The sequence below is a fragment of the Spirosoma lacussanchae genome, from assembly GCF_005870035.1.
GTDB classification, from domain to species: Bacteria; Bacteroidota; Bacteroidia; order Cytophagales; family Spirosomataceae; genus Spirosoma; species Spirosoma lacussanchae.
The window spans coordinates 115,344-230,686 of sequence record NZ_SWJG01000002.1 but is presented as its reverse complement, the minus strand read 5'-3'; the positions used below and the strand labels follow the sequence as shown (position 1 = coordinate 230,686).

Below are 115,343 nucleotides of genomic sequence, written 5' to 3'. Positions count from 1 at the left end.
TTGTACCTGGGCGATAACGTATACCCCCGCGGACTGCCCGACGAAAGCAGCCCCGACTACAGCGCCCAGACCGAGGTGTTGCGGTACCAGGCCCAACCCGGCAAACAGAGCCGCATTCTCTTCATACCCGGCAATCACGACTGGGGCAAAGGCAAACCCGACGGCTGGGAACGGATCCGGCAGCAGGGCCGCTGGATCGACAGCCTGAAGGCGCCCAATATCCGCCTGCTGCCCGCCGACGGTTGTCCGGGTCCGGAAGAAATACACCTCAGCGACCGGCTGGTGCTCGTCATTCTCGATACGCAATGGTGGCTCCACCCCTACGACAAGCCCGGCACCGATGCCGACTGCGCCTGCAAAACCCAGGACGAGGTGCTGGTACGTTTACGCGACATTGCATACCGCAACCAGGGAAAAGGACTTATTCTGGCTACGCACCACCCGTTTCGGAGTTACGGCATTCACGGCGGCTACTACACGGCCCGGCAGCACCTTTTCCCGCTGACCGATTTTGCCCCCCGGCTCTACGTACCCCTGCCCGGCATAGGGTCGCTGTATCCGCTGGTGCGGGGGGTGTTCGGCAACATTCAGGACCTGCCCAACCCAACCTACCGGCAGATGGTCCGCGCCATCGAAACCACGCTGGCCCAGGCACCGAATGTTGTGTTTGTGTCGGGTCATGATCACTCCATTCAGCACATCGTCGACGGCGCCCGAAACTACATTGTAAGCGGGTCAGGCATTAACCGGGAACGGGTGAAGTCCGGGAAACTGGCCCGGTTTGTCAGCCCGGACTGGGGATACGTGGTGCTCGATGAGCTGACCAGCGGCCACCTCAACGCCACCTTTTACACCGTAGACGAAGCCGCCACGGCTACCCAGGTCCATGCGGCCCCGATCTTCGGCCAGCTCCCGACCGGTGATTCGACCCGGACGGGATCGGCTCGTTCCACCCGCTGGCCCGACAGCGTTACGGTAGCCATAGCCCCGGCCTACGACAGCGTAGGTGGCGTTCATCGGTTGTTGCTGGGCAACAACTACCGCCAGACCTGGGCCACCCCGGTTACCTTTCCGGTCTTTGACCTGACCCGTACCCTGGGCGGCTTCACCATACTCCAGCGGGGGGGTGGCATGCAGACCAAATCGCTGCGACTGGCGAATGTCGATGGGCGCGAATGGGTATTGCGGAGTATTCAGAAAGACCCGACCGGTGCCCTGCCGGTGGCCCTGCGCCAGACCATTGCGAAAGACGTATTGCAGGATGAAATATCGGCCGGGTTTCCGTTTGCGCCACTGGCCGTCGCTTCTCTGGCCGAAGCCGCCGGGGTTCCCCACGCAACGCCCCGCCTGGTTTACGTACCCGACGACCCCGCTCTGGGCATCTACCAGGCCGATTTCGGGCAGTCGGTAGCGCTGCTGGAAGAGCGTAATCCGGTCGACGGCAAGTCGGTCAGCACCGCCAAAGTCCTCGAAGCCCTGGCCGACGATAACGATAACCGCGTAGACCAGCGGGCCGTACTCCGGGCCCGGATGCTGGATCTGCTGATCGGCGACTGGGACCGGCACGAAGACCAGTGGCGGTGGGGCTCCCGCAAAACGACCGGTGGCAAAACATACTACCCCATCCCCCGCGACCGCGACCAGGCGTTTTTCAGAGCCGGCGGTCTGTTGCCCTCGGTGGCGGCCCTGCCGTGGCTACAACCCAAATTTCAGGGATTTGCACCAAAGCTGGGCAACATAAACGGGCTGATGATGAACGCCCGCTACTTCGACCGGTTGTTCCTGCAGGAACTCTCCACGCGAGACTGGATCGACGAGATTACGAATCTGCAAACCATGCTGACCGACAGTGTGCTGCGCCAGGCCATCGGCCAGCTCCCCGAAGCGGTTCGGCAGCAGTCGGGCGAACGGCTGTTCGAGACGCTGCGGGCTCGTCGCGGCTGGCTGCTGCGCGAGGGGCTAACCTATTACCGGTTTCTGGCCAAAACCGTAGACATACCCGGTTCCGACAAAGCCGAGCTGTTCCGCGTCGACCATCGGGACGACGACCATGTGGCGGTTTCGGTGTACAAGATCGGCAAAGACGGGGCCGACGCCCGGCGTCTGTACTACCGCGTTTTCGACACGTCGGTTACGCGCGAGATCCGGCTGTACGGACAGAAAGGCAACGACCGCTTCGAGGTCGGCGGGACGCAGAACGCTAACGTAACCATCCGACTCATTGGCGGCAAAGGCAACGACGTCTTCACCGTTACGGGCTCACCCGGCAAACCGTTCATCTACGACCGGACAACCGAAGCCAACACCCTGCCGGAGCCCGGCCTGGCCCGGCTGCGGCCCGGCACCGACAAAGCTGTTAACCAATTTGATCCGCATGCCTTCACCTACGACCGGCTGGCCCCGCTGCTGTCGGCAGGCTATAACCTGGACGACGGCCTGCTGCTCGGTGCGGGGGTGCAATGGAAAACCCACGGTTTCCGGAAAGCCCCGTTTGCGACCGACAACCGGCTCCTGATCAGCCGGGCGCTCGCCACAAACGCCGTATCACTCCGGTACAGCGGCACCTTTACCGACGTAATCGGCCGAAACGACCTCGTTGTCAACGCCGTGGCGAAGGCACCTACCAACGTTTCCAACTTCTTCGGCCCCGGCAACGAGTCGGCCTACGACCAGACCCGCCGGATCAGGTACTACCGCACTCGCTATAACCTCATCACGGCGTCGGCCCAGCTCAGGCACACGCTGGGTACGCACGCCAGTATATCGGCGGGGCCCGTCTTTCAGTATTTTAGCCTCGACCTGGCCGACAACCGGGGGCGGTTTATCGAGCGTTATCTGGCCGATCAGGGAACGGCGGCTTTTCTACAGCGGGAAAGTTATGGCGGGGTGCAGGCCGGTATTGCCCTCGATACACGCACTAGCCCAACGCAGCCGATTGGGGGCGTTTACTGGCATACCACCCTGCTGGGGCTACAGGGTTTCGGGCAGCAGGCCAATCACCTTACGCAGCTTCAGTCGGCTTTTCATCTGTACACGCGCCTGGACCCAGCCGGGCGGCTGGTGCTGGCCCACCGGATCGGGGGCGGCCTGACGTACGGCAACCCGGCCTTCTACCAGCTGCTGTACCTGGGCGGCCAGGATAACCTACGTGGTTTCCGAAACTTCCGTTTTGCGGGTAACCACATGCTTTACCACAGCCTTGAAGCCCGGCTCAGGCTATTCAGCTTTCAGTCGTTCCTGTTTCCGGGCCAGGTCGGGCTTACGGCTTTTCACGACATCGGTCGGGTATGGCTCACCGGCGAGTCGTCGCACCGCTGGCATAACGGCTACGGGGGCGGTCTGTACGTGACCCCGGCCAGTCTGCTGGTCATAACGGCGCAGGTCGGCTTGTCGACCGAGGGCGTGTTGCCGTACGTTTCTATGGGTTTCCGATTCTAATCTTTCGTCCAATCCCGCTGCCCTATGCAGGCCATTAACCTTCACCACCTGACAACCTACGTGCACCGCTTTTTTCAGGAGCACCCCCGCCCCGAACTGGTTTACCACAATCTGGATCATACCAAAGCGGTGGTCAAGGCCGTCGATGAGCTGGCGCAGCACGCCAGCCTGACCGAATCCGATTACCAGGCCGTAATGGCCGCGGCCTGGTTCCACGATCTGGGCTACCTGACGGGCCCACCCGAGCAGCACGAAACCGCCAGCGCCGACCTGGCCGCGGCCTACCTGCGGGAAGCCGGGGCCGACGCCGACTTTATTGACCGGGTGCAGCGGTGCATTCTGGCAACCCAAATGCCGCAATCGCCCCAAACGCTGCCCGAAGAAATCCTGTGCGACGCCGATCTGTACCACCTGGGCTCCGACGCCTATAAAGACCGGCAGAAACGGCTTAGAAAAGAGCTGGAGCAGCTGAGCGGACAGCCGATTTCGGGCAGCGACTGGCGGCAACAGAACATAACCCTGCTCGAACAGCATCGGTATTTTACCCCGTATGCACAGCGCCACCTGCAGAAAGGCCAGGCCGAGAACCTGGAACGGATGCGCGACAAACAAGCCGAAAAGGCAGCCATCTCCCCAGCCAGTGCGGTTACGGAAGCCCAGCCGGAGCCAGCCGCTCCGGCCAGTGAACCCGAAAAAGGTCGAAAAAAAGACAAGGAAAATCGCCCGGACCGCGGGATAGAGACCATGTTCCGGACCACCTCGACCAATCACCTGCGGCTGAGCGAAATTGCCGATAGCAAGGCCAACATCATGATTTCCGTCAACTCTATTATGGTGTCCGTACTGGTGTCGGTCCTGCCCCGCCGAATTGAAGAAAACCCGAGCCTGATGGTACCCACGGCGCTGTTCCTGACCACGGCTATCCTGACGATCATCTTCGCTATCCTGGCCACCCGCCCCAACGTTACCCAGGGCACGTTCTCGCACGAAGACATTCAGCAGCGAAAAGGAAACCTTCTTTTTTTCGGCAACTTCCACCAGATGAGCCTGAGCGAGTACGAGTGGGGCATCAGTGAGTTGATGCGCGACAGCACCTATCTCTACAGCTCCATGACGCGCGATATTTATTACCTGGGCAGGGTCCTGGGCAAGAAATACAAACTGCTCCGGGTGGCCTACAACATCTTTATGTTTGGCTTTGTCGTATCAGTGCTGGCCTTCCTCGGCGTCTTTTTCTACTCCGGCAAATAAAAACGCTCAACCATAAAGTGCCCCGACGCAGCCAGACTCCACCCATCTGCGTCTGTAAGCAGTACAGAAGCCCTGACAAACCCCTCCGGGATGACCTGTCCATAGCCAGCCCGATACAACCCTGCCTGCTCATCTCAGCTCCGGCAGGAGCGACATGTAAAAAGCCCCATGCGCTGCACGGGGCCTGTTCGTTGTCGATCACTAGCCAGCCAATAACCAGGCCGCTGCTGATTATTTCTGGCTGATCTCCGCTTCGCTGGCCGATGCCTTGTACACACCAACTTCGGCCAGTTCAACGGGGCCGCCGAGGCTCGTAAACGAGAACCGCAACCGCGAGGAACGCACCGCCGGAAACCGCAGCAGCCGCTTGTGGCCCACGGTGGTGAACGATTGCAGCGGCTGCCACGCACGGCCATCCCAGTACTCGACCCGCCCGCCCGATACGCGCTGCCCGCTGGCAATGTTTTCCTGAATGGAAATCCGGTCGAACAACGGCTCGCCGGTCAGGTCAACCGTCAGCGACTGGCTGGCGGGCAGTGCCACGAACGTGTTCAGCTTTCTGTCGTTTAGTTTCGGATTTTTCGCCACGAGGTTGGTCCGGAAGGTTTCGTTCAGAATGGTGCGGAACGCTTTCAGACTGGCCACGTCCGAATCAGACAGGAGCCCGTCGCGGTTGGGCGGCACGTTGAGCAGCAGCAGGCTGTTCCGCCCGACGGACTGGTAATACAGATTCACCAGATTGGCCCCCGAGCGGACTTTGCTATCTTCGGCAGGGTGATAGAACCAGCCGGGCCGGATGCTCACGTCGGTCTCGGCCGGAATCCAGCGCTTACCCGCCGGGTCGCCCGTGTTCAGGTATTTCGAGTCGGCCACGCCCGGCGCCATGCCATCGGTATTGATCATCGACCAGCAGGTTTCGCCCGCGTTACCGGCCTCGTTGCCGACCCAGCGCACATCGGGCCCGGCATCGGAAAACATAACCGCGTTGGGCTGCAGCTCGCGAACCAGCGCCCAGTAGCCGTCAAAATCATAGGTCATGTCTTTGGCATTCTCGCCCTTGGCCCCATCGAACCATACCTCCGACACCTCGCCGTAGTTGGTCAGCAGTTCGCGCAGTTGCGCCTTGTAATAGTCGTTGTAAGCGGCCGTGCCGTAGCGTGGCTCGTGCCGATCCCAGGGCGACAGGTAGACGCCAAATTTCAACCCGAACTCGCGGCAGGCATCGGCTACCTCCCGAACGACATCCCCTTTACCGCCCTTCCACGGACTGCTCTTTACCGAATGGTCGGTTAGTTTGGTTGGCCACAGGCAGAAGCCATCGTGGTGTTTGGCGGTAATGATGGCCATTTTGAATCCCGCATCGCGCAGGGCCCGCACCCACTGCCGGGCGTCGAGTTGGGTCGGGTTAAAAATAGCCGGGCTTTCGGTACCATCGCCCCACTCTTTATCGGTAAACGTGTTGACCGTAAAGTGCAGGAACGCCGTGGTTTCCAGTTGTTGCCAGTTTAGCTGGCGGGGGGTTGGTTTGGGTTGGGCCAGGCCGACCGTACCCGAAAGAAGGCTCGCCAGCAGGAGAGCGGTTACGTACGTCAATTTCATGCAGGGAAACAATCAGTAGTCAATAGTCCTGCAAAGAAGCCAATAAATCGGAATGAGTGCTGGTGAATCTGCTCAATTTCTGCAAACGCCCTCGTACCGCCCGTACAGGCTACCGGGATAACTTTCTGGCGACCCGCCCGGGGTGCTACTGGTTTTTTTTCGCCGATAGCCCAACCGTTTGCCGAACAACCTGCATGCTAGCGGCCTGCCGTTGCCGCACGAAGGCCATGGCTTTGTTCACCCTGGCTTTTGCGGCCGGATAGTCGCGGTGAATAGCCAGCAACTCAGCACTCAGGGCTTCGGCGGGTGTCTGATCGATCTCGAACAGCCAGTTACCCAGGCCAATATCGCGGAACATCCAGCCTTTGCGGCCGTGGGTCAGGGGCCGTGCATGAACCACGGGCACGCCCAGCGCCAGCCCCATGATGAGCGAATGCGGCTCGATACCGAACATGGAATGGGCGCGGGCATAGACCGACATGGCTTCGTCCGCATTCCAGTAGGTATCGCGCCAGACTACCTGCCGCTGAATATCGGCAGGTAGCTGGTCGTATACGCCGGTTTTGGCCTGCGCCACTTCCTTACTCACTTCGGGCGCCAGCAGCACCTTCAGGCCCGTTTCTCTGACCCAGGTCGAGATGAGCTCCCGTACTTTGGCCAGCCGCTGCCGGTCCTGTTCCTGCTGGGCGGGGGTTGGCTGCGCCGGGTTCAGCGGACTCCCTTTGCTTTTATCGTACAGGTGCGGGGTGTTGGTTCGGATCACGACGGTCAGGAATTTCTGATCCTCCAGCCCATTCTTTTTCAGGAAAGCCACCCCTTTCTCTTCATCGCGGACGTTGATGCCGAAGCAGCCGTCGGGGCCGAACTCCAGCTTGCCGGGCCGGAACGCATGCTCGCTCAGGAACACCCGGGATTCATCGTCGCGGCAGTAGATAAATGCGGCCCGGCTCAGCACGTCTTTAAAGACAGGCATGGCCGGATGCGCGAACTTATCGAACGACTGCCCATACAAGCCGAACGGAATGCCCCGGTCGAGGCAGTAATAAAAGGGCGTCAGGCCCGCCATGGTAGTCCCCCATTCGTAGCCGAACAGCCCGTAGTTATAGACCATGCCCGAGTTGACTATGTACAGGCTGGCCCGGTCGAACGCTTCTTTCAGCTCTCCCTCAAAGGGCTTATCGCGGTCGTAGAAGGCCCCACGCACGATTTTTACCTTTGGAAAATTTCGGGTAATAACCTTTTCCGTTTCGGGCCGCGGGTCCTGGTGCCACAGCAGAATCTCGGCTTCGGGGACGTACCGTTCCAGCAGACGCAGCGTTCCGGGAGTGTGGCCCTGATCGCCGATGTTGGCATCGTTCCAGGAAGACCGGAGCAGAATAACCGGGTTCCTGGGGGGCGCAACGGCTGGCCGATCGGCCACCCCTGGCAGGGCCTCGGCAGGCAGTACCGCCGTTGCCGACGACAGCGCCGATAGTTTGATAAAGTCGCGTCTTGTTGTCATAGCTTAACTGGCAATCAGAGCCTTCCGGACTACACTCATGGTTTCCTGCTGGCGTTTCTGTACAAATTTCTGAGCCTGCGCTACGGTCTTCCGGGCGGCTTCGGGGTCCTGGGCCATCTTCAGCACCGTTGGTACAATACGGGCCACGTCGGCTGGCGTATCCATATCGAACAGCCACTGATCCAGACCAATATCGCGCCACATGAAGCCTTTGCTCGTCTGCTCCTCAAAGCGACAAACGATAGCCGGTATACCGTTGGCTATGCACATAATCGGCGAATGCATCTCCAGGCCGAACAAGCCCGCCGACCGCCGATAGGTGCTGACGGCCTCGTCGGTCAGCCAGTACCGATCGCGCCAGACTACCCGGGCTTTCACATCATCGGGCAGCGGGTCGTAGAGCATCTCTTTGCCGATTCTGACCTGGGTTTCGTTTTCCGGCACCAGCAGTACCTTCATGGGCGTTTGCCGTACAACGGCTATGATGGCCTCCCGAATGGGCGCGTTATCGTGCTCTTTCATCTGTTCGTTACGGGCGTGTTTGGCCGGATTGACGGCCTGCTTTTTCTGCGGCAGCTCCCACCAGGGCGAGAACCGGAGCTGCGGAATGGCACACAGAAACCGGCCGTCTTCCAGCCCATGCTGCCCAAGAAACGACACGGCCGCTTCGTCGTTTTTCACATCGACCGCAAAAGCACCGTCGGGGCAAAACGCCATCACCGGGTTGGTGACCCCGGCTTTCCGGGCAAAATCAAGCGAGACTGAATCGCGGAAATACGCAAATCGAGCCTGGTTCAGCAGTTCCACATCCAGCGGGCTGACCGTTTGCCGGTCGGCAGGCAGGCCGTAGATGCCGGGGAACGTGATGCCATAAATACCATAAGGCTTGCCGGTCTCCCGACGCCAGCGGTCCAGGTCAGGACGCGCCACCAGCGAGGGGCCAGAGCCATGTAACAGAAAGCTACAGTCGGCAAACGCCCGGGCCACATCGGCCGGTGTCTGTACGATCGTCACCCGGGGAAACCGCTTCCGCAGCATCTCCTCCACGCCGTTGTCGACATGCATGGGCCACAGCCGCACCGGCACGTCGGGCAGGTGTTTTTCGAGTAGCGCCAGCACACCCGGCGTGTGGCCAATGTCGCCAATGTTTTCGGTCTGCCACGACGACCGGAGCAGTATCGTTTTTTTATCGGCCAGCCGGGCCAGCGCGGGCAGGCTCGTCAGCAATCCGGCCAGGGCGGGCGTTTGCCGCAGAAACGTACGACGGGTTTCCATCTATTGACTAGGCTGTTTTTTTCAGAAGTCCCATAGTTTCGCGCTGCCGCTGCTCAACGAACCGACGTCCCTGAGCGGCTTTGGCCCGGGCCGCTTTGGGGTCTTTGGCCATGGCCAGCACCGTGGGCACGTAACGGCTGATATCCTGCTCGTTGTCCATATCGAATAGCCAGTCGCCCAGACCAATATCGCGCCACATGAAGCCTTTGCTTGTCTGTTCGGCAAACCGACCAACCACGGCCGGAATGCCGTTACCGATACACATGATGGGCGAGTGCATCTCCAGGCCGAACAAGCCCGCCGACCGCCGATAGGTGCTGACGGCCTCGTCGGTCAGCCAGTACCGATCGCGCCAGACCACCCGCGGCTTCACATCGTCGGGCAGCTTATCGAACAGGATTTCCTTGCCCAGCTTCACCTGCGTTTCGTCTTCGGGGCAGATCAGTATGTTCATGGGCGTTTGCCGCACAACGGCTATGATGGCCTCCCGAAGCGGAGCGTTGTCGTGTTCTTTCATCGCCTGGTTGCGCGCGTCGCGGGTGGCATCGAACGGCGTCTTTTTGCTGGGTATCTCCCAGTAGGGCGTGAACCGGGTCCGCGGAATCACGCACATAAACTTACCATCTTCCAGCCCATGCTGCTTCATGAAAGCCAGTGCGGCCTGATCGTTCTGCAGATCGACGGCAAAGGCGCCATCGGGGCAAAATTCCATCACGGGGCTGGTTACGCCATTGGCTTTGGCAAAAGCCAGCGACACCGAATCGCGGAAGAGTGCAAACCTGGCGTTGCTCAACAGCTCCACATCCAGTGGGTTGGCCGTTACGCTGGCATTGGGATCGGGGCTGTACACGCCGGGGAAGGTGATGCCGTAGATACCATACGGCTTACCGGTTTCTTTGTGCCAGCGCTCCACATCCTTACGCGCTACCAGCGAAGGACCCGAACCATGGAGCAGAAACGCGCATTCGTTCAGCGCCCGCGCCTGCTCATCCGGGGTCTTGAGGATCGCGACCTTCGGAAACCGACGGCGCAGCAGCTCGTCGACCCCGTTCCCGACGCTGGAGGGCCACAGCCGCACCTCAACATCGGGCAGGTATTTCTCCAGCAGGGCCAGCACACCCGGCGTATGGCCAATGTCGCCAATATTGACTGTTTGCCAGGACGACCGGAGCACGATCGATTTTTTAGCGGCTGGCTGCGCCAGGGCGGGTATACTCATCAGCAACCCCATCAGCGACGGAGCCTGCTTTAGAAACTCTCTTCGATTGGTCATAAACGAGGGTACGGTTAATAGCCCGGGTTCTGGGCCAGATTGGGGTTAGCGTCCCGGTCCGACTGCGGAATGGGCAGCAGCACATGAAAGGGCTGAATAGCGGCATTTCTATTGAAGCTGTTCTCAGCCTTGACGGCCTCAAGCAGGCGACCCGTCCGGATCAGATCGAACCGGCGGCTCCCTTCAAACGTCAGCTCCAGCCGCCGTTCCAACCATACGGCTTCCTGAAACTGCTGGTAGCTGAGGCCACTCAGCGGACTCAGGCCCGCCCGGGTCCGTACCCGGTTCAGTGCGGCAAACGCATCGGCTGTTGGGCCGTTGTTGGCTTCGTTGAGCGCTTCGGCGTACATCAGCAGTACATCGGCATACCGCAGAATGGGAATGCTGGTCCCTTCGCCCCCGTTGGTTTTAGCCGTTTTGTCCCACAGTTTCTGGAAAGCGACCGCTTTGGTCGGGTCTGGATCGGTTATGGACAGACTGGTCGTAACCCCGTTGAAGACATAAGACGTCAGGAAGGTAACCGCCTTGCGCTGGTCGGCGCTGGTGTAGGCGTTAAACAGGCTCGCCGTTGGCCGTGCAATACCCGATCCGCCACCGGGGTAGATGGGGCCCGATCGTACACCGAAACCCCGGCCCAGCCCGTGGCCCCGCACATCGGTCAGGTACTGTACCTCGATGATATTTTCTTTACCACCCCGGGCCGTCAGGGCGAAGGCTTCGGCAAACGTGGCATACAGGTCATAGACGCCCAGATCGATTACTTCTTTCGCTTTGGCAGCGGCCTGCGCCCAGTAAGGCGAGTTTTTGGTAGTGCCAGCCCGGGTCAGGTAGACCTTGGCGAGCATACCTTTTGCCGCGCCCTGCGTCATCCGACCCGATTCGCTGGCCGGGTACGATTTGGGTAAATCCGCTTCGGCTTCTTTCAGGTCGGTTTCGATCTGTTCGTAGATTTTGGCTACGGGATCCCGCGGTACCGCCAGCCCCTCCAGCGAAGTTGTTTCCTTCGTGACCAACGGCACATCACCGTAGAGCCTGACGAGGTTGAAGTAGTGAATAGCGCGCAGGCATTTGGCTTCGGCTACGTACCGTTTTTTGAGCGCTTCGTCCATCGAAATACCCGGCACCCGGGCAATGACAATATTGGCGCGGTTGATCCCTGAATAAGCGCCACCGAACCCGCCGATCAGGGTATTGGTCGATACGATGTTGTAGCGCCAGAGCAGCGGCCGATCGGCCGACCCGGTCAGAAACGGCACCCCGTCGTCGGTAGTCGTCACGTCGACGCTGTGTTCGATGGGAGCGTTCAGGGAAGCGTAACACGCGCCCAGGGCCGCCCGTGCATCATCGGCGGTTTTGAAGTAGGTAGCGTCGGTCAGGTTGGTAACCGGCACCAGATTGAGTTGATTTTCGCACCCCAGCGTCACCAGGGCCAGCAACGGAAGTATGTACTTGATGTTCATGGGTCAGGCGATGGGTTTAGAAAGAAAGGTTCAGACCAGCCAGTACGGTCTTAGCCGTTGGATAAGCCCCGTAGTCCAGCCCCTGGCTGAGCGATGAGCTGCCATACCGGTTCACTTCGGGATCGTAGCCAGTGTAGTTCGTGAAGGTGAACAGGTTCTGAGCCGTCACGTACACCCTGGCGGTGCTGACCGACAGGCGGTCGAGCAGGTTTTTAGGCAGGTTATATCCCAGCGAGATATTCTTGACGCGCAGGTACGAGCCGTCTTCTACCTGGAAACTGGACAGAATCCGCGACCCACCGGCAGCATTGGCACGGGGAATGGTGTTACTGGGGTTAGTGGGCGTCCAGCGGTCCAGCACCCGCGCCGACTGGTTGTTACCGCCCGTCAGGTTGATGAGGTCGAAGGTGCCGTAATTCAGAATGCTGTTGCCCGATACGCCCTGAATAAAAATATTCAGGTCAAACCCCCGGTAGGAAAAGGTGTTGTTAAACCCGCCAAACAGTTTCGGGTTGGCATTGCCGATTACATCCCGGTCGAGGTCGTTGATGGTTCCGTCGCCGTTCAGGTCTTTGTAGCGCAGATCACCAGGCCGGGCCGTTTTCTGAGCCGATGCGTCGACTTCGGACTGATTTTGAAAAATACCGTCGGTTACGCGCCCGTAGAAGTTACCCAGCGGACTCCCTACGCGCAGCAGAATCGGGTTGATGGTGGTGGCGAAGATGACCGCATCGGTTCCCGTGGTGAACTCCTGCCGCCCGTCCAGCGTCAGAATTTTGTTCCGGTTCAGGGTTACGTTGAAGTCCGATGTCCACCGAAAACCACCCCGTGCCGAGTTGCTGTTGATATTGACGGTATTCAGCGCCAGCTCGAACCCTTTGTTCTCAACGCTGCCGATGTTTTTTAGGGTCGAGCTGAAACCCGAGGAGGTAGGTACGCCCACGAAGAACAGCAGGTCAGCGGTTTTTTTGATGTAATAATCGGCCGTGAACTGAATCCGGTTGTTCAGGATGCCGATGTCAAGGCCCGCGTCGAACTGGGCGCTGCGTTCCCAGCGCAGGTCGGGGTTAGCAATACCGGCCGTAGTGGCACCGGAGTTGAGTACACCTCCCAGTACGTGGGGGCTGTTACCGATGTTGGCCAGGTACTGATAGTTCCCGATTTCCTGGTTGCCCGACAGCCCGTAACTGACCCGCAGCTTGGTATCTGACAGCAGGTTCTGATTCTTCATCCACTTCTCGTTAGCCAGTTTCCAGGCAAAAGCGCCCGACGGGAAGAAGCCAAACTTATTATTGGTACCAAAGCGCGACGAGCCGTCCCGACGGGCGGTGAAGGTCAGCAGGAAGCGGTCGTCGAAGCCGTAGTTGACGCGGGCCAGGTACGAAATCAGCCGCCAGTCATTGGCTCCGCTGCGGGGCGCCAACAGCGACGAACCCGCGGCCAGGTTGTTGTATAGTGCAAAGTCGTTCGGGAACGTATTGGCTCTGGCCGTTACGTTTTCGGTCGCCAGCCCCTGAATGGTATACCCCAGCAGCGCGCTTACCGTATGACGGGTGGTCAGTTGCCGGGTATAATTCATCATATTCTCGTTGAGCCAGCCGATGCTCTGCATCGCGTCGACCTGGGCCGAACCACCCGAGCTGGACCCGTCCAGCACCAGCCGCGAGCTGTAGCTGTTGCCCTTTGTCGCTTGCAGATCGGCCCCAAAGCTGGTTCTGACAGTCAGTCCCTCCGTAATTTTATAATCGACGAAGGAGTTGGCCAGCAGACGAATCAGCGAGTTGAGGCTTCGAATTTCGTTGGCAATGGCAACCGGGTTGTCGACGCCGTATCCGTTCAGGGTGCCCAGGTTCCGGAAGTACGTACCGTCGGGGTTATAGACCGGAAACGTAGGCGAGTTACTCAGCGATGCACTCGTTACCCCACCGCCCGCGTTGCCGTCTACTTCGGTCCGGGCACTCCGGCCGGTCGTGTAGGCTCCCTGCACGGTAAGCCCCACCCGCAGCCGCGACGATACATCATTGTCGAGGTTGGCGCGCAGGCTGTACCGTTTGAAGTTCGAGTTGATGATGATCCCCTGCTGATCGAAATACCCGAATGACACCGCGTAGCGCGACTTTTCGGAGCCGCCCGATACGCCGAGCTGGTGGTTCTGGATGGGCGCGTTACGGAGTATTTCGTTCTGCCAGTTGGTGCCTTCGCCCAGGCTGGCCGGTAAGGGCCGGTCGGTGGTGCTGCCGTCGAAATAAGGGCGCCCGCCGTTGTTGGTCTGCGCTTCGTTGACAAATTCGGCAAACTGCCGGGCGTTGAGCAGCGGTATGGTTCGCCGGGCCGACTGCGACCCGTAATACATCTCGTAACTCACCACCGACTTACCCGCCCGGCCGCGTTTGGTCGTTACGAGCACCACCCCGTTCGAGCCCCGCGAGCCGTAAATAGCCGTAGCACTGGCATCTTTCAGGACTTCGATTGATTCGATGTCGTTCGGGTTGATGGAGTTGAGGCCCGTTGTCGGAAACCCGTCGATCACGTAGAGCGGGTCGTTGCTGGCGTTGACGGAGCCCGACCCGCGAATCCGGATCGTGGCCGCTCCGCCGGGCCGGGCCGAGTTCTGCACGACCTGTACCCCGGCGGCCCGCCCCTGCAGCGCCCGGTCGAACGCCACGATGGGTGTCGCCTTGATGTCGGTTTCTCCCACCCGGGCCACCGCCCCGGTCAGGTCCGACTTCTTAACGGTTCCGTAGCCGACCACCACTATCTCGCTCAGGGTTTTGTCGTCTACCTTCAGCGTCACGGCCAGCGTGGTCCGGCTTCCGACTGGTATTTCCTGGGGCAGATACCCTACATAGCTGAACACCAGCACAGCCTCGGGGCCCGGAACGCTGATGCGGTAATTGCCGTTCTGGTCGGTCGACGTACCCCGCACGGAGCCTTTCACCACAACGCTGACGCCCGGCAGGCCGGCACCAGTCTCGTCGGATACCGTACCACTCACCGTTTCATCGGCCACGTCGACCGTGGTCGGGCCGGCCGATACGCTGGCGGTACGCTGGGCAGTGGCCGATTCGGTACCAGCGGGAGCAGCCGTACCGGGTTCAGAAAATCGGCTATTGCTCCCCAGGTCGGGCCGGGCGGGCGGTTTGGCCAGTACGACATAGGATGTTCGGTTAATTTTTTTGTAGCGCAGCCCATGGGGGCTCAGGATGGCCGTCAGGGCTTTTTCGAGTGAAGGTTCGGCCGCAAACTGACTGGGCGAAACCAGCAGGTTATCCACCGTTTTCAGCTCAAACAGAATATCGACCTGGTATTTACTTTTCAACTCGGTCAGGACTTCTTTCAGCTGGCGCGACGCGTTGCCTCTGGGCATTTGCCCCGGCCCCGGCTGCGTTTGCCGGGCTATGGCCAGCGCCTGCGACCAGCCCGGTTGCGGCCCAAAAAGCAAAGCGGTTAGCAGCAACCCCCAGCAGGAGGCTTTGGGTAGTCGGTAATTCATAGGAAGTAAGGGTTAGCGGAATGACTGCTTAGCGGGTCGACAGGCGCACATGATTACCCTGTCGCACCACATTGATATCGAGTAGTTCGGAAATCGTTTGCAGGAGCTGATCGACGTTATCGGCCCGGAACGACCCCATCAGCACGCGGTTGGCCAGCGCCTTATCCCGGATTTCTACCTCCAGACCGTAGCTTTCACGCAGCATGTAAGCCACCTCCTGCAGCGTTGTTTCGTCAAATACAAATCGTTTATCTTCCCAGCCGGGATACAGCTGCGGCTGGTCGAGGGCCTGGTGGGTCAGGCGGTTTCGGCGGTCGAGGGTCACCTGGTCGCCGGGCTTCATGAGCAGTTGTTTCGGCTGGTTCCGGTCGGCGTAGTGGACCTGCACCTTTCCTTTCCGAAGCACGACTTTGGCCCCCCGCTCGCGGGTGTAGACGCTGAACTCGGTGCCCAGCACCACCACGTCGAGCCGCTGGTCCGTTCTGACCACGAACCGCCGGTGGTCGGGCAGGTGCTTCACCGCAAAACTGGCCTCGCCCCGCAGCCACACCTCCCGCGACTGGTTGCCAAAGCCCCAGCGCGGCACCTGCAGCGTAGTGTTGGCGTTGAGCGTTACCCGGCTCCCGTCGGCCAGCCGGACCGTCGAAATCTCGCCGTAGTCGGTGCGGTAGGTCTGATACCGAAGCAGATCCCGAAACAGCCAGCCCCCCAGGCCCAGCAACAGCACCACCGACGCAGCCATCAGCCAGGTCCAGCCGTAACGCCGTTCCTGTGCCGGCCGACGGGTATCAACTGGTGCCGGAGCCGGCTCGTCGGTATGCGGATTACTGGCCAGGAAGCGGCTGTATTGCTGCAGGGCAACTTCCGTCTGAGCCACGTACTGCGGACCATTGTTTTCCCACTCCTCCAGCCAGACGTAGTACTGCTCTTCGTTGGCCCGCGTCCGCAGCCACTGCTCGATCAACTGCCGTTGCAGGGGCGACGTTTTTCGGGCAAAGTGGTCGAAAATCAGTTCTTTGTTTATTTCTGATTTCATAGCGATGACAGGCGTTTACAGACAAGACACGTTTTTGGCAGAATCACCTTACTGCTGGTCGAAGAATCTGGCCAGAACGGCGGGCAGCGTCAGCATCAGCCAGTGGTTTTTCAGCCCTTTCCGCACCAGAGCCAGGGCCTTGACGATGTGAACCTCTACGGTCTTGATGGATATGCCGAGTTCATCGGCCACCTCCTGATACCGTTTTCCTTCGAAGCGATTCAGCAGAAAGACCTTCCGGCACTGGGGCGGCAGTTGCTCAACAAGTTCTTCGACCTGCTGAAGCACCTCGTCATACTGCATGATCTGATCGGGACGCTGTTCGATACCACCGTCTGTATGGCGGGCTTCGTCGAGATCGTCGAGCTGCTGAAACTCCAGGCGCAGGTAATTATAGGCTTCGTTCCGAACGCTCCGGAACAGATAAAACCGGTACGAGGAGGTCACGGTAGCATAGGCTCTGGTTTTCCAGAACCGGCAGAACACCTCACTGACCAGATCTTCGGCAACCTCCCGCGAGTATACGAAGCGCACCGCATGGCTGCACAGCGCCTTGTGATACCGACGGAACAGCAGTTCGCAGCCCCGGCTGGGGTCCTGCTCCATAATACGGCGCAGAAACAGCTCGGAGTCCGGGTTCTCCGGCCCCTCGTTTTCCGGCCTGCCTACAGGCGTTGCCCGAAGTGGCAACACCCGCAGGCGGAGCGAGTCATCGGCATAGTCGTCTGGCAGGCGCTCTGGCATAATCTTCGGTTCAGACAAAATTTTCTAAAAAATATACTCGAACCTCTCTATAAGACCAGACAACAATTCCGGCATATCACCTTACTCAGCCCTTCTTTTTTTTGAATTATTTTTTCGGACCCTGCTTCCCGCCTACTCAGGCAGCACCGATGGCATGGCGTCGGCGGGGCGGCTTCCCCAGTTTAGGTTCGGTCGAGCGCCCATGATCAGGTTCAACTCCCCGCCCGCCAGCAGTTCAGCGTGGGTGAGGTAGGTGCGCGCAAACGGTTTGCCATTGAGCGTAGCCGACTGGATGTATACGTTGGCAGGGCTATTGTTCCGGGCGCGGATGGTGAACGGCTTCCCGGCGCCAGACCGGATCGTAACGGCATCGAGCGCCGGACTGCCCAGCACGTAATAAGGCGTTCCGGGACAAACCGGGTATAGGCCCGCCATGCTGAACACCAGCCAGGCCGACATCTGGCCGCCGTCTTCGTTGCCGCTCAGCCCGCCGGGACCCGTACTGTACTCATCGGCGATGAGCTGCCGAACCCGCGCCTGGGTCTTGTAGGGCGCACCGGCGCAGGCATACAGATACGCAATCTGATTGTTGGGTTCGTTGCCGTGCCAGTAGTGCCCGCCATTAAACAGGGTATCCAGCTTGGCCACCAGTCGGTCGCGCCCACCAACGAGTCGGGCCAGTCCCGGTACGTCCTGCGGTACGAAAAACGTGTACTGCGCTGGCGAACCTTCGGTAATGAACGACGCTCGTAGCGCAAACGGATCGAAGCGGTCAATCCAGCGGCCGTCAGCGTAGCGGCCCCGCACGTAGCCCGTGGCGGGGTCCAGTACGTTGCGGTAGTTGCGGGCGCGGCTGGATAGGGTAGCCGCATCGGCGGTTTTGTTTAGTGCTGTGGCCAGCTGAGCCAGGCAGAAATCATCGTAGGCGTATTCGAGGGTCCGCGATACCTGCTCCCGCTTGTGAAATGCCTGCCAGACCGAATCTTCGAGCGGAATGTAGTTATAGGTCAGGTACGAGTTCATGGCCCGTCGCCCTTTCCCAGCTTCGTAGCTCGTCCGGTCGCTGTTGGCCTCGAACGCATTCCGGCGCAGGTACCGATAGGCCGTATTGACGTCGAAATTCCGGACGCCTTTCACGTAGGCGTCTGCAAAGGCCGATTGGGCATGGTCGCCGATCATGGCTGCGGTATAGCTGTTCCAGCAGGGGAAAATCGGCATCCAGCCCCCCTGTTCCGCTTTTTTCACGAGCGACTGCATGAGGTGTCCCGACCGTTGTGGATTCAGCAGGGTCTGCAGCGGCTGGCAGGCCCTAAAGGTATCCCACAGGCTGAAATCGCAGTAGTAGTCGAATCCGTCGGCTTTATGAATGGTTGTATCGTCGGCAAAACCGGGGTATGACCCATCCACGTCGGAGAAGATGCGGGGCGTCAGGTTAGCGTGATACAAGGCTGTGTAAAACAGCGTCTTGTCGGCGTCGCGGCCGGTGGCCTGCATCCGGCCCAGTTCGGCATTCCAGGCGGCTTCGGTCTGCTGCCGGACGCGCGCCAGATTCCAGTCCGGAATTTCCTGGCGGAGGTTGGCCCGCGCCCCGGCTTCGCTCACGAACGAGGTGCCGACCCGCACCCGCACTACCTCGCCCGGCTTCAGGTTCCAGCGGACATACGCCCCCACCGATTCACGTTTGCCGGTGCCTTTGGCCTGCTTCGCGCCCTCGGTCGGCTCGTAGTTGATCCAGGTGCCGAACGACGCCAGCGGCCGGTCGAACTGCACCACAAAATGCCCGCTGAAACCCGCCGACTGTCCCGATCCCTGGTAAATCCGGTGGGCGGGGTTGTAGCCAACAATTTCGTTCCGCTCGGGGTGAATCTCGACATAGCCTTCGCCCTCGTCGCTGTTGGGCTCGATCAGCAGCCCACTTTCTCCACCTTTCTCGTAGGTAAACTGCAGGACCCCGGCCCGCGTATGCGCCGACAGTTCGGCCCGGATACCGGAATCGACCAGCCGAACATCATAATAGGCCGGGGTTACGATTTCTGCCGCATGATCGAAGCGCGAGCCGCGTTCGGCGGGGCGCAGGATCAGCGGTCCCGACAGCGGCATGATTGTCAGCGAGCCGTAGTCCTGTACGCAGCTGCCGTTGAGCCAGTGGGTGCCCCGAAATCCGTTGATTTTAGGGTCGTTATAATAATAGGGCGCCAGACATTTGGTTTCGGTGGCCTGGGTCTGCGGGGTCCAGGTCGTCATGGCATGGGGCCGTCCAATGGCGGGAATAATCTGCCCTTTCAGCTCGCTGCCGGCTTCGCTGTGTTTTTTGGCCGTAGGCGTCTGGCTGGGGGCCGATCCAATCAGGGGATTAACATACGCGACCGGCGATTTGACCAATCCGGGTTTGGGTTGTCCCAGCAGTGGACCGGCCAGCAAGAACAGCAAAAAAAATAGACGCATATTGATCGAACTCAGGCTTTCTGTTACCCTAGAAGCACGATCGACCGCAAAACATAATCATCAACGGCCTAAAATTATCCGATCGGCGGCCGCAGACAGGGTCGTCTGCCCGGAGGACCATTGCCTAAGAAATACGGGCAGACGACCGCCCAATCGACCAGGCAGACGGGTTAACGAAGACCCTATAGACGCAGTAAGCGTTGGGGTCTGTTTTATGCACAACGAATACAATCGCTTCCGAAAAATCATTCTCTGTCTTTGCTGGCTTTTGTCAGCTATACCGGCCATCGCTCAATCCGTTCGGGGCCGGGTTACCGATGCCGGTACGGGAACTGCCCTGCCGGGCGCGTCGGTGCTAGTCGTCAGCCAGAATAGTGGCACCAGCACCGATGCCGACGGCAATTACACCCTAACGCTGACACCGGGCAGCTATTCACTCCGCTTCAGTCTGGTTGGTTATACCACCCAGACCCTGTCGGTACAGGTAACGGATGGAGCCACCCTCACCACCGATGTGCAGCTGACCGAAAGCCTAGCCAGCCTTAGCGAAGTAGTGGTTGTCGGCTCGCGCTCTACCCAGGCCCGGACCAGCACCCAGACGGTAGCACCGATTGACGTAATTCAGTCACGAGACCTAATTGCTACGGGTCAGATCGACATTAGCCAACAGCTGAACTTCGTGGCGCCGTCGTTCAACTCATCGAGACAAACGGTTTCTGACGGTACCGACCATATCGACCCGGCCACGCTGCGGGGCCTCGGTCCGGATCAGGTGCTGGTGCTGCTGAATGGAAAACGACGGCACAACCAGGCACTGATCAACCTCAACGGCACCATTGGGCGTGGCTCGGTCGGAACCGATCTGAATGCCATTCCGTCTTCGGCTATTGAGCGGGTCGAGGTGCTGCGCGACGGGGCGTCTTCGCAATACGGGTCTGACGCCATTGCGGGCGTCATCAACCTCCGGCTGAAGGAACAGCCGGGTACTACCATCAACACCCAGCTTGGCCAACAGTACGAAGGAGACGGGCAGGTGGCCCAGGTAGGGATCAACCACGGCATTAAACTACCCAATAACGGGTTTCTAAGCCTGACCGGCGAATTACGCCACCGGGGATCAACCAACCGGGCGGGCGATTATACGGGGCCGGTCTATGTAAACTGGAACGCGGGTCGGCAAACGGGCGAGACCGATGCGGCTTACGTGGCCCGGCGGCAGGCCCTCTACCAGCAGGACCAGGCGCTGATCAGACAGAACGGCTTCGACCTGTCCGATAACCTTCAGGTCGGTAACGCCCGGGTGCAGAATGCCGGCTTTTTCCTGAATGCGCGCGCTCCCATCCGGGGTACCAACGCCAGCTTCTACGCCACCGGTGGCCTCAACTACCGGCGAGGGCTGGCTGCGGGTTTTTACCGTTACCCCTACCAGACCACCCAGGTCATCCGCGAGCTGTATCCGAACGGGTTCCTGCCCAATATCCAGTCGACCATCAACGACCAGTCGATGCTCGTTGGCATCAACGGCGAAACGCGGGGCTGGCGCTGGGACATCAGCAACGTCTACGGCGGCAACGCATTCCGGTTCGACGTTACGAACTCCAACAATGCATCACTGGCCTACCTCGGCCCGACCAACAACCCGACCGCCTTTTACGCCGGAACCCTATCGTTCTACCAAAACACCGCCGATGCAGGCGCGGCCAAGGACTTTGGCAAACAGCTGGGTCTGACCTCCTTCAACGTGGCAGCCGGCCTCACGTATCGCAACGGTCAGTACCGCATTCGGCCCGGCGAAGCGGCTTCTTATCTGAACTTCAGCCCGCAATCGGGGCAGGTAGGCGGCTCGCAGGTGTTTCCGGGATACCAGCCTGCCAATGCTGTCAATGCCCACCGGCAGGTGTACGGCGCTTACCTGGACGTGGAGTCGGATGTGACGCAGCGGCTGCTGCTCAACGCAGCCGGTCGGTACGAATACTACAGCGACTTCGGCGGGAATGTGGCCGGAAAACTGGCTGCTCGTTACCGCTTCGGCGAAGCGTTCTCGTTACGGGGGTCGGTGAGCAACGGCTTCCGGGCTCCGTCGCTGCACCAGCGTTATTTCAGCGCCATCAGTACGGTCTTTGTCTCAACGGGACAGGGTCTTGAGCCACGCCAGACCGGCACCTTTCGGAACGACAGTCCCATTGCCCAGGCGTTTGGCGTGCCTTCACTCGAAGCCGAACGGTCCGTCAACTATAGCATCGGCATCACATCGCGGCCCCTGACTAACGTTAGCCTTACAGTCGATGCGTATCAGATCACCATCCGCGACCGTATCATCTACAGCAATCAGTTTTCGCGCGGCACGTCGGGGGCGGGCCTGATCGTAACCCAGATCCTGAACGGTGCCGGGCAGACCGACGTCAACAGTGCCCAGTTCTTTACTAACGCCGTTAACACCCAGACGCAGGGCATCGATGTGGTACTGGCTACCAACCCCCGCCTATCGGCCGGTACGCTGGATGTGACGCTGGCAGCCAATTTCAACCAGACTAAGCTAATCGGTGCCGTTCAGCGACCGGCCAATCTGCCTACCGATGCCGCGCTGGGCAACTTCCTGTTCAACCGGCAGGATAGTGCCCGGCTGGCCGTGGCGCAGCCCCGCAGTAAACTCCAGCTAACGCTGAACTACCGCCTTCGCAAATTCGGGGCAGTCGCCCGCGTGTCGCGCTTCGGCACCGTTGAATCCTACGACCCAGCCAACCCGGCGCTGGACGAGACCTTCAGTCCGCGCTTCGTGACCGATCTGAACGTCTCATATCGTCTGCTGACCAACCTGACCATAACGGTGGGAGCCAACAACCTGTTCGACGTATACCCCGATCCGCTGCGGGCAACCGCCTATCCCACCCCCGAGCGGTACGGGACGGCTGTACAGGACAACAGCTCCAACGGTCGCTTCATCTACGGCCGTACCGCCACCCAGTTTGGTTTTAACGGCGGCTATTATTTCGTGAACCTGTCGGCCAGTTTCTAGCCGGGTAGTTACAAGCGATGCCCCCGCCGACGAGACAATGGGTCTCCGGCGGGGGCATCGGCATTATGGGCAGAAATAGGTTATGGCTTGAGTTTGATCACCTCCGAGCCGGCCAGCAGGAACGCACCAGTGCCGTATACTTCCCAGCTGTCTTCGCTAAAGTTCCGGCGCGGATCGGCACCGATGGGCTGCACCCACCCCACCCGCCCTTCCGGCGACACGAGTTTTGTCAGGGCTATCCATGCTTTCTCGACGGCGGGCTGGTACGTCTTTTTGGGCAGAACCCCCTGGTTGATACCCCAGGCCAGCGCGTAGCAGTCGAAACCCGATCCGCTGGCTTCACCACCCGGATACGAAGCCGGGTCGAGCAGGCTGGCCCGCCAGAGCCCATCGGCCTGCTGAAGCGCCAGCAGCCGTTCGCTCATCTGCCGGTACAGGCTCAGGTAAAACGGGCGGCTGGGGTGTTTGGCGGGCAATTCCTGCAGGACACGTACTAACCCGCCCATGACCCAGCCATTGCCCCGAGACCAGAAGATCTTCTGGCCATTGGCTTCTTTTTTGCCGTTCCCGCTGGCATCGATCAGGTAACCGGCGTCGCGGGCGAAAAGGTGTTCCTGCGGGTTGTAGAGCAGGTCATAGGTTTGCTTGAAGAGCGAGTCAGAAAATGCGTTGTACGACGGGTCGTTCAGGGTTTTGCTCAGCTGGGCCAGCACGGGTGGCGCCATAAACAGCGCATCGCACCACCACCAGGTCAGGTTGTGTTTAGCCAGCTCGTTACCCGGCATCGTCCGCAGCTTTTGTACGGTATCGATCGTGGGCTGAATCATGCGCCGGTCTTTCCGCAACCGGTACAGGTTGATGTACGTCTGGCAGATGGCGATATCGTCGGCATGGTCGTACCGCCGGCCGGGCTGCCATTTCATCCGCTCGCCCATGGCCAGCAGGGAGTCGAGAATCTCGGGCGATTTGGTGGTTTCGTAGGCGGCAAAAACACCGGCATAAAACGCGCCGTTGGTCCAGTCGGTCGGGCTATGCTTGGGGTGCTGAAGCTGCCATTTCGTCGCTTTCTGAAGTACGTCGCGGATGTAGGCGGGTGAAAAAACGGCGTCGCGGGCTGCGGGGCCGGGCTTGTGAGCGGGTCGGGTCGGGGGTTCGGCAAGGGCCGTTCCCAGCACGAATGACAGGCCCAGAACGGGCAGCCACCGACGGCACTGGCTTAGTAGATTAATCATTGTATCAGCATTCGGTACGCTCAGCAAAGAAGCCCTCAGGGCCGGGCCTACTCATAAACAGCCCCTTTACGGCCTCTCATAAAACCCGGAGCCCCTGTCAGCGCTGACAGGGGCTCCGGGCTGCGTGGTTAATAGCCGGGATTCTGGCTGATCTTGCTGGGGTTGATATCGATCTGACTCTGTGGAACCGGGAAGACCAGGTTATTTTGTGTCAGGTTCGTTTTGATACCGATGGCCGCGGCTTTGGCCTGTAATACCGGCAGCGCCCGCCCCGTACGCACCAGATCGAACCACCGATGCCCTTCAAAAGCCAGTTCGACCCGGCGTTCCTGCTCCAGCGCCAGCCGCATATCGGCCTGCGACAGACCCGTTTTGTCGGCCAGCCCAACCCGTTTCCGAACGCGGTTCAGCAGCGGCAGGGCTTCGGCGGTGCGGCCAGTTTCGTTCAGGGCTTCGGCGTAGAGCAGCAGCACGTCGGCATAGCGCAGCACGTAGAAATTATCTTCGGCGTCGCCGTTGACCGTGGGGGCGTCGAGGTACTTGCGAATGTAGTAGTAGTCGATGCGGGTGCCGCTGCTGTTAACATAGCTGGTAGCGAACGAAGCGGCTTTACGGGGGTCATTGGCTTCAAACGCTTGCTCCAGATCGGGCGTTGGCCGGTTATTGCCGCCCCCGCCAAACTGAATAACGGCGTTGCCCGAGTTCTCGGGTGCGTAGGTATTGCCGAAGTTACTCCCCTCGCCCAGCGACCCTTTCTTGTACTGCACCTCGAAGATCGATTCGCGGCTGTTCTTGTTGGCGGGCCTGAACAGATCGGCGTAGACGGGCAGCAGATCATAGGTGTTGGCATCCACCACTTCTTTCAGCTTGGTGGCCGCTTCGGCGTATTTGCGCTGAGTCATGTAGACCTTTCCCAGCAACGACTTAGCCGCTCCGCGGGTGGCCCGCCCTATGTCGGCGCCGGTATACCGCTCCGGCAGAGCCGCTTCCGCATCGGTCAGGTCTTTGGTGATCTGCGCGTACACATCGGCCACCGGCGACCGCCCATATTCGTAGCCCTGCGTGGGGTCGGTAATTTCGGTCAGCACAAGTGGCAGATCGCCAAAGGTACGCACCAGGTTGAAGTACATCAGCGCCCGCAGGAACTTGGCTTCGCCCACCAGCCGTCTTTTTAGGGTCTCGTCCATGGTTACGCCCGCAATTCGGTCAATAACCACGTTTGTCCGGTAGATGCCCCGGTAGCCATCGTTCCAGCGGGTGACCAGAAACGGATTGGTTGTCCGCAGGTAAAACTTATCGAACTCGTCCTGATCCGTTACGGAACCCGACAGAACCGGGGTGGTATCGTCGGACGGGATTTCGGAGAACACGTAGTTCTGCCCGTACTGACCCGCAAACTGCAGCGCTCCGTAGGCCCCGTTCAGGGTAATGATCATGTCAGACTGCGTTTTGAAAAACGAAGCCGTGTTGGCCTGCGCAATGGGCGCCAGATCCAGAAACTGTTCGCGGCAGGACGCCAGGCTCAGGCTGAGCAGACTGGCCAGGATATATGTTTTTTTCATGGAAGTCGTGTCTAAGAGTCAAGCGTTAAAAGCCCAGATTGATACCCGCGGTATAGGTCCGCGCCAGCGGGTATGAACCGTAATCGACGCCCCCCGTCAGCGGCCCTTCGTAGCCGCTCACTTCGGGATTGTAGCCCAGGTATTTGCTGACTGTCAGCACATTCTGCGCACCGACGTAAACGCGCAGCGTCTGCATCTTAAACCGGTTGGCCAGCGCTTTGGGGAGGTTGTAGCCCAGCGTGATGTTCCGGATGCGGAGGTAACTGGCGCTTTCGATCCAGCGGGTAGATACTTGGTTGTTGTTGCCCGTAGACCGGCTGTTGGCGCGGGGCGTTACCCCATCACCCGGATTCTGGGGCGACCGCCAGCGGTTCAGCACCGTGGTGAGCTGATTCGCGTTTCCTTCCAGATTCTCGAAAAACCGGCGCGACAGGTTCAGGATTTCGCCCCCCTGCACCCCCTGCACCACAATACCCAGGTCGAGTCCCTTAAACGAGAAACTGTTGGTGAAACCGTACACGAAGTCGGGCTGGTTATTGCCGATCAGCGTGCGGTCGTCGGCGTTGATACGACCGTCTTTGTTCACGTCTTCATACTTCACATCGCCGGGGCGGCTGTCAGCAAAGCGCGGGTAGCTGTCCAGATCCGCCTGATCCCGGAATACGCCCAGCTGCCGGTAACCGTAGAAACTGCCCAGCGGCTCGCCAATGACCGAGATGTTGGTTTCGCCGATGCCCGAGCCACTCCGGACGGGGTCGCCCGTGGGTCCGAGGGCCAGCACTTTGTTGCGGTTAAACGAGAAGTTCAGATCGGTGGTCCAGGTAAAGGCGCCAGTCAGGTTGCGGCTCGACAGGCTGAACTCCATGCCCTTGTTCTCCACTTTGCCAATATTCCGCACCGCCGAGGTAAAGCCCGTCAGCGAAGGCACCTGTACCGACAGCAGCAGATCGGTCGTGATGCGTTTGTAATAATCGACTGTCAGAAACAAACGGTTCTGGAACAGGCCGATGTCGGCCCCGACATCCGTTTGCCGACTCTTTTCCCAGGTTAGGCTTTCGTTACCAATCGTACTGGTAGCCAGGCCGTTGACCAGGGCATTATTGAACACGTAGTTATCTTTGGTCAGCACACCAATGGCCGGGTAGTTGTTGGGACGACCGTCGGAGCCCAGGAACGCGTTGTTACCCGACAAGCCGTAGCTGGCCCGCAGTTTGAGTTCCGAGATGACCGGTATGCTTTTCATGAACGGCTCTTCGGTTACGCGCCAGCCCACCGACGCCGATGGGAAGGTACCATACCGGTTGTTGGCTCCAAACCGCGAGGAGCCGTCGCGCCGGATCGATACGTTGAACAGGTACCGGTCCAGTAACGCGTAGTTGAAGCGGGCGAAGTACGACGCCATCGTCCACTGATCGCGGAAGGAAAGCCCGCCCGTAATCACCCCCGCGTTGATGGTGCGGACGGCGTCGTTGGGGAAGTTGTTGGCCGTTACGCGGTTTTCTTCGTAGTCGTTCCGCTGGGCTTCCATACCGATGAGGGCTTCGGCATGGTGTTTGGTCCCGATGTCGAGGGTGTAGTTCAGCGTGTGGTTGGTTACCCAGTTGATATTCTGCGAGGTGAACGACGTACCGTTGTTGGCGTTGGGGGGCAGGAGCTGGTTGAGCGGAATGGCCGACGTCTGGAACTGGTTCTGGCGGAACGACGACACATCGCCCCCGATGGTGCCGCGGTAGCGCAGCGATTTCCAGATGCTCAGTTCGGCATAGGCGTTACCCAGCAGCCGGAGCGTATTGGCTTTGTCGTCGCGCTCGGTGATGTTGGCTACGGGGTTCGTTATGCCGGGATAATCGTACGGAGCTGCGATAGACGCCTGCGAGTTGTAGGTGACGCCATCGGCCTGGTAGATAGGCAGAATGGGCATGGCCGACAGAGCCGCGTTGATGACGCCGTTGTTGGCCCAGTGCCCATCAGAATTGACCCGATTTTCGAGTGTATACGATGGGCTGAAACTGAGTCCTACTTTCAGCTTCGACGACAGCTGCGCATCAATGTTCGACCGGACGGTGTAGCGGTTCAGATCCGACCCGCGAATGATACCCTGCTGGGTCAGGTAGTTGCCCGACACGAAATACTGCACCCGATCGGTTCCGCCCGACGCCGACACCTGGTAGTTGCTGATAGGCGCGCGCCGAAAAATCAGGTCCTGGTAGTCGTAATACGTCAGACTGGCCGGATTGTCGAAGTTATAACCGGCAATTTCGCCCCGCGGGTACCGGTACCGCTGGCCGGAGGCCCGCTGGCTGTTGGGGTCGTTGATCGATGCGCCCGGCACCCGTTCCAGATAAGCCGTATTCGAGGCTTCTTTCGAGTATTCGGCAAACTGCTGCGCGTTGAGTAGCTCTACCTTCTTGCTCACCTCCTGAACACCCGTGTAATAATCGACATTGATGCGGGGCTGGCCCGACTTACCGCGCTTGGTGGTTACGAGGACGACGCCGTTAGCCCCCCGCGATCCGAAAATAGCCGTGGCCGATGCATCTTTCAGCACGTCGATTTTCTCGATATCATTCGGGTTGAGGAGGTTCAGCCCACCCGCATTGGTCTGGGTACCGGAGTTGATCGGCTGGCCGTCGATAACGACCAGTGGCCCGTTACCCGCGCTGATGGAACCCAGTCCACGTACTTTTATAGACGGCGCATTACCCGGCGCGCCCGTGTTCTGCTGCACGAGCACGCCCGGCAGCCGACCCGTCAGTCCTTCAACCACGTTGGTAACGGGCTGGTCACGGATGGTCTGGGTGTTGATAGACGCGATCGACCCCGTCAGCTCGCGCCGGTTCTGGGTGCCGTAGCCCACCACCACAATTTCGCTCAGGGTTTTATCATCGACGGCCATAGTCACGTTGACGGTGCTGCGATTACCCACAGCGACCTCCTGGGTAACGTAGCCAATAAAGGAGAGCACCAGCGTAATAGCGCCATCGGGCGCGCTAACCCGATAATTACCTTCGCCATCGGTGGTAGTGCCCCGGCTGGTTCCTTTTACGACTACGCTAACCCCGGGTAAACCCGCGCCGGTGGCCCCGTCGGTTACCCGACCGCTGATGGTCTGGTCGGCCACGGCGGTCCGCTGTAGCGTATTCGTCAGCGGTGCCGATGGGTCCATTTCCAGCCGCTGCCCGCTGGCCAGCGCCGTAGTCGGCAAGGTCGTTATCTCACTCGCTTCGGATACTTTCCGGGCTTTGGTCTCGGCCAGCACCAGATACACGCCGGTTTTCACCTTTTTATAGCGAAGCCCCTGTGGCCGCAGTACGTTGGTCAGATTCCGCTCCAGCGATGCGCCAGGGTCAATAACGCCAGGCAGTATGCGCTGGTCGCTGACGAGCCGGTCTTCGAACAGGATATCGACCTGGTAGCGCACCTTGAGCTGGTTCAGTACATCGCGCAGCTGGATGGTCTGCGGAGGAGCCAGCTGGTAGGTTGCTTTGGGCAGCGACCGGGCCGTTGCCATAAACTGGGCCAGTCCGGGATAGCCGCTGAGCAGCAGCATTCCCACCAGCCCGACCGATGATAAACGTATAGCCATCATGTAGTACAGGATTTAGTAGATAACAGGCAATTAATCAGTGAACAGAACGCGGTCATTGTCGCGGATGTAGTTGATCTGGAGCAGCTCAGCCACCAGCGCCAGCACCTCATTTGCATCCCGCGCCGGAAACGAGCCCGACACGGTTCGGCTGGCCAGCTGAGTATCTTTGATGGTGACGGTCAGTCCGTAGTTTTCGTGCAGTATATCGGCGATCTCGCGCAGAGAGGTCTGCTCAAACGAAAATCGGTGTCGTTTCCAGGCCGCCAGCGCTTCCGGATGCCGGACGGGCGCAATGGCCAGCCGACCGGTTGGGCCGAGGGTGGCCAGATCGCCGGGGCGCATCGTCAGCGAAGGCCGGTTCTGCTGCTGCCGGAGACTGAGCGCCACCCGACCCGAGTGTAGCACCACACGCGTACTTCGCTCGCGGCTCAGGACGGTAAACTGCGTACCCAGCACCGTTACGACCAGCCCTTTGGGCGTTTGTACCACAAACCGCTGGTGATCGGGCAGGTGTCGAACCGCAAAGTCAGCCTCTCCGGTGAGCTCGACCGTGCGCGGGCCTGCCCCAAAAATGCTCGGCCCGAAGGTCACTCTCGGAAACCGCAGCGACGAATTGGCGTTCAGGGTCACGACCGAGCCGTCGGGGAGGGTCAGGGTCTTGATTTCGCCAAAGCCGGTTTGCTCTGTCCGGTACAGGAGCTGGTCACGCAGCAGCCAGCCGCTGAGCCCGACGACTACGCAAACGGAAGCCGCTACGGCCCATACCCGACCTAAACCACGACTCATCCGCTCCCAGACGGGAACCGACCCGGCGGGAGTACGGATCGGAGTTGCGGAGGTGGCCAGGCTAACCCGCTGCGCCAGCTGGTCAAAGGCAGGCTGCCAGTTGGTACCCGCCTGCAGGTGTTTCAGTTCCCATTCGTGCAGCCATTGGTAATACTGCTCGCGGTTACCGGCTTCGGCCAGCCAGGTCTCTACCGATTTTTTCTGGAGTGGACTGACCCGACCCGAGAAGTAATCGAACAGCACCTCTTTAGTTATGATGTCTTCCATACATGAGCCTTTCTTGATTGGACACGCAACCCGGCGTTTACCCTTAGTAGAGCCATGCGGCCAGGAGCAGGCCCGCCGACAGAAATACGCGCCGGAGCTGCTGCAATGCCCGGGCCATGTGGGCCTCTACCGTTTTGAGGGCCAGGCCCAGTTCATCGGCGATTTCCTGATTTTTCCGATTTTCGAACCGGCTCATCAGAAACACCCGCTGACACTGGGGCGGCAGCGCATGAATCACCTGCTCAACCCGCTGAAAGGTTTCGTCATACTCGATCAGCGTCTGGGGGGTTTCGGTCTGGCCGGTGTCGTCGAGGGCGTCGAGCGAAGCGGGGGTTCGGGTGCCGGTCAGCTCGTCGCGGAGGTAGTTGTGGGCGCGGTGGCGAACGGCCGCGTAGAGATAGGTGCGATAGGTATGCTGAACGGACGCGTAACTACCCGTTTTCCAGAGCTGGTAAAATACTTCACCCACAATATCTTCGGCCACTTCGCGGGTGTAGACGAACCGCAGCGCATGGCTGCACAGGGCCTGATAATACAACCGGAACAGAGCTTCGAACCCCTGCCGGGGCGATTCGGCAAAGGCGAGCCGAACAAAATATTCGTTGTCCCGCACGGGTACCGGTCCATTCGCTGGCCCGGCGGGCTGGGGTGAACGGGCCGGGGCCGGTCCTGTTTGTTCGTCGAGTCCGGTCATAGAGTAGTGAGTCAAGTACCAGAATGACACCAATCAGCTGGCTTACCCTTAGCGCACCCTATCGTTTCAATGAAATATTTTCTCTAATTTTTACTAAAAAGTGGGTCAACTCACCCTGCCTGACGCTCAGTGGCTTTGTACCGATCAGGCCGATTACCTGCTCACAAACGTCTGCCCCCCCTTACCTATCCCAAGGTTTATTTGCGGGGCGGGCACTGGGCCAGCAGCCAGGTTGCCAGCTCTTTACCGGCCCGGAAATTCTGGTATTCGTTCGGAATGCGCCGACCATCGGTGTATTCGTTGTACAGCCACGGATCGCCCACCACGAATACGGTGCCTTTCCCCACTTTCGCCGTCGCCATGATGACCCGGCCTTTCGCGTCGGTCAGGGCGGGCTGGGCCGGGCGGGTCAATGTCAGGGGCGATAGTTCTTTGATGTAGATGGTCCGCGTTGTGCTGAATATAGGACCACCGGCCGGAATAGTCAGTTTGCCCCCCTCCCATTGGGTTCCCTGCACCGGGTTTACCAGCTCGCTACCGAAGCGAACGCCGAAGCGGCCAGCCAGTTCGTTAACGTGAGGAATCTCGCAGTTGGCGGTGTCGTTGGCCATCAGCACAAGGACCCCACCCGCCCGCACCCAGTCCTCGATGGACTTGCTGTCAGTCGGCTGAATATAGCGGGGAGCAGCCGTTTCTTTGGGTGTGTCGGGATCAACGATGATGTACACATCGATGTTTTTGAGGCTCTGGGCCGTGGGCGCCGTGGGTACGGCAACCGTTTTAGCACCCAGTTCGCGGAAGGTATTGCCCCAGAGCCAGAAGCCCGAATGCATACGGTCTTCCCAGGTGTAGTGGAACGGTTCGCGTTCGGGCGCTCCGGGACCGGCATCGCTCTTGCGGAATTCGTGGTTGAAATAGTAATCCAGTCCTACGGTACGCCCCCGGCCAACCGCCGGTTCATTGGCTATTTCCATTTCGACACTGGCCATAATAAAGGGCCCGACGCCTTTGAGGTCGTTCTTTTTGATGGGTTCGCTCAGGTAATACGCGTAGCTGCCATCGCGGTAGGGATTACCGCCCAGCCCGCCTACGCTCACCGTTCCGTTCAGATGCGGCAGTCCGTTGGCGTCGATCTCGATAAAGGTCTTCTGGATACCGGCATAACCACGCCGGGCGTTGTCGAGCAGAGGAGTGGGCAGGTAGCCCATCCGTACGCCTTTGGCCAGGGCGTATACGAACATGCACGACGCCGACGCTTCGGGATAGTTGCCCTTACGGCTGGCCTGATCGGGTATCTGATACCAGCAGCCAGTGGCTTTATCCTGGTAGCGCACCACGATGGGCATCAGGCGCTGCAGATACCCCACAAGATCGGCCCGGCGCGGATGATCCTGCGGGAAATAATCGAGAACATCGACCAGCGCCATGGCGTACCAGCCGATTGACCGCCCCCAGAAGTTGGGCGACACCCCGGTTTTGGGATTGGCCCATTTCTGCTGGCGACTCTCGTCGTAGCCGTGGTACAGCAAACCGGTTTTCGAGTCGAGCAGATTCTTCTCGATCAGGGCGAATTGCAGAGCGATATCGTCGAAGTTCTTGGGTTGCCGGTAGAGGGCGCTGTACTCGGCGTAAAAAGGTTCGGCCATGTACAGACCGTCGAGCCACATCTGATTCGGGTACCGCTGTTTGTGCCAGAAGCCCCGCGCCTGGGTGCGCGGCTGGCGGGTCAGCTGAGCCCGGAGGGTATCGGCCGCCCGCCGAAACTTCTCGCGGCCCGCTTCGGTCTGCTGCGCCAGCGTGAGCAGGGTCCGGCCGGGGGTAATATTGTCGAGGTTGTACTCGTCCATCCGGAACGTACGGATGCGGCCATCGGCACTGATGAACCGGTTCATGTCGCGCAGGATATAGGCATAATAACGACCGTCGCCGGTGCGTTGCCAGACTCGTTCGAGGGCTTTCAGCACCAGTCCCTGCTCGTAATCCCAGCGGGCGGGGTTCCCTTCTTTGGTAACGATAGAGTCGCGGTGGATGGTCATAACTGTTTCGGCCATGCGCTCAGACATCGGTTTGGGCTGAGCCATAAGCCCGTAACAGCTACTTACGAGCAGTATACAAGTCAGGTAGACAGGTCGACAGATGGGCATTGGTTTTGGGGGTATATAGCCTCAAAAGCGACTACCCCCTCCATTCTTACCTAACCCGTTACGGGCTGGAACGTATTATAACACCTGCTCAAGCATACGAATGTAGCCGTCTACGCCTTCGGTAATTTCCCGGAGGTAGATGAACTCATCGGCCGAGTGCGACCGTCCTGAATGGCCGGGGCCACACTTCAGCGAGGGGCAGTTCAGCACCGCCTGATCCGATGTGGTAGGTGAGCCGTAGGTATGTCGACCTAGCGCCAGCCCAGCCCGCACGATGGGGTGATCGGCCGGGATGCTCGACGGTTTGAGCCGGATCGAGCGCGGCTTTACCTCCGACTGAATACTCGTGCGGATGGTATCGATGACCTCTTCGAGCGTATACTGCTCCGTAACGCGCACATCGACCGTAAACGTACAGACATCGGGCACTACGTTATGCTGGCTGCCAGCCTGGATAATCGTCACCGACAGTTTGATGGGGCCCAGCGTTGGCGACTCCTTCGGGAACTGGTAGGTTGTGAGCCAGTTGATGTCCTGTATGGCTTTGTAGATGGCATTCTCCCCTTCGTTCCGGGCCGCGTGACCGCTGACACCGTGGGCGGTACAGTCGAGCACAAGCAGGCCTTTTTCGGCAATAGCCAGCTGCATCTCGGTCGGCTCGCCTACAATGGCGAAGCTGATCGGCGGCAGATGCGGCAACAGCAGTTCCAGCCCGTTGCGCCCCGAAATCTCTTCTTCGGCACTGGCCGCCATCACGACGTTGTGGCTCAGGTCGGGCCGGTCGTAGAAGTATACGAACGCGGCCATCAGCGATACCAGGCAGCCGCCGGCATCGTTGCTTCCCAGCCCGAACAGCTTCCCATCGCGCTCGACGGGTGTAAAGGGGTCGAGTGTCCAGGACGGATTGGGCTTCACCGTATCGTGGTGTGAGTTGAGCAGTACCGTTGGTTTGGCCGGGTCGAAGAACCGGTTTTTGGCCCAGATATTATTCTCCAGCCGCTCGTACGGAATCTGTTTTTCCCGAAAAAAGGCTTCGATCAGCGCAGCCGTCTGCTGCTCCTCCCGACTGAACGAAGGGGTAGCAATCAGGCGTTTCAGTAGGGCGAGCGCATCGGCCGTGAGGGTAGTTTGCAGCGGAGTCGTGTCTGAGAAAACGTTCATATACCTGGGCGTTACGGCCCAAAGATACGACCAAAGCCCCGAAAAGCGGACGATTTGGGGCCAGCCAGCACCTTTACCGGATAACCGCCTTGATGACAACGGGCTGGTGATCGGACGGGTACCGCTGTTGATTGGCGTCAGTCAGAACGGCATAACTGAGCACATCGATGTCTTTACTGACGAAGATATAATCGATCCGGTCTTTCATGGGCGCGTCGAACGCAAAGGCATTGAACGTGCCGACTGGCCCGTAAGGCGGGGTAGCCGTTACCCGGTAGGCGTCGTTCAGCCGGGTTTGCATGGTCTGGATCTGCTCCGTATCGGGAGTCGAGTTGAAATCACCCGTACAGATGACGGGGGCGTTTTTGGCGATCTCGCCGATTTTCTGAACCAGGAGCTTCCCCGACTGCCGGCGGGCTTCAACCCCCTGGTGATCGAAGTGGACGTTGAACACGTAAAATTCTTTCCGGCTCCGCTGATCCCTGAGTTTAGCCCACGAGCAGATACGGTTGCAGCAGGTAGCATCCCAGCCCAGCGATGGCTTATCCGGCGTTTGACTCAGCCAGAAATCGCCCGATTGCAGTACAGAAAAGCGGTCTTTGCGGTAAAAGATAGCCGAATGTTCTCCGCCTTCTTTGCCATCGTCACGGCCTTTGCCGATGCGGGCAAAGCCGGGCATCTGGCTCAGGTCGTTCAGCTGATTCAGCAACCCCTCCTGCGTGCCCATAATGTCGAACTCATGGTAACGAATCAGAGCCTTCACGTTTTCTCTGCGATTGGGCCAGGCGTTGGGGCCGTCTTTAGGGGTGTCGTATCGGATGTTGTAGGTAGCTACACGGATGGGGTCCATTTTCTGGCCCAACAGGCTGGCCGGGAGCAGGACGGAAAGCAGAAACGACAGAATCAGTACACGCATGACAGAAAGAGTAACGTTGACAAAAGAAAGATACACAGCGCTTATAATCAGAAATATCGATCAGGCCTCATAGAACGGCACGTTCCGCTCGCGCAGAAACGCTTTGATAACGTCGACGTGAACACACTGACCCACGTTCAGAAAGGGATAGTTGGAAACGCGGCTCCGGCGGCCATTAACCATGACTTCGCGGTCTTCGATGTCGAAACCCAGGTGCAGGTGCCGTGTGGCCGACTGCATTCCGTAAATCAGCCCGTTTGTATCAAAAAGCGGCCCACCGCTTTGCCCGCGCAGGCCAGGGGTACTCATTTCAATGCCTACAATACCCGTACTGTCGCTTAGCAGGCGGGTAATAATACCATCGATCGGAAAGCGGGGCGACGTTACTTTACCCTCCGCCGTCCACTCGATGTCGTCTTTGGCAGCGTTGTACCAGTAATTGGTGAACTCAGGAAACGGATAACCCAGGCGGCATAAGCTGCGGCCAGGCTTTACGCGGCTGGTGTCTCGCAGGAAAGTAGCGTGGGATTGATAAAGCAGCCGATTGTAGCCCTTGAAACGCAACAGGGCCAGATCCTGCGTCGGGTGCATCTCGATGGTCACCTCGGAGAACAGATCGACGCAGCCCACGAAGCTGTTACGCACCCGAATAATGGTGTCGGGCTGTAACTTGAATTTTTCTTCAAGCTGGCTGATGCGTTGGGCCGCATCCCGTTCGCGGAGTACCGACCGTCGCTCACCCTGAAAATTCAGAAAATTGCGGTAGATAGCGTCAGTTTTGGTAACCAGTTCGGCGACGTGCTTGCAGGTAACAGCGCAGCCGTATTCGTTCACAAAAAAAAGGGTGGCAGTCCCCGGAATCACTTCATCATGCCCATACAGGCGCACAATCGAGTGCAACGGGCGGGTAAACGGATCAACGCGATCAATAGCGTCAACAAACATACAATCAGGCGGTCAGGTCGGTGAGTTGGTCAATTCGTTCTCCAACGACGATACGGACGAACGAATCAGGGGGCAAGTTACTAAATACCCGCCGACTCAGCGACCTGATCGGCCTGCTTACTGTTTCACTTTTACTTTCACTTCGGCAGGCACTACGGCCCCACCGGCGCTGGCACTATCGGGAGGAGCCTGCTGCGAAACGCCGGGGTTCGATGAATTAAGCGTATCGCCCTGCCGACCAAATACGGAGCTATCCGAACCGGAAGCCGTATCCGTCGTCATGGTTTCTGCGCTGCTTTCCTTATTGCTGCCGGAGCAGTTCCAGAGGCTCAGGCTGGCACCGGCCAGCAGGCCCACCAGCAAAAATCGCCGGGTCAGTTGATTCAGGTTGTTCGTCATTGCTTTTCGGTTGTTGAGTAATTATTACTTGTTTGTTGTCGAATCGCGGATACCGAGCGCACCCGGGGCCGTTGAATCAGTGGTTTGCCCGTTGGCATCCTGAATACTCTGCCGCGTAGCCGCCGACGCATCCTCGGACCGGTCTGACTCGACCTGCGATGTTGAATCGGTACTGATGCCGTCGGCGCTGTTCTGATTCTGACTGAATTTCTGAACAATGAGCGCAATGACCAGAATAGCCATGGCGACCATGGCCCAGCGCAGCCACCGGACGTTTTCGCGTCGGCGATCGCCTTCGGCACTTTTCGGAATGTTGGGGTTGACAATGGTGCCGCTGAAGTTGTCGGTTCCCTGAACCTCGGTCTGCGGTCCGGCGGGGGTCTGTAACTCGTCGAACCCGAGCAGGCTGGATACCGCATCGAGGCCGTCGGGCATGGCCTTCCTGAACTCGCTGGCCTGGCCCAGCAACAGGGTTTGCAGGCTATGGGCCGTGAGGCCATTTTCCTGCTCCTGCCGTCCCAGAACACCCATGAGTACCGCGCCGGATAGCCCCAGCACGGTATTGACCGACTGGGGTTTTGCCCCGCTATAGGTACTCAGCAACTCCGAAGAACGCCCTAATTTATCGTCGAAGATCTGTTGCAGAAAACCGTTTCCCGCCCCGGCAACCGCCTGGGTTTCGGCTTCGGTGTCAAGTGCCTGACTGACGTCGAATGGTGTGTTGCCGTAGTCGCCCTTGTCCAGAAAGCTAAGGATGGACGACGATCCGCCGGTCGACTGTATCCGCCGGGTCAGTCCGCCCAGCAGGGTGGGCAGTGCGCCGTTAACGGCTTTGTGTATGGTGGCTGGCGACTCGTTCAGCTCAGCACCAAGCCGGTCGATAACACCGGGTGTGAACTGCTCCCTGAGAAGCGCTAATAAATGGACGGCCATGTTTCATAACGTTGGTTGACAACGGTTAAACCGGCCCGTTGGGGGTAATGTTTATGACAACGTTTCGGCAGGCGTGTACGGTCACAGCCAGCCGACCAACCCTACACGCCCACCGAAACGTTGGACTTTTGCCTCTATCAGGCCTACAGTTGCGGAATCCGCAGCACCTGGTCCGGATAGATCAGGTCAGGATCTTTCAGCATAGGCTTGTTAGCCTCGAAGATGATTCCATATTTCGTAGCATCGCCGTAAACTTCCTTAGCGATTTTAGACAGACTGTCGCCCGATTTTACCGTGTAGAACTTACCGGCCGGTGTTGGCTCGACAACGTCCAGCTGGTTGTCAACGGCCGATACGCCTTCTACGTTACCGACGGCCAGCGCAATTTTCTCCGCGTCCTCCTGCGACTTCACCGAACCGCTCAGGATAACCGTATCGCCTTTGGTCTTCACGGTAAGGGCGTTATAAGCCAGTCCCAGCTGTTTGACATGGTCGAGCAGGGCCTGCGCCCGTAGTGGCTCAACCTTTTCGGCCTGTGCCGGATCGGCCGGGGCAGCTACCTGCTCCTTGTTAAAAATCTTTTCCCCAACCCCCTTGAAAAATGATAAGAGACCCATGAGTTAATAGTTGTTTGAATGAAACATGTACACTTAACGGCTGGCAAGTAAGTGAACCTTTATCATTCAAACAACCCGCTGGTTTTATGTTTGTTTCAGTTTGTACCCCCGAAATAATACTAGTATTTATACCTTATAGGCAAACTTCAGGCGCATAATCGGGTTTTATCATCGTTTTATACCCAATATATTATCATCTATTAGAGCACCCATTTTTGTAAACGCACAATGAAGCAAGTTCAATTAACTGCCCTGGTTTTATTAATCGGCTCAACCCTGGCTATGGGCCAGCAAAAACTGGAAGGCGGGATAAAAGGTGGCCCCACCTTTACGCATGGGTACACGACCATACCTTCCATTCCCCTGTCGGCCAACGTAGCTATCCCGCAGCTCGACAACAAAAGCAACGGAATTGGTACCGGTTATTCGTTCGGGATTTGGGGTCGTCAGAATTTTGACCGGTTTTACGTTCAGGTTGAGGTCGACTACAACCAGTTTATACTGAAGCAGAAAGCAAACCTGACAATTCCGGCCGGGCTGGCCGCTGTCTTATCGGGGCTTTCACTGCCGCCGGCGGTACCGGCTCAGACCCCCGCTACGGTCAACATAACCTCCACGTCGACGCTGGAGTCGTTCAACATACCGATCCTGTTTGGGAAACGATGGAGCGACGGAAAAGTACGGGCGTTTGTAGGCCCCAACCTGTTGTTTACCCGCAAAGCCGAAGCCAAGCGCAACACAACTGCCACTATAGCGGGCTTGACGTTCAACGCTCCGGAAACAACTTCTGACCTGAAGAATCCGAATCCGCAAAACCCGTCGGAGCGCGCGCTGGAGGTGAAATCGTTTACCTATGCGGCAGAGGTCGGCGTAGGATATACGTTTCTCAATCGGCTCGACCTGGACGCGCGCTATGCCCTGCCAGTTGGCGGTGTGTATAAAGACAAGAATATCAAAGGATACCTGGGTATAGCAACGCTGAGCCTGGGTTTGCGGCTATTCTAACCAAATCAGGCCTGCCCACGCGGTGTGGACAGGCCTGACTTACTGACGCTCTTCGACAAGGGCAAAGCCCTGCCCAACGGGACGAAGCCGGTACCGGAGCATACGAATACCCCCGGTTGGCTCAGCGTTGGCGTCGCCAAACTGATAAACCGGGTATTTACGGCATAGTATGCCCCGCTCAATCCATAAACTGTCGTGACCCATATACCCATCGGCTACGGGCAGACGCCAGTTTACGAGTGTCACGTCTGCTTTACGCTCGGGTAAGAACTGCCAGCCATACACCCGGCCAAACGAGCCGCTCCCGTTACTACTGCTATAAATATACAGTTCAGGAAAGCGATTATTGTCCAGGTCAGCTACCTCGGCCCCCGTAATGGCGCCGTCTATGCGTATCCGAAAGTTTGTCAGCAATAACTGCCCGCGGAATGCCTTGATAGCAACCTCGCGTACAGCCCCACTATCGGGTGCATCGACCGTGAACGTGTACACGTTGAATCGAAGTGACTGGCTGAACGAATTTCTTGGTTCGGGCTGAAGTGGTGGCCGGCCCGTTCCCAAAGCGAGCGAAGACTTACCGGAAGCTGACAGCAGAGCCCAACAGGCCATGCTAACAATACCGCCAATAAGTCCCCATAGTTTACCGCTCATCAACTTCGTTCGCTTGTAGTTTCCTAGCAATAACGAATCGAAGCACAATTTAGTTGATTGCCTACGGCTCCAGGAACACCTCGCCTACGCTGGTTAACTGATAAAGGGTGGGAAGCACTTTCAACCCTCTGGCGGTCAGGTTGTACTCAACGCGAGGTGGTACTTCATTAAATGATTTCTTCTCTAAAACACCAAGTTCAATCAATGCTTTCAGTTCCTGAATTAAAACTTTTTCACTAATGTCAGGAATCATTCGCCGGAGTTCGCCGTATCGCCGAGTCTCCGTGCCTAGTTGAAAATGATGAAGAGTCGCCATTTCCCACAAATGATATCCAGTGTTTTCTTTAAAGCTGATTGAGTAGAGGGAGTTAAAGTCTGCTTGAGGTTTTGGTCGTCCATAATGACTGCTTGTACTAACCTAATAGTTCGTAACGTACTGATTAAAAGGGAATTGCGTCCATATGAGCAAAGATATATATTTGTTTGAGAAGAATTACACAAACACTCTATAGGTTAAGATTTTTAAGCTTTTTATTCGGCGAGATAACACAATGATTACGAACGTATTTTTTATTTCTGCTACCTACAGCGTTCGGAATGCCCTACTCGCTCCTATCTATACGTCTGATGTATTCTGGTCAACCAGTGCTGTTTATCAATACTCTACAAACTCTATAAAATTAGTAATTTTATAATTACATACATCCATCTGCATCATTTTTTTTATGAGATTCGGGCTCGATGGCCATAGCGTGGCACAGCGGTGTATTTTTGCCAGTCAGATGGCTACCCAAAAAACAGTACTTGTCATTGCAGGCCCCACCGCGGTTGGTAAAACGGCTCTTTGCGTACAGCTGGCCAAAGCGCTCGCTACCGATGTGGTGTCTGCCGACTCGCGGCAGCTGTATCGGGAACTAAGCATCGGCACGGCCAAACCAACGTCGGCCGAACAGCAGGATGTTCCTCATCACTTCATCAGCTCTCACTCCGTTACCGATCCTGTCAACGCGGGTCGTTACGAACGCGAATGCCTGGCTGTGCTGGCTACTCTTTTTCAGAAAAAGGACGTGGTTATTTTAACGGGCGGAACGGGTCTGTACATCAACGCCGTCTGCTTCGGGCTTGACGATATGCCTACGGTCGATCCGGCCCTGAGGCAACAGTTGTTCACCCGCCTGCAAACCGAAGGACTGGCCGCGCTGCAGACCCAACTCCGGGACCTCGACCCGCTGTATGCCCAAACGGCCGACCTGCAAAATCCGGTACGGGTAACGCGGGCGCTGGAGGTATGCCTGGCAACCGGGCAACCGTATTCGTCGTTTCGGCGTCAGCAGGTAGCCGATCGCCCGTTTCGTACGGTTCTGGTTGCACTCGACCGTCCGCGCGATGAATTGTATGCCCGGATCGACGATCGCATGGATGCTATGCTCGCTAACGGCCTGCTCGACGAGGTGCAGTCGCTGCTGCCCTATCGCGATCTGCCCGCCCTGCATACCGTTGGGTACCAAGAGGTTTTCCCGTATCTGGATGGCACCTACGATTACGATGAGATGGTGCGCCTGCTGAAACGCAACTCCCGGCGGTACGCCAAGCGGCAACTCACCTGGTTCAGGAACCAGGGGAACTACCAGCAGGTTTCCGTAGCCAGCGAGTCACCAACCGACGCGCTGGCTATTATTCTTGACAGGCTCAACGAACTCCAATAACCGGCTCTTTACTGGGCCCGGTAAGCGAGCATCCCTCCGGTCACGTTGCGGACGTTGGTAAAGCCGTTTTCTTCTAGGTACTGCTGCGCTCGCGCACTCCGCGCGCCAGACCGGCAGTGGACAATCACTTCTTCATCCTGCAAACCGTCGAGTTCATCGATCCGGTAGGGCAACTCACCCAACGGAATCAGGGTAGCGCCAATATTATCGGCTTCGTATTCGTTCGGCTCCCGAACATCGAACAGATTCAGCTTTTCGCCTTTGTCGAGCCGTTCTTTCAGCTCCTGTACTGTAATATCCATGGGTATACTGGTTAGTGGTCTTACTGTTGCACAATCAGCTTCTGCACTACGGTTCGCTGCCCGTCCGACAAGCGAATCAGGTATAGTCCGGCAGTCAGGTGGCCGATATCCAGCGTTTGCTGACCGCGGCTAGGTTCAACAACAACCAGCAAACGACCGCTCGGGTTCAGTATCTCGAGCCGCCTGAGCTGCGTATGATCCCAGCGAATCAGGCCCGTGGTGGGGTTGGGATATACGCTCAGCGATGAAGCTGGTATGGGCTCGGGCAGGGCCGTTACCACCGTATCGGGTCGACCGCCCATAACGGGCCGGATCATAAAGGCGCCCTGTACATCGAGTGCCGACGATTGCTGATTCTGGGCCCAGCTGGTTCCGCCGTTGTAAAAGATCTGACTCCCGAACAGACTGCCTTTATCAAACCCTATCCGGAGCTGGGTGGTATCACTGGCCGTAATTTGCTGATAACCAACATAAAAGGTATCAGTGACCGATATACCCCGATCGAACGGAAACGTGACGAATCCGTTGCGGGTTGTGGGATACTGGGTCGCAAACGACTTGCGGTAGATTACCTGGCCGGGAAGGCCATTACGGTTGTTGTAGATATTGATGGTAAAAGGCTGACCGCTCTGGTTAATCCGGATCGGCACCAGGCACATCCGGACACCGGCAATCACATCGGGTTTGTTCAGGATAAACCGAACGGCTACCTGCTCGCGGGGGCCGATCTGCCGGGCAAACTCCCAACTTCCGTCATCGTAGGCATAATAATCGTCGAGCGTAGCCACGGCCGATAGGGTATCGTTCCGTCGCAGGTTAACCCCCGGTATAGACGGGTTCTGGTCATCGGTCGTGAGCAGATCGAAGGTATAACGCAGGGAAGCCCGTGTAGCCGATCCAAATCCGCCAGCAAGTCTGGGAACAGCGCGCTTCCGCTGCGAACTCAGCGCCTGAATCAATTCAGAAGCGGTTGAGGGGTCGTTCTGCAGCACCTGCCCCGTCAGCTCGTCGCGAATGCTGAAGCGGAGGGTAGTAAAATTAAACGTATTGAACAGATTGTTGATATCGGTCGTGACCGAGTCGGCCACTTCGCCGGCTGGATTCACGGCATACTGCGCCAGCGGCATAGCCGTGTACCGACGCAGTAGCGGGCTGATCGCCTGCCGCATCGCCACGTCTTTCACGAACCGATCGGCGCGGGTGCGGCCCCGGTTCAGGTACACATAATCAACGTTCCAGGTATCGAAAGGCCCCGATGCCCGACCGTAGGACCGGAACCGAAACGCAAAGCCCGCGTGGAAGTAACGGGTATCGCGAACGGGGACAAACACCTGCGGAAAGTTATTGTTGGGCGCTCCGCCCTCGACCCGCCAGACGGTTTGCCAGGCACCGGTCCGGTCCAGAAACTGAAGCGTCAGCGAATCACCGGGATCGGGCGACTCGCCCAGTCCCCGAATCTGCCAGTAAAAACTCAGGTAAACCGAGTCGGCCGCCGACAGACCCGCCAGCGTCACGGGCCGCGACTGCAGGGTATCTGTGTAGCCCTGCGCCAGCTGGTTGTTCTGTACGTACTGCTGATTGTTTGCCCGCAGTCCATCGAACGTAGCCACCCCTACCGTAGGGTGGTTTATTGCCATAGTATTATTGATATAAACCCCGCTCCCGGGTTCCCATCGGGCGGGGGCGGGCCGGTCACGACCAGCCTGGGCCGAGCTGGTTGAAAAGTCGTCGAAAAAGGGCAGCGACAGCGGGGTCTGCGCCCAGGTGACCGTGACCATCAGGCTACTGATTATCAGCAGAACGATACACCGTAAACGTCGGCCGGGCGCGTAGTTTGGCTGATCTGGTAAAGCAATTCCCATGTAGTCTCTATACCGGACACGGTTTATTGATCCGGCTCAATTGGCCCCACAATCCAGAGGTCCATTGTTTCGCCAACGCGGATTCGTTCGCCCGACCGGGCTTCGGGTCGCTGCCGAACTACCGTGCCAACTTCCTTCTCGGGATCGTCAACGGAAATTTTCGTGCCAACTTTAAGGTTTGACCCAACAATAGCCGCTTCGGCTTCGTCGAGAGGTAATCCTACAACGTCGGGAATGGCGAACATCGTATTGCCCAGCCCATCGCCAATTTCCAGATCGATGCGCGCGCCTTTCGGTACGGGCGTTCCGGGTACTATTTCCTTGCCGTTATAGAGCTGCCGCAGTACCGCATTTTTTGCCACATCGGGCCGGTACGTTTTCTCCCCTTCTTCAAGACCCATCGATTTCAGCATCAGTACCGCACTCCGGTCAATCATATCGACCAGTTTCGGCATGGGTACCATTGGCGCTACCCGTTTGGTGATGGTGACGTAGATCTTTCGGCCTTCCTTTACTTTAGCGTTGGCGCGCGGATACTGCTGGATAACGGTCAGCGGCTGGGCTCCGGCCACGAAGGTACAGTCACTAACTTCGTAGCGCAGGTCGCGGTCGTTCAGGATATTCTGCATTTCATCGAGACTCAGCCGCGTAACGTCGGGTACGGTTATGGTCTGACCATGGTTGGTCGTGAAGGGCAGATAAATAAAGAAGAACCCCAGAAAAAGCGCAGCAAACAGGGCCAGAATGATGCCAACGTGAACCAGCAGGTCGGTTACTGATCGGGTGCTGATTTTTGTCATTTGTAAAAGTAGGGCGTCAGCGGGTGAGGTATACGGCTACAGGCCTGCCTGCAAAAGTAACAGAATCTCAGACCGGCTGCCGGTAACCGGTCAGCATTTTTTTAATGTACTTCCCCACAATATCGAACTCCAGATTAACCACATCACCGGGTTTCAGATCCCGGAACGTAGTGTGCTCGTAGGTGTATGGGATGATGGTTACCCGAAATCGGTCGGCTTCCGAATTGAAAACGGTTAAACTGACTCCGTTGATACATATCGATCCTTTTTCGACCGTTACGTTGTCGGCCACGCCGGGATCGTACTGAAAATCATACAGCCAGCTGCCGCTCAGGTCCTGCACGCTGGTGCAAATGCCGGTCTGATCGACATGGCCCTGTACGATATGACCGTCGAACCGGCCATTGGCGGGCATACACCGCTCCAGATTAACGCGGTTGCCCACGTCCAGCCCCCCCAGATTTGATTTGCGCAGCGTTTCATCGACCGCCGTAACGCTGTATCGGCCGTCGGCCACGCTCGTGACCGTCAGGCATACGCCATTATGGCTAACGCTCTGATCGATCGTCAGTTCGGAAGCCAGTGATGACTCGATGTGAAAGGTAATATTGGTGCCTTCGAAGACACGTTCGGCGACAAGGCCCGTCGTTTCAACAATTCCAGTGAACATGATTCTTATGTAGGATCGCTCACTGAAAACAGCGAACTGCCAAAGGGGGTTCGGCTAATCAGTTTTTGTTCGGTATGGGCAACCCGATAGAGCGTCTCGTTAACCAGGTTACCGGGCAGATACACGTCGGAGGTGGGTTCGTCCGGGCTGCGCCACCCCAGTCGGAGCTGTAGCCGCTGCCATTGTCTGACCAGCAGGATCAGGGGCGATAGCAGCAGGCTCCAGTAGGTTGTATACCGGAGTCGCAGGCCGGCCATCGGGAATAACCGCTCCAGATCGGCCCGAACAAACCGGCGTGTGCTGCCCACGGCCAGGTCGTGCTGCCCCCGAAACACGTCGAACGCATTATTATTGCTGATCAGCACCCCACCCGGCCGCAACCGACGACGCAACTCGGTAAGCAGCCGAACCAGCGCCGGATCGTCGAAGTAACAGAATACATCGTTACAAACGATAGCATCATAAGTCTGATCGGGCGCGTAGCCCGCCAAATCGTTCAGATCGAGCAAGGATGCGTTTAGCCCGCGCTCGTGGCAAAACGCCACCGCATCGGCCGAGCCGTCGACCCCCCGCAAGTCGGTATACCCCTGCCGACGCAGGAAATCGAGCATACCGCCCGTGCCGCAGCCAGCATCCAAAATAACCATGTCCCGGCGGCTACCGAACTGCTGACGCAGGGTACGGCCAACGGATTCGTGCAGAATGCGGTACCACCACAACTGCTGCTCGATCCGGAACATCTTTTCATACTCTTCTGAGCGACCAATCATAGGTAAAGCAGACAGTGGAAAAAGAGAAAAGGCAACAGCGCCAGCAGGGATGAGCGCGACGCGGGCGCGTCATCTGTCTGCGCTTTTTTCTCGACATAGGGCGGCAGGCCACTGTAAGCCATGAATAACTTACCAACGTATTCGCCCAGTACGCCCAGGCATAAGAGAAGCAGGCCCAGACCGGTACCCATCGCCCAGCCCACTACGCCCCAGCCCTGCAGCTGCAGCAATCCCAGCGCCCAGCCCAGCCCGCTCCCAGCCCCGATCAGCAGCCCCAGTCCGAACAGCGCAGCCCCCAGCATCGTAAATCCCCGGATGGGCCAGAGTGAATAGCCGATGAACACGTTCAGAAACAACCCGATCAGCTTGCGAACCGTGTAGTTGGAGCGCCCCTCTGCGCGGGCATTGTGCGGCACAACCACGCTGCCTACATGTCGGGTTACCCGGAATATCAGCCCATCGATGTACGGATACGGGCCACGGTACCGAATAATTTCATCGACCACTTCGCGCCGAATCAGCTTAAAGCTCGACAGGTACAGATCCCGGGGTTTACCGAGCGAGTAGGTAGTCAGTGTGTTCACCAGCCAGCTTCCCCAGTTTCGGAACCAGTGGTGTTTTTTCTGATCATACCGGCTATACACCACATCGTACTGACCGGCTTCGGCCGTCTCCAGCAGGGTCAGGATCGTTTCGGGCGGATTCTGAAAATCATCGTCGATGATAACTATGTACTGTCCCCGGGCATGGTTGAGCCCACAAAGCACGGCGTTGAACTCCCCAAAGTTTCGACGCAGCGAAATAAACTGTACCTGAGGATGGGCTTCGGCCAGTTGCTGACAAACCGCTTCGGACCGATCCACACTACCGTCGTTGACCAGTACTACTTCGTAGGGCCAGGCGGCCAGACAGTCGTGCAGACGGGCAATCAGCGGTCCAATGGTTCGCTCGCTGTTGTAGACCGGAATAACCACGGAAAGATGCATAAGCCAGTAAGTACAAGGGAAACGGGTTCCTGTTACCCTTGCTGTTTGTTAATAACGTCGACAATATAGGAAACGTCGGCTTCGGTCATGGCCGGGTTGAGAGGCAGGCTTATCACCTCCCGATGCAACCGCTCGGAGATCGGCAGCGACCGATGCGACTCCGACGCATACGCCCCCTGCTGATGCGGTGGGATCGGATAATGGACGTCGGTTCCTATGCCGTGCGCGTTCAGATACGCCCGCAGGTCATCACGACGGGGGTGCCTGATCACGAACAGATGCCACACGTCCTGATCGATCTGGTCGGCCGGGGGCAGCGTTACGGCCGGGTTGGTGATGCCAGCCAGATACAGCCGCGCCAGCGCCCGGCGACAGTCATTATCGGCGTCGAGTCCCGGGAGTTTGGCTGATAACACGGCCGCCTGCAACTCGTCGAGCCGACTGTTGTGGCCGATCATATCGTTGACATACTTCTTCGCCGAGCCGTAGTTCCGCAGCGCCCGCAGCCGGTCGGCCAGTTCATCGTCATTGGTGGTTATTGCGCCGGCATCGCCCAAAGCGCCCAGGTTCTTGCTCGGGTAGAAACTCCAGCCAGCCGCATCGCCCAGATTGCCCGCTCGTTGGCCCCTGTCGAGCGCCCCGTGGGCCTGGGCAGCATCTTCCAGTACCTTCAGTCCATACTGAGCCGCCAGTGTTCTGAGGGCCGACATGTTGCAGCACCGACCATACAGATGAACGGGGAGAATAGCCCGGGTTTGGGGGGTTATCAACGGCTTTACAGCCGCCGGATCGAGGAGGCAGGTAGCCGGATCGGGTTCAGCCCAAACCGGCACCAGCCCGGCCAGCGTCACGCTCAGCACCGATGCGATGTAGGCGTTGGCCGGTACGATGACCTCACTACCCGGCGGGAAATCCCAGGCTTTCAGTACCAGCGTAAGTGCATCCAGTCCATTACCAACTCCTATACAATGCCGGGTACCGCAGTAAGCGGCAAAGGCCTGCTCGAACCGGCCTACTTCGCGTCCCAGAATGTACCAGCCCGACAACAAAACTCGTTCAGTAGCTTCGCGCAGGGCTGGTTGATAGGGTTTGTTGATGCGTTCTAAATCCAGAAACGGGATCATTCCGACTCAGCCAGCACCGACTGCGTAACGTTCAGATTGTCGGCATACGGTTCGTATATATAGTCATCTTTATCGTACCGTTGGTTAGAGACCACCAGCAGGATGGCATTGTCGGTGAACTCGTCCATGGTGTGCCAGTCTTCCGGATGCAGCACCAGACACTGCCGGGGGTCATTCAATGTAAAGTACTGTTCCTCCTGACCGTTGTTGGTATAGATCCGGCAACTGCCACTCACACAGATCAGGGCATTCCAGGCCAGATGATGCCGGTGTCCGGCCCGGGCGTGTTGACCAGCCTGATAAATGTAAAAGACCCGTTCTATGGTACCAGGTATAATTCCCTCAAAAACGGTTAGATTACCTTTGTCAGATGCAAAGGTTTTGAGTTCGTACAATTGGGGCATTTTGTAATGTTTTAGTTTATTGGGCCATGATACGTTTCATCAGGACCAGAAGGTTATGCTGACTTTCAAAGGTTAAATATATTAAAAACGGATTAAAACCATGATAAGTCAATAAGAAGTCAGCAGGGACTGTGGTATCCATTTCTTAATAGTAACAGACAAACATCTTAAATTATCAAATTTTTAGTTTATGAAAACTACTCAGTTGCTGTGGATAGGACTTTGCTTTTTGGGAGCAATACTACTCTATCTGGCTTTGTCAGACAACGGCACGGGCGTAAACTCGTCTTATTCATCGGCCACAGTTGATCCGGTTTTGTACAAAAAGGAAGTAGAATCCGACAGAACCAAGAAAAACGAATACATGCGTACCAACGCGGAGTCGCCTATTTCGGACAAAACAAAGTTTACGGGATTGTTATATTTTCCGCCCGACCCGGCGTATCGCGTGCAGGCCCGGCTCGAACCATTTGCCGATAAAACCCAAAAAATTATCGTACGGATGAGTGATGGCAGCGAGGAAGTCTACAGCAAGTACGCCCATGCGGTCTTCAGCCTACAGGACGAAGCCTGCCGACTGCTGATCGTTCAGGCCACCGATGGTACGTATTCAATCCTGTTCCGCGATGCCACCTCCAGTAAGGAAACCTACGGCGGTGGGCGCTATCTCGATCTTGAAGCCGACGCCCTGACCGGCACCCAGACCGTAATCGACTTCAATACGGCTTATAACCCATACTGCGCCTATAACCCTAGTTACGCCTGCCCTATTCCGCCCGCCGAGAATACCCTATCCGTGGCCGTAAAGGCCGGAGAGCGGTATCAGGAACACGACTAAGCCCGCCATACTCTTCTGCTTTTTTTGCCAACTGCCTACTGCCCACTGCGTACAGGCAGTTATCTTTGCACCATTTTTAGCCTGAATTTGTCCCTCCATGGAAGTTTCCTATAAATGGCTGCAAGCGTACATTGACTTGCCCGAATCGCCCGAAGAAGTTGGCAAACGACTGACGGCTACGGGTTTAGAAGTAGAGGGCATTGAGACTATCAATGCCATACCGGGTGGCCTTACCGGGGTAGTCATTGGCCAGGTACTGACCTGTACCAAACACCCCGACGCCGATAAGCTCAACCTCACAACAGTCGATGTGGGCGCGGCCGAGCCGTTACCTATCGTATGCGGAGCGCCCAACGTAGCCGCGGGTCAGAAAGTGGTGGTAGCTCTGGTGGGAACCACTCTGTACCCCCGCTCGGCAGACGGTAGCCCGGCAGAACCCTTTCAGATCAAGAAGGCCAAAATTCGGGGAGCCGTCTCCGAAGGCATGATCTGCGCTGAGGATGAGATCGGGCTGGGTCAGTCGCATGCCGGCATTATGGTGCTCGACACCGATTTGCCGAACGGTACGCCAGCGGCCCGGTATTTTAACCTCGAAGCCGACTACCAGATTGCCATCGGCCTGACGCCCAACCGGATCGATGCAGCCTCCCATTTTGGCGTAGCGCGCGACCTGAAAGCGGCCCTCAACCGGCCGCTTCGCCTGCCGTCTGTCGATGCCTTTACAGTGCATAGCACCGACTTCACCCTCGACGTACGGGTAGAGGATACCGAGGCCTGCCCGCGCTATACGGGACTGACAATAAGCGGTCTTACCGTTCAGGAGTCGCCCCAGTGGTTGAAGCAGCGGCTAATTGCTATCGGCCTGAAGCCGATCAACAACATTGTCGACATCACCAATTTCGTCTGCCACGACCTTGGCCAGCCCCTGCATGCCTTCGATGCCGACCAGATTGCAGGCAACCAGGTTGTGGTCAAAACGTTACCCGAAGGCACATCCTTCGTTACCCTCGACGGGGTTGAGCGTAAGCTGTCGGCCACCGATCTGATGATCTGTGATGCCGAGAAACCTATGTGCATTGCGGGTGTATTTGGCGGTCAGCAGTCGGGTGTCACCAGTCAGACTACCCGTATCTTCCTCGAATCGGCGTATTTCTCCCCTACGTCGGTGCGCAAAACGGCCCAGTACCACGGGCTGAAAACGGATGCTTCGTTTCGGTTTGAGCGGGGTACCGACCCCAACATGCCGGTATTCGCGCTGCAGCGGGCCGCGCTGCTGATTCAGGAAGTAGCCGGTCCGGACGCCCGGGTCACGTCAGCCATTACCGATCTGTATCCGTCGCCGATCGACCCCTTCCGGGTGCTGGTTCGGTACCGGAACATTGACCGGCTCATCGGTATCCGCATCGACCACACAGAGATTCACCGGATTCTGAACGCGCTCGACATCACGGCCGATGAGCAGACCAGCGAGAGCTTCGTAGCGGTTGTGCCACCCTATCGCGTCGACGTCACCCGCGAAGCCGATGTTATCGAAGAGATCCTGCGCATTTACGGCCTGGATAACGTACCGCTGTCGCCGGTGCTGGCCGCCGACTCGCTTTCGGAGTTTCCTAAAACCGACCCCGACCAGTGGCAGAACCGGATTGGGCAGCTCCTGGCGGCCAACGGTTTTTATGAGATACTGACCCTGTCGCTCACCCGGCCCGCTTACCATGACGCCATCCGCCAGACACTACCCGGCGCTGACGTAACCCTGCTCAACCCCCTGAGCGATGATCTGTCGGTGATGCGGCAAACGCTGTTGTTCTCGGCCCTCGAAACGCTCGTCTACAACATCAACCGTCGGCAACGCGATCTGAAAACATTCGAGTTTGGCAAGGTCTATCACAAAGCCACCGCCGACGACGGCAGCGTGAAATACGTTGAACGGATGCGGCTGAGCCTGGCGCTGGTCGGTAACCAGCAGGCCGAGAGCTGGCGCCAGAAGAACCAGCCCGTCGAGTACCACGATCTGGCAACGGCTGTACAGCGGGTTCTTAACCTGTTCCGGGTCAAATCGGTCGATACCCAGCCGGCCGACCCGACCTTGTTTCAGTACGGGCTAACTTACCTGGTCAATAAAAAGCCGCTGGTTAGTCTGGGATTGGTACAGCCTAAACTTACGAAGCTGGTCGACCTGAAGCAGCCGGTTTTCTACGCCGACTTTGACTGGAGCGCCCTGCTGAAGCTGGCGGGCAGCAAGACCCGCTACGAGGAGGTATCCCGGTTTCCGGAAGTTCGGCGCGACCTCTCGCTGGTGATCGACAAGGCCGTTACGTTCGAGCAGATCAGCCGACTGGCGAGTCAGACCGAGCGGAAGTTGCTGCGGTCGCTCAACGTGTTCGACACCTACGAGGGGGCTAACCTGGGGGCTGACAAGAAATCGTACTCCGTTAGTTTTATTCTACAGGACGCTACCCAGACCTTAACTGACGGCGCCATTGATAAAACGATGCAACGGCTTATAACCGCTTTTGAGCGGGATCTGGGTGCCGTTATCCGGAAATAAAAGCAACGTAGTCGCTTCCTTCACGCCTAACCCCTGCAATGACCGTGGCCAGTGAGCATCAGATCATCGCCCTCGTTGAACAACTGACTCATAAGGTTCAGTTGCTGAAGGGTTTACTGGATAATGGCAAGCAGGAAATTAAGCGACTGGAGCAGGAAAATATAACGCTGAACGAGCGCCTTAAGGAGCAACAATCGCTCGTTAAAGAGTTACAGAAAAAACAAGTTAATTCTGAAAAAAAGACGCCAAAGTCAAAAGATTTTGGTAAACTTGTACAAAACAATCTGTCTGGAACAGATACGAATGCCGCGTTAAAAAAGCAGCTCGACGAGTATATCCGGGAATTAGATCGGTGTATTGCTCATTTGAGTAGTTTGTCATAAACCCAAATTAGCTCCGGGGTTTTGGCCCCGCCTGAGCCGACCGCAGCGATGGAAGAATTGCCAGTTCGCGTAAAAATAGCCGACCGAACCTACAAGCTGTTTGTAGAGCCGGAGTCGGAAGCTATCGTGCGCGAAGCCGCCAAGCTGATTCAGGAAGAACTGAAACAATACCGGGAAATGGGCATCAATGAAACTCAGGACGCCCTGGCTAGGATCGCCTTCGATTGCTTAGTGACTAAGCTCAGAGGAGAACGACATATGCAACGCTTACAGCAAATGGTATTTGACAAAATAACTCAATTAGATCAGGTCGTTACACCGGCCATAACAACATAAAGAAGACCAGCGGGCTACCCCACCCCAAACGCCGAGTTAAGATTGAAGGCACTCGTATCGGGACAGGTTGATGGTTATTTGTTCAACCCTAACGATATCAGTCCAATGAACACAACAAACTGGCTAATGCTCTTTCTTGACAATATTGTCATGATCGGCATTGGCATATACGTGGGCCGCAAGCTCTTGTCCCGCGTGTCATCAAAACGTCAGAAAGAAGCAGAAGATCAGGCTGTCATTATCCTGAAAAATGCAGAAGCTCAGGCCGAAACGATTAAGAAAGATCGCATACTGGAGGCCAAGGAAAAGTACCTGAAATTAAAAGCCGAATTTGAGGAGACGACCAATCAGAAACGAAATATACTTCAGCAGAACGAGAACAAACTCAAGCAACGCGAGCAGCAGCTCAACCAGCAGGCCGAACAGCAACGCACCCGCGATGGCGAGCTGAACCAGCAGCGTAACGAGTTAAACCAACAGAAGAACAGCCTTCAGCAGCAAATCGATGCGCTCAACCGCCGTCGGGAAGAGGTAGACCGCCGGCAGCAGGAAGCCGACCGGATGCTGGCCGACCAGGTAGCCCAGCTCGAAAAAATAGCCGGTCTCTCGGCCGACCAGGCGCGGGAGCAACTGATCGATACCCTCAAGGCCGAAGCCGAAACCCGGGCAAGCTCCTATATCAAAAACATCGTTGAAGAAGCAAAACTGACGGCTACCAAAGAAGCCAAAAAGGTAGTCATCGAAACCATTCAGCGCACCGCTACCGAACACGCTATCGAGAACTGCGTATCGGTCTTCAACATCGAATCTGACGACGTAAAAGGTAAGGTAATCGGTCGGGAAGGCCGTAACATCCGCGCGCTCGAAGCCGCTACCGGCGTCGAAATCATCGTAGACGACACCCCCGAAGCCATTATTATCTCGGGGTTTGACCCGGTTCGTCGCGAAATTGCCCGCCTGAGCCTTCACCGGCTCGTGCAGGACGGCCGGATTCACCCCGCCCGTATCGAAGAGATCGTGGCCAAAACCCGCAAGAACATCGAAGATGAAATTGTGGAGATCGGCGAACGAACCGTTATCGACCTCGGCATTCATGGCCTGCACCCCGAACTGATCAAGATGGTAGGGCGCATGCGTTTCCGGTCGTCGTACGGCCAGAACCTGCTTCAGCACAGCCGCGAAGTAGCCAAGCTCTGCGCTACGATGGCCGCCGAACTGGGCCTGAACGCCAAACTGGCCAAACGGGCCGGTCTGCTCCACGACATTGGTAAAGTCTGGCCCGAAGAAGCCGAACTGCCCCACGCGATCCTGGGCATGGAGCTGGCCAAGAAATACAAGGAGAACCCGGAGGTAATCAACGCCATTGGGGCTCACCACGACGAGATCGAAATGACGAGCATGATCTCTCCCATCGTGCAGGTGTGTGATGCGGTTTCTGGATCGCGTCCGGGCGCCCGTCGCGAGATGATGGAGTCGTACATCAAACGGTTAAAGGAACTGGAAGAGCTGGCTGGCAACTTCCCCGGCGTTACTAAATGCTACGCCATTCAGGCCGGGCGCGAGTTGCGGATCATGGTCGATGCCGACCATGTATCGGACGAGCGCGCGGGGGTACTGAGTTACGAAATTTCGCAGAAGATCGAAAAGGAAATGCAGTACCCGGGTCAGATCAAAGTAACGGTCATTCGCGAAATGCGGGCCGTAGCCTACGCCAAGTAAGATACCCTTCGTGAATACTGTCTGATGGACAGTGAGTAATGAGAGCCACCAGCCTCATTATTTACTGTCCATTATTCATTATCCATTTTTCCGTTTACATTTAGGCCGTATGGATTTTCTGACAACGGTTCTTTTGCTGCTCGTTGGAGCAGGCGGAGGGGTAGCGCTGGCCAACGCCCTCCGTACCCGCGCTGGCATTACCGATATCCAGCGTGATTCGGTGCTCCTGCTGGAACGCATCGAAAAAGTATGTAAGGTCGTTATGGCCGAGGGGTATTTCTCGGAGATCTACAATTATCAGGATCAAAAGAAAATCCTGTATCTGCTGAACGACCCCAAGAAAGCCATGATCATCGCCAAGTCGAAGGTACTGGTTGGGTTCGATTTTGCGAAAGTACGCTTCCGCCTGCCCGAAACCGGCGAGAAAAAGCTCGTCATCGAATCCTTCCCGGAACCGGAGGTCCTGTCCATCGATACCGATTATAAGTTCTACGACATTCAGGCCGGTTATCTGAATCATTTCAACAGCGCCGATTACACCAAGATCCTCGACGATGCCAAGCAGGCCATGAACGAGCGGGCTATGCAGAGCGACCTGCCCAAGATTGCCAACAATCAGATTCAGTACATGATGTACCAGCTGGCCTCATCGATGGGGTGGCAGCTTCAGCTGCCCGAAGCCGATCAGCGCCGGCTGGATGCGCTGAAAGCCAGGGCCGAAGAACCCGCACCCACACACAAACAACTACCCGGCGGCTCATAACTTTCTGCCGTTGCCGTCGTTGTTGTGCTGTATCTGCTCAATAAACGGTTCTATGCGCGTCCTTTACCTGTTTATTCTACTCCCTTTTCTGGCAATGGGCCAGATTCCCGAAGAGGCCTCCTGCCAGGCGGGCAAGGTGCGTTACTTTGGGCGGTTGGCCACCAACGCCCGGGCGCGGGTCGCTTACCCGGGCGACGCCACCATCGATATTACCTATTACGGTCTCGACCTGCGCCTGACCCATACGCCCAATTACCTGCGCGGGTCCGCTACCATCCGGCTCAAAAGCACCGCTGCCAGCCTGAATCAGTTTTTTCTGGACATCAAACCCCAGCTCACCGTCGATTCGGTGACCAGCGCGGGCCGTCGGCTCAGCTTTACGCGATCTACGGATCGGGTCACCATCACGAGTCCGCAACCCCTTAGTCTGGGGCAGGCGCTTAGCCTTACCGTATACTATCAGGGCAACCCCGCCAGCCAGAGCGGGTTCGGCAGTTTTGCCTTTTCGGCCCACGGCCCCAACAACGCGCCCGTTATCTGGAGTCTGAGCGAGCCCTACGGTGCCAGCGACTGGTTCCCCTGCAAAGATACGCCCGCCGACAAAGCAGACTCCTCGGCCGTCAGCATCACCGCCGACAAGCGATTTGTTTCGGTATCGAACGGCCTCCTGCTCGGCACCACCGACAACCCCGACAGCACCCGCACCTACCGCTGGCGCAACAGCTACCCCATCGCCCAGTACCTGATTTCACTGGCCATGACCGACTATACGCGCTACGACACGCCCTTTACCTATCAGGGGCAGACCTTGCCCGTTACGCATTACATCTACCCGGAAACCCTGCCCAGCATCCGAACCAACCTTGACCGGACCACCGATATGTTGCGCGTGTTTTCGGAACTGTTCGGCCCTTATCCGTTCCTGCGGGAGAAATATGGGCATGCCCAGTTCGGCTGGGGGGGCGGCATGGAGCATCAGACCCTTTCATCGATGGGGGCCTGGAGTACCAGCATTATTGCCCACGAACTGGCTCACCAGTGGTTTGGCGACAAGATCACCTGTCGCGACTGGCAAAGTATCTGGCTGAACGAAGGCTTTGCCTCCTACGCCGAAGCCCTTTATGCCGAAGCCAGCGGTGGGCGCAGTTCGTACACCACGGCGATGAACAACTTCCTGCGCGGTGCCCGCAACGCCCGGGGAAGCCTCTATGTCCAGGATATTTCATCGGTGGACAATATTTTCGACGGCAACCGAACGTATTCGAAAGGAGCCACCGTTCTGCACATGCTTCGGTGGGTCCTGGGCGACGATCGTTTTTTTCGCACGCTCCGTGCGTATGCAGCCGCCCCTAACCTGGCGTATAACACGGCCGTAACAGAAGATTTTCAGGCAATAGCCCAGCAGGTTTCGGGACAGAATCTGGATTATTTCTTCAGGCAGTGGATTTTTGGCGAAGGCTACCCCACCTACCGCGCTACGGTCAGTGCGGGCACCTCCGCCAGCACCATAACCGTACGGCTGGAGCAGCGCAACACCACCGCCACCAACCCCGCTTCGTTTACCATGCCGGTACAGATGCGCATTCAGTCGGCCGCGGGCGATACTACGGTTACGGTATTGAACGACCGGGCCGACCAGACCTATACGCTGCCTACCCGTGGGGCGGTTACAGGTGTGGTTGTAGACCCCGATAACTGGCTGCTAAAGTCAACGGAGGCCACGGTGCTTCCCAATCTGGTTACGGCCCTTCCGGAACCGGCTATTTCGGACCTGCGCGTTTACCCCAACCCTACCTCCGAATTGCTCACCGTCGATTTTGCCACCTCGGTTGCCGGGCCGGTTACGTTATCCCTGACAAACCTGCTCGGCCAGCTTGTACGGACCACGCCAACCGAGCGGTTACCGTCGGGCGTTCATAGCCGGGCCATTGGCGTACGGGGCCTGTCGGCGGGGTCGTATACGATTCAGATAACCACCGAAGCGGGTAGCCAGAGCCGGGTAGTTCTGATTCGTTAAGCGCTTTCCTGACTATGAAAAAGCTGTTGTTTATTTTTCTGATTACGACCGGTACCGTACTCGGTCAGGATAAGCTTGGGATTAGCCGGTTCAATCACCTGGCGCTGCATGTGAAAGACATTCCGGCCAGTGCCACGTTTTATCGGGAGGTGCTGGGCCTGAAACCGGTGCCTGTTCCGGACAACCTGAAAGCTACCCGGGCCTGGTTCGATTTGGGCAACGGTCAGATGATTCACCTGCTCGACGGCCGCACCGAAACCATCACCCACGATCGGAACGGTAGCCACTTCGCCCTGTTTGTCGATAACATTGGTCAGTCCGAAGCTTTTCTGAAGGCCAAAAACATAACCTACCACCGGCAGGTCCGCTTCGACGGCGTGGTTCAGCTTTACTTTGCCGACCCGGACGGCTACCTGTTCGAACTGAACGAAGGCAAAAAACCAACAACGGGCTACTAATACAAACAAAGGGGATGCTGATGAGTCAGCATCCCCTTCTCGTGCTTTACTTCTTCACCAGCTTTCTGGTATAAACCCTGCCGCCGGCTTCGATCCGGACTATGTAAACCCCCGATGGCCAGGCCGACAGATCAATGTCGGCGTTAACAGCCGAGAGCAGGCGGGTGTCGTTCCATTGGTGAATGGTCCGGCCCTGCTGATCAACAATAGCACCGCTGACCAACGTCGGACGGGGTAGTGTCAGGGTGAGCCGGGTTGGCCCGTCGGATGGGTTGGGCATCACGAACAGACCGGCGTCTGACTGACCAAATTCCAGTGCCGGGAGTCGGCCCGCCCCAGCCCGCAGCGTTGTACTCAGCGTGATTCGGCAGTTTTCCGGTGTACCCGACCCAACCGTAACTGAATAGACCCCAGCCTGAGTAGCTGTCAGGGAGCGCCCGGCTACGCCGGTCACTACAGCCCCGTCTTTAGCCCAGGCATAGGTCGGATACTGGTAATTGGCGCTGGTAGCAGTGAGCGTCACTGACTGGCCCGCCGTTATCGCCGAACTGCTGGCCGCCAGAGTGGCCATCGGTGCCGGATACACCGGAATAAGCACATCGTCGGAGAGTACCTTGCGCCCGTCGGCATCGGTAATTTCGGCAGTGTAGGATGTATAGTCCGGGTTCACTACCGCCGTTTGGGAGGTAACAGCAGTGTAGGTCGGATTCAGCCCCGACAGCGTCGACACTACCTGCCCGCGTACCAGCCACCGAACCGTGTAGGGCGCTTTGCCACCGGTTACTGTAGTGGACAGAGAGACCGGGCTACCCGCACAGACTCCTTTTCGATCATAGACCGAGCTGGCATCGGCGTTAAACCCCACCGCAGCGGCATCGACCGTCAGCGTAGAAACGGCCGTGCTGGTTGCATAGTCGGTCACTTTCAGGCTGTAGGTTCCCAGCTCGCTGTCTTTAATACTGACATTGCTCAGCTCGATACCTTTACCGGCCGCGTACACCTGCCCGCCCGGAATTGGTTTCACCGCGCCGTCGGGAGCGGTATACTCCCATACGCTGTTGTAGTAAGGGGTCGTGCCGTTAACGTTGAACGGATAGCCACCCGATACGGTAGCCACCAGATAGGCTCCTCCCCCGCTGAAAGGAGAACTCCGGCGCTGTATCTGTACTTTGGGCAGGTCGTTATACACCTGAAAGGTGCTGTTGGCAGAGCATCCGTCGGCCACGCCCCGCAGGCTGAGCTGGTAGATGCCCGGCTGCCGTACCCGTATCGAATCGACCAGACCCGACTGAAGTACGACCGTACTATCGCGCACCCACTGGAGCGTATGGTAATAGATTTGGCTGATATCGCCCCGGTAGCCAGTGGTGCTGGCCTGCCGTTTCAGGGTCATGAGACTATCCTTACCGGGCGCCAGTACGATAACCCGACTGTTCCAGTTGTTAAGCCGGTCGCGGCTGGTGGTGGTCGGGAAAGCCGTAATCAGGCATTGGCGGGGTGACGCAGCCGCATCAATGGCCAGCAGGTTATCGCCATTGTATCGCTTCCCGATCTGAATGCCGTTAATGGTACCCAGCACACTGCTCACGAACTCATTGTTGACCTGAACGGAGGTTATTTCTCCATAATTTCGAACGTCGGCCAGCCGCCGGATGCTATCGGTTGGGGCCGACGTAAGTTTCAGGATCGTTCCACCCAGCCCGTACAGCGTCCCATTGCGCGACACTACCGTACCTACCCCACCCGGGTAATTATTGATCTGACCAACCCGCACAGTGCCTGCCGCGGTGCTGTCCAGCTGCCAGACGTCGACCTTATACCCGATCACCTTGCGGTCTTTATCGTAGTTTGAGACATAACCGACGCCGAACAGTCCCGCATCGGTCGGGTATATGGCCGGACCAAAATCGTAAGCCCCTACCGACTTGATAACCTGTTTGGTACGTCCATCGGTCAGCCATACCGTATAAGGGTCTTTGGTTCCCTTACGGCTTACGATCATCCACTTGCCGCCCGTACCAGCGCCCTTCCCGTCGGGCCTGAGGGACTGGACTGACCACTGCGAAAGATTATCGTCCAGTACCTGCAGCGCTCCGGTACGATTGTCGAGCGCCGAAATAGTATATCGGTTGAACGGACCACCGGTAGAGTCGGCCGTTTGCGTAATAATAAGCTTACTGGCAGGGCCTTCGTAGAAGGTATAGAACCGTTCGTCACCTTTGGTATAACCCTGGGCAGACAGCTGATTAAATTCATAGCGCTTCACCAACCGGATGCTGTCCGTAGCCGGATCGGCCCGCCAGATCTCGTAATAGCCTTTACCGGTGGCGGGTGAGTTGGGCAGGTCATACACAAGAAACAGGGCCTGTCTATCAGTTGTATTCATCGCGTAGGCATACTGGCTACGGCTTCCACTGGTCGGCCGGGGCAATACCATTTGCCGCAGTACGTTCGGCTTACCGGCCCCATTGGTGCGGAAAATAGTAAAACTACTCTGCTTCGTATCGCTTTTGTACGTGTTGTAGATAACCCCCCGGGCGCTGGCTGACACCAGATCCGGATATTCAGTACTGCCGGTAATCAACGGTACAGTAGCCGCCGTTCCGTTATCCTGAAGCAGCGAGTAGTAGGGCCTTCCCTTGTCATAGATAGACGACAGCGTATAGATCTGGTTGTTCTGCACCAGCGTTTCATTCAGGCTGTTGGCCCGGTACTTAACAGCCTGATAGTTTATTTCGCGGGTGCCGGCTGCGGTACCGTCGGTTTCCCAGGCTACATTATTGACACTGTTGGAAGAAAACAGCAGCTTGTTCTGATTGGCCGTAAATCGACCGCTAAAGAAACCACTGCCCGTACTCCCTCCATTGACGCCCCCCAGATAGCCCCCGTTTCCGACCAGAATATCGTACTGGCTGCCGGTGCTGATCGGCCCGGGAATCAGATCGACCACCAGGCGGGTGCCTGCCTCGGTACCATCTGACCGCCAGAGTTCAACCCCACTCACGCCGTCGTCGGCCCAGAAGTAAAGTATATTGTTGAGTACAAATGGACGGAAGGCTCTCAGGCTGTTCTTCAGCTTGGTCAGGCTGATATCGTAGCGTCCTGCCGTGCTGTTGTAGTCGGCATAGTAGTAAAAGGTTGAGTCCGAGATAAACGCACTCGACTTACCCGCCCGGATATCTTTTACGAGTTGGGTACCGGCAGTAGTCCCATTGGTTCGCCAAAGTTCGTATCCGGTTTTGCCGTCGTCGGCCAGGTAATAGATAAACCCGTTGACGGATACGGCGCCCTGAAACGGCACAATGACGTCGGCTTTCGTCATCAGCGAATCGACCCGCTGTGCGTGGGCCCATGCGATAGCCAGCCAAACAAAAGCCGCTGTGAGCAGCAAACAACGTCGTGTACGTTGGTATAGGTTTTCCATAAAAGCTTGGTATAGATAGAATGAATACCGGCGTGAGTCACCGCGATTCTCGGCTTAATATACACACAAGCAAAGAACTGTACGGTAGCCAATTACGCCTGACTTTCGATTAATTTACCAGACGGCTATCTACCCTCCGTTCAATAAAAAAAGCGTAATCAATCCCCATTCGTCACGCCCTGCGACCGTTTTCTTACATGGACTGCTTTGTTGATTGTACGGTCGGTAGCGGTTGTTTATCTTTAAGAAGAAAATTATACGAAATCAGTAAAACTAGTAGTTGTGCTGATACGTACCTCTCTTGACGACCAACCGTAACCTTCATGACTCAATCAATCTTTACCTCTAAAACGGCCCTGCCCGATCTGCCCGATGCCCGCGGCTTCGATCGCTCTACTCCCGACGAAAAAGCGGATATCTGGCAGCAGGTGCTCAATCATTCTGTAGAAGGACTGGTTGGTCTGGTGGCGGTCCGGAGTGGCGATTCAGATCAGGGAGCCATTGTTAACTTTCGCTACAAATTCATTAACCAGATTGCCCTGCGCGATACGTTCCGGCGTCATCCTGAGCAACTTCACGACATCACGGGGCGGCTGCTAACCGACTTTTTCCCCTCCATTCGCGATACGGCTCTCTTTCATACCTACGTTCAAGTCATCGAGACCGGCAAACCGCAACGGGTTGAGCAACATTATAACGTAGACCACCGCGACATCTGGGTCATTCAGTCGGTAGCTCCCTTCGGGCAGGATGGGGTTATGCTTTCGTATTCCGAAACCAGCGATCTTCACCAGGCGGCCCGGCGCCTGTCACGCCAGACCAACCTGCTCAATGGCGTGCTGAACTCGTCGCCCCATGGCATCGTGGTGTTTGAAACCATTCGCGATGGCCTCGGTCAGCTAACGGGCTTTCACATTACGCTGGTCAATCAGATGTTCGAGCTGCAGACCGGTCGTACCAGCAGTTACTTTGTCGGGCTTTCGCTCAATGACATATACCCCATCGGCCCGGGGCGGGTCGAGCAGCTGAAACGGCTGCTGGAAACCGGCCAGCCGATTCATTTCGATGAGTTCATTCCGGCGCTCGGCCGCTGGTTCAACCTCACCCTAACCCGGCTGAACGACGGATTTGTAGCTACAGTTCAGGACATTACGACCGAAAAGCAGGTTCAGCAGCAACTCGAAGAAACCGTCCAGGAGCTTCACCGATCAAACCGAAATCTGGAGCAGTTTGCGTACGTTGCCAGCCACGACCTACAGGAACCACTCCGGAAAATCGTTGCGTTTGGCGATGTGCTGAACAGCCAGTTTGCCAGCCAGATGAGCGAGCCAGCCAGCGATTTGATTCGGCGGATGCAGCGTTCAGCTGGCCGGATGCGTTCGCTGGTACAGGACCTGCTGACCTATGCCCGCCTGTCGGGGAGCCGCGACACGTTCGGGCTGGTTGACCTCAACCAGCTGCTGGCTTCGGTCATGGATGACCTCGAAATAACCATTCAGGAACGAAACACCCGGGTAGACATCGGCATGCTGCCGGCGGTCTGGGGCGACGCGGCTCTGCTCTGGCAGTTGTTTCAGAACCTGATGAGTAACGCGCTGAAGTTTCAGAAGCCCGGTCAGCATCTCAGCGGACCGTTGCCTCACGTACGGGTACAGGGTCGGGTTGCCACAGATACTGAGTTGCCCGCCGGGCTGTCCGCTACAGATGTGTCGCAGTCGGGTCGGCGGTATGCCATCATTGAAGTGATCGATAACGGCATTGGATTTGACGAGCGCTACCTTGACCGTATTTTTACCATTTTTCAGCGCCTGCACGGTAATCTGCACTTTGGCGGTACGGGGGTGGGTCTGGCCATCTGCAAAAAAGTTATCGATCTGCACGGGGGCACCATCACCGCCTTAAGCCGTGAGGGTGAAGGGGCCACGTTTGTGCTGTATTTACCTATGCAGTAACCTCTTCATTCCATTCCATCACTATTCGTGGCGTGGCCCCAACATTTTGGGTGTAGCCGGGTTCATAATATACGCTCGTACAACACACTTGTGCGCACATCGGGCTGTATCCCCAATCCTCTACAAACGTTTATGGAAGTAATTAACTCAGCGTCCTCATCACGTGAAATAAGCCCCAAGCACAACCAACCGGTTAACTCACTTCAGTCGCCTGTTCTGCCCGAAACCGGCGATGTCCGCGATCTGGTTTGCTTTTCACATTTGCGGTGGAACTTCGTATACCAGCGCCCGCAGCATCTACTCAGCCGGGCCACCCAGCATTACCGGGTTTGGTTTATTGAAGAGCCAATTTATGATAACGGCGGTCTGCGCATGAGCGTATGCCAGCAGGATGACCGGCTCCACGTGCTGGTGCCGCACCTGCCCCACGGAACTACCCCCGCCGATGCGCTCCGTTTGCAACGGCAGCTGGTTGATCAGTTCCTGGCCGACGAACGCATTGCCGACTTCATTGCCTGGTATTACACGCCCATGGCCCTGCTGTTCAGCGATCACCTTCAGCCACAGCTGACTGTATACGACTGCATGGACGAACTGTCGGCTTTCTGGGGCGCTCCCCCTCAGCTGCTTGAGCAGGAAAAGCGGCTTTTGCAGCGGGCGGGCGTTGTCTTTACCGGCGGCTACAGCCTGTACGAAGCCAAGCAGCATCGGCACCCGAAGGTGTTTGCGTTTCCGAGCAGTATTGATTTCTCGCATTTTTCAACGGCGCGTCAGAATCAGACCGACCCGGCCGATCAGCAGGCTATTCCTCATCCGCGCATCGGATTCAGCGGAGTCATTGACGAACGGTTCGACTATGAACTGATCGGCGAGGTGGCCCGTCGTCGGCCCGACTGGCATTTTGTCCTGATTGGACCGGTCGTAAAAATCGATCCGGCCCTGCTGCCTAAAAGTGACAATGTTCACTACCTGGGCATGAAAGCCTATAAAGAATTGCCGACCTATTTCAGCAACTGGGACGTAGCCATGCTGCCCTTCGCGCTGAATGAATCGACCCGGTATATTAGCCCTACGAAAACGCCCGAGTACCTGGCGGCTGGCCTGCCGGTGGTGTCTACCCCCATCCGCGATGTTGTCCGAACGTACGGCACCGAAGATTTTGTCCTGATTGCTGAGTCGGCCGATGCCTTTGAACAGGCTATCGAGCTGGCCCTGGCGGGCAAACATCCCGGCGACTGGTCGGCTATCGACACCTTCCTGATCGAGAACTCCTGGAACCGGACCTGGAACGATATGCACCGGCTCATGGTCGCCGAAATGAACGTAGCGGTAGAACAGTAAATTGGGTCGTGGGGCAGTGGTTGACCAGCCGCTGCCCCACGATTAACCCCTCGGTTCAACCAGCACCACGTCTTCTTTTTCGACAACAACCTGCCCTTCGGCCAGTCCTTTGGGTTTTCTGACGTACTTTTTCGGCGTTACAATAACCGGACACAGGCTATCGGTCCGGCGTTTTGAATACCAGGCGGCCAGCTCGGCCGCCCGTTCGATGACCGTTTTCGGAAAGGGTTTCCCGGCCCGGTACTTGATCAGCACGTGCGAGCCCGATACATCCCGGGCGTGGAGCCACAGGTCGTCTTTATACGAGAATTTCTGGGTGAGCAGATCGTTGTTTTTGGCATTGCGGCCAATCAAGATTCGAAACCCTTCTACCATAACTTCCTTAAAGAGCGGAGCCGCTTCGTCGTCGACGGCACCCGTTTCCGAAGCCATCAGGTGATGCTGCTTGATAAAGCGACGCAATTCTTTCAGCGTTCTGATGTCGGTCAGCGTCTGTTTGTACTGATCGATCCGAACCAGCTCGGCCTCCCGATCGGCCACCTGCCCCGTCAGGTGTTCTTCCTCTATTTTCTCATTTTTAGCTTTCCGGTAGAAATTTTCGGCGTTCTTCTGCGGGCTCAGGTCGGGCTTGAGTTTAAGCGTAACCGGCTGGTCGCGGTAAAAATCGTATAAGGTTATCCGTTCGGGCGACCGGCCGCCCTGCCCCTCCGGAATGTCATGCAGATTGGCCATCAGGATATGCCCCATTTCCTCGTGCGACACACCTTCCTCGCGCGCAATGAGTCGCTGCATGGTAGCCTCAATCTGCGCAGCGGCCCGGCGCCGTCGTTTGTCCAGCAGCCGCAGCAACTCGGCTTTCTCCCGCTCAAAGGTGTTAAGTCCGTTATAGGCAATAAAAAACCGATTGGCGGCTTCGATCGGATTGTCGAAGACCCGCACGGGAACCTCCGGGTCCGACCCGTTGATGGGCAGTAAACTCAAGGCCGGTTTGTAGTTGAACCGGGTCAGGTAGTAGTGTGGCTCGCTCAGTTCCCGTACCGTTTCCTGAACCAGCGCCCACAGGCGGTCGGGCTCCGTGGCGCTCTCGATCCCCAACCGCTGCTGCTGTTGACCGATGTAGTCATTGACCACCTTGCCAAACGTAGGAAACAACTTACGATACTCATACCCCGCCCGCTCAAATGCTTCGTACGACTGATCGATAGGTCGGTCCATAGCACTGAGCAGCAACTGGTTATCGGTAGCCAGGTTCTGATTAAACAGATCGACCACCTCGTTTCCCTGAAAAGCCAGCAGGTTGGGGCGGTTACCAAAAAATTTGAACAGCAGGGTGAAGTCATCTTCGAGCCGGATGGCCAGGCAGCGTTCGTTAAGAAACGATGTCACGGCTACCACTGCCCGCCCGGCGCCTTCCTCACCCACCAGCGACTCGAACAGGTTGACGCTGTTGGTACGGGCCCGCTGTACTGTTTCGGGAAAGAGCAGTCCCGAAAAGTCGGGGCGGAGCGTTGCCTTGATGAAGAACGGCTTGTAGTAGTTGATCTTACCCCGCGCCTGCGCAAACACCAGTACCAGTTCATCACGATCCTGGCTGAAGCATTCCATGAATTTCAGCCCCATCAAGTGCGGCTCGAGCGCAGGCGCAAGCTGACGCAGAAAATAATAGTTTGTATGCATTACTGTGTGAAGATACAGGATAGGTGTACAAGCCTATCCGATAACCTACCGTTTGCCCTCATTTTATCGCTATTTCTGCGGGCTGTCGTATATACACTTATAAAGCCAGACGTTTCTCCTTGATACATACCTAATTCGCAGGCCATCACCGGTTTTTCGCATCCAATTTTCTCATCCCGTATACATCGACCGAGTACGCCTGGCTAAGTGTCTCAAAAAAGTCCAATAAATGCTTCTGTAAGTAAACAAGCAGTCTGGCGATAGCGCCTGCCGACATTAATTTTTTTTTCTTTTTTCATCACGAATCACAATTATACACTAAATACCTGGTTTTTGTAGGTATATATACTTAGAAATTGTACTCTAACAAGTTAGATAGCGTCAAATTTCTATTTTTATGGCTTTGCAATATGATTTAACAGATATAATATTTGTGAGATTTACAGCCCAACCAAATTAATCACACAAATAATCCAATCTCGTTAACCTCATGAAGACAAGGCTACTCAGGTTTTTACAGCCTGCACTCCTGAGCGCATTTATGCTGCTCTGCGTTCTGAGCGTGCAAGCTCAGGACCGTCGGCTTACCGGCGTAATCACTAGTGCAGAAGGTGCTGTACCTGGTGTCAATGTGGTGCTGAAAGGTACGCAAACCGGTACCGCTACCGACGCTGAAGGCAAGTTCTCGATCAATGTTCAGGGGTCTAATCCAGTACTGGTCGTTTCGGCCATTGGGTACAAAACCCAGGAAGTCCCCGTAGGCAATCAGAGTACCATCAATATCACCCTGGCCGAAGACGCTACGGCCCTCCAGGAAGTGGTCGTAACGGGTTACTCGACCGAAAACCGTCGTGACGTAACCGGTGCCGTTTCAACGGTAAAGCCTGCCCAGCTGCGGGTTGTTCCGTCGACCAACGTCGAGCAGCAGTTACAGGGCCGCGTGGCCGGGGTAACCGTTATCACCAACGGACAGCCGGGAACGAGCAGCCAGATTCGGGTGCGGGGCTTCGGCTCGTTCGGTGGTAACCAGCCGCTTTATGTGGTGGATGGCGTACCTACCCAGACCGCGCAGTTCATCGCTCCTGACGACATCGAAACCACAACCGTGCTGAAAGATGCGGCCTCGGCGTCGATTTACGGGGCCCGGGCCGCTGCCGGCGTTATCGTTCTGACCACCAAGAAAGGACAGCGCCGTGCGCAGAAGCTGAGCGTAAGCTACGACGGGTTGTTCGGCGCTACCGATCCCGGCAAAAGCCTGCCTATCCTGAATCCGCAGGAGCAGGCCGACTGGACCTGGCAGGCGCGTCGGAACGACATTTTTCAGGCCGGTGGCACAGCAGGCCCCAACAGCTTTACGGGTATTGCCAACGGCCAGTACGGATCGGGCCAGACCCCCGTTCTCCCCGACTATCTCCTGGTAGGCAATACGGTAGGCGTGGTTGGCTCGGTTGATCTGGAAGCCGAACGGCTCAAGTACAATACCGACCCCAACAACACCTACCTGGTTATTCCGGCTAATAAAGCAGGCACTGACTGGTACCGGGAAATTACCCGGGTAGCTCCGCTGCAGCGGCATACACTGGGTTTCCAGGGCGGTACCGAATACAGCCGGTATTACCTGAGCCTTGGCGTACAGAATCAGGCGGGTATCATCACCAATAACAACTTCTCGCGCTACACCTTCCGGGCCAATACCGAATTTGACGTTACCAAGAAAATCCGGTTTGGCGAGAACCTGCAGTTTGCCTATGTATCGGCTACTGGCTTACAGGGTGGTACAGGCAGCTCGCTCGGCAACAACACCAACAACAACTCCAGCGTAGCGTCAGACGAAAACGACGTGCTGCTGGCGTTCCGGATGCCTCCCATCATTCCGGTATACAACTCGTTTGGTGGGTATGCTGGTACCAAAGCGCCTGGCTTCAACAACCCGCGCAACCCCGTTGCCAACCGCCAGAGCTCAGCCGACAACCTGAACTATACCTTGTTTGGCTTCGGTAATGCCTACCTCGAGTACGACGTGATTCCGGCGTTGACACTCCGCAGCAGCCTGGGTGGTACGTACTTTGCCAATTACAACAACTTCTACAGCCGCGCCCAGTACGAGAACTCCGAGAACAACACCAACTACACCTACGGCGAAGGCGCCAATACGGGTCTGGCCTGGACGTTCACCAACACGGCTCAGTACAAGAAGACGTTCGGCATCCACGACATCAGCGCGCTGGCCGGCGTCGAAGCCCTGAATACAGGAAGTGGCCGGGGCATCAACGGTACCGGTATCAACCCGTCAACCACGGACCCGAACTACGTGACCCTCAGCACCACAACGCCGGGTTCGTCGCGACTGGTAAACAGCTACTACGGCCTGGGTAACAACTTCTACTCGCTCTTCGGTCAGGTTCGGTACACCTACAACGACAAGTACATTCTGACGGGCGTTGTTCGTCGCGACGGGTCCTCGCAATTTGGTGCCTCGAACCGCTATGGCGTATTCCCGGCCTTCTCGGCCGCCTGGCGTATTTCGTCGGAAGAGTTCCTGAAGAGCATGCCGTGGATATCGGACCTGAAAATCCGGGGTGGCTATGGGCTTATGGGTAACTCCAACTTCCTGAGCTCGACCAACCAGTATAGCCTCTACGCGTCGAACCCCGGCAACGGCTACGACATCAACGGCGGTAACACGGCCATTGCGCCCGGCTTCTACCGGAGCCAGATTGGCAACCCGAATGCCAAATGGGAAACCAGTATCTCGTCGAACATCGGTATCGACGGCGCGTTCTTCAACAACAAACTGGAAGTTGTGCTCGACGTATGGCGGAAAGATACCAAGGATCTGCTGTATCAGCTGGCGCTGCCCGGCGTTGTGGGAACACTGGCCAGCGCTCCGTTCCTGAACCTGGCCGGTATGCGGAACCAGGGTATCGACCTGCTGATCACGAACCGCGGCACTATTTCGGGCGACCTCAGCTATGAGGTTACCGGTATCGGTAGCATCCTGGACAACAAAATTACGGCCATCGACCCGTCGGTTCCTTACTTCACCGGTGGTGGTACCCGTCTGCCGGCGGTAGTGCGGAACCAGCCCGGCCACGCGCTGTCGTCGTTCTATGGATACAAAGTGATTGGCCTGTTCCAAAGCCGCGAAGATGTGTCGGGTTCGCCCACGCAGAGTGGGGCGGCTCCGGGTCGCTTCAAATATGCCGACACCGACGGCAACGGCACCATCGATGATAACGACCGGCAGTTCCTGGGCAGCCCGATTCCGAAGTTTACCGGTAGTATCACCCTGACCCTAAAGTACAGAGGGTTCGACCTGAATACCAACCTGTATGCGTCGCTGGGTAACCAGATCTTTAACAACGCCCGCTGGTTCACCGATTTCTATCCGTCGTTTACGGGAGCCGCCGTTAGTGCGCGGGTGAAAGATTCGTGGACGCCACAGAACACGAACACCACGATCCCCATTTTTGAGTCGGCCTCTAACTTCAGCACCAACACGCAGATCAACTCCTACTACGTGGAGAACGGATCGTACGCCCGGATGCAGTACCTCACGGTTGGCTACACGTTCCCGAACGCGCTGCTCGACCGGATCAACCTGAGCCGCCTGCGGTTGTCGCTGTCGGCTACCAACCTGTTCACCGCTACGAAATACACCGGTCTCGACCCGGCCGTAGGTGGCTCGGCTGATACCAACTTCGGTATCGACGTTGGTAACTACCCGGTTACCCGTGGCTACAACGTTGGACTAAGCTTTGGTTTCTAACCCTAACAGAGTCATGACAGGCGGAATTGGCCCCGCCATACCGCCTGTCAGCTTATAAACGTCTGTAAAATCTGATCATGAAAAAGCCGATTATAAAAGGAATAACCCTAACGGCCATGCTATCGCTGGTCACCTTCGCCTGTAGCGACAAATTTCTGGACCTGTCCCCCACCGGCACGTTGCGCGGTGGAGACAGCCAGCTCTTTAGCAAAGCCGGTATTGAAAGTACACTCATCTCCACCTACGCTCAGCTGAACGGACGCGGTTTTTCGCGGGCAGCCAGCTCGTTTAACTGGGTACGCGGCAGCGTATCGGGGGGCGATGCCAACAAAGGCTCCAACCCCGGCGATGCGGGCGGTAACAGTAACTTCACCACCTTCCAGCGGTTCGAGCTGCTGCCTACCAACGGCGACGTAAACGACAAATGGCGGGGTATGTACGAAGGAATCAGCCGGGCCAACGCCGTACTGCGCGCCATTCCGCAGGCCGCAGCCGATGTGTCGGACGACGACAAAAAACGGATCTCGGCCGAAGCGCGCTTCCTGCGGGCCCACTATTATTTTGAGCTGAAGCGGTCGTTCAACATGGTACCGTACATCGACGAAACCGTCGATTACGGATCAGGTATCGAGAAAGTACCGAACAACACCGATATCTGGCCCAAGATTGAAGAGGATCTCAAGTACGCCCAGACAAACCTGCCCGCTACCCAAAGTGCGGCTGGCCGGGCTAATAAGTGGGCCGCTACCGCCTACCTGGCCAAAGCCTATCTGTACCAGAAAAAATATACCGAAGCCAAGCCCCTGTTCGATCAGGTTATTGCCGAGGGCGTAACGGCCAGAGGAACCAAGTATGATCTGGCCGCTAACTATACCGATGTGTTCAACGCAGCCACGGAAAACAACGCCGAATCGATCTTTGCCACCCAGGCAGCCGCCAACACCGGTTCGGTAAGTAACTCGGCGCAGGAGCTGGACCTTAACTTCCCCTACAACACGGGATCGAACGGTCCGGCGGGCTGCTGCGGGTTCTTTGCCCCTAGCTTCGAACTGGCGAACTCGTTCCGGGTAAACGCCAACGGGCTGCCGCTGCTGGACGGGTCGTACAACACCGGTGCCAATCAGCTGAAGAATGACCAGGGTATCGACTCCAAAACGCCTTTCACCCCCGACGCTGGCCCTGTTGATCCACGGCTCGACTGGTCGATCGGGCGCCGGGGTATCCCCTACCTCGACTGGTCAATCCACCCCGGTCTTGACTGGATTCGCGATCAGAGCTTTGCGGGGCCATACTCGCCCAAGAAGTTTATCTTCTACAAATCGCAGGACAAAACCCTGACCGACGTAAGCTCCTGGACTAATGGCTATTCGGCCATCAACTACAACATCATCCGCTTTGCCGACGTACTGCTGATGGCCGCTGAAGTTGAAATTGAAGTTGGGAGTCTGGAAACCGCCCGTACCTATATAAACCGGGTTCGGACACGGGCTGCCAATCGTACGACCTGGGTAAAAGCACCGGATGGCACCAATGCCGCTAATTACGTGATCAGCAACTATACGACCCCATTTGCCAGCAAAGAAGCCGCTCGTACGGCCGTTCAGTTTGAGCGCAAACTGGAGCTGTCGGGCGAAGGCCACCGTTTCTACGACCTCGTTCGCTGGGGGAATGCCGCTCAGGTGCTGAATGCCTTCATTGCCTACGAAAGCCAGCGGCTGCCAACGGGCTACGCCGGTGCCAGATTTACGGCGGGTAAAGATGAATACATGCCAATTCCGCAGACCCAGATCGACTACCAGGGCCGCGACGTGCTGAAACAAAACCCGAACTATTAAGTAACGGATAGTTCCCGTGCATCAAGACGCCCCCGCTGATAGTCAGCGGGGGCGTCTTCGTATAAACAATACCCACTCGGGTCGGGTTATTATCCTACTAAACAACTCGACTAACAACATGGCTAACAACAAAACCACCGACCAGCCCGGCTCGAATGACAAACGGCCGCATGGCGAGCATACGCGCAACCACGAGGCCCGCGACACGAGCGGCCTGCGCCCCAACGCCGAGCAGACAATGACTAATTCCAATAAAAGTAAGCAGGGACCCGAAGACGAGCACGACCCGGCGCTGCATGGCAAATCAAAAGCCGAACTGGCCGAAGAACGGGGTGGCCACGGTCACTCTGGTCACAGCGGCAGCCGCAATGGCAGTAGAAAGTAAGCGATAATGAGTTATGCATGATGGTGACCAACACGTGTCGAGTGGAGGGCGCTCACCATGCATAACTCATCAATCGTTACCGATGGACTTTTCCCGACTCAGGGCCGAACTCAGGCAGGAACATAAGGATATTTTGGCCTACTGGCAGCGCTACGCGCCCGATCCGGTCAACGGCGGTTTCTACGGCCGGGTCGATTATCAGAACCGCCCCGATCCTGATGCGGATAAAGGCATTGTGCTGAACAGCCGAATTCTCTGGACGTTTTCGGCCGCGCTGATCCACACGCAGCACGACGATTACCGCCCCATTGCCGACCAGGCCTTTCAGTACATCAGGCAGCATTTTGTCGATCCACAATACGGCGGAGTGTATTGGTCGGTTACCGCCAAAGGCCAGCCAAAACAACCGATCAAGCAGCTATATGGGCAGGCATTCACGCTCTACGGGCTAAGTGAGTACGCCCGCGCTACCGGCTCCGCGCCTGCCCTGGTACTGGCTAAAGAGATTTTCCAGACTATGGTCCGCCACGCCTATGATCCGAAGAAAGGCGGTTTTCGCGAAGCCTTTGCCCGCAACTGGTCAGCTACTACGGATTACATTCTCAGCAAGTCCGACAGGCAGGAAACCAAGACCATGAATACGCACCTTCATATTCTGGAGTCGTTCACGGCCCTGTACCGCGTCTGGCCCGACAAGACCGTAGCCGATCAGATACGGGGTATGCTGGCCGTATTCACGAACCATATCGTTGACCCCAGAACGTACCGCATGAACCTGTTCATGGACGACAACTGGCAGGTACGCCGAACCGCCGTTTCGTATGGTCACGACATCGAAGCTTCCTGGCTCCTCCCCGAAGCCGCTGACGTGCTGGCCGCCAGAAATCCCGCCGATAAACCGCTTCAACGACAAATCCGGGCTCTGGGTATAAACATGGCCCGCGCAGCTACCGATGGCTACGCGGCTGACGGAGGCATGAACTACGAATACGAGCCCGACACCCGGCACCTCAACCAGGAGCGCTCGTGGTGGGTGATGGCCGAAGCCATGGTTGGCTTCCTGAACGCTTATCAGCTCACCAGTGAGAAGCCCTTTCTCGATAAATCGATAGCCAGCTGGGAGTTTACCAAGAAATACCTGCTTGACACTAAAAACGGCGAATGGTTCATGGGCGTTGACGCGAACCACAAGGTGCTCGGAAACGACAAGATCAGCATGTGGAAATGTCCGTATCACAACAGCCGGGCCTGCCTGGAAATGCTGGACCGGCTGGAGCACCTGCGCTAGCGAATCAGTACCGGTACGATACCGTCAGGGTACCCCGCGCTCCGTTGCCTTTGATGTAGTCAGCGTCGCGGGCTGCCCACTGCGAAATGGCGGGAAAGTAATCCTTGTTCAGCATATTCTCGACGCCCAGTGCCAGCGACCAGGCGGGGGTAAACTGATACGACCCGCTCAGGTTCACAAGCGTGTAGGCCCGCACCGGCGCCTGCGCATAGGCATAAACGCCACTCGCATTCGGCCGGAACCGATCACGGCTTCCGGCGGTCAGCGTACTGACCGACAGCGTCCACGCTGCGCTCGGCTGCAGCCGAATATAGGCCGTGGTTTTGGGCGATGCGATCCGGTCGTTACCCAGGTAGGTTTCGTAGTCGCCGTCGGCATTGCCGTCCGACTTTCCTTCAATGTAGGCGTAGCTGCCGCCAATGGCCAGCCAGCGCAGGGGTGTGACATCTAGCGCGGCTTCGTAACCGCTCACCCGTTCCGGTGCCCGGATAATCTCGAACACCCCCGAGGGCAGCTGGCGGTACGACGCTCCCAGTTCTGAGCTGCTCTGGTACGCATTCAGCTCATACGAGACATAACGCCCCAGTTGCCCGGCAATGCCCGCTTCGTAGTTGTTGACAATAATGGGCTTCGTTTCCAGCTGGCTCACCACCGACCGCTGCGATGTGCGGAGAATACGGCCCAGCTCGTTGATCGAGAATGCCTGCGAGAAACTGACGAACGGCTGTAGCGCCTTCAGCCCCGAGTACCGCAACCCTACGTTACCTACCAGCGCGTTATAGGTTAGGTCGCCCCCCTGCACGGCCAGGCCACCGTCGTATTTTTTGGTCGTAGCGTTGTACGTTTTGAGGGTGGTAAAGTCGGACACCCGAACGGCTATGTTTTCGTACCGGATACCGGCTTTGAGCGTCAGCTGATCGAAGAAGTCTGTTTTTAGCTGGGCGTAAGGAGCCAGGTTGCGCATGCGCATGTCGGGTGTCCAGAACCGGCCGTCTTCCAGCTTTTGAGCCGTCTGGTCGTTGAGCGCGTCGAGTCCGTATACCAGATTACCGCTTACAGCGCTCCCCAGCCGGTACGGCGTGTACAGATTCAGCCGGACGCCGTTCTTGTTAGACACCACGTTCGACTGACCGCCATTTTCGAAGAACTCAGCCTCGTACCCGTATACCGTCCGGAAGCTCTGCAGATACGCCACCACCTCCAGACCCGTCTTGCCGATCAGCTCGTTGTACATGTACCGAACGGTGGCGTTGTGGTTATAAGGGGTTCCCTGCGGCCGGCCCGGTACCGATTCGGTGGGGACGCCAATGGTAGGTGTAACCCCAAACTTGCCGAGCTGCTCTCTGTATTTCAGCTTCGACTCACTCCCGAAGTAGTTATACATCACCTCAACCCGCTGCCGGTCCGACAGGCGGTAGCCCACTTTGGCCAGCAGGTTGTAGCTGTTCATCTGGCCCAGGTTGTAGAACGGCGAAATAACCGCGCCCGTGGCATCCTTGAAAAGGCCCGTGCGCTCAACGGTTCCGTTCAGCACGTAATCGATCCGGTTTGTTTTTCCGGAGAACTGCTGACTCAGCCGCCAGCCCTGCGTATCGGTAGCGTTGCTGAGGCCGCTGGTCAGGCCTACCCAGGTCTGCCCCGAGAACGGTTTGTTACCGGCCGGATTCTTCGTAATGTAGTTGATAATGCCACCGTCGGCCCCGTTTCCGTAAATAGCCGTTGCTCCCTTGATGACTTCAACCCGTTCCAGCGCCGACGGATCGATGGTGCGAATATCGCGCCCTCCGTTACGCAGTGGCGTCGACTGCGGCACCCCGTCAATCAGTACCAGTACCTGCCGGCCCCGCAGCGTCTGCCCCGTATTGCTGGTCCGGTTGGTGAAATAACCAAAGCCCGGCACCGTATTCATCAGCACATTGGTAATGTTTGTATTGATATTCAGCTGTTCGGCAATCTGCCGGGGCGTCACGATACTCACCGCCGACGGGACCTTACTCAGACTCTCGGCCTGCCGACTGGCCGTTACGACCACTTCATTCAGCGCACGGGCGTTTGCTTTCAGGGTTATGACTACGTCTGGTGCTGGTTGCGCGTCAACCTGAACCACCTGCTCGATGGGGTCGAACCCTACCGCCGATACAACCAGCGTTTGCGACCCTACTGGCAGTGAACCCAGCTGGAACGTACCCGTCTCATCAGCCGTTGTACCTTGAGGATACCCTTTGAGACTAATTGACACAAAAGCAGCTGGCTGACCATCGGCGCTGACGACGCGGCCACGAATGGTACCGGTAGCAACCGGCTGTGCACGACTGTTGAACGACAGAAATAGAATAGAAAAAAGAACGAATACGTTTCTCATGAAGCGAATGATGTCGACCGGCAGGCAGGTTGGGCAAGCCATCCCAAAGGCGGCTTACTGATCAACAAATCCCTGGAGCGCCCCCTGTACAACATCGGTTATCCAGGGGTCTGATCCGATAGACGATTGGTGAATTATACGGCAAACCTAAGGCCTGTTTAGAATCGATCCAAACAACTTTCCAAGTAATTTAAAATAAGTCTAAACAATTCAGGGCAAATCGACGGCGGGTGGGCAACAGAAAAGCCCCTCCGATTGCTCAGAGGGGCTCTAATACGTTTATAGCGTTGTCGGTAATAAATACCGGCAGTTGTGCCTTAGTAAAATTACTTCGCGCTATCCGACGACATGGTCGAAGCAGAATCGGTAGCCATGGTCGAATCCGTAGCCATCGTAGATGACGAATCAGACATCATGGTCGACGTGCTGTCGGTTGTCGTCGTTTCGGTTTCGGTCTTTTTCGAGCTGCAAGAAGTAGCCAGGGCGATCATAGCCATGAAAAAGAAGGCAGATTTCGTGATTGCTTTCATAGTTTTGGAATGTTTTTGTTTACAGATGAAAAATGAATGAATGTCAACGTTAATACCCTACCGGGTAAAAGGTAACCCAACTTTTTTTTATTTTTTTTTGGGTTACGTCTCCAGCGTTTCCCGTATTAAGTAATGAACCAACGCGATGAAGGAAAGCAGGCAGCCTGCCTTGACTGATGACGAATTGCTGACGGGCCTGGCCAATGGGTCTGATCATGCGCTGACTCAGTTATATCGACGGTATTTTCCGATGGTACTACATTTGGTTACGACCAACAGTGGTACTGACGACGATGCCAAGGATATTTATCAGGAAGCGCTTGTGGTGCTGTATGAGAAAGTTCGTTCCGGTTCGCTGGAGTTGCACTGCCAACTGAAAACGTATCTGTATTCGGTATGCAGACGACTGTGGCTGAAGCAGTTGACCCAGCAGAGCCGCTACATGGTACGCGATGTTGACGCAGCCGCAACGGACCAGCAGGCCGTTAATCAGGTAGATGATGATCTGACTGATCACGAAGAGCGAAACCGTCAGTTCGATCTGATGGCCGACTCGCTCGACCGGCTCGGTGAACCCTGTCGAACGTTGCTGGACGATTTTTACATCCAGCACCTGAGTATGCAGGATATCACCGAAAAATTTGGCTATACCAACGCCGACAACGCCAAAACGCAGAAGTACAAGTGTCTGATGCGGCTGAAACGGCTGTTTTTTTCGGAGTACAAAGTATAGGGTTACCTCTGCGGAAACCCTGTCAATTGATCATCCATCCCATCCGACTCGAACGAGTCTGCACAACAAATATGGATATGAACGAACATAATGACATTGAAAACGCGCTGCGGGCCTATGGCGACCGCATCCGGTTTCGGCGCAGACTGGCGGCTATCCATGCCGACATGAACCTCGACGACGTACGTGAAGAGGTCCGTATGTACCGTTCAGACGCCACTCAGTCGGGTCAGATCCGCATGTTGTGGCGTACGTATCGCACTACGCTGGCCGTTGCCGCATCGGTAGCCGTCATTACCACGTTTGGCTCTATTTTCCTGTATCGGGCCTATCAGCAGAGCCACAAGCAGCAGGAGCAGCAGTACAGTCAGCTCAGCAAGGAGATCCAGGCGGTAAAGTCGTCGCAGCGGAAACTCATCAATGATTTCACGGGACGGAGTCGTTCGCTAAGCGTCAACCCGGCTCAGATTGCCGGTTCCGGTTTTTTGCTGACCCCCGATGGCTACTTCGTCACTAACAATCACATTGTTCGGGATGCGGACTCGGTCTATGTGCAGAGTGCCAAAGGCGAGGTATACAAAGCCCGGATCGTTCATACCGATCAGGTCCACGATCTGGCTATTCTGCAACTGTGCGACGATACAGCGTTCCGAACCATGCCACCGGTTCCCTATAGTTTCGAGTCACATACGTCCGATCTGGGCGAACGCGTTTTCACCTTAGGCTATCCCCGCGAAGAGATTGTCTACGGCGAAGGCTATTTAAGTTCGGGAACCGGCTTCCGGGGCGATTCAACGGCCTATCAGGTAGCTATCGGCGTGAACCCCGGCAACTCAGGCGGCCCTTTGCTCGATGAAAAAGGCAATGTGATCGGCATAATTAGCGGTAAACAGACTACGTCTGAGGGCGTTAGCTTCGCCGTGAAGACGTCTTACCTGCTCGAAACCATCAACAGCATTCCGGCCGACTCGTTGAAGGGTCTGCCGCTGCGGCTAAGCCGGAAGAATACGTTGGTTCGTCTGCCCCGCAAACAGCAGATCAAACGGATGCAGGAGTACGTCTATCAGGTAAAAGTGTTCAAACATTAGTCGGCTAACGTAGTTGTATACGTAGTATAAACACTCGACAACTATGAAAAAGCTCACTATGCTGGCCTTTGCGCTGGTACTCACAATGGCTGCTGCTTCGGCGCAGGACACGAAGGAAAACGCAAAAGAAACGGCTCGTCAGGCTGGCCGCACGGTAGATGCAGCCGGCGATAAAGCCGCCCGCGAAACGCGCAAAGCTGGTCGCAAAATTGACAGAGCTGCCAAAAACACTAAAGAAGACGTGAAAGATGGCACCAACAAAGCCATGGATAAAACAGAGCGCAAGCTGAAAAAAGCCGAGCGCAAACTGGATAATTCGAAATAATACGCTTTTAGCACATACGAAGGCGTTGGGGCATGGCTCCGACGCCTTTGCTTTTTGCGGATCGCTCCGTTGCCTGCTACCTGTATATCTCTTTACTTTGACCTCATGAACTCAACCGTATCTGTACTGCTGTTCGGTATTACCCGCGATCTGACTGGTCAGTCGGCCCTCTCTATACCCATCCAGAACGAAACCCGTGTTGGCGATCTGCTCGATCAGGTTCGGCAGCAGTACCCGGCCCTGGCAGGTGTGCGATCCTTACTGGTTGCCGTAAATGGCGAATACGCCGAAGTAGACCAGACGTTAACCAGTAAAGATGAAATTGCGCTGATTCCACCCGTGAGTGGCGGCTAAATACTATGATTGCTCTGACCACCGACCCCATTGATGTGGCTTCAGCCTTGAAATACCTGCAATCGTCGCAGGCGGGCGCCATTGATCTTTTTCTGGGTGTAGTCCGCGATAATACGCAGGACCGCCCCGTTGACCGGCTCGAATACGAAGCCTACGACCGGATGGCTATCAGCGAGATGCAGAAGATAGCCGACGAGGCCCACCAGCGCTGGTCAATCCTTCGCTACACCATCATTCACCGGAAAGGCACGCTACTCACCGGCGAGATAGCCGTACTCATCGGCGTCACCACCGCCCACCGGGCCGACGCCTTTGAAGCCTGTCGATATATAATCGACACCATCAAGCAAACCGTGCCCATCTGGAAAAAAGAAGTATTCACCGATGGCGAGGTATGGGTAAACGCCCATCCATAAACCACCGGCTCCTTACAGACCTTCGGTTTACAAACGGGCGTTTGCTTATTTGAACGAACCAGGCGGAACGTTATCGCCTGTTGCTGCGAAATGGCTGATCAACCGGTACCCGAACAGGTACGAGCTGGCGCTGCTGTGCGTTCGGCATAATTACCGGCCGAAAGATCCGGTCAGCCAGATGGCTCCAGTTGACCACTTGCATGTATTGACTAATCTGCTTGAGTGCGTTGTACATATGGGGAACAAGTTAACTGGTAAGAAGTTGTCTATCAGCCAGAAATGCAACCACCCGGGCTTGGCCTGCCGCCAAATTACCAGGGGTAACACCGACTCGTTCTGGTTGTATATGTAGTAAACGAATTTGTAGGCAAAATGCTTTAAAATTCCTGCTATTCATTTATTCAACCGCCAAACTGATGCTATAAGCTCCGTAGGTAAAGCCTGTTTGACCTATTTCCCCAACAAAATCCAGCCATTATTTTCGAAGGCAGCGCTACTGCTTAACGCAAACTTTATGGCCTTATCGGTACACTGTTCTGGCAGTGTATGGCTCGATCTAATATCCGTACTATTACTCATACCCTGTACCCTTCCTGACGTCTGTTGGAAAATTTTACCTGGTAGAGTTCACCTCATAATTGAGTAAAAATACCCACACTTATAGATGCCAGTAAGTATACTCAATTATCTAAATACTTATTAATCAATGCATTGTTTACTAAGCTGGGTTGCTGGCATAGTTTTTCCCCTGATGTGTCGTGGTTACAGTAGTAAACTTTAATACGTCACCATCATGTTATTTGAAAGAAGAAAGCACCCGCAGGACTACATCACAGACCAGACTTTTCTGGCCGGGGTCCTGACAGGGCTGGTCACTGGCCTAGCAATCGGCGTTCTGTTCGCTCCTCGATCAGGCAAAAAGCTGCGTAAGCAAATCGTGAATTCGCTAAGCGATCAGAGTTGGGATGCCTTGCGCCAATGGAATAAAACAAAGGAACAGGCCCGGGAAACCGTAGACACTATCAAGTCGAACGTAGGTTACGTTACCGACAAAGCAAAAAATACTGCCGAACACCTGGCCGATGATGTTCGTTCGGGTGTCGATCGTCTGAAGGATGCCACCCGGATCGGATAACACAGTTCGGCTATTCTGATTTACTCAACAAGTATGAAAGAATCCCCGGCTCAGACTGAATCGGGGATTCGCTTTTCCGCCAGGCCTCAGGGGCATTACCTGAACCGGACAGGCCCCCATGAGCTCTATCTCCATTCGATTTTACACCACAACTCAACGTTTATCTACCAACACAATGGAACGCGAATTTTCCTACTCGACAGATCCAGTCCACGGACGGGTCAATCTTATGAAACGAATTTCCTGGAGCGCTGTCTTCGCTGGCGTACTAGTGGCTATTGTCAGTCAGATGCTGCTGACTTTGCTGGGGCTCGGTATTGGCCTAAGCACCATTGACCCGGTTTCAGAACGCAATCCCGCTGCCGGACTCGGAACCGGCAGCGCTGTATGGTACATCATCAGCAGCCTGCTTTCTTTGTTTATGGGCGGATGGATCGCCGGCCGACTAGCCAGCACACCCCGTCTGTTCGATGGTGTTATTCATGGCGTACTGACCTGGTGTCTGGCCACACTAATCACGATCTATTTCCTGACCACGACCATCGGTAGTCTCATTGGCGGGGCTAGTCGGTTGGTAGGCAGTCTGGTAAGAACGGCCGGAACGGCGGTTGCTGCAGCTGCCCCGAGCATCGGTAACGCCGTAGAGGGTGAGCTGAAGAATAACGGAATCGACCTCAAAAACCTGGATCTGGGTGACCTGAAAAAAGAAGCTGAGCGACTGTTGCGACAAACCGGCGATGCCAATCTGAACCCCGCTACGCTGGAACGCAACGTAGAGCAGGCAGGTCAGCAGGCAAAAACGGCCGCTGGCCGGGCCGCGACTGACCCGACAGCAGCCGACGATATTGCCGGAGGATTATTTGACCGGCTGTTCAAACAAGGGCAGACTACGGTAAACAGCGTTGACCGGGAAGATGCGGTAAATGTGGTTATGAAGCGCACCGGAAAAAGTCGGGCCGAATCGGAACAGATTGTCGACAACTGGATCAGTGCCTACCAACAGGCAGTTGCCAAACTACAGCAAACTCAGAAAGAGGCAGAAGCCACCGCCCGCAAGGCCGCCGATGCCACGGCTTCGGCCGCATCCAAAGCAGCTATCTTTGGCTTCCTCGGCTTGTTGATCGGGGTCGTAGCGGCCGGCTACGGCGCCAAGATAGGCACCGACTCTAAATACAACCTGAGTTCACTGGATCGCCCAATGGGGTCTGTCCGCTAAGTATTCCACCCACTACACGCCAGGCCGGGGATCTGCTTTCAGAGCGGATACCCGGCTTTTTGGTATCACTTTAAAACTACGGAGCTTGTAGTTTACCCCCGTAGGATACCGTTCGTTTTGCGCGAGCTATCAGGCCATGTATGGAACGGGTTCAGTAGAAGCTATTCTAATTATCCTTACGATGTGACGCTCCGTTACAGACTACATATAATCTGATGATCTCCTCTGCTTTTTCCAGACGACTGAACATAGCTATGCTGGCTACCCTGGCCATGTTAAGCCTGTGGCTGCTGCTCGACTCTACGCTGACGGCTACGATCTGGGACGGCATGACCATCAGTCAGTCGGCCGTACAGGTAGAGTATTGCGAGTTTAACCACCCGCATCGCGTTTTCCACCAGCCGATCAATACCTACTCGAACCTGGCCTACCTGTTCTTTGGCGTTTTTATTCTGCTCGTGGCTTATCAGGACCAGCAAAACCAAGGGCTTCCGGCTACCAACCGGATGGCTGATTTTCCGCTGTTGTCGGGCCTGATGGGCGCCTGCTTTGTTTATTTATGCCTGGGCAGTGCCTTTTTTCACGCTTCGCTGACCTACGTTGGCCAACGGGTAGACATGAACGCTACCTATAGCATCCTGCTCACCCTGGTGGGTATTACGATCTATCACGTTTTCCATAAACTACAGCTGACGCTGGCTCAGCAACGACTCTGGGTTGTGGTATTGCTGGCGTTGATTGGCCTGTGGGCTCCCCTGGCGCTCCTGGTACCCAGTTCCCGACTGGTACCAGCGTTGATTCTGCTCCTGAACGTGGGCATGCTGGTGAACTACATTCAGTTCAGGTCCCGGCGTTCTATCGGGCTGGTACTGCTCAGCTTCGTGCTGATTGTGCTGGCGATATACATCCGGACGATGGATGTACGAAAAATCAACTGCGACCCGTATTCGTATTATCAGGGACACGCGTTATGGCACGTCCTGACGGCCCTGAGCAGTTTTTGCAGCTACTGTTTCTTTCGATTCGATAAAGCTTCGAACCCTGACCGGCCCTAGTACCAGAGCTGGCGTTTTCTATGCGCAGCTACCCGGCTTTTATACCGCCAGCACTTCCTTAACGGCCTCTTTGGCCTGCCACCAGCCCAACCCTGGCGGAACGAGCGTATCGACAGGTCGACCAAGAGCCAGCTGGCGCACCATGTCGGTTAGCTCGGTAGGTTCCGGGCGCCCGCTGCTCAGGTCGAAGACGCCGGGTTCATGGCGGTTTTCGACCCGGGTTAGCAGATTGTGCCAGTCATAAAGGCCCAGTAGCGCCCAGGCCGTAACCGCCCGGATATCGGCCCCCGCCCGCCGGGCTGCTTCGGCCTGTTGCCATACTTCGCCCAGCCAGCGTTGTTGCTCATCGACGGTACAGCCCAGATGGGCTTCGGTAACGGCAATCGGTAGTCGATACCGTTCCCAGGCCTGACAGAGCAAGGCAGCAATGCCCAGTCGCTGCGCCGGGTTGGCGCGGACAATCTCGGTATCGGCGTATCGATGACGTCCATTACTACCATGGGTCCAGGCCCCATGACGAGTCAGATCCTCGTCCAGGTAGCGTTCGCTGGTGACGTAATGATTAATACCCAGTAAGGAGGGCGGACAGGGGTTTTCAACGTGAAACCACAAGTCGCGTTCCGACGCGCCCGATCTCCGCAGATAGCTCCACAAGGCATGGCCAGGTCTAACGAGGCCGCTAAGCAAATCCCAGGTTAACCAGCGCCTTTCGTTCTCAAAATCAGCCTGATAGTGTAAGGCCGGAGTACTATGAGTATAGCCCAGATCATCGGTCTGAACGAGCTGGGCAGCGGGTTGAACAGCCCGAATCTGAGCCATAGCCAGCACAGTGGCGCGTAACTGCCTTAACAGAATAGCGACAAACTGTTTGTCCGATCGGCCGTGTGGATACCATATGCCGTATAAGCCCGAGAAGCGGGCCGTGGTAAGTGGTTCGTTGACGGGCGTGTAGGCTTGTACCCAGGGGTACCGCTCAGCCACCTGCCGGGCATACCGGGAGAGCTCCCGGTCGAAACCGGGCGTATCGAACGTGGCGTAACGCGGTCCGCAGCCGTGGTGAACCAGACCCACTATGGGGCGTATCCCCAGCGCCCTTAGTCGGTTCAGCCGCTCGTCGGGCCAGCGCCAATCCAGAGCGTCGGGACGGTCGGGGGCCGTGCGTTCCCAGAGTACAGGGTAGCGCAGCGTCCGAATGCCCAGCTCAGCTACCGTATCCAGATCCGAAAGCCGGTCGTGGTGACCGCTGCGGCTGATCTGATCCTGATATACGTTGCCGACCCGATTGACGGTGCATTCTATTCCGCCCCAAAGGGCTACTTTGCCCAAAGCTGGGGTAACGTCCACCGTCTTTTTCTGTATCCGTATACTCATCTGATTGTGTATAACAAACCGCTCCGTCCATTCGAATGGCCGCGACAGGGATTGATCTTTGGCAGCATTGCCTATCTGTATCGAATCCAGTCACTCGGTTCTGTAGTGGCAACTCTTCAATTGTCAGGAAGCCCCTGAATCAGCGGCTGTCCGGTGAGGCAACGGTCCTTTTCCGTACCGGATTGCCGATCGCGGGTTCTGGTTAATCGACAGCAACGACGCTACCAGGAGCCTGGCCAAGTACTGCCCCCTCACCAAATGTTTCTGATGGCCATATATAGTACTAGTTTCGGCACAGTTTGTTACAGATGCCGCCCGGCAGAGTTACTTTTCAAGTCTATCATTCCTGTACAGCAGCTGCCTGTAAAGGCCCCCGCTGAGTATCGTCTCCTTGCCCGCGCTACGCACAGAAGGCTGAAAAATAAGTGTAGAGCAGAGTTACTGATAGAGCCACCGGGCTACCCATCGTACGTAGCGTGGCATGATGACGAACGTCATTAGCCCTACCAGTACCATACTTGTTACCAGCGGTTTAATCAAGGGAGCCGACGAAGCAGGAAGGGCCGACAAAAAAGGCGAAAGCAGCCAGGGAATAAGAATGGATAAGGGAAAAATAGCTGACCATGTCAGCAGAAACTGCTTGTAGGCAGGAGCCGCTTTTCGGGAAGCTGGTGGGGTGAACCAGAACTCTAGCCCTGTTTTCACATCTATCTTTTCGTCGGCGTGCAGCAAAGGCCGCACCTTCCTGATCATTTGCCGGCGGATGTCCGACTCCAGCCAGTTGTGCAGGTCAGCTTCGGAGGAAAAATGAAGAACAATCGTGTATTCGTCGTTCTCGCCATGGGGTCGGATTACATTCACCCCCCGATGCCCCGCAGCCTGTTGCGCCAGCGGCACCATTTCCTTCAGCCAGTTTTCATAAGCGTGAATCTGCTGTTTAATGGGCCGCTGGAGAATAATCGTCGTCACGGCGCTGTCAATTTCGATCGGCATACTGGCTGACATGGCGAAAGTCACTTGGTTATACAATCTGACAGAGATGGACAGTAAAGCATCCATAACCCGTTATCCGGCGTACAGCAAAATACCTTCGTGTACAACGCGGCTCTTCGTTTTACTGTCTATAACTAACCTGGTAATGAGCAAACGTGTTCCTGCGGGTTGTCAGGCTTGTTCTATAGTTATATGCGGAAAATCAGCCGTAATGAATTGTGTGTGACCACTAAGCCAGGATGGGCTTACCCCTCCTGACCAACCCGTACCCAACGCCAACCAGCAGATTAACAACCGATTATCGTATCAATTACATAAAGTTTACCTTATACGACCGAGGTTCGTTATATTTACCTGAATATAACGAACTTCACTACGTTTACCCGACCTGTCATGCGCATTGTTCTCCTTTTATGGCTGATGGGCCTGCTTCCCTTTGTTGAGCTACGGGCTCAGACCGTTACTGTTTCGGGCGAAGTAAGCAAAAACCTAACCCTCGACGAAGCCAGTTTAAGGGCTATGCCGCACACTGACGTGGTTACCACCGACCGCGATGGCCAGGAACACCGCTATGCCGGGGTGCCCCTGATCGATTTGCTCCGCCAGGCTGGAGTGACGCTGGGCGCTGAGCTTCGCGGCAAAAACCTGACTAAATACGTCGTTGTGAAAGCTACCGATGGCTACGAAGTAGTATTTGCCCTGCCAGAAATTGACCCGGACTTTACCACACGTACCATTTTGCTGGCTGATCGCGTCGATGGCAAACCCCTACCGGCGGGTATTGGCCCGTATCGAATCGTGGTGCCGGGCGAGAAAAAACCAACCCGCTGGGTTCGGGCGGTAAACGCTATCGAGGTACGGGCTGCTCAATAGGCCGACTGGCTTTGCCTGCTTTCTGTTCCTGACGGGCAGAGCCGATCGGCCTGCTGAGCAGTCTGTTACTGCGGACTGGCCTGCATCAGTTTGAGTGCCTCTTCGTCTTTATACCTGACAATCTGCTCTTTCAATTGGGCTTTGAGCGTAGCCGTCACGCTCTCGTAGCCTTTCTGGCCGTAGAGGTTTTTAAGATTCTGGGGATCTTTCTGAATATCGTATAGCTCCCAGAAATCATCCGGGCCGTAGAAGCGGGCCAGGGTGTACTGATTCGTGCGCAATCCGAAATGGGGCGATACCCGGTGCGGCTGCGGATACTCGTAATAATGGTAGTACGCCTGGTTTCGCCAGTTTTTCTGGCCTCCGGTCAACAGCGGCATAAACGATTCACCCTGGATATAGGCCGGAACACGGGTGCCGGTCAGGCTAAGCAGCGTGGGCGCCCAGTCGACGTTCGATACGATCTGCCGAACCTGGCTGCCGGGTTTGATAACCCCCGGATACCGAATCACGAAAGGCGTTTTCAGCGATTCTTCGTAGATCCACCGCTTGTCGAACCACCCGTGTTCTCCCAGATAAAAACCCTGATCAGACGTGTAAACGACTATCGTATTTTTGGCCAGGCCACTTTTATCCAGATAATCGAGCAGCTTACCGATATTCCGGTCGAGCGAGTTGGCCGTCGACAGATAATCTTTCAGGTACCGCTGGTATTTCCATTCGGCCAGGGCTTTACCTGTCAGCTTTTTCTCTTCAAACTCGCGGCTGATTTTCTGGTAATAGCCGGAGAATACCTTCTTCTGCTCCGGGCTGAGCCGTCGGTAGGCGCCCTCCCGAACGTAGGTGTCCAGCTGCTTTTCCTGCTCGGGCGTCGGTTGATTCGATCCGTACAGGGCTTTCCGGAACTTGGCCTTTTCCTGATCGACGGTAGCCTCGTTGATTTCATAGGCAACGTTCACTTTCAGGTCGGCCATGAGACTCATCGTCTTATCGATACTCATTTCCTGCTTCTGAGCCGCCAGCCGGCCTTCGTAGTTGTCATAAAACGTGGCCGGTATCGGGAACGTCACCTTGTCATAAGCCCCCAGATCCTCCAGCGCGGGCATCCACTCGCGGTGGGTTGCCTTATGACCAACTACCAGGAAAAAAGGCTTCTTCGTATCCCGCCGGTCCAGCCAGTCTGTCGACAAGGTCGTTACAACATCGGTAACGTAGCCCGGGTAGCGTTTTGTCTCGTTGCGGGAGTTGACAAAATCCGAGTTGTAATAACTGCCATGCCCCGGCAGTATATTGAGGTAGTCGAACCCATGGGGCAGGCTACCCAGGTGCATTTTGCCAATCCAGGCGGTCTGGTAACCGTTTTTCTGCAGCTCCTCCGTAAATACCGGCTGGGTAATATCGAAGACTTTCTCGTTGAATTTGTAGCCATTCCGGTGCGAATACTGACCGGTCAATAAAGTAGCCCGGCTGGGGCCGCAGATGGAATTAGCCACCACATTGTTGTACAGAATGGCTCCCTCCCGGGCAATCCGGTCAATATGGGGCGTTCTGGCCAGTTTACTGCCGTAGGCGCTGATAGCCTGGGACGTATGGTCGTCAGAAATAATAAAGACGACATTGGGGCGCTGCGGCCCGGCCTGTTCCGGCAGGCGGTTATCCAGCTGAATAGACATATAGCTGGGAATGGCCAGCAGTGCGGCCAGGGCAGCGGCTACCGGTACGGAGCGAAAAAGCGTCTTTCTGTTCATAGGGTCAACGGTTATGGCTGCGCTATCGATACCGGCCTGAACCAGCTCGTAAACACCACCGAAGCGATTATCTGGATGTTACGCACCGGAAGCCGAGGTTGTTACTCCCGCTCGTTACTTCTCCTTTGCCCCGGCTCCCGGCTTTGTATCGAATACAATATTGATCACTGCACAGAAACGAACCACCCCGCTGTACCCGCTTTATAGCGCCAGGCTCGTCAGGATCGTAGCTATCAGTGGGGCCCTGCGGATTCTGAGCGGGCGACGCAGCGTAGTAATCAGGTCGGTAAAAGTCCTGGCACCACTCCCACACATTACCGTCCATGTCGTACAGCCCGTACGGGTTAGGCGGGAACGTTTTGACCGGAGCGGCTTCGGTATACCCGTCTTCTTTCGTGTTTTTCTGCGGAAAATTGCCCTGGTAGATGTTGGCCATCCATTTGCCCGCTGGTTTCAGCTCGTCGCCCCAGTAGTAGGTAGACGGCTTTTTGCCACCCCGTGCAGCCAGTTCCCATTCGGCTTCAGTAGGCAGTCGCTTGCCCGCCCATTGCGCGTAGGCGGCCGCATCTTCGTAGCTGACGTGTACAACCGGCTCGTTGTCGCGCCCCTTTAGGGAACTACCCGGCCCCTTCGGATGCCGCCAGCTCGCACCGCCTACGTACCGCCACCACTGCAGCGGATTGGTGAGGGATACGGCCTGGGCGGGGGGCGTAAACACCGCAGAACCGGACACCAGCTGATCGGCGGGAACGTCCGGAAAATCGACTGGCTTCAGCGGCCGCTCGGCTACGGTGACATAGCCTGTCTTGCTGACGAAGCGGGCAAACTCGGCATTGGTAACTTCGTGCTCGTCCATCCAGAAACCAGCAACGGTCACGTTGTGAACGGGCCGGGCATCGGCAAACTCGTCGGAGCCCATCAGAAACGTAGTGCCGGGTATCCAGACCATCCCGTCGGGGTGGTCCGCACCGGCCGCCTGACGAATCTCGGAAGGTTTTTCGCTGGCGCGGCCGGGCGAAGCGTTCGTGGCCGAGTCCGACGTAGACTGGCATCCTGCCAGGGCGATGCTCCCCCAACCGATCAGTACCGAGGCTACGCGCGTAACGGTCAGCACGCCCCGACATCGTAACGCTGGGTGAACGGAGCAATCAATAAGGCGGCTAATTTTAGGGATCATAGCTGCGTCTGGCCAGTGGCTTACTGGTTAAAGTTAGCGACATCGGCTAAACTACTAGTCCAGATGGGCTGGTAATAACGGACGGATTTTGTCCTTGTAGGAAAGTATGTTCAATTTCTATACTACTTTAGTCTACTACACCCCTACCCCATGAATCTCCCCAACGAACCGGGTCTCCCGAACCGACGAACCTTCCTGACCAGCGTTACGGCGCTGGCAGCAACGCCACTTCTGTCGGCTTTACCACGCGTCAGCCCGGCTCATTCGCCCGGTCAAACCAACGCAGCTTATACCGTTCAGCAGGTTATTGATCTCATTTTGCGGGAGATTCCGGGGGCGCCCTTCGCCAAAACGGTCGATCAGCTGCGGGTCGGTAGTCCCGACCAGCCGGTAACGGGTATCGTTACGACCATGTTTCCCACCCTGGAGGTCATCGAGAAGACGGTGAAAGCCGGCGCTAACTTCATTATTGCCCACGAAACCCCGTTTTACAACAACGAAGATCAGACCGACTGGCTGCAGCAGGACGATGCCTATCGGTACAAAGTAGACCTGCTGACGAAGCACAAGATTGCCCTGTGGCGATTCCATGACTACTGGCACGCCCACAAACCCGACGGTATCCTGTTCGGTAACCTGCTCAGGCTCGGCTGGGACAAACTCTACGACAGCGCAAATCCCCGCATCATTACCCTGCCCCAGGCCATACCTCTGCGGTCGATCGTTCAGCAGGTGAAACAAAAGCTGGATATCCCCTCCGTACGGGTGGTGGGCCGGTTGCAACAGCCTTGCCGCAGTCTGTACCTGGCGTTTGGCTATATGGACAGCAAGCGTCAGATAGCCGCCATTCAGGAATACAAACCGGATGTGATCCTGAGCGGTGAAACCAGAGAATGGGAAACGGTGGAGCGGGTCAGAGACGGCCTGTTGATGGGCCAGAAAACATCGCTGGTCGTGCTTAGCCACGCCGTCAGCGAAGAAGCCGGCATGGCCTACGCAGCCAGCTGGCTGACGCCCAAACTGGCGGGCCTGCGGGTTACCCACATACCCAGCGGAAGCCCGTTTCAGTTACTCTGACTGCCTGACCGGGAGTTAACAACCTACTGACCACATACTGGCGAGCCGGTTATAGTTGCGCCCACGCCCGTTTGCTGACCGGTCATTGGCGGGTTTTGCCTTGAAAGCACCATCTATCAGTCCATACCGAATAACGTCCCTGCCAAGTCTGCCCCAACGGTGTCTGATGGCCTAAGAACCCTCAGATAAAACTCAGCGCGCGATGGCGCTGGGCGGGTTCTGACGGTGCCGCGCCTACTGGCCTACGGGTCATAACTGTTTTTTTTTTCGGGCTCATGTTGCACGACAAAAAATACTATTAACTTTGAACCACAAAGTACTTTATATGGCACAGCATCAAGAGCAACTCGCAGCTTTGCAGGAGATCCGCAGCCTGATGGAACGCTCCTCGCGCTTCACGTCCCTGAGTGGGTTCTCCGGCATTATAGTCGGTCTGCTGGCCCTGGTCGGGCTGGGCGTCGTATACGGAATCCTGAACCAGCAGTACGTATCCTATTCGGCTGTCTGTCAGGGTCAGCTTCCGGCAGCAACCGGCCCGCTTCTGATGCTGACGGCGTTGGCAACGCTGGTGCTGGCCCTTGGCTCGGTAGTCTTTTTCAGCTGGCTGAAGGCGCAGAAAGCCGGACAGTCCGTCTGGCAGCAGCCGGGTCAGCGGGTTTTTGGCAACCTGTTCATTCCGCTGGTCGCGGGCGGGGTGTTTTGCGGGGTTTTGCTCTACCATCAAATTCTTTACCTGATAGCACCGGCGATGCTTATCTTTTACGGACTCGCGCTGATCAACAGCAGCAAGTATACCTTTATTGATATCCGCTACCTGGGCCTGGGGCAAATCGCCCTCGGGTTGCTGGCCAGCTTTCAGGTCGAGTATGGCCTGCTGGCCTGGGGAGCTGGCTTTGGAGGGCTGAACATCCTCTACGGTACGCTGATGTACTACAAGTACGAAAAAGAGCTGTAAAGACCTGTATCAAGCCATCGAACGCCCTGACCAGCAACGTGTGAAGGAGTATATAAACCATATCAACAAAGACTTCGAGAGTCGGTTCCGGCTGGGCATCATGTCGGTGCTGATGGTCTCAGATCCTGTCAGCTTTACCTTTCTGAGAGAAAGCCTGCACCTGACCGATGGTAACCTCGCCAGCCATTTGCGGGCCCTCGAAGAAGCCGGATATCTGCGGGTCGAGAAGCAGTTTGTGGGGCGTAAGCCGAATACCGTTTACCGGGCCACGCTGGCAGGAACCGAGGCCTTCAGAAGCCACCTGAACGCGCTGGAACGACTAGTTCTGAATACCAAAACCGATTAATTTTTTCCCTTTTAACTTTGAACTACAAAGTACTTTATCATTTCATTCATTATCGACATGCGTGACGAAATCCTGTTGAACCTGCAGAATCCCGGCCAGCTTGAGAAGTTGTACCGGGCCAACAAACCAACTTTCAAAACGGCCTTTAACAGCCTGTATCCCCAGTTGCCGAACAACCCTGTGGCCGAGAGCTGGTACCACCGACTCAACTACGGTCAGGACGAGTCTGTCTGGGGCACTCGCAATGACCGCATCGTTGTGGTTGGAGCGTCGCTACTGGCGGCCTTGCTGGCCAAGCTGCCGCCCCTGCTGTCGCTGGATATGGAGTTCTTTTACACCCGCAACATAGGCTTCATCGTTTTCCCTATTCTGATGGCCTATTTTGGCTGGAAAAACAACCTTTCCCGCCAGACCGGGCTGTGGCTTGCCGGGCTCGTTCTGATTGCCATCGGGTTCATCAATGCACTGCCTCAAACCAACACCAGCGACACCCTGATTCTGGCCTGTATCCATTTGCCCCTATGGCTCTGGTCGCTGCTGGGGTTCACCTTTGGCGGGGGGCGGTTAACGAGCGGAATCAACTGGCTGGGTTTTCTGCGATATAACGGAGAGCTGGCCGTGATGATCGCCCTGCTGCTGATTACCGGCGGGCTAACCACGGGGCTAACCATTGGGCTGTTCAAGTTGATCGGGTGGGACATCGAGCGGATGTACTTCGAGTACGTGGTCGTTTGCGGATTGGCTGCCGTACCAATCGTGGCTACGTTTATCACCCAGTCTCAGCCGGCTCTGGTCGGCCGGGTTTCGCCCGTGATTGCGAACCTGTTCAGCCCCGTTGCGCTGGTTATGCTGGTGGTTTATCTGGTGGCTACGGTTGTCTCGGGCAAAGACCCGTATCACGATCGGGAGTTTCTTCTTCTCTTCAACGCGCTACTGATCGGCGTTATGGCGCTGATTTTCTTTTCGGTAGCCGAGGCCACACCCGCCAGCAAGAGCCCGGCTCAGCTTCTTATTCTCTTTCTGCTGTCGGCGGTGACCATCCTCGTAAACGGCATCGCCCTGTCGGCGGTCCTGTTCCGGATTGCCGAATGGGGCGTAACACCGAACCGGATCGCCGTACTGGGCGCCAACCTGCTCATGATTACCCATCTGATTTATGTCGCGTTCAGGCTCCTTGGCGCCGTAACCCGCCGGACCGACCTCTCGCTGGTAGGTCAGTCGATGGGCCTATTTCTGCCAATCTACAGCCTATGGACCGGCATCGTGACCTTCCTGTTTCCGCTGCTCTTCGGGTTTAAATAAGACATCGACCCGGCCAGGTGCCACAGACACTTCCCTGACGGTCACAGGCTCCGTGGCCGTCAGGAAAACTTATATCCGATCGGCCAGAAAATAAATAAGGACGCCTATGCCGATCAATATCCAGCCGATTAGTCGTAACGTTCGGTTCCTGTTATAGGGATTCATCATCAATCTGTATCGCCTGCTACCCTCTTTTTTATTCGGAAGCAGGCCATGCTGTCAAGCCGAACATCTATCGTGAAAGACCAACCCTTACTTGATAAAATAGCCCTGGTTACCGGGGCATCCCGGGGAATCGGGCAGGAAATAGCCCTGCGTCTGGCATCGGCGGGAGCCACGGTGGTTGTCAATTACAAAAGCAGCCGACAGGAAGCCGAATCGATTGCCTCGCGAATCACGGCAGCCGGCGGCAAAGCACTGGCCCTCCGGGCCGACGTATCGGACGAGACCGACGTGCGGAATCTTTTTGACCAGATCAGCGACCAGGCTGGCCCCGTAACCATTCTGGTCAACAACGCAGGCATCAACCCGACCAGGCCGTTGCTGGACCTGACCCTGGCCGATTTTCAGCAGTCGCTGACGGTTAACCTCACCTCGGCTTTCCTGACAACTCAGGCGGCCCTGCCAGCCATGATTGAGCAGCGTTTTGGCCGCATCATCAACATCTCCTCGGTAGCGGCTCAGCTGGGGGGCGTGGTGGGTCCCCATTACGCAGCAGCCAAAGCCGGTATGCTTGGCCTGACGCATGCCTATGCGGGGATGCTGGCCCAGTACGGGGGCATAACCGCCAACACCATAGCCCCCGCCCTGATTGAGACCGACATGATCAAAAACAACCCCGCCATCAAACCCACGATCATCCCGCTGGGGCGCTTTGGCCAGCCCGATGAAATTGCGGACGTGGCGCTGCTGCTGGCCACCAATGGCTACATAAACGGGCAAACCATCAATGTCAATGGCGGCTGGTACATGAGCTAGTACTGTTACGGGACTAGTCTTTCGGGCAGCGTCAGGGCAGCGAAAACACGACATACCCGCCCTGGGGAGCCGATGTGGCGTCGTCGGGGCGCCCTTCGGCCCGGCCCCACCGGAGCGGGGTGGTAGCGGGCACCACCAGATACTGCCGTCCGTTCACCGCGTACATCGACGGTAGCCCTTCGGTTCCGGTGGGTAGCTGCCCGGCCCATAGCTCCTTACCAGTGTCAGCGTCCAGCGCGTAGATCTTTCCATCCCGGGCCGTACAGAAAAGCAGTCCGGTCGAGGTGACGATCATCCCGTGGCGCTGTGAACGCAGCAGACCCGTGTTTTCTGTGGCGCCCTGTTCGGCCACCTCTTTGTCGCGGCCGATGGGTATTCGCCATTTGATGACGCCTTCGTTGAGGTCATACGCAATGATAGACGACCAGGGCGGGCTGATAATATAGGGCGAGCCAAGGCCCCAGCCCGGCGGAACGAAGTAGCGGGTTTTAGGAGCGCTGGCACCCGCCGGGTAGGGTGCCCCGTACGAGTTGAACCCCATCCGGGAAGCCGCCCGGGCCGATTCGGCAATGTCACGCAGTTGCTGCCCACCCGGTGCTCCGCCCGAGGCAACGACTGGTCCGCTGAGCGGTTCGAGCTTGCGGTTCCCACCCGGCCGGGCCATACGCGGATCGCCACCAGTCTGGCTGGTCAGAAACGTGTATAGCTTGCGGAGGGTGCTTTCGTCGAGGTGCGGAAAAGCGGGCATCTCCCCTTTCCCGGCCACTACGACCTGCTGAAACTTGTCAAAGTTGAGTCTCGTCGCCACATCCAGCAACTGCGGCCCCACCAGCCCCTTCCGGTCGGCGCCGTGGCAAACCTGGCAGTTTTTGGTATACAGCTCCTGCCCCATCTCGGTCAGCGCCACCGATGCCGACTCATCCTGCCCAGGTAAATCCCGCTTTTCTATCTTGCCGTATACCGAAGGCCAGTCGATACTACGCACGTATACCAGGCCCCGGGCGGGGTTGGCGGCTGTACTCCCCCAACTGGCTCCGCCTACGGCACCCGGTATTGACAGGGTTTCGCGGGTCATAGACAGGGGCGTATACAGGCCCGTACCCATGCTGTCGATGCGCTGCTTCCAGTCGGCCCGTTCCTTGTCGGTGAGCAGGTAGGGGTTAAGGTCTTTGGCGGTCATGTTCTGCCGGCCAAATGGGGGCAGCACCGTTGGGTAGGGCTGCGTAGGCCACGACTGCTCACCGGGAACCGTACTGGCCGGCACCGGGCGCTCTTCGATGGGCCAGAGTGGTTCGCCGGTTACCCGGTTAAACGCGAACAGAAATCCGTTTTTGCCGGCAACGGCCACCGCATCGATTCGTTTGCCTTTGTGAGTTACGGTGATCAGCTGCGGAGCCGCCGACAGGTCATAGTCCCAGAGGTCATGGTGAACCAGCTGAAAATGCCACAACCGTTTGCCGGTGCGGGTATCCAGGGCCAGAATGCAGTTACCATACAGGTTACTGCCAATGCGGTCGCCCCCGTAGTAGTCGTAGGTGGGCGAACCCAGCGGGAAGTAGGCAATGTGTCGTTTGGCATCGACGGATATTTCGCCCCAGGTATTGACGCCCCCGATGTATGTATAGGCGTCTTTGGGCCAGGTATCGTAACCATACTCACCCGGATGGGGAATGGTATGGAACGTCCAGGCGCGTTTGCCCGTAACGACATTAAAGGCTCGCAGATGCCCCGGCGACGAAATGTAGTTTTCGCCCGTAGCCGAGCCCAGCAGGATCAGATCGTCCACTATCTTGCCGGGCGTACCGGACTGAACCCGAACAATCGTTTTGGGGTCGCGCCCGAGTCCTTCGCGCAGATCGACCAGGCCGTTCTGGCCGAAGCTCAGGATCGATTTGCCGGTGCTGGCGTCGATGGCCTGGAGGTAATTGTTCATCTGGAATAGCAACCGCCGGTCTTTACCATCTTTGCTCTGCCAGTAGTTGATGCCCCGGATAGCCATACCCTGGAGATGGGCATGAATCCAGATTTCCTTACCCGTTGTTGCATCCAGCGCCACCAGCGAATTATCCTTGGCCAGCACGTACATGGTATTGCCGACAATGAGGGGATTGAACTGGTAAACGTTCTTATCGTTTGTCGGATAAAACCAGGCGACTTTGAGCTGGCTGACGTTGGCTTTGGTGATGCCGGTCAGGGCCACAAACTTCGACTGGTCGGGGCCACCGCCATAGTCTTTCCAGGTTGTGTGCTGGTCATCCGGCTCGTCGGCCGCGGTAAAGGGCAAGTCCTGCCGGGTTAGCAACGCGCTACAGGCCACCCAGGCGATCAGTAACAACCCACACCAGATCACAGGCTGGTATGGTACTCGTATTTTTGATGAAAACGTTTTCATGAGTTAGGGGCAGTTAGGTACCTTTCGGAGCAAGGGGCACGCGGTAGGGAAGCAGCGGAACCGGGTCGTTCCGGGGCGTGGTCAATCCGGAAAATCGACAGCCTCGAACATCTGGTAATTATCTATACTGGTAGCGGGGGCAAAAAAGCAGATCACCTTCATCTCCACATCGCCGGTGTTTTTGAGCATGTGGACTTTGCCCTGCTCGAAGAGAATGGCCGACCCCGCCCGCACGCTGCCGACCTCGCTCTCGATCATTACTTTTCCCGAGCCGCTGATGATGTAGATCAGCTCTTCGCTGTTGGGATGCGAGTGGGCGGGTCGTACGGCTTCGCCCGGCAGTACCCGAATGACGCATACCGACAGGTTCTGAGCGGGCAGTGAATCGTCGCTGGCCAGCCAGCGCATGAATCGTCCCGGATGTTCGTTTTCCGGTACGTCGTCTTCGTGAAGTATGGTCATTGGGATACGTGGTTTAGGATATCTGCGATTCGGTGACTCAGGTGTTCGGCATCCAGCCCGTAATGAGCTGCCAGCTCGGTATACGTACCCGAATGGATGTAGTGGAGGCCTTCGCGGCTGGCCGTATTGATGGGGTACAGGCGCTGGGTGTTCAGCTCGGACTCGCGCTCGAAGAGCACCTTTCTGAAGTTGGTCCAGAGGTAGCCGTTGTTCTGCTCGGCAATAAAGACAGGGGTTCCGGCGCGGTACAGGGCCACGATGGTGTCGGGATCAATCGACGGCATGTCGACTACGTTAACAGCCAGACCCTTACCAGCCAGTGCATCGGCCGCGTCGAGGGCTTCGTAAACGCCACGACCGCTCGTGACAATGGTTGCCCGGGCCGCATCGGTCTGCCTTACCGGATAGGCCCGGCCAAACTCGAACTGGAAATCCGCTTCATACAGGGCCGACGCTGGCGCCCGCAGCGTGCGCATGTACACGATTCCCTTGTTGCCTTCGGCAATCCATTTCAGCACGCCGAGCAGTTGCTGCGGGCAGGACACGTTGATAATCCTGACGTAGGCGGCTTCGTTGAGCAGCAGCGCGTCATCGTTCCCCATGTGCGTGGCTCCATTCGACTGGGTTTCCAGATCGGCCGCCGTAGCCACCATGGTCAGGTCGATACCGTGGCCTTCGGATAGCCAGCCACCGGCCGCAATTACCTCCAGCCGTTCCTGATGTCCCACGGCAATCCGGCGGAGTACTTTCCAGTCGTAGAACGGGCAGAACGTGCTGATCCAGGCGTTAGCACCCAGTATGGCAAAGGCTTCGCCAATCAGCATCATGTTGGCCTCGGCCACGCCCACGTTCAGCGCCCGGCCTTTATCGACAAAGCCAACCCCGGCCTGCAACCCGCTGGTCGACGCCAGATCCGAGTCGACGGACACGACCCGCTCGTCCTGAGCGAAGGCGTTCATGGCCTGCTCGATTACCTTGTGCGCCCCGTAGGCTTTCCCTTTTTCGAGCTTGGGCAGCCGTTGCGGATCGTACTGCACCCGTTTGTCGCGGACCGGCGCTTTTCGGGGTTTCACCGAGGCTGGTACTGACGCCACGCCCACCACCCGGCCTTCTGCCTGAGTCAGCGTAAACCCCATGGCCAGGGCCTGCTTCCCGAGCAGGGAGACGATATCGACCGAGGACTCATCGGCCGATAGCTGGTCGAAAAACTGACAGAATTCCCGCTCGGCAGCCACCCGTCGCTGGGTCTGCATCCCCGACTCCTGCCGCAGCAGATCATCAGCAATGGACACCTTATGGTTGGTCATGTACTCCGAAAAACCGCCGTAGCCCTTTGTTGACTTGCAGATAATTACCGTGGGCCGACCATCGCGCGGGCCGTACTTAAACGCCTGCAGGGCCGCGTAAACGGTATGGTACTTGGTGGCATCGACCTCCAGCACCCGCCAGCCAAAGGAAGCGAAACTACCGGCCAGCCCCTGGTACGGAAAGTGAAGCACATTGACCGTATCCAGCTGACCGCCGTTGTTATCGACCAGCACGCAGAGGTTATCCAGTCGCTTGAACCCGGCATACATTACGCTTTCCCAGATCGACCCTTCCTGCAGTTCGCCGTCGCCGGTTACGGCATACACGTCGAACCGGGGCGATCGCTGACCGGCGATGGCGAAGCCCTGCGCCACGCCCATTCCCTGCCCCATAGGACCGGTAGCCACGTGAACACCCGGCAGCAGCGGACCGGGGTGACCATTGAGCAGGCTGGTGATCGAACGTGAATTATCCAGCATGGCCGGATCGATGTAGCCCAGGTCGGCATAGATCGACGCCAGGGTGGCTACGGCATGCCCCTTGCTGAGCACAAACATATCCTGATCCGGGGCCGTCGGTTCTTCGATATTGAGGTCGATAATACCCCCGTAGAACAGGCTGACCATGGGGATCGTAGCGGAAAAGGCGCCCCCGATATGAATCGCCTTATCCACCGCATGAGCACACTGATACAGGCTCAGTAACCGGATATCCGCGTCCTTAATGGCCAATAGCTGGACAATGCCCCGGTCGGCCAGGGCTTTCTTGTCTTCCAGATAAATCAAGGTAATAAGTTGGTTAGTAAGTCCTCAGAACGGTTTACAACGTGTTGGCACCTGCCAGCGCAGACGCGCGGTTCTCCCGCTACAAAATAGACCAGCCGCCATCGACAAAGTAGGTGGCCCCCGTCACGAACGAAGCCTCGTCCGACGCCAGAAAATACATGACGTTGGCCACCTCGGCGGGTTTGCCCATGCGGTTCAGCACACTCTTTGCGTTCAGAAACTGTTCGGTACCCGCCGGATCGGGTGAGTCGTTGATCGACCCGCGCAGCAGCGGGGTGTCGATGGCTCCCGGCGCTACGCAGTTGACCCGGATCTGCTCGCTGGCCAGGTCGTAGGCCATGCTCCGCGTCAGGGTGTCGATGGCCCCTTTGGATGATGAATATGCCGCCCGTTCGCCTACAGCCCTGTAGCCCAGAATGGATCCGGTGTTGATCACATTGCCCCCACCCTGCTCGATCATCATCGGTACAAAGGCGTTGCTCATGTAATAAATGCCTTTGAGGTTGATATCGTAGGTGCGGCTCCAGTCGGCCTCGCTGCACTGTAGAATACTACCCCGAATTTCGAGTCCGGCATTGTTGATCAGCACATCGGCCCGGCCAAACCGCTCGCGGGTTTGCTGAGCCGCCTGCTTCACCTGCTCGTTATCCGATATGTCGCACTGGCAGAACAGGGCCTCAACGCCCATCTCACGGATCTGTTGTTTAGCCTGTTCGCCCTTCTGCGCGTCGATGTCGATCAGTACGATGTTGTACCCGTTGCTGGCAAACTTAACCCCTGCGGCCAGCCCCAGTCCCGATGCGCCCCCACTAACAACCATGACTTTCCTACTCATATAGCTCGTTGTTAAAATCGTCTGTGTTAATTCATTCCATTGGGCTTCGTCGCTACCTTGATAGCGCCGTCTTTCCGGTTTTCGTAGGTATCCAGCGCGGTTCTGAAATCGGTCAGTGCGTAGCGGTGGGTCATCAGCGGACTCAGGTCGATCCGGTTGTTGATCAGCAGCTCGATCGTTGGCTGGGCCGTATTCGGGTTGGCGCGGTTGCCGACCAGTTCGACTTCATCCAGTACCATCCGCTTGATGGGGATCGACGGGTCTGCGTGCGGAATCCCGATCACCGACACCACGCCCCCTTTGGCAGCGGCCAGACAGGCCTGGGTCAGCGACTGCGCCGTACCCGCGCACTCCAGCACCGCCGGAACGCCCCGCCCGCTGGTCAGCTCGCGTACGGTCGTGACGACGTCGCCCTCTTTGTAATCGATCGGTATAGCGCCCAGCTCCTGCGCTTTGGCGAGCCGCTCACCGCTGCCGGCCGCGTATATACGGGCTGCCCCCAGCGCCTTCGCACAGAGGACGGCCATGAGCCCCTGCGGGCCGGTACCGATGATCAGGATGTCATCGCCGGGCTGCATACGCGACCGCTTCACGGTATACAGCGCAATGCTGAGCGGGTCTACGCAGGCCGCATACTCCAGCGACATGGCATCCGGAATTTTAAAGATGCTTTTCACGGACGTACGCATGTACTGCGCATAAGCCCCCGGCGTATAATGGCCGTACTGCCGGTGCCCCCGCTCTTCGTGGCCGTAGTTGAGGCAGATGTTGTAGCGACCTTTCAGGCACATCTCACAGTAGCCGCAGCCGCAATGCGAAATACCACACACCCGGTCGCCCTCGCGCCAGCCCAGGCTGGCCGCCCGGGGGCCGGTTTGCACCACGGTTCCTGACCATTCGTGACCGGGTATGAACGGAAACCTGGTAGGCCAGAAGTTAGGGAAGTCGCCCGCTACGATATGCGGATCGGTACCGCAGATATAGGTTGTGTCAACCTGGCAGATCACTTCGTCGGTATCCGGCACTGGCACCGGCACGGTCTCTATAGCAAAATCGCGGACACCGTTGAGAACCAGCGCATCCATGTATTGAGGTAAACTCATAATCAATCGATTAGCTTTTTATAGTTGAGATTCGGGCACGATAGCGACGCCCCGGAACGGCGAGCCGGAACCCCCTTTAATTTTGAGCGGCAGGCCCACGAACCAGAACGAATGGGCAGGAATCAGGTCGACCTGCGCCAGGTTTTCGATGTTCAGGATTTCGCGTTCGCGGCATACGATATGGGCAGGCTGCTCCCTGACAACGGCCACTTCATGATGGCTGTCGATACTGGGCGCGTCGGCCCCTACGCTGATGGCGCCCAGGTCGTTGAGGTATTCGATGGCGCTACGATCGAGGCCGGGGTAGCCCCGGATGTAGTCGAACGGCTGTTTCCACTTTTTGTACCAGCCCGTATGGTAGAGCACCACCGACTGGGGTTTAATCGTAACCCCGGTTTTGTCCAGAGCCTCGTCAATATCGGCCCGGGTGATGTAGCTGGCCGGCTCCTTATGCGAAAAGTCGAACCAGACGCCGGGGGCCATGAACCACTCCAGCGGCAGCTGATCAACGGAGCGCGCGTCGGGTTCGTTGACCACGTGGTTGATGGCATCGACGTGGGTATTGGAATGGTCGCAGAGGGTGAACCCGACTACCTTGTACGAATAAGGTGGTTTGGTGAGTCCCATCTTCTGGGTTTCTTCGTGCGACAGGTGATTCCAGATCAGGGTGCGCTGGTGACCGATGAAGGTAGGGTCTTCGGTACTGATGGTGTGGCTGAGGTCCGTTACGACACAGTCGATGCCCAGAAAGTTGATCCGGGTCTGGAGGCTGAAAGGCGGGCAGAAGGCTTTTTGCAAGGTTGACATACGTTTTGATTCGCTAAGGATGAGGAGTAAAACCGCTCAGAACCGACCTGTACCGCTAGAACTTACGCGACCATTCTTTCGGCCACCGCTCCACAACGACTTTGGTTTGGGTGAAAAACTCGACCGCGTGCCGACCCTGCCCGTGCAGATCACCGAAGAAGCTTTCGTTCCAGCCGCTGAAGGGAAACTGCGCCATGGGGGCCGCTACCCCGATGTTGATACCGATGTTACCGGCCATGGCCTGACTCCGGAACTTGCGGGCGTTGGCTCCGCTGCTGGTGAACAGGCAGGCCATGTTACCGTACCGGCCGCTGTTGATGAAGGTCAGGGCTTCGTCTACCGTACCGAGTTCGATAAGGCTCATAACGGGGCCAAAAATCTCGGTGCGGATCACCTCGCCATCGAGCGGCAGGCCTTCCAGAATGGTTGGCCTGATGAAGTTGCCCTGCTCAAAACCACTGATGGCAGGCTTGCGGCCATCCAGCAGTAGCCGCCCCCCTTCCTGAATGCCTTTATCGATCAGGTGTTCGATCCGCGACCGGCTGTCTGGCGTAATAACCGGCCCCATCTCGACTGATTCGTCCAGGCCGAAGCCGGTCGTTCGGGATTTGGCCGACTCGTACAAGGCTTCTTTGATGACGCCCTGATCGCCCACGGTGATGATGTTGGACGCGGCCAGGCAGCGCTGACCCGCGCAGCCGAACACGCTGTCGGTGATAATTTTGACGGACATGTCCAGATCGGCATCGGGCAATACCACCACCGGATTTTTGGCTCCTCCCTGGGCCTGAACGCGTTTTCCGTTGGCGGCCCCTTTGGCGTAGATGTATCTGGCGATCTGCGTAGAGCCCACAAAACTGATGGCCTTAACGTCAGGGTGTTCCAGCAGGGCATCTACCGTTTCTTTACCACCGTGTACCAGATTGATGACCCCCTCGGGCAGATCCAGCTGATCGATGAGCTCGAACACCTTCAGCATGGTCAGCGGCACTTTTTCCGATGGTTTTATAATGAAGGTGTTTCCGCAGGCGATGGCGTAGGGCAGAAACCAGAATGGAATCATGCCCGGGAAGTTGAACGGCGCAATGCAGGCGCAGACGCCCAGCGGCTGACGGATCATGAACTCATCGATGCCCGGCGCGATATTTTCCGAGAACTCGCTCTGCATCAGCACCGGCATGCCGCAGGCCACCTCCACGTTCTCGATGGCCCGCTGAATTTCGCCCCTCGACTCGGCCAGGGTTTTGCCGCATTCGAGCGTAATGGTTCGGGCAATCTCCTCGGCGTGGGTTTCGAGCAGCTGCTTCAGTTTGTACAGCGGCTGTACCCGCTTCATGACGGGGACCTCGCGCCAGGCCGCAAACGCTCCGGCGGCTGCCGCTACCGCACTGGCCACATCGGTGGCCGTATGGCTCCCCAGCGGGACAGCGCCAATCACTTCCTGCGAGGCCGGGTTGATCACAGCCACCGTATTCTCTTCCTTACTTTTTGTCCACGTACCGCCGATATAATTCGCTAGAACTTCCATAAACCAGGGGAAAACAAATCTTGATTAACGCGTTTTTGACTGCCAGACGCTGGCGTATGTCGACTAGACTGCGAACTTGTATCCCAGCTTTTTAAGGTAATCCCGAGATACTTTGGCCGACTCGAATTCTGTCATCGGCATCTTATTTTTCCGGTCCGAATCGAGTTCGAACATGATCATGCCGGCCATGTCTTTCTTGCGGGGTTCGAGCATATCGAGGATTTTTTTCAGGTTTACGGTCCCGGCGCCCAGGGGCGCGTAGCCGAGGTAGCCGTTGTCGTTACCGCCCGAAAAATCTTTCAGGTGAACGTGCTGAACGAGCGGCAGAAAATCCTGTACGATCTTGACCGGGTCGCTGCCCCCTTTGGCCAGTTGCCCCACATCCGGTCCGAACTTCATGTAATTCGTGTCCAGATTTTCCATGATGAAGTAAACCTCTTCGCGGGTTTCGATGGGCGTACCCGTATGCGGATGGAGCGCGCAGACCAGCCCCATGTCGGTGACTACTTTGGCATACTCGTTCATGGAGTCGACCAGGTTCTTCTTGTGCTCCTTGTAGTCGTAGCCGTCGCGTTTGATACTGGTGGGGCAGTATTCGACTACTTTGCCGCCGTTTTCTTTCAGCAACTGCGCCCAGCGTTCCAGCTTTTTCCGTTCGCCCGGCCGTTTGGCGGGGTCCAGAACGTCGGTCATGCAGAAGGCCGAGATGATGGGAACGCCGTATTTCTGAACGACCTTACCGAATCCGCCCCGCTTTTCTTCCCATTCCTGAATGACCTGTCCGAAGGTCTCGAACGAATGGTAGCCCAGTTTCGCCATGTCGCTGAGCGAGGCTTCGAGGTTATCCGCGCCGTATCCCCACAGGATGAACGTGGCACCGATTTCGTTTTTTCTGGCGAGTTCTTCCCTGGCCAGGGTGGGCAGGGCCAGCGAGGCCGCGCCGGCCATACCGGCCGCTTTGATAAAATCCCTTCGGGTTAATGGCGTATGCATAGATTTCAGGCTGTTATTTAGAAAATGTGCAGACGGCGGCCCCGGCAACCAGCAGAAGCGCACCCACTACTTTCATGGCAGAAATGGGCTCTACCGGCGACCCCAGCGCGCCAAAGTGAGACAGGACCAGGCCGGTAACCACCTGACCGGCAATCATCAGAACGAAGGCGGTAGCGGCCCCCACTTTAGGGACCGTCCAGGCAATACCGAACACCAGTGCGGCTCCCATGACGCCCGCCGTGAGCAGCCAGACCGGCACCTCGCGCAGCCGGGAAAACGCTTCGGTATCGCCGGACGAAAAACCGATCGCCAGGGCGGTAAGGGCACCGATGCCCCAGAAAATGGCATTGCCCACTTTAGGATTTCGGATAATGGCGCCCACCTGGGCGTTCATAGTCAGGTGCAGCGACAGGATGACCCCGATGAAGAGCATCAATACGATCAAATACAGTTTCATGAGTAATGGCTTAGGGATTAGGATTGAGGAGTAGGGATTGAAAGCCAGCATAATTATCTGGCCGTGAGGCTTATTTTGACCGGGACGGCTGTTTTTGGGGTTTGCGGCCAGTGGGGGTATTCCAGAAAATGAAGGTGCCCCGGTTGGTTGAGGTGACGATATCGATGGCGCCGTCTTTGTTGATATCGACCGCGGTTACCTCAGAGCCCGCCCCCGATCGATTATGGATCAGTTCGGGCACGAACTCGGCCCCGCCGGGCGCTTTCGGATTCCGGACGGTTCGGTACCAGTACAGCACCGGCGCGCCGTACGAGTCCGGATCGTACATGTTATCGAGGTGGGTGAAGTAGCGCTTGCCAACGATGAAATCGCGAATGCCATCGCCGTCAACATCGGCATAGGTGGCGCCGTGGGGTTGCGAAAAGGTCACGTTTCCGGCGCTCTTTGTCGAGTAATCGTCGCTGATCATATGGCGGGTAAACGAGATCGCACCAGCCCTGTCGCGCACCTGCTCGAACCAGGCCAGGCCAAAGCCATGTACGTTGAGGTTGGTGATCACATCGTTCAGTCCGTCGCCATTGGCGTCGAACACGGCCATCAGCGTACCGCCGATGTTGCTGCCGCGGTTGCCGTAGCGACCGAACGCGTAGGGATGGTACGCCCAGAGGGTTTCCGGCGTCTTCCGGTCGGGTTGCTCCCACCAGCCGTAGGCATTCAGGATGTCGAGTCGGCCGTCGCCGTTGATATCGCCGGTTCCGATGCCGTGGGCCAGCGCGTAGCCTTTGTCCGAAATAATGAATTCTTTCCAGGGTTTGGTCGGGTCGGCTCCGTCGGGCTTTGCATACCGCAGGGAGCCGCTGGCCGCATACACCAGTTCGGGCTGGCCGTCTTTATCAATATCGACCAGATCGGTGATTTCGCTCTGTACAGACGGCAGAATATCGTAGCTTTTCCAGCGCCGGGACTCGCCTTTCGGATTGATCAGCACACTGGCCCCCGACGGGCTGATGAGCACATCGGGCCAGCCGTCGCCGTTGAAGTCGTGCGTAAACTGCACATGGGTGCGGGTAAACTCCCTGGACGGGCTCACTGCAATAGCCGGAAAAATTTCCCGATGCGTCGTGTAGTCAGGCCCGTAATAGATGTAGGGGCCCGCTACTACGTCCATGATACCGTCTTTGTTAAAATCGGCGGCATCGGCGCCCCACGAATAGTACATATCACTGATGCACTGGACAGTAAAACGGGAAGACGATTTTTCGGCCGGGTTCACACGCATGGCAATGTCCTTGACCATGATGTCCTTGAAGCGAACCTCGCCCGAACCGCCCGCGTAAAGCGCAATGGGGCCATACTCATCCGTTGCCGAATCGCCATCTACGGCCCCACCGATCTCGGCGCCATCGTTCAGGAAATTGCGGATGACGTTCAGCTCGACAAACGTTTCGACCATATTCCAGTCGTCGGCGCGGAAGTCGGTATTGGGGCGGGCCAGCGGCAGGTTGGCGGGGGTAGCGGGGCGGGGTGGCATAGCCCGGCGGGCGTTGGCCTGGGCGTCGTTCTTCGGGGGGGCCAGCCGGTAGTAGATGCCGCCCGCATACCGCAACTTTTCGCGCTCGGTTATGTTGCCCTGCGCATCGATGGATACCGCATAAGGAGCCACTTCGTCTTTGTTGAGGGTCAGGAAAATACCCTTCATGCCCCGATCGGTTTTCTGCATCCGCAACAGCACCCCCGTTTCGGCCGAGGGGCTGCACTTGAATAGCGCATGAAGACCGACATCCTGATACGACCGGTTCAGCACAAGCCAGCTCCCTCCGGAATTAGGCGCTAACCGCGCAACGATCTCGCCGTTCTGAGCCTGCCAGTCGGCCTGCCCAACCACCTGAAACGACTTGATATCGGAGGCCCTGACTATGAGGTCTGGCACAAACGTCTGACCGAACGACGGCTTTTCAGCTGCCGGCATGGTCTGACCCAACAAGCTGGCAGACACCGTGATACACGCACATATGCTTACGAACAGCCGCATAAGAAAGAGTAGGTTAAACCAGGCCGGCGCACTGGCCCGTGGGAGTAATGAGAAGCAGGCAGCCGGGCGGGGGTCAGTCACCCACAGCCCGTTTATAGGAGCCTGGTGACTGACTTCGGGCGACCGGTCTGGTTTGAGGAAGGCATAGTTTACCCAACCCACGCCCGTCTGGTACGATGACATGGCCTGCGTTTAGTAGCCCGGATTCTGCTTGATTTTGCCGCCACTCAAATTGATTTCGAGCTGCGGAATCGGGAATATTTCGTTAATACCGTCGCGGAAGCCAGCTCCTTTGGCGGTTTTGTATTTTTCGCCGTAGGCCCGCAGCACTTTCCCGGCCCGACCCTGGCGGACCAGCTCGAAGAAGCGCTCATACTCCTGCCCGAACTCGACCCGCTGCTCCTGCCAGATTCGTTCGCGAAGTGCGGCTTTATCGGTCACGGTTACATCGGGCAGCACCCCCGTTTTTCCCTGCCGGGCGCGTGCCCGAACCTGATTCAGAGCGTTCAGGGCAGCGGTTGTGTTTCCGTTCTCGTTGGCCGCTTCGGCGTACCACAGCAGCACTTTTCCCAGCCGCATGTAGATATCGTCTCGACCCGCCTGCAGCGACCCGGCAATGCGCTCATATTCGGGCACGTACACTTTTTTGTTCAGGTAGCCGGTGCTACTGTTGCCTACGTTGGCCACAAGCCCGTCGGGCATGACATCGCCCGTTTTGTATACCGATTGTTCCAGGCGGGGGTCGCCGGGCTCGAAAGCGCTGACAAAATCAGCAGTAGGGTTATTGAAGCCCCAGCCATTACGGGCGCGGCTCGCCATCACGATGTTGATCTGATTATTGGCAGGCTGCGCGCCCTGATCGTTCAGGAACTGTACCTGAAAAATGTGCTCCCGGCTGGTTTCACCGGCCCGCAGAAACATACCCATGTAATCGGCATGCAACGCGTACTCGCCCGACTTGATCACCTTGTCGAACCATTCTTCGGCCTTGGCGAAATTATTCATATACAGATACACCTTACCCAGGTAAGCCTGCGCGGCCCCTTTGGTAGCCCGACCCCGGTCGGCAGCCGGGTACTTACTGGCCAGCGGGAGTACTTCTGCGGCTTCTTCCAGGTCTTTGATAATCTGGGCGTAGACCTGCTGTTTGGGCGTTCGCTCCATGTCGTAGGTATTCTGCGAAGCCGTCAGTACCAGCGGCACATCCCCGAAGGTTTTGACCAGGTTGATGTAGTACCAGGCCCGCAGGAACTTGGCTTCGGCCAGGTACTGGTTTTTGAGGGCCGCGTCCATCTGGATGTTCGGTACGTTGTCCAGCACCAGGTTGGCCCGCCGTATACCGATGTACTCGGTCGACCAGGCGAAGCGGGCGGCATCGTTGTCCGACTGAATGTTAAACAGGGAAATTTGCTGCGCATACAGCTGATCGGACCCCGATTCGCCCCCTTTTTCGGTATCGTCAGACGCTACGTTGGCCAGCACCCAGTGCATATAGCCGGTTCCTACGTAGGTGCAGCACCAGTTGTTACCGGCCAGGGGGGTGTAGGCAGCGGTTACGGCCCGGCGGGCATCGTCGGCAGTGATGTAGGCGCTGGAGGCACTGATCTGCGCCAGGGGTTCTTTATCCAGTACGCTCTTGCAGCCCTGTGAGGTGAACCAGCAAAAACAGGTTAATAAGACGTATGATAGTAGCTTCATGGCTAATGGGTCTTGGGTTTAAGGAGCGCTTTCGGGCAGCGCATTTGCTGTAGCGCCGGAAAGCGCTGTCGACAATATCAAAGGCCAATGTTGACGCCCAGGGTATAGATCCGGGGCAGCGGGTAGTTCGTCTCGTCGATACCGATATAGAGGGGGCTGTTGCCACGGTTGCTGCCCAGCTCAGGATCGAATCCGGGATATTTGGTGAAGGTCAGCGCGTTCTGGACCGACGCATATACACGCAGACTCCGCAGATTCACCACGCTCTTCGGAATGCGATAGCCGATCTGAATGTTCCGCAGCCGCAGATACGATCCGTCTTCGATGTAGTATTCCGACGAGCGCATGTTGTTGTTCGGGTCGTTGGTATTCAGGCGGGGCACCGTATTGCTGGTGTTCGGGCCGGTCCAGCGGTTTTCCCAGACGTTCATGGTGTAGTTAAAGAAGTTGGCGCCTTCCATTCTGAATTTCAGACCCATGAATATGTCGTTGCCGTAGGTACCCTGAAACTGCATCCGGAAGTCGAGGTTCTTGAACGACGCGTAGGAGGTCAGCCCGTAGGTGAACTTGGGCCAGGGATTGCCGATTACGGTCTGGTCATTGGCGTTAATGACTCCGTTGCCGTCCAGGTCCACGAAGCGGATGTCGCCGGGCGCGGTTCCGGTGCTCTGGAACGCGTGGGCCGCAATTTCTTCGCGGCTCTGGAAGAGGCCGTTGGTCCGCCAGCCCCAGAATGAAGCAATGGGGCTCCCTACCTGCGTAACGTTTACCAGACCGACAAAGCTGATGAACTGGTTGATGGCCGTTCCGGAGTTGCTCAGCGCGTTTACGCGGTTCTGGTTGAAGGCAATATTACCCGACACGCCGTAGTTGAAACCACCGGGAATGCTGTTGTTCCGGTCATAGCCCAGCGATAGCTCAACCCCTTTATTGGTGACGCTGCCTCCGTTTACGTAAGGCGCGTTCTGAATGCCGGAGTAGCTGACAACCGGTACCTGCAGGAGCATGTCGGTCGTTTTCTTGTTGTATACGTCGACCGAAGCCGTAACCCGGTTGTTGAAGCCGGTAAAGTCGACTCCTATGTTGGTTTCTTTGGTCGACTCCCACCGGAGGTCCGGGTTACCCATGCTGGTAACGGCCTGGCCGCGTACCACCGTCTGCGGGTTGCCGAAGGTGTAGTTGATGTTGGGCGTAACCAGCTCCGTAAAGGCGTAGTTGGGTAATGAGTTCTGGTTGCCCAACGACCCCCAGCCGCCCCGCAGCATCAGGTTATTCACCCAGGTGACCTCTTTCAGGAAAGGCTCTTCGGACAGTTTCCAGCCCAGCGAAAACGAGGGAAAATACCCGAATTTGTTGTTCTCTCCGAAGCGCGACGACCCATCGGCCCGGAAGTTCACCGTCGTGAAATATTTGCTTTTGTAGTTGTAGTTGATCCGGCCGAGGTACGATAAGATCCCCCAGGCACCGGCGTCGCCCTCTACCCGGTTGCTTTGGGTCGACAGGTTGAGGTAACGCAGATTCGGATTCAGGGTCGCGTTCAGGGGCAGTCCGGCCGCGTAGGCCAGTATACCCTGCGTGTAGGATTCCTGAACGGTTACCCCGCCCAGAACGTCGAACGTATGATCACCAATGTTTTTCTGATAGGTCAGCGTGTTTACCCAGCTGTATTCACGAAAACGGCTGGTACTTTCAGTGAGGTTGGCTACATCGTTGAAGTTACTGGTAGAGATACGATACGCGGGGTTGAACACCGAGTTCTCCGAATAGCCAATGTTGAAGTTATACTGAGAGCGGAAGGTCAGCCCCTCCAGCGGAATGATCTCCGCGTATACATTGCCATTGATGACGGGTCGCCGGGTATTGTTGTTGGTGTAATTGATACTGGCCAGTGGGTTACCAGAGTTCAGCGAGGTTGGCGAATAACCCCAGTTACCATCGGGCATCCTGACCGGAATTTCGGGATTGGCCGTCAGCGTACTGCCCAGTATCGACCCGAAGTTGAACTCCGATATTTGCTTATACTGCGCCAGGCTACCCGACAGGTTCTGACCGACCCGCAGATACCGGTTAATCGTATGCGACGAGTTGATCCGCAGGTTGGCGCGGTTGAAACCCGATCCTTTTATAATGCCCTCCTGGTTGATGTATCCCCCCGAAAAGAAGAACTTGCTATTCTCGTTTCCCCCGCTGGCCGACAGGCTCACGTCGGTCATGGGTGCCACCTGAAATACCTCTTTCTGCCAGTTGGTACCCTCGCCCAGGGCCGACGGATTCGGGTAGAGCGGCTGCTGGCCCGCGTTGACCAGGCCTTCGTTATAGAGCGTTGCGTACTGAAACGCGTTGGTAACGGGGAAGTATTTCCGAATTTGCTGTACCCCCTGCGACAGGCTGACATCCAGCTGAGATTTGCCCGCCCGGCCTTGCTTGGTAGTGATCAGAATCACGCCGTTGGCGCCCTGAGCTCCGTAAATAGCGGCTGCGCTGGCACTTTTCAGCACCTGAATACTCTCAATCTGGTCCGGTACCAGATCGAGCGGGTTGCTGTTCAGGTTGCCGTCTACGACGTAGAGCGGGTCCGAGTTGTTAACAGTACCCGTACCCCGAACGCGGATCAGCAGACCGGAACCGGGAGCGCCTGAGTTTTGGGTTACCTGTAAACCGGCCACCTTCCCCTGCAATGCCTGACCAATCTGAACCACCGGCTCATCCTGAATTTCCTTGGCACTGATCGACCCAACGGCGCCTGTGATGTCACTGCGTTTCTGGGTACCATAGCCCACAACCACGACTTCGTTGATCAGCTTGAGATCGGTTTTGAGCTGTACATTGACAACGCTGCGGTTGTTGACCGCAATCTCCTGGGGCAGGTAGCCGACAAACGAAAAAATAAGAACGGCCGCGCTGTTAGGCGAGTTACCTTCGCTGATTCTGAACGTATAATTGCCCTGCACATCGGTGGCGGTACCTTTCTGGGTCCCTTTTAGCAGGATGTTGACCCCCGGCAGCGCTCCCCCGCTCTCGTCGGTAACCCGCCCGGAAACGACCTGATCGGCCACTTTCAGGCTCAGTGTGCCGGCTTTGCCTGACTGCGCGTCGGCCTCCAGTTGATGGCCGGCCATTGCCGTAGCCGTAACATGATCGGTCAGGCCGGGGATAGCCGATGAGCTGTTCGAAACGCTTTTCCTACGATCCCGCTTCTCGTCCAGAATCAGGTACGAGCCTTCTTTCACCTTCTTGTAGCGCAGATGCGTCGGCTTCAGAATGGCGTTGAGGTTCTGCTCCAGCGGCAGGCTGTAGTTGATGCTGATGACCGGCGTAGTCACGTTTTCGACAACCCCGCCCTCAAAAATGATGTCGACCTGGTAGCGGTACTTAAGTTCCTGAAGAATATCCTTCAGTTTGCGCATTTCCGACGTGGTGAGCTTGGGATTAATCACCTGGCGGCTGGAAGCAAAGGTCTGAGACCAGGCGGGCTGACTCATACAGGAAACAGAAAGCAATAGCAATCCTGCCCTCGCGAGTGGAGAGATTTTTTTCATGAATGAATAGGGCTTAGAAAGGATTAATTAATCGACTTCACTCAAACGCACTGTATTCCCGTCGCGGGTGACTTTAAGATCAAAGATTTCGGCAACGAGCTCCAGCAATTCATCGACATTATCGGCCCGGAACGAGCCTACCAGCGTTCGCTGGGCAATCGCACTGTCAGATATGGTTACCGACAGTCCGTAATTTTCGGTCAATAGCTGCCCAAACGCCTGTAAACTCATATTATCAAAAACGAACCGGCGCTCTTTCCACTGTTCGTACACCTGCGGTTTGATCTGGTGCTGAATCTGCGGTCGGTTCGGCTGCTCAAGCGATACGAGGTCGCCAGGTTTGAGAAAAATCTGATTCTGCGTTTTTCCCAGATTGCAGTTGACCTGAACTTTGCCTTTCCGCAGCATGACATTGGCGCGGTACGAGCGGGTATTTACGGTAAACTCCGTGCCGTGAACAACTACGTCGAAGCTCTTATCGGTCTTAACCTGGAACTTCAGGTTATTGTCGGTATGGGTAACGACAAAACCAGCTTCACCTTTCAGCCATACCTCCCGGCTTCGTTCGCTAAACCCGAATCGGGGCACGCGCAGCAGCGAATTAGCCTGTAAGAAAACCCGGCTCCCGTCTGACAGCAGCACCGGTTTCGTTTCGCCATATACCGTCTGGTATGTTTTGTATAAGATCGTTTCCTGATACTGCCAGCCTAAAAAAAGCCCGCCAACCAGTACGGATGCGGCAGCCAGCCACCCCCAGGGCGACCTTGCCCCCCGCCGTTGCGCCACGCCCTCAAGCGGCCTGAGCTTGCCGGCATCAACATCGGCCGACCCGGATGGCACCCTGTTCATGTGGTCGACAAATCGTTGCAACGGTTCCTCAAGTGCTGGCAGATACGAGGCATTCTGCTGTTCCCATTCTGACAACCAGGCATAGAATTGCTCCCTGTTTGCTTCGCTGCCCAGCCACTCTTCGATCTGCCGTTTCTGCAGGGGCGTCGTCTTATCAGCGAAGTGGTCGAAAAGAAGTTGTTTGTCTATAGCCGGAAGCATATGTTGAATCTCTATCTGAATATGTGGACAAATTGCCTGGAAAAACTACGTACTGTACCCGCCAATAAATTTATCAGCACAGCCAGCTTTCCAGCCAGGTGATCAGGGCAACAACCAGCCACTGGTCTTTTAGCCCCGACCGCAGCGTTGACAGCGCCTTGGCAATGTATACCTCAACGGTACGCACCGACAGCTTCAGCTCCTGGGCGATATCTTTCGCTTTCCGGCTTTCGAACCGGAACATGATAAACACCTTGCGACATTGCGGGGGCAGCTCAGCCACCATCTTATCAATGCGGTGGTAGAGTTCCTCGTACCGCATGATCGACTCGGGCAGATCACCCAGGGGGGCCTCCTGCTTCTCGGCCGACTCAAGCGAACAAAGTTTTTTATGCTCGTTGGCCAGGTAGTTGTACGATCGATTCCGGACAGACCGAAACAGATAGGCCCGGTACGACTGACGCACCGATAGGTAGGCCTGGGTGTCCCAGAACGTATAAAATACATCGGCAACCAGATCCTCGGCTACCTCTTTAGAATAAACGAACCGGCTGGCGTGGGTGCACATGGGCCGGTAATAATGCCGAAAAAGCAGTTCGCAGCCCTTTTTCGGATCAGTCTCGAACACCTTCCGGATAAACAGCTCCGTATCAACGGGATGTTTCACTAACTCATCCGGGGTTTCGTTGGCGGTCAGGTCACTAACTATATTGAAAGGTCTTTGAAAAGCACTGGTTGAGAGCGTCAAAGGAGCAACTGTCTCCATAAGTTAGCTATGATTAAGTTAGTTTTTCGGCCACCTAACTATAAGACAAAAAAGCCGCTGGAACTACGTAGCTAATTTCTAATTTTTTCCAGAAAAATTTGGACAAATTCTCTTTACGGCAGGAATGACTACGTCCTATCATGCAACCGAAGCAACTATAGGTCTTCATGTAGCGTATTGCCCGACCGCCAGGCAGTAGTTAGACCTTTTTGGAGCAGTTGGTTAACATAGGCCGGGCACAGTACAGAAAATAGTAGCTTCGTTTGTATAGCCCACCGTACAGACCTAGTCTCCTTCAATGACCTGGCTACAGTGGCTAACCTAAACATAACTAGGCATTTACCAACCAGATACCGAATCAACATCTGGTACGGAAGCATATATATGAAATAAACTTGTTATTAAGATTCCATATCGTATGTTGAAAAACCTCGCTATCCGGATAATCTTATACTTAATAATGATATAAAAATACTTTTACTTTGTATTTGCGGAATTTGCCTCCACACTCAATAACAGGTAAACAGAGCCAGTTAAGGTCACTGTTCTTGTCTGTCTCGATTGCTACGAAACAACCGATACAGAGTACATGAAAGGCAGGTTCCGTCTCCAAACCCACATACTTAACCAACTCGGCCCACCTGACCCGTTTGTACGGACAGGCAGATACATAAACCAACTGGAAGCACGAACTGAACCTGTACAGTACAACTCAATTTTCATCATACAACTGAAAGCGGGAAATTTACCCGTTCAGTTGGCGTAAGGGATCTCTAAACATTCATGCTAGCCAATACCGACGACAAAGACTTGTGGCAATTATATCGTGAAGGCGATAGGCTGGCATTAGGTAGACTAGCCGAGCGCTACTATCGCGTGCTGAGACACTATGGGCTCAAGTTCATGGTCGATGAGGTCGTTGTTGAAGACTGCATACAGGAGCTTTTCTTACAACTTTGGCAAAACCGTCTGCAAATCGGCAATACCGAGTCGGTCAAACATTATCTGCTTAAAGCACTCCGCAATCATATCATCCAGCATATCAGAACCCAGAAACGGATATCGTACGAAGAACTGGACTGGGATACGTCTGTAGCAGAAGAGGCCGATTCAGAGTCATTGCTGATTCATCAGGAATCATTGAACCTGCTGACCAAACGTGTTCAAAACCAGCTGGACCTGCTCCCGGCGCGGGAGCGCGAGGTGCTCTACCTTCGCTTCTACGAAAATTTATCGGTACCCGAAATTGCTGAGGTCATGCAGGTAAACCGGCAGTCGGTTTCCAATCTTCTCCAAAAAGCGCTTGGCAAACTCCGAAAACGCTGGCTCGTACACGCCCTTCTGATTTGTTGGATTTTTTTTCAAAAAAATTTGCTTTGAGAAGGGTATGAGCGGCCGAACTCTTCGTACTATCAAGGAATATAGTAGAATAGTTCAATGAGCCTGCCAACCCAGAACCTGATAACCGTAGACGACTTTTTGCAGAGCGAGGACTTTCGCGTCTGGATGCGGGAAAGACGACCCGAGGATCAGCTTCGCTGGAAAATCTGGCTGGCCGAACATCCTGATCGCCAGGAAGTCTATGAGCAGGCCGTGGCTACCTTTCTGGTTTTGCAGGGCACACAGCCTGCTATTTCCGACAAAGCCGTAAAAGACCGCGTGGAGCGGGTGATTCAGCAACTGCCTCCCGCAACGCCCACGATCCGGCCGTTTGGCAACTGGCAGTGGGGCCGGTGGGTGGCCGCGGCTACGGTGGCCGGCCTGATCGGCTGGTGGCAACTCGGCTTCCCCCTTTTCGATCCGCTGTCGGTAGCCAATACCCCGTCCAAACAGGCCCCGAAACAGGACGCCTGGAAACTGGTGAAGAACTCGACCGGTCAGGCGCTGGTCGTGATTTTGCCCGACAGCTCGTCGGTATTGCTATCTACGGGTAGCCAGCTGCGCTACCGCAAACAGAACAGCGGTTCGGTGCGGGAAGTGTACCTGCAGGGAGAGGGCTTCTTCGAGGTTACCAAAAATCCGGCAAAACCTTTTATCGTCTATGCGCCTAATTTAACCACCAAAGTACTGGGAACCAGCTTTCAGGTGCGTGCTTTCAGGCCGGGGGCGGCCTCCTTTGTAAAGGTAAAAACCGGCCGGGTGACCGTCACATCTACCTCCACGCCTACCGAAACGATCCTGCTCACCGCCAACGAAGAGGCTAACCTCAAAACCAACCATGAGCATTTTGTAAAGCACGAAACGCTGTTGGCCGACAATACAGACCGCATCCTTAAACAGCAATTTACCTTCGAGTACACCCCGGTGCATGAGATTCTGAACCGGCTCGAAGAGAGCTATAACATGCCTATTCAGTACGACCGGGCTGCGCTTAGTAACTGTACGTTTACGGGGCAGCTCAACGACGTACCCTTTCTGGAGAAAATACGACTTCTGTGCCTGGCCACTGAATCTACCTTCGACGTGACGGACAACCTGGTAATCATCCATAGTCGCGGTTGTAAATGAGTAATTCATTCACCATTAATTAGCCCAAAACCAATGCAATAAATCTATCTATCACCTTGCAGGGTGGTGGTATTCAGACACTTCCACTTGCCTGCCCGTAAATGTGTAAAAAAGACACATTTCAACGCCTTCCAGGGCATTTTCATCTCATGCAACAACTTTAAAAGCACAAAAACATGCATAACTGGTTGAACAGCCGCCAGGGTTGGGTCAGGCTAATGAAAGTTTCGAGCCTGCAAATTCTGCTGGCGCTCAAT

Annotated in this window: 90 protein-coding genes (2 of these 90 cut by a window edge); 36 read left to right on the top strand and 54 right to left on the bottom strand. The window is 56.6% G+C overall.

Annotated features, from left to right (window positions below):
- Window positions 1–3,438 carry the 3' portion of a BamA/TamA family outer membrane protein gene (locus FBR45_RS11360; protein ID WP_138502365.1) on the top strand. It extends 213 nt beyond the left edge of the window, so 3,438 of the gene's 3,651 nt are visible here — the last part of the coding sequence; the start codon falls outside the window, past its left edge; its stop codon occupies window positions 3,436–3,438.
- A 24-nt stretch (window positions 3,439–3,462) separates the two neighbouring features.
- On the top strand, window positions 3,463–4,689 hold the full coding sequence (locus FBR45_RS11355) for a Pycsar system effector family protein (RefSeq protein ID WP_138502363.1): 1,227 nt from the start codon (window positions 3,463–3,465) through the stop codon (window positions 4,687–4,689).
- Between the two features lie 231 nt (window positions 4,690–4,920).
- On the opposite strand, the gene FBR45_RS11350 is transcribed toward FBR45_RS11355, so the two are convergent.
- From FBR45_RS11350 to FBR45_RS11310, 9 genes are all read right to left on the bottom strand, one after another.
- Window positions 4,921–6,288 (bottom strand): alpha-L-fucosidase, encoded by a 1,368-nt coding sequence (locus FBR45_RS11350; RefSeq protein WP_138502361.1) that lies wholly within the window; start codon window positions 6,286–6,288, stop codon window positions 4,921–4,923.
- Window positions 6,289–6,433: 145 nt separating this feature from the next.
- Window positions 6,434–7,789 carry a polysaccharide pyruvyl transferase family protein gene (locus tag FBR45_RS11345; protein ID WP_138503081.1) on the bottom strand — a complete coding sequence of 452 codons (1,356 nt, stop codon included), beginning with the start codon at window positions 7,787–7,789 and terminating at the stop codon, window positions 6,434–6,436.
- Between the two features lie 3 nt (window positions 7,790–7,792).
- Window positions 7,793–9,064, bottom strand: a complete 1,272-nt coding sequence (locus tag FBR45_RS11340) for a polysaccharide pyruvyl transferase family protein (protein ID WP_138502359.1) — start codon at window positions 9,062–9,064, stop codon at window positions 7,793–7,795.
- Window positions 9,065–9,071: 7 nt separating this feature from the next.
- Window positions 9,072–10,337 carry a polysaccharide pyruvyl transferase family protein gene (locus FBR45_RS11335; protein WP_138502357.1) on the bottom strand — a complete coding sequence of 422 codons (1,266 nt, stop codon included), beginning with the start codon at window positions 10,335–10,337 and terminating at the stop codon, window positions 9,072–9,074.
- 14 nt (window positions 10,338–10,351) lie between these two features.
- Window positions 10,352–11,797: a RagB/SusD family nutrient uptake outer membrane protein gene (locus FBR45_RS11330; RefSeq protein ID WP_138502355.1), complete on the bottom strand. Its 1,446-nt coding sequence runs from the start codon at window positions 11,795–11,797 to the stop codon at window positions 10,352–10,354.
- A gap of 16 nt (window positions 11,798–11,813) precedes the next feature.
- Complete coding sequence (locus FBR45_RS11325; RefSeq protein ID WP_246082209.1) at window positions 11,814–15,290, bottom strand: SusC/RagA family TonB-linked outer membrane protein; 3,477 nt, start codon at window positions 15,288–15,290, stop codon at window positions 11,814–11,816.
- A 28-nt stretch (window positions 15,291–15,318) separates the two neighbouring features.
- Window positions 15,319–16,326, bottom strand: a complete 1,008-nt coding sequence (locus tag FBR45_RS11320; RefSeq protein ID WP_138502353.1) for a FecR family protein — start codon at window positions 16,324–16,326, stop codon at window positions 15,319–15,321.
- A 48-nt stretch (window positions 16,327–16,374) separates the two neighbouring features.
- On the bottom strand, window positions 16,375–17,070 hold the full coding sequence (locus FBR45_RS11315; protein WP_138502351.1) for an RNA polymerase sigma-70 factor: 696 nt from the start codon (window positions 17,068–17,070) through the stop codon (window positions 16,375–16,377).
- A 132-nt stretch (window positions 17,071–17,202) separates the two neighbouring features.
- Complete coding sequence (locus FBR45_RS11310; RefSeq protein WP_138502349.1) at window positions 17,203–19,515, bottom strand: GH92 family glycosyl hydrolase; 2,313 nt, start codon at window positions 19,513–19,515, stop codon at window positions 17,203–17,205.
- 268 nt (window positions 19,516–19,783) lie between these two features.
- Here FBR45_RS11310 and FBR45_RS11305 point away from each other — a divergent pair, with 268 nt between their 5' ends.
- The gene (locus tag FBR45_RS11305; protein ID WP_246082208.1) at window positions 19,784–22,531 is read left to right on the top strand and encodes a TonB-dependent receptor; all 2,748 of its coding nucleotides are present in this window, start codon (window positions 19,784–19,786) and stop codon (window positions 22,529–22,531) included.
- Between the two features lie 80 nt (window positions 22,532–22,611).
- Here FBR45_RS11305 and FBR45_RS11300 read toward each other — a convergent pair whose 3' ends face one another.
- The 12 genes from FBR45_RS11300 to lysM form a co-directional block, all read right to left on the bottom strand.
- The gene (locus tag FBR45_RS11300) at window positions 22,612–23,763 is read right to left on the bottom strand and encodes a glycoside hydrolase family 88/105 protein (protein ID WP_138502345.1); all 1,152 of its coding nucleotides are present in this window, start codon (window positions 23,761–23,763) and stop codon (window positions 22,612–22,614) included.
- Window positions 23,764–23,891: 128 nt separating this feature from the next.
- A complete protein-coding gene (locus FBR45_RS11295) occupies window positions 23,892–25,325 on the bottom strand; it encodes a RagB/SusD family nutrient uptake outer membrane protein (protein WP_138502343.1) in 1,434 nt (477 codons plus the stop codon).
- 25 nt (window positions 25,326–25,350) lie between these two features.
- Window positions 25,351–28,914 carry a SusC/RagA family TonB-linked outer membrane protein gene (locus FBR45_RS11290; RefSeq protein ID WP_138502341.1) on the bottom strand — a complete coding sequence of 1,188 codons (3,564 nt, stop codon included), beginning with the start codon at window positions 28,912–28,914 and terminating at the stop codon, window positions 25,351–25,353.
- A gap of 30 nt (window positions 28,915–28,944) precedes the next feature.
- Window positions 28,945–29,967, bottom strand: coding sequence for a FecR family protein (locus tag FBR45_RS11285; RefSeq protein ID WP_138502339.1), 1,023 nt, complete (start codon window positions 29,965–29,967; stop codon window positions 28,945–28,947).
- 43 nt (window positions 29,968–30,010) lie between these two features.
- On the bottom strand, window positions 30,011–30,661 hold the full coding sequence (locus tag FBR45_RS11280) for an RNA polymerase sigma-70 factor (protein WP_138502337.1): 651 nt from the start codon (window positions 30,659–30,661) through the stop codon (window positions 30,011–30,013).
- 197 nt (window positions 30,662–30,858) lie between these two features.
- Window positions 30,859–32,742, bottom strand: coding sequence for a glycoside hydrolase family 88 protein (locus FBR45_RS11275; RefSeq protein WP_246082207.1), 1,884 nt, complete (start codon window positions 32,740–32,742; stop codon window positions 30,859–30,861).
- 138 nt (window positions 32,743–32,880) lie between these two features.
- Window positions 32,881–33,966 (bottom strand): M20 family metallo-hydrolase, encoded by a 1,086-nt coding sequence (locus FBR45_RS11270; RefSeq protein ID WP_138502332.1) that lies wholly within the window; start codon window positions 33,964–33,966, stop codon window positions 32,881–32,883.
- 73 nt (window positions 33,967–34,039) lie between these two features.
- Window positions 34,040–34,882, bottom strand: coding sequence for an endonuclease/exonuclease/phosphatase family protein (locus FBR45_RS11265; protein ID WP_138502330.1), 843 nt, complete (start codon window positions 34,880–34,882; stop codon window positions 34,040–34,042).
- A 60-nt stretch (window positions 34,883–34,942) separates the two neighbouring features.
- Window positions 34,943–35,827, bottom strand: coding sequence for a trypsin-like peptidase domain-containing protein (locus tag FBR45_RS11260; RefSeq protein WP_138502328.1), 885 nt, complete (start codon window positions 35,825–35,827; stop codon window positions 34,943–34,945).
- 117 nt (window positions 35,828–35,944) lie between these two features.
- Window positions 35,945–36,226: a hypothetical protein gene (locus FBR45_RS11255; protein WP_138502326.1), complete on the bottom strand. Its 282-nt coding sequence runs from the start codon at window positions 36,224–36,226 to the stop codon at window positions 35,945–35,947.
- Between the two features lie 24 nt (window positions 36,227–36,250).
- Complete coding sequence (locus FBR45_RS11250; RefSeq protein WP_138502324.1) at window positions 36,251–37,159, bottom strand: DUF937 domain-containing protein; 909 nt, start codon at window positions 37,157–37,159, stop codon at window positions 36,251–36,253.
- A gap of 143 nt (window positions 37,160–37,302) precedes the next feature.
- Entirely contained in the window at window positions 37,303–37,776 is a 474-nt protein-coding gene (gene lysM, locus FBR45_RS11245; RefSeq protein WP_138502322.1) for a peptidoglycan-binding protein LysM, read from the bottom strand.
- 228 nt (window positions 37,777–38,004) lie between these two features.
- Here lysM and FBR45_RS11240 point away from each other — a divergent pair, with 228 nt between their 5' ends.
- Window positions 38,005–38,781 carry an outer membrane beta-barrel protein gene (locus FBR45_RS11240; RefSeq protein ID WP_138502320.1) on the top strand — a complete coding sequence of 259 codons (777 nt, stop codon included), beginning with the start codon at window positions 38,005–38,007 and terminating at the stop codon, window positions 38,779–38,781.
- A gap of 39 nt (window positions 38,782–38,820) precedes the next feature.
- On the opposite strand, the gene FBR45_RS11235 is transcribed toward FBR45_RS11240, so the two are convergent.
- A complete protein-coding gene (locus tag FBR45_RS11235) occupies window positions 38,821–39,432 on the bottom strand; it encodes a hypothetical protein (RefSeq protein WP_246082206.1) in 612 nt (203 codons plus the stop codon).
- Between the two features lie 61 nt (window positions 39,433–39,493).
- Entirely contained in the window at window positions 39,494–39,748 is a 255-nt protein-coding gene (locus FBR45_RS11230) for a winged helix-turn-helix transcriptional regulator (RefSeq protein ID WP_317128613.1), read from the bottom strand.
- Window positions 39,749–40,214: 466 nt separating this feature from the next.
- Here FBR45_RS11230 and miaA point away from each other — a divergent pair, with 466 nt between their 5' ends.
- Window positions 40,215–41,138: a tRNA (adenosine(37)-N6)-dimethylallyltransferase MiaA gene (miaA, locus tag FBR45_RS11225; RefSeq protein ID WP_138503075.1), complete on the top strand. Its 924-nt coding sequence runs from the start codon at window positions 40,215–40,217 to the stop codon at window positions 41,136–41,138.
- 8 nt (window positions 41,139–41,146) lie between these two features.
- On the opposite strand, the gene FBR45_RS11220 is transcribed toward miaA, so the two are convergent.
- From FBR45_RS11220 to FBR45_RS11185, 8 genes are all read right to left on the bottom strand, one after another.
- Window positions 41,147–41,440, bottom strand: coding sequence for a rhodanese-like domain-containing protein (locus FBR45_RS11220; protein WP_077921253.1), 294 nt, complete (start codon window positions 41,438–41,440; stop codon window positions 41,147–41,149).
- 20 nt (window positions 41,441–41,460) lie between these two features.
- Window positions 41,461–43,218: a T9SS type A sorting domain-containing protein gene (locus tag FBR45_RS11215; RefSeq protein ID WP_246082205.1), complete on the bottom strand. Its 1,758-nt coding sequence runs from the start codon at window positions 43,216–43,218 to the stop codon at window positions 41,461–41,463.
- Window positions 43,219–43,325: 107 nt separating this feature from the next.
- The gene (locus FBR45_RS11210) at window positions 43,326–44,102 is read right to left on the bottom strand and encodes a PASTA domain-containing protein (RefSeq protein WP_138502316.1); all 777 of its coding nucleotides are present in this window, start codon (window positions 44,100–44,102) and stop codon (window positions 43,326–43,328) included.
- Window positions 44,103–44,169: 67 nt separating this feature from the next.
- Window positions 44,170–44,772 carry a riboflavin synthase gene (locus FBR45_RS11205; RefSeq protein WP_138502314.1) on the bottom strand — a complete coding sequence of 201 codons (603 nt, stop codon included), beginning with the start codon at window positions 44,770–44,772 and terminating at the stop codon, window positions 44,170–44,172.
- Window positions 44,773–44,777: 5 nt separating this feature from the next.
- Window positions 44,778–45,542 carry a class I SAM-dependent DNA methyltransferase gene (locus tag FBR45_RS11200; RefSeq protein WP_138502312.1) on the bottom strand — a complete coding sequence of 255 codons (765 nt, stop codon included), beginning with the start codon at window positions 45,540–45,542 and terminating at the stop codon, window positions 44,778–44,780.
- Window positions 45,539–46,528, bottom strand: a complete 990-nt coding sequence (locus tag FBR45_RS11195; protein WP_138502310.1) for a glycosyltransferase family 2 protein — start codon at window positions 46,526–46,528, stop codon at window positions 45,539–45,541. The genes FBR45_RS11200 and FBR45_RS11195 overlap by 4 nt, the downstream gene beginning before the upstream one ends.
- Window positions 46,529–46,560: 32 nt before the next feature.
- Complete coding sequence (locus FBR45_RS11190; RefSeq protein ID WP_138502308.1) at window positions 46,561–47,652, bottom strand: DegT/DnrJ/EryC1/StrS family aminotransferase; 1,092 nt, start codon at window positions 47,650–47,652, stop codon at window positions 46,561–46,563.
- Window positions 47,649–48,056 (bottom strand): sugar 3,4-ketoisomerase, encoded by a 408-nt coding sequence (locus FBR45_RS11185; RefSeq protein ID WP_138502306.1) that lies wholly within the window; start codon window positions 48,054–48,056, stop codon window positions 47,649–47,651. The genes FBR45_RS11190 and FBR45_RS11185 overlap by 4 nt, the downstream gene beginning before the upstream one ends.
- 190 nt (window positions 48,057–48,246) lie before the next feature.
- Between FBR45_RS11185 and FBR45_RS11180 the strand changes: the two genes are divergently transcribed.
- The 8 genes from FBR45_RS11180 (at window position 48,247) to FBR45_RS11145 (ending at window position 57,118) form a co-directional block, all read left to right on the top strand.
- Window positions 48,247–48,894 (top strand): DUF1684 domain-containing protein, encoded by a 648-nt coding sequence (locus tag FBR45_RS11180; protein WP_138502304.1) that lies wholly within the window; start codon window positions 48,247–48,249, stop codon window positions 48,892–48,894.
- A gap of 97 nt (window positions 48,895–48,991) precedes the next feature.
- Window positions 48,992–51,442 (top strand): phenylalanine--tRNA ligase subunit beta, encoded by a 2,451-nt coding sequence (pheT, locus tag FBR45_RS11175; RefSeq protein WP_138502302.1) that lies wholly within the window; start codon window positions 48,992–48,994, stop codon window positions 51,440–51,442.
- A 38-nt stretch (window positions 51,443–51,480) separates the two neighbouring features.
- Entirely contained in the window at window positions 51,481–51,825 is a 345-nt protein-coding gene (locus FBR45_RS11170; RefSeq protein ID WP_246082204.1) for a hypothetical protein, read from the top strand.
- Between the two features lie 48 nt (window positions 51,826–51,873).
- Window positions 51,874–52,161: a cell division protein ZapA gene (locus FBR45_RS11165; RefSeq protein WP_077921733.1), complete on the top strand. Its 288-nt coding sequence runs from the start codon at window positions 51,874–51,876 to the stop codon at window positions 52,159–52,161.
- Window positions 52,162–52,266: 105 nt separating this feature from the next.
- Window positions 52,267–53,880: a ribonuclease Y gene (gene rny / locus FBR45_RS11160; protein ID WP_138502300.1), complete on the top strand. Its 1,614-nt coding sequence runs from the start codon at window positions 52,267–52,269 to the stop codon at window positions 53,878–53,880.
- Window positions 53,881–53,989: 109 nt separating this feature from the next.
- The gene (locus FBR45_RS11155) at window positions 53,990–54,643 is read left to right on the top strand and encodes a DUF4230 domain-containing protein (RefSeq protein WP_138502298.1); all 654 of its coding nucleotides are present in this window, start codon (window positions 53,990–53,992) and stop codon (window positions 54,641–54,643) included.
- A 52-nt stretch (window positions 54,644–54,695) separates the two neighbouring features.
- The gene (locus FBR45_RS11150; RefSeq protein ID WP_138502296.1) at window positions 54,696–56,660 is read left to right on the top strand and encodes a M1 family aminopeptidase; all 1,965 of its coding nucleotides are present in this window, start codon (window positions 54,696–54,698) and stop codon (window positions 56,658–56,660) included.
- Between the two features lie 14 nt (window positions 56,661–56,674).
- Entirely contained in the window at window positions 56,675–57,118 is a 444-nt protein-coding gene (locus tag FBR45_RS11145; protein ID WP_129603804.1) for a VOC family protein, read from the top strand.
- Between the two features lie 46 nt (window positions 57,119–57,164).
- Here the strand turns inward: FBR45_RS11145 and FBR45_RS11140 are convergent, their stop codons facing one another.
- The gene (locus tag FBR45_RS11140) at window positions 57,165–60,542 is read right to left on the bottom strand and encodes a T9SS type A sorting domain-containing protein (protein WP_138502294.1); all 3,378 of its coding nucleotides are present in this window, start codon (window positions 60,540–60,542) and stop codon (window positions 57,165–57,167) included.
- A 323-nt stretch (window positions 60,543–60,865) separates the two neighbouring features.
- Between FBR45_RS11140 and FBR45_RS11135 the strand changes: the two genes are divergently transcribed.
- The gene (locus FBR45_RS11135; protein WP_138502292.1) at window positions 60,866–62,494 is read left to right on the top strand and encodes a sensor histidine kinase; all 1,629 of its coding nucleotides are present in this window, start codon (window positions 60,866–60,868) and stop codon (window positions 62,492–62,494) included.
- 132 nt (window positions 62,495–62,626) lie between these two features.
- Complete coding sequence (locus tag FBR45_RS11130; RefSeq protein WP_138502290.1) at window positions 62,627–63,835, top strand: glycosyltransferase family 1 protein; 1,209 nt, start codon at window positions 62,627–62,629, stop codon at window positions 63,833–63,835.
- Window positions 63,836–63,877: 42 nt separating this feature from the next.
- On the opposite strand, the gene FBR45_RS11125 is transcribed toward FBR45_RS11130, so the two are convergent.
- Window positions 63,878–65,512 carry an NFACT RNA binding domain-containing protein gene (locus tag FBR45_RS11125; protein WP_138502288.1) on the bottom strand — a complete coding sequence of 545 codons (1,635 nt, stop codon included), beginning with the start codon at window positions 65,510–65,512 and terminating at the stop codon, window positions 63,878–63,880.
- Window positions 65,513–66,002: 490 nt separating this feature from the next.
- On the opposite strand from FBR45_RS11125, the gene FBR45_RS11120 reads away from it, so the two are divergent.
- From FBR45_RS11120 to FBR45_RS11105, 4 genes are all read left to right on the top strand, one after another.
- The gene (locus FBR45_RS11120) at window positions 66,003–69,281 is read left to right on the top strand and encodes a SusC/RagA family TonB-linked outer membrane protein (RefSeq protein ID WP_138502286.1); all 3,279 of its coding nucleotides are present in this window, start codon (window positions 66,003–66,005) and stop codon (window positions 69,279–69,281) included.
- 77 nt (window positions 69,282–69,358) lie between these two features.
- Window positions 69,359–71,116 (top strand): RagB/SusD family nutrient uptake outer membrane protein, encoded by a 1,758-nt coding sequence (locus FBR45_RS11115; protein WP_138502284.1) that lies wholly within the window; start codon window positions 69,359–69,361, stop codon window positions 71,114–71,116.
- 118 nt (window positions 71,117–71,234) lie between these two features.
- Window positions 71,235–71,501 carry a hypothetical protein gene (locus FBR45_RS11110; protein WP_138502282.1) on the top strand — a complete coding sequence of 89 codons (267 nt, stop codon included), beginning with the start codon at window positions 71,235–71,237 and terminating at the stop codon, window positions 71,499–71,501.
- Between the two features lie 82 nt (window positions 71,502–71,583).
- Entirely contained in the window at window positions 71,584–72,789 is a 1,206-nt protein-coding gene (locus FBR45_RS11105) for an AGE family epimerase/isomerase (protein ID WP_138502280.1), read from the top strand.
- Window positions 72,790–72,793: 4 nt separating this feature from the next.
- Here the strand turns inward: FBR45_RS11105 and FBR45_RS11100 are convergent, their stop codons facing one another.
- Together FBR45_RS11100 and FBR45_RS26360 are read right to left on the bottom strand one after the other, a co-directional pair.
- The gene (locus tag FBR45_RS11100) at window positions 72,794–75,151 is read right to left on the bottom strand and encodes a TonB-dependent receptor (protein WP_138502278.1); all 2,358 of its coding nucleotides are present in this window, start codon (window positions 75,149–75,151) and stop codon (window positions 72,794–72,796) included.
- A 326-nt stretch (window positions 75,152–75,477) separates the two neighbouring features.
- A complete protein-coding gene (locus FBR45_RS26360; RefSeq protein WP_170315661.1) occupies window positions 75,478–75,681 on the bottom strand; it encodes a hypothetical protein in 204 nt (67 codons plus the stop codon).
- Between the two features lie 145 nt (window positions 75,682–75,826).
- On the opposite strand from FBR45_RS26360, the gene FBR45_RS11090 reads away from it, so the two are divergent.
- From FBR45_RS11090 to FBR45_RS11070, 5 genes are all read left to right on the top strand, one after another.
- Window positions 75,827–76,414 (top strand): RNA polymerase sigma factor, encoded by a 588-nt coding sequence (locus FBR45_RS11090; protein WP_138502276.1) that lies wholly within the window; start codon window positions 75,827–75,829, stop codon window positions 76,412–76,414.
- 71 nt (window positions 76,415–76,485) lie between these two features.
- A complete protein-coding gene (locus tag FBR45_RS11085) occupies window positions 76,486–77,502 on the top strand; it encodes a S1C family serine protease (RefSeq protein WP_138502274.1) in 1,017 nt (338 codons plus the stop codon).
- A 43-nt stretch (window positions 77,503–77,545) separates the two neighbouring features.
- On the top strand, window positions 77,546–77,827 hold the full coding sequence (locus FBR45_RS11080; RefSeq protein WP_129603819.1) for a hypothetical protein: 282 nt from the start codon (window positions 77,546–77,548) through the stop codon (window positions 77,825–77,827).
- 105 nt (window positions 77,828–77,932) lie between these two features.
- On the top strand, window positions 77,933–78,181 hold the full coding sequence (gene moaD / locus FBR45_RS11075; protein ID WP_138502272.1) for a molybdopterin converting factor subunit 1: 249 nt from the start codon (window positions 77,933–77,935) through the stop codon (window positions 78,179–78,181).
- A gap of 5 nt (window positions 78,182–78,186) precedes the next feature.
- Window positions 78,187–78,597 (top strand): molybdenum cofactor biosynthesis protein MoaE, encoded by a 411-nt coding sequence (locus FBR45_RS11070; RefSeq protein WP_138502270.1) that lies wholly within the window; start codon window positions 78,187–78,189, stop codon window positions 78,595–78,597.
- Window positions 78,598–78,667: 70 nt separating this feature from the next.
- On the opposite strand, the gene FBR45_RS26355 is transcribed toward FBR45_RS11070, so the two are convergent.
- On the bottom strand, window positions 78,668–78,832 hold the full coding sequence (locus FBR45_RS26355) for a hypothetical protein (RefSeq protein WP_171044875.1): 165 nt from the start codon (window positions 78,830–78,832) through the stop codon (window positions 78,668–78,670).
- Between the two features lie 558 nt (window positions 78,833–79,390).
- Here FBR45_RS26355 and FBR45_RS11065 point away from each other — a divergent pair.
- From FBR45_RS11065 to FBR45_RS11055, 3 genes are all read left to right on the top strand, one after another.
- Window positions 79,391–79,732 carry a YtxH domain-containing protein gene (locus FBR45_RS11065; protein ID WP_246082203.1) on the top strand — a complete coding sequence of 114 codons (342 nt, stop codon included), beginning with the start codon at window positions 79,391–79,393 and terminating at the stop codon, window positions 79,730–79,732.
- A gap of 175 nt (window positions 79,733–79,907) precedes the next feature.
- Window positions 79,908–80,948, top strand: coding sequence for a YrzE family protein (locus tag FBR45_RS11060; protein ID WP_138502268.1), 1,041 nt, complete (start codon window positions 79,908–79,910; stop codon window positions 80,946–80,948).
- Window positions 80,949–81,163: 215 nt separating this feature from the next.
- On the top strand, window positions 81,164–82,003 hold the full coding sequence (locus FBR45_RS11055; protein WP_138502267.1) for a ceramidase domain-containing protein: 840 nt from the start codon (window positions 81,164–81,166) through the stop codon (window positions 82,001–82,003).
- A gap of 39 nt (window positions 82,004–82,042) precedes the next feature.
- Here the strand turns inward: FBR45_RS11055 and FBR45_RS11050 are convergent, their stop codons facing one another.
- Together FBR45_RS11050 and FBR45_RS11045 are read right to left on the bottom strand one after the other, a co-directional pair.
- Window positions 82,043–83,374, bottom strand: a complete 1,332-nt coding sequence (locus FBR45_RS11050; protein ID WP_138502265.1) for a family 1 glycosylhydrolase — start codon at window positions 83,372–83,374, stop codon at window positions 82,043–82,045.
- 438 nt (window positions 83,375–83,812) lie between these two features.
- Window positions 83,813–84,379 (bottom strand): antibiotic biosynthesis monooxygenase, encoded by a 567-nt coding sequence (locus tag FBR45_RS11045; RefSeq protein ID WP_138502263.1) that lies wholly within the window; start codon window positions 84,377–84,379, stop codon window positions 83,813–83,815.
- Between the two features lie 381 nt (window positions 84,380–84,760).
- Between FBR45_RS11045 and FBR45_RS11040 the strand changes: the two genes are divergently transcribed.
- Window positions 84,761–85,240, top strand: a complete 480-nt coding sequence (locus FBR45_RS11040; RefSeq protein ID WP_138502261.1) for a molybdopterin-dependent oxidoreductase — start codon at window positions 84,761–84,763, stop codon at window positions 85,238–85,240.
- A 65-nt stretch (window positions 85,241–85,305) separates the two neighbouring features.
- On the opposite strand, the gene FBR45_RS11035 is transcribed toward FBR45_RS11040, so the two are convergent.
- Together FBR45_RS11035 and FBR45_RS11030 are read right to left on the bottom strand one after the other, a co-directional pair.
- On the bottom strand, window positions 85,306–86,988 hold the full coding sequence (locus tag FBR45_RS11035) for a sulfatase family protein (RefSeq protein ID WP_138502259.1): 1,683 nt from the start codon (window positions 86,986–86,988) through the stop codon (window positions 85,306–85,308).
- A gap of 67 nt (window positions 86,989–87,055) precedes the next feature.
- Entirely contained in the window at window positions 87,056–88,165 is a 1,110-nt protein-coding gene (locus FBR45_RS11030) for a formylglycine-generating enzyme family protein (RefSeq protein ID WP_138502257.1), read from the bottom strand.
- A 150-nt stretch (window positions 88,166–88,315) separates the two neighbouring features.
- Between FBR45_RS11030 and FBR45_RS11025 the strand changes: the two genes are divergently transcribed.
- From FBR45_RS11025 to FBR45_RS11005, 5 genes are all read left to right on the top strand, one after another.
- On the top strand, window positions 88,316–89,242 hold the full coding sequence (locus tag FBR45_RS11025; RefSeq protein WP_138502255.1) for a Nif3-like dinuclear metal center hexameric protein: 927 nt from the start codon (window positions 88,316–88,318) through the stop codon (window positions 89,240–89,242).
- Window positions 89,243–89,567: 325 nt separating this feature from the next.
- On the top strand, window positions 89,568–90,197 hold the full coding sequence (locus tag FBR45_RS11020) for a hypothetical protein (protein WP_138502253.1): 630 nt from the start codon (window positions 89,568–89,570) through the stop codon (window positions 90,195–90,197).
- A gap of 40 nt (window positions 90,198–90,237) precedes the next feature.
- Window positions 90,238–90,543, top strand: coding sequence for a winged helix-turn-helix domain-containing protein (locus tag FBR45_RS11015; protein WP_138502251.1), 306 nt, complete (start codon window positions 90,238–90,240; stop codon window positions 90,541–90,543).
- A 57-nt stretch (window positions 90,544–90,600) separates the two neighbouring features.
- Complete coding sequence (locus FBR45_RS11010) at window positions 90,601–91,845, top strand: hypothetical protein (protein ID WP_138502249.1); 1,245 nt, start codon at window positions 90,601–90,603, stop codon at window positions 91,843–91,845.
- 237 nt (window positions 91,846–92,082) lie between these two features.
- The gene (locus FBR45_RS11005; protein ID WP_212748624.1) at window positions 92,083–92,823 is read left to right on the top strand and encodes a 3-oxoacyl-ACP reductase family protein; all 741 of its coding nucleotides are present in this window, start codon (window positions 92,083–92,085) and stop codon (window positions 92,821–92,823) included.
- 31 nt (window positions 92,824–92,854) lie between these two features.
- On the opposite strand, the gene FBR45_RS11000 is transcribed toward FBR45_RS11005, so the two are convergent.
- From FBR45_RS11000 to FBR45_RS10935, 14 genes are all read right to left on the bottom strand, one after another.
- The gene (locus FBR45_RS11000; protein ID WP_138502245.1) at window positions 92,855–95,215 is read right to left on the bottom strand and encodes an outer membrane protein assembly factor BamB family protein; all 2,361 of its coding nucleotides are present in this window, start codon (window positions 95,213–95,215) and stop codon (window positions 92,855–92,857) included.
- An 81-nt stretch (window positions 95,216–95,296) separates the two neighbouring features.
- Entirely contained in the window at window positions 95,297–95,677 is a 381-nt protein-coding gene (locus FBR45_RS10995) for a cupin domain-containing protein (protein WP_138502243.1), read from the bottom strand.
- A complete protein-coding gene (locus FBR45_RS10990; protein WP_212748623.1) occupies window positions 95,674–97,770 on the bottom strand; it encodes a transketolase C-terminal domain-containing protein in 2,097 nt (698 codons plus the stop codon). Before FBR45_RS10990 ends, FBR45_RS10995 begins: the two co-directional genes overlap by 4 nt.
- A gap of 79 nt (window positions 97,771–97,849) precedes the next feature.
- Window positions 97,850–98,605, bottom strand: coding sequence for an SDR family NAD(P)-dependent oxidoreductase (locus FBR45_RS10985; RefSeq protein WP_138502241.1), 756 nt, complete (start codon window positions 98,603–98,605; stop codon window positions 97,850–97,852).
- Window positions 98,606–98,631: 26 nt separating this feature from the next.
- A complete protein-coding gene (locus FBR45_RS10980) occupies window positions 98,632–99,708 on the bottom strand; it encodes a zinc-dependent alcohol dehydrogenase (protein ID WP_138502239.1) in 1,077 nt (358 codons plus the stop codon).
- A gap of 18 nt (window positions 99,709–99,726) precedes the next feature.
- Window positions 99,727–100,515: a cyclase family protein gene (locus FBR45_RS10975; protein WP_138502237.1), complete on the bottom strand. Its 789-nt coding sequence runs from the start codon at window positions 100,513–100,515 to the stop codon at window positions 99,727–99,729.
- Window positions 100,516–100,570: 55 nt separating this feature from the next.
- Entirely contained in the window at window positions 100,571–102,043 is a 1,473-nt protein-coding gene (locus FBR45_RS10970; protein ID WP_138502235.1) for a CoA-acylating methylmalonate-semialdehyde dehydrogenase, read from the bottom strand.
- Window positions 102,044–102,106: 63 nt separating this feature from the next.
- The gene (locus FBR45_RS10965; protein WP_138503067.1) at window positions 102,107–103,036 is read right to left on the bottom strand and encodes a TIM barrel protein; all 930 of its coding nucleotides are present in this window, start codon (window positions 103,034–103,036) and stop codon (window positions 102,107–102,109) included.
- A gap of 13 nt (window positions 103,037–103,049) precedes the next feature.
- Window positions 103,050–103,493, bottom strand: coding sequence for a DMT family transporter (locus FBR45_RS10960; protein WP_171044874.1), 444 nt, complete (start codon window positions 103,491–103,493; stop codon window positions 103,050–103,052).
- Window positions 103,494–103,563: 70 nt separating this feature from the next.
- The gene (locus tag FBR45_RS10955) at window positions 103,564–105,708 is read right to left on the bottom strand and encodes an FG-GAP-like repeat-containing protein (protein WP_138502231.1); all 2,145 of its coding nucleotides are present in this window, start codon (window positions 105,706–105,708) and stop codon (window positions 103,564–103,566) included.
- Between the two features lie 9 nt (window positions 105,709–105,717).
- On the bottom strand, window positions 105,718–107,223 hold the full coding sequence (locus FBR45_RS10950; protein ID WP_138502229.1) for a RagB/SusD family nutrient uptake outer membrane protein: 1,506 nt from the start codon (window positions 107,221–107,223) through the stop codon (window positions 105,718–105,720).
- 77 nt (window positions 107,224–107,300) lie between these two features.
- Window positions 107,301–110,762, bottom strand: coding sequence for a SusC/RagA family TonB-linked outer membrane protein (locus tag FBR45_RS10945; RefSeq protein ID WP_138502227.1), 3,462 nt, complete (start codon window positions 110,760–110,762; stop codon window positions 107,301–107,303).
- A gap of 27 nt (window positions 110,763–110,789) precedes the next feature.
- A complete protein-coding gene (locus FBR45_RS10940; protein ID WP_138502225.1) occupies window positions 110,790–111,812 on the bottom strand; it encodes a FecR family protein in 1,023 nt (340 codons plus the stop codon).
- Between the two features lie 73 nt (window positions 111,813–111,885).
- The gene (locus tag FBR45_RS10935; protein ID WP_138502223.1) at window positions 111,886–112,578 is read right to left on the bottom strand and encodes an RNA polymerase sigma-70 factor; all 693 of its coding nucleotides are present in this window, start codon (window positions 112,576–112,578) and stop codon (window positions 111,886–111,888) included.
- Window positions 112,579–113,361: 783 nt separating this feature from the next.
- On the opposite strand from FBR45_RS10935, the gene FBR45_RS10930 reads away from it, so the two are divergent.
- From FBR45_RS10930 to FBR45_RS10920, 3 genes are all read left to right on the top strand, one after another.
- Window positions 113,362–113,958 carry an RNA polymerase sigma factor gene (locus FBR45_RS10930; protein WP_138502221.1) on the top strand — a complete coding sequence of 199 codons (597 nt, stop codon included), beginning with the start codon at window positions 113,362–113,364 and terminating at the stop codon, window positions 113,956–113,958.
- 57 nt (window positions 113,959–114,015) lie between these two features.
- Window positions 114,016–115,086, top strand: coding sequence for a FecR family protein (locus FBR45_RS10925; RefSeq protein WP_138502219.1), 1,071 nt, complete (start codon window positions 114,016–114,018; stop codon window positions 115,084–115,086).
- Window positions 115,087–115,304: 218 nt separating this feature from the next.
- A protein-coding gene (locus FBR45_RS10920; protein ID WP_394344373.1) for a TonB-dependent receptor crosses the window boundary here: on the top strand, window positions 115,305–115,343 show its 5' end (the start). 3,411 nt of this gene lie beyond the right edge of the window; the window shows 39 of its 3,450 coding nt (coding positions 1–39); its start codon is at window positions 115,305–115,307; its stop codon lies off the right edge, out of view.

Excerpts from the sequence above, each read along its gene's own strand:
- FBR45_RS10960 (WP_171044874.1), bottom strand. The coding sequence starts at position 103,493 with ATGAAACTGTATTTGATCGTATTGATGCTCTTCATCGGGGTCATCCTG.
- FBR45_RS11080 (WP_129603819.1), top strand. The coding sequence starts at position 77,546 with ATGAAAAAGCTCACTATGCTGGCCTTTGCGCTGGTACTCACAATGGCT.
- FBR45_RS10975 (WP_138502237.1), bottom strand. The coding sequence starts at position 100,515 with ATGTCAACCTTGCAAAAAGCCTTCTGCCCGCCTTTCAGCCTCCAGACC.
- FBR45_RS11120 (WP_138502286.1), top strand. The coding sequence starts at position 66,003 with ATGAAGACAAGGCTACTCAGGTTTTTACAGCCTGCACTCCTGAGCGCA.
- FBR45_RS11275 (WP_246082207.1), bottom strand. The coding sequence starts at position 32,742 with ATGGCTCAGCCCAAACCGATGTCTGAGCGCATGGCCGAAACAGTTATG.
- FBR45_RS11135 (WP_138502292.1), top strand. The coding sequence starts at position 60,866 with ATGACTCAATCAATCTTTACCTCTAAAACGGCCCTGCCCGATCTGCCC.
- FBR45_RS11055 (WP_138502267.1), top strand. The coding sequence starts at position 81,164 with ATGATCTCCTCTGCTTTTTCCAGACGACTGAACATAGCTATGCTGGCT.
- FBR45_RS11145 (WP_129603804.1), top strand. The coding sequence starts at position 56,675 with ATGAAAAAGCTGTTGTTTATTTTTCTGATTACGACCGGTACCGTACTC.
- FBR45_RS11190 (WP_138502308.1), bottom strand. The coding sequence starts at position 47,652 with ATGATCCCGTTTCTGGATTTAGAACGCATCAACAAACCCTATCAACCA.
- FBR45_RS11340 (WP_138502359.1), bottom strand. The coding sequence starts at position 9,064 with ATGGAAACCCGTCGTACGTTTCTGCGGCAAACGCCCGCCCTGGCCGGA.
- FBR45_RS11300 (WP_138502345.1), bottom strand. The coding sequence starts at position 23,763 with ATGATTAATCTACTAAGCCAGTGCCGTCGGTGGCTGCCCGTTCTGGGC.
- FBR45_RS11335 (WP_138502357.1), bottom strand. The coding sequence starts at position 10,337 with ATGACCAATCGAAGAGAGTTTCTAAAGCAGGCTCCGTCGCTGATGGGG.
- FBR45_RS11240 (WP_138502320.1), top strand. The coding sequence starts at position 38,005 with ATGAAGCAAGTTCAATTAACTGCCCTGGTTTTATTAATCGGCTCAACC.
- FBR45_RS10930 (WP_138502221.1), top strand. The coding sequence starts at position 113,362 with ATGCTAGCCAATACCGACGACAAAGACTTGTGGCAATTATATCGTGAA.
- FBR45_RS11115 (WP_138502284.1), top strand. The coding sequence starts at position 69,359 with ATGAAAAAGCCGATTATAAAAGGAATAACCCTAACGGCCATGCTATCG.
- FBR45_RS11165 (WP_077921733.1), top strand. The coding sequence starts at position 51,874 with ATGGAAGAATTGCCAGTTCGCGTAAAAATAGCCGACCGAACCTACAAG.
- FBR45_RS11110 (WP_138502282.1), top strand. The coding sequence starts at position 71,235 with ATGGCTAACAACAAAACCACCGACCAGCCCGGCTCGAATGACAAACGG.
- FBR45_RS11050 (WP_138502265.1), bottom strand. The coding sequence starts at position 83,374 with ATGAGTATACGGATACAGAAAAAGACGGTGGACGTTACCCCAGCTTTG.
- FBR45_RS11090 (WP_138502276.1), top strand. The coding sequence starts at position 75,827 with ATGAAGGAAAGCAGGCAGCCTGCCTTGACTGATGACGAATTGCTGACG.
- FBR45_RS11310 (WP_138502349.1), bottom strand. The coding sequence starts at position 19,515 with ATGCGTCTATTTTTTTTGCTGTTCTTGCTGGCCGGTCCACTGCTGGGA.
- pheT (WP_138502302.1), top strand. The coding sequence starts at position 48,992 with ATGGAAGTTTCCTATAAATGGCTGCAAGCGTACATTGACTTGCCCGAA.
- FBR45_RS11320 (WP_138502353.1), bottom strand. The coding sequence starts at position 16,326 with ATGAAATCAGAAATAAACAAAGAACTGATTTTCGACCACTTTGCCCGA.
- FBR45_RS10925 (WP_138502219.1), top strand. The coding sequence starts at position 114,016 with ATGAGCCTGCCAACCCAGAACCTGATAACCGTAGACGACTTTTTGCAG.
- FBR45_RS11045 (WP_138502263.1), bottom strand. The coding sequence starts at position 84,379 with ATGTCAGCCAGTATGCCGATCGAAATTGACAGCGCCGTGACGACGATT.
- FBR45_RS11040 (WP_138502261.1), top strand. The coding sequence starts at position 84,761 with ATGCGCATTGTTCTCCTTTTATGGCTGATGGGCCTGCTTCCCTTTGTT.
- FBR45_RS11230 (WP_317128613.1), bottom strand. The coding sequence starts at position 39,748 with ATGGCGACTCTTCATCATTTTCAACTAGGCACGGAGACTCGGCGATAC.
- FBR45_RS10980 (WP_138502239.1), bottom strand. The coding sequence starts at position 99,708 with ATGAGTTTACCTCAATACATGGATGCGCTGGTTCTCAACGGTGTCCGC.
- FBR45_RS26355 (WP_171044875.1), bottom strand. The coding sequence starts at position 78,832 with ATGTACAACGCACTCAAGCAGATTAGTCAATACATGCAAGTGGTCAAC.
- FBR45_RS11030 (WP_138502257.1), bottom strand. The coding sequence starts at position 88,165 with ATGATCCCTAAAATTAGCCGCCTTATTGATTGCTCCGTTCACCCAGCG.
- FBR45_RS11000 (WP_138502245.1), bottom strand. The coding sequence starts at position 95,215 with ATGAAAACGTTTTCATCAAAAATACGAGTACCATACCAGCCTGTGATC.
- FBR45_RS11255 (WP_138502326.1), bottom strand. The coding sequence starts at position 36,226 with ATGACGAACAACCTGAATCAACTGACCCGGCGATTTTTGCTGGTGGGC.
- FBR45_RS11185 (WP_138502306.1), bottom strand. The coding sequence starts at position 48,056 with ATGCCCCAATTGTACGAACTCAAAACCTTTGCATCTGACAAAGGTAAT.
- FBR45_RS11140 (WP_138502294.1), bottom strand. The coding sequence starts at position 60,542 with ATGGAAAACCTATACCAACGTACACGACGTTGTTTGCTGCTCACAGCG.
- FBR45_RS11020 (WP_138502253.1), top strand. The coding sequence starts at position 89,568 with ATGGCACAGCATCAAGAGCAACTCGCAGCTTTGCAGGAGATCCGCAGC.
- FBR45_RS11035 (WP_138502259.1), bottom strand. The coding sequence starts at position 86,988 with ATGAACAGAAAGACGCTTTTTCGCTCCGTACCGGTAGCCGCTGCCCTG.
- FBR45_RS11350 (WP_138502361.1), bottom strand. The coding sequence starts at position 6,288 with ATGAAATTGACGTACGTAACCGCTCTCCTGCTGGCGAGCCTTCTTTCG.
- moaD (WP_138502272.1), top strand. The coding sequence starts at position 77,933 with ATGAACTCAACCGTATCTGTACTGCTGTTCGGTATTACCCGCGATCTG.
- FBR45_RS11070 (WP_138502270.1), top strand. The coding sequence starts at position 78,187 with ATGATTGCTCTGACCACCGACCCCATTGATGTGGCTTCAGCCTTGAAA.
- FBR45_RS11355 (WP_138502363.1), top strand. The coding sequence starts at position 3,463 with ATGCAGGCCATTAACCTTCACCACCTGACAACCTACGTGCACCGCTTT.
- FBR45_RS10940 (WP_138502225.1), bottom strand. The coding sequence starts at position 111,812 with ATGCTTCCGGCTATAGACAAACAACTTCTTTTCGACCACTTCGCTGAT.
- FBR45_RS11155 (WP_138502298.1), top strand. The coding sequence starts at position 53,990 with ATGGATTTTCTGACAACGGTTCTTTTGCTGCTCGTTGGAGCAGGCGGA.
- FBR45_RS10995 (WP_138502243.1), bottom strand. The coding sequence starts at position 95,677 with ATGACCATACTTCACGAAGACGACGTACCGGAAAACGAACATCCGGGA.
- FBR45_RS10985 (WP_138502241.1), bottom strand. The coding sequence starts at position 98,605 with ATGAGTAGGAAAGTCATGGTTGTTAGTGGGGGCGCATCGGGACTGGGG.
- FBR45_RS10965 (WP_138503067.1), bottom strand. The coding sequence starts at position 103,036 with ATGCATACGCCATTAACCCGAAGGGATTTTATCAAAGCGGCCGGTATG.
- lysM (WP_138502322.1), bottom strand. The coding sequence starts at position 37,776 with ATGGGTCTCTTATCATTTTTCAAGGGGGTTGGGGAAAAGATTTTTAAC.
- rny (WP_138502300.1), top strand. The coding sequence starts at position 52,267 with ATGAACACAACAAACTGGCTAATGCTCTTTCTTGACAATATTGTCATG.
- FBR45_RS11250 (WP_138502324.1), bottom strand. The coding sequence starts at position 37,159 with ATGGCCGTCCATTTATTAGCGCTTCTCAGGGAGCAGTTCACACCCGGT.
- FBR45_RS11010 (WP_138502249.1), top strand. The coding sequence starts at position 90,601 with ATGCGTGACGAAATCCTGTTGAACCTGCAGAATCCCGGCCAGCTTGAG.
- FBR45_RS11235 (WP_246082206.1), bottom strand. The coding sequence starts at position 39,432 with ATGAGCGGTAAACTATGGGGACTTATTGGCGGTATTGTTAGCATGGCC.
- FBR45_RS11125 (WP_138502288.1), bottom strand. The coding sequence starts at position 65,512 with ATGCATACAAACTATTATTTTCTGCGTCAGCTTGCGCCTGCGCTCGAG.
- FBR45_RS11325 (WP_246082209.1), bottom strand. The coding sequence starts at position 15,290 with ATGAATTACCGACTACCCAAAGCCTCCTGCTGGGGGTTGCTGCTAACC.
- FBR45_RS11065 (WP_246082203.1), top strand. The coding sequence starts at position 79,391 with ATGTTATTTGAAAGAAGAAAGCACCCGCAGGACTACATCACAGACCAG.
- FBR45_RS11025 (WP_138502255.1), top strand. The coding sequence starts at position 88,316 with ATGAATCTCCCCAACGAACCGGGTCTCCCGAACCGACGAACCTTCCTG.
- FBR45_RS11170 (WP_246082204.1), top strand. The coding sequence starts at position 51,481 with ATGACCGTGGCCAGTGAGCATCAGATCATCGCCCTCGTTGAACAACTG.
- FBR45_RS11330 (WP_138502355.1), bottom strand. The coding sequence starts at position 11,797 with ATGAACATCAAGTACATACTTCCGTTGCTGGCCCTGGTGACGCTGGGG.
- FBR45_RS10945 (WP_138502227.1), bottom strand. The coding sequence starts at position 110,762 with ATGAAAAAAATCTCTCCACTCGCGAGGGCAGGATTGCTATTGCTTTCT.
- FBR45_RS11150 (WP_138502296.1), top strand. The coding sequence starts at position 54,696 with ATGCGCGTCCTTTACCTGTTTATTCTACTCCCTTTTCTGGCAATGGGC.
- FBR45_RS10950 (WP_138502229.1), bottom strand. The coding sequence starts at position 107,223 with ATGAAGCTACTATCATACGTCTTATTAACCTGTTTTTGCTGGTTCACC.
- FBR45_RS11280 (WP_138502337.1), bottom strand. The coding sequence starts at position 30,661 with ATGACCGGACTCGACGAACAAACAGGACCGGCCCCGGCCCGTTCACCC.
- FBR45_RS11105 (WP_138502280.1), top strand. The coding sequence starts at position 71,584 with ATGGACTTTTCCCGACTCAGGGCCGAACTCAGGCAGGAACATAAGGAT.
- FBR45_RS10970 (WP_138502235.1), bottom strand. The coding sequence starts at position 102,043 with ATGGAAGTTCTAGCGAATTATATCGGCGGTACGTGGACAAAAAGTAAG.
- FBR45_RS11215 (WP_246082205.1), bottom strand. The coding sequence starts at position 43,218 with ATGGTCACGGTCACCTGGGCGCAGACCCCGCTGTCGCTGCCCTTTTTC.
- FBR45_RS11205 (WP_138502314.1), bottom strand. The coding sequence starts at position 44,772 with ATGTTCACTGGAATTGTTGAAACGACGGGCCTTGTCGCCGAACGTGTC.
- FBR45_RS11295 (WP_138502343.1), bottom strand. The coding sequence starts at position 25,325 with ATGAAAAAAACATATATCCTGGCCAGTCTGCTCAGCCTGAGCCTGGCG.
- FBR45_RS10935 (WP_138502223.1), bottom strand. The coding sequence starts at position 112,578 with ATGGAGACAGTTGCTCCTTTGACGCTCTCAACCAGTGCTTTTCAAAGA.
- FBR45_RS11060 (WP_138502268.1), top strand. The coding sequence starts at position 79,908 with ATGGAACGCGAATTTTCCTACTCGACAGATCCAGTCCACGGACGGGTC.
- FBR45_RS11085 (WP_138502274.1), top strand. The coding sequence starts at position 76,486 with ATGGATATGAACGAACATAATGACATTGAAAACGCGCTGCGGGCCTAT.
- FBR45_RS11195 (WP_138502310.1), bottom strand. The coding sequence starts at position 46,528 with ATGCATCTTTCCGTGGTTATTCCGGTCTACAACAGCGAGCGAACCATT.
- FBR45_RS11220 (WP_077921253.1), bottom strand. The coding sequence starts at position 41,440 with ATGGATATTACAGTACAGGAGCTGAAAGAACGGCTCGACAAAGGCGAA.
- FBR45_RS10955 (WP_138502231.1), bottom strand. The coding sequence starts at position 105,708 with ATGTCATCGTACCAGACGGGCGTGGGTTGGGTAAACTATGCCTTCCTC.
- FBR45_RS11290 (WP_138502341.1), bottom strand. The coding sequence starts at position 28,914 with ATGATGGCTATACGTTTATCATCGGTCGGGCTGGTGGGAATGCTGCTG.
- FBR45_RS11200 (WP_138502312.1), bottom strand. The coding sequence starts at position 45,542 with ATGATTGGTCGCTCAGAAGAGTATGAAAAGATGTTCCGGATCGAGCAG.
- FBR45_RS11285 (WP_138502339.1), bottom strand. The coding sequence starts at position 29,967 with ATGGAAGACATCATAACTAAAGAGGTGCTGTTCGATTACTTCTCGGGT.
- FBR45_RS11315 (WP_138502351.1), bottom strand. The coding sequence starts at position 17,070 with ATGCCAGAGCGCCTGCCAGACGACTATGCCGATGACTCGCTCCGCCTG.
- FBR45_RS11345 (WP_138503081.1), bottom strand. The coding sequence starts at position 7,789 with ATGACAACAAGACGCGACTTTATCAAACTATCGGCGCTGTCGTCGGCA.
- FBR45_RS11130 (WP_138502290.1), top strand. The coding sequence starts at position 62,627 with ATGGAAGTAATTAACTCAGCGTCCTCATCACGTGAAATAAGCCCCAAG.
- FBR45_RS11270 (WP_138502332.1), bottom strand. The coding sequence starts at position 33,966 with ATGAACGTTTTCTCAGACACGACTCCGCTGCAAACTACCCTCACGGCC.
- FBR45_RS11180 (WP_138502304.1), top strand. The coding sequence starts at position 48,247 with ATGAAAACTACTCAGTTGCTGTGGATAGGACTTTGCTTTTTGGGAGCA.
- FBR45_RS11100 (WP_138502278.1), bottom strand. The coding sequence starts at position 75,151 with ATGAGAAACGTATTCGTTCTTTTTTCTATTCTATTTCTGTCGTTCAAC.
- FBR45_RS26360 (WP_170315661.1), bottom strand. The coding sequence starts at position 75,681 with ATGAAAGCAATCACGAAATCTGCCTTCTTTTTCATGGCTATGATCGCC.
- miaA (WP_138503075.1), top strand. The coding sequence starts at position 40,215 with ATGGCTACCCAAAAAACAGTACTTGTCATTGCAGGCCCCACCGCGGTT.
- FBR45_RS11210 (WP_138502316.1), bottom strand. The coding sequence starts at position 44,102 with ATGACAAAAATCAGCACCCGATCAGTAACCGACCTGCTGGTTCACGTT.
- FBR45_RS11260 (WP_138502328.1), bottom strand. The coding sequence starts at position 35,827 with ATGTTTGTTGACGCTATTGATCGCGTTGATCCGTTTACCCGCCCGTTG.
- FBR45_RS11265 (WP_138502330.1), bottom strand. The coding sequence starts at position 34,882 with ATGCGTGTACTGATTCTGTCGTTTCTGCTTTCCGTCCTGCTCCCGGCC.